Source organism: Tumidithrix helvetica PCC 7403 (assembly GCF_965232925.1).
In the GTDB taxonomy this organism is placed as follows: domain Bacteria; phylum Cyanobacteriota; class Cyanobacteriia; order Pseudanabaenales; family Pseudanabaenaceae; genus Tumidithrix; species Tumidithrix helvetica.
In genome coordinates this window covers 57,672-153,425 of record NZ_CBDDRA010000014.1, presented here as the reverse complement: position 1 = coordinate 153,425, position 95,754 = coordinate 57,672, and the positions used below count along the sequence as shown (strand labels likewise).

At 44.6% G+C, this 95,754-nt stretch carries 87 protein-coding genes and 2 pseudogenes (1 of these 89 cut by a window edge); 53 read left to right on the top strand and 36 right to left on the bottom strand.

From position 1 onward, the window contains the following. Positions 1 to 432: 432 nt before the first annotated feature. Positions 433 to 1,755 (bottom strand): DNA cytosine methyltransferase, encoded by a 1,323-nt coding sequence (locus tag ACP2WE_RS14525; protein WP_425216267.1) that lies wholly within the window; start codon positions 1,753 to 1,755, stop codon positions 433 to 435. A 79-nt stretch (positions 1,756 to 1,834) separates the two neighbouring features. Further along, positions 1,835 to 3,646, bottom strand: coding sequence for a translation elongation factor 4 (gene lepA, locus ACP2WE_RS14520; RefSeq protein ID WP_425216260.1), 1,812 nt, complete (start codon positions 3,644 to 3,646; stop codon positions 1,835 to 1,837). A 452-nt stretch (positions 3,647 to 4,098) separates the two neighbouring features. Here lepA and infB point away from each other — a divergent pair, with 452 nt between their 5' ends. Further along, complete coding sequence (infB, locus tag ACP2WE_RS14515; RefSeq protein ID WP_425216259.1) at positions 4,099 to 7,512, top strand: translation initiation factor IF-2; 3,414 nt, start codon at positions 4,099 to 4,101, stop codon at positions 7,510 to 7,512. 220 nt (positions 7,513 to 7,732) lie between these two features. On the opposite strand, the gene ACP2WE_RS14510 is transcribed toward infB, so the two are convergent. Beyond that, the gene (locus tag ACP2WE_RS14510) at positions 7,733 to 8,554 is read right to left on the bottom strand and encodes a Tic22 family protein (protein ID WP_425216258.1); all 822 of its coding nucleotides are present in this window, start codon (positions 8,552 to 8,554) and stop codon (positions 7,733 to 7,735) included. A 409-nt stretch (positions 8,555 to 8,963) separates the two neighbouring features. On the opposite strand from ACP2WE_RS14510, the gene ACP2WE_RS14505 reads away from it, so the two are divergent. Beyond that, complete coding sequence (locus ACP2WE_RS14505) at positions 8,964 to 10,382, top strand: GTP-binding protein (RefSeq protein WP_425216257.1); 1,419 nt, start codon at positions 8,964 to 8,966, stop codon at positions 10,380 to 10,382. 11 nt (positions 10,383 to 10,393) lie between these two features. Here the strand turns inward: ACP2WE_RS14505 and ACP2WE_RS14500 are convergent, their stop codons facing one another. Then, positions 10,394 to 10,936, bottom strand: coding sequence for an ATP-binding protein (locus ACP2WE_RS14500; RefSeq protein ID WP_425216266.1), 543 nt, complete (start codon positions 10,934 to 10,936; stop codon positions 10,394 to 10,396). Positions 10,937 to 10,955: 19 nt separating this feature from the next. Then, complete coding sequence (locus ACP2WE_RS14495) at positions 10,956 to 11,096, bottom strand: hypothetical protein (RefSeq protein WP_425216256.1); 141 nt, start codon at positions 11,094 to 11,096, stop codon at positions 10,956 to 10,958. A 124-nt stretch (positions 11,097 to 11,220) separates the two neighbouring features. Here ACP2WE_RS14495 and ACP2WE_RS14490 point away from each other — a divergent pair, with 124 nt between their 5' ends. Further along, positions 11,221 to 11,421 carry a hypothetical protein gene (locus tag ACP2WE_RS14490; RefSeq protein WP_425216255.1) on the top strand — a complete coding sequence of 67 codons (201 nt, stop codon included), beginning with the start codon at positions 11,221 to 11,223 and terminating at the stop codon, positions 11,419 to 11,421. Between the two features lie 34 nt (positions 11,422 to 11,455). After that, positions 11,456 to 11,992: a tetratricopeptide repeat protein gene (locus ACP2WE_RS14485; protein ID WP_425216254.1), complete on the top strand. Its 537-nt coding sequence runs from the start codon at positions 11,456 to 11,458 to the stop codon at positions 11,990 to 11,992. Between the two features lie 81 nt (positions 11,993 to 12,073). Here the strand turns inward: ACP2WE_RS14485 and ACP2WE_RS14480 are convergent, their stop codons facing one another. Continuing rightward, positions 12,074 to 13,696, bottom strand: coding sequence for an alpha/beta hydrolase (locus ACP2WE_RS14480; protein ID WP_425216253.1), 1,623 nt, complete (start codon positions 13,694 to 13,696; stop codon positions 12,074 to 12,076). A 140-nt stretch (positions 13,697 to 13,836) separates the two neighbouring features. Next, the gene (gene ruvB / locus ACP2WE_RS14475; protein ID WP_425216252.1) at positions 13,837 to 15,030 is read right to left on the bottom strand and encodes a Holliday junction branch migration DNA helicase RuvB; all 1,194 of its coding nucleotides are present in this window, start codon (positions 15,028 to 15,030) and stop codon (positions 13,837 to 13,839) included. Positions 15,031 to 15,238: 208 nt separating this feature from the next. Here ruvB and ACP2WE_RS14470 point away from each other — a divergent pair, with 208 nt between their 5' ends. The 7 genes and pseudogenes from ACP2WE_RS14470 (at position 15,239) to ACP2WE_RS14440 (ending at position 23,329) form a co-directional block, all read left to right on the top strand. Continuing rightward, positions 15,239 to 15,787, top strand: a complete 549-nt coding sequence (locus tag ACP2WE_RS14470; RefSeq protein ID WP_425216251.1) for a sll1618 family protein — start codon at positions 15,239 to 15,241, stop codon at positions 15,785 to 15,787. A 123-nt stretch (positions 15,788 to 15,910) separates the two neighbouring features. Further along, positions 15,911 to 16,570, top strand: a complete 660-nt coding sequence (locus ACP2WE_RS14465; protein WP_425216250.1) for a cell wall hydrolase — start codon at positions 15,911 to 15,913, stop codon at positions 16,568 to 16,570. Between the two features lie 344 nt (positions 16,571 to 16,914). Next, the gene (locus ACP2WE_RS14460) at positions 16,915 to 17,292 is read left to right on the top strand and encodes a hypothetical protein (protein ID WP_425216249.1); all 378 of its coding nucleotides are present in this window, start codon (positions 16,915 to 16,917) and stop codon (positions 17,290 to 17,292) included. 476 nt (positions 17,293 to 17,768) lie between these two features. After that, positions 17,769 to 19,295, top strand: a complete 1,527-nt coding sequence (locus tag ACP2WE_RS14455) for a diguanylate cyclase domain-containing protein (RefSeq protein WP_425216248.1) — start codon at positions 17,769 to 17,771, stop codon at positions 19,293 to 19,295. A gap of 69 nt (positions 19,296 to 19,364) precedes the next feature. After that, positions 19,365 to 20,228, top strand: a pseudogene (locus ACP2WE_RS14450) (AAA family ATPase); the annotation flags it as partial. A gap of 209 nt (positions 20,229 to 20,437) precedes the next feature. Next, positions 20,438 to 22,477 carry a sensor histidine kinase gene (locus tag ACP2WE_RS14445; protein WP_425216247.1) on the top strand — a complete coding sequence of 680 codons (2,040 nt, stop codon included), beginning with the start codon at positions 20,438 to 20,440 and terminating at the stop codon, positions 22,475 to 22,477. Positions 22,478 to 22,651: 174 nt separating this feature from the next. Continuing rightward, positions 22,652 to 23,329, top strand: coding sequence for a DsbA family oxidoreductase (locus ACP2WE_RS14440; RefSeq protein WP_425216246.1), 678 nt, complete (start codon positions 22,652 to 22,654; stop codon positions 23,327 to 23,329). A 34-nt stretch (positions 23,330 to 23,363) separates the two neighbouring features. On the opposite strand, the gene ACP2WE_RS14435 is transcribed toward ACP2WE_RS14440, so the two are convergent. Together ACP2WE_RS14435 and ACP2WE_RS14430 are read right to left on the bottom strand one after the other, a co-directional pair. Next, complete coding sequence (locus ACP2WE_RS14435; RefSeq protein ID WP_425216245.1) at positions 23,364 to 23,963, bottom strand: peroxiredoxin; 600 nt, start codon at positions 23,961 to 23,963, stop codon at positions 23,364 to 23,366. 9 nt (positions 23,964 to 23,972) lie between these two features. Beyond that, positions 23,973 to 24,602 (bottom strand): hypothetical protein, encoded by a 630-nt coding sequence (locus tag ACP2WE_RS14430; RefSeq protein ID WP_425216244.1) that lies wholly within the window; start codon positions 24,600 to 24,602, stop codon positions 23,973 to 23,975. Positions 24,603 to 24,863: 261 nt separating this feature from the next. Here ACP2WE_RS14430 and ACP2WE_RS14425 point away from each other — a divergent pair, with 261 nt between their 5' ends. Then, positions 24,864 to 25,361 carry a single-stranded DNA-binding protein gene (locus ACP2WE_RS14425; protein ID WP_425216243.1) on the top strand — a complete coding sequence of 166 codons (498 nt, stop codon included), beginning with the start codon at positions 24,864 to 24,866 and terminating at the stop codon, positions 25,359 to 25,361. Between the two features lie 239 nt (positions 25,362 to 25,600). On the opposite strand, the gene ACP2WE_RS14420 is transcribed toward ACP2WE_RS14425, so the two are convergent. Both ACP2WE_RS14420 and ACP2WE_RS14415 read right to left on the bottom strand, forming a co-directional pair. Beyond that, on the bottom strand, positions 25,601 to 26,332 hold the full coding sequence (locus ACP2WE_RS14420; RefSeq protein ID WP_425216242.1) for a pentapeptide repeat-containing protein: 732 nt from the start codon (positions 26,330 to 26,332) through the stop codon (positions 25,601 to 25,603). Between the two features lie 91 nt (positions 26,333 to 26,423). Then, positions 26,424 to 26,675 carry a gas vesicle protein GvpG gene (locus tag ACP2WE_RS14415; protein ID WP_425216241.1) on the bottom strand — a complete coding sequence of 84 codons (252 nt, stop codon included), beginning with the start codon at positions 26,673 to 26,675 and terminating at the stop codon, positions 26,424 to 26,426. A gap of 74 nt (positions 26,676 to 26,749) precedes the next feature. Between ACP2WE_RS14415 and ACP2WE_RS14410 the strand changes: the two genes are divergently transcribed. Next, positions 26,750 to 27,892 carry a quinone-dependent dihydroorotate dehydrogenase gene (locus ACP2WE_RS14410; protein ID WP_425216240.1) on the top strand — a complete coding sequence of 381 codons (1,143 nt, stop codon included), beginning with the start codon at positions 26,750 to 26,752 and terminating at the stop codon, positions 27,890 to 27,892. Positions 27,893 to 27,919: 27 nt separating this feature from the next. On the opposite strand, the gene ACP2WE_RS14405 is transcribed toward ACP2WE_RS14410, so the two are convergent. Continuing rightward, positions 27,920 to 28,540, bottom strand: a complete 621-nt coding sequence (locus tag ACP2WE_RS14405) for a carbonic anhydrase (RefSeq protein WP_425216239.1) — start codon at positions 28,538 to 28,540, stop codon at positions 27,920 to 27,922. Positions 28,541 to 28,732: 192 nt separating this feature from the next. Next, complete coding sequence (locus tag ACP2WE_RS14400; RefSeq protein ID WP_425216238.1) at positions 28,733 to 30,046, bottom strand: DEAD/DEAH box helicase; 1,314 nt, start codon at positions 30,044 to 30,046, stop codon at positions 28,733 to 28,735. 14 nt (positions 30,047 to 30,060) lie between these two features. Here ACP2WE_RS14400 and ACP2WE_RS14395 point away from each other — a divergent pair, with 14 nt between their 5' ends. Next, on the top strand, positions 30,061 to 30,204 hold the full coding sequence (locus tag ACP2WE_RS14395; RefSeq protein WP_425216237.1) for a hypothetical protein: 144 nt from the start codon (positions 30,061 to 30,063) through the stop codon (positions 30,202 to 30,204). A 100-nt stretch (positions 30,205 to 30,304) separates the two neighbouring features. Here the strand turns inward: ACP2WE_RS14395 and ACP2WE_RS14390 are convergent, their stop codons facing one another. Together ACP2WE_RS14390 and ACP2WE_RS14385 are read right to left on the bottom strand one after the other, a co-directional pair. Further along, positions 30,305 to 31,861 (bottom strand): outer membrane protein assembly factor BamB family protein, encoded by a 1,557-nt coding sequence (locus tag ACP2WE_RS14390; RefSeq protein WP_425216236.1) that lies wholly within the window; start codon positions 31,859 to 31,861, stop codon positions 30,305 to 30,307. Between the two features lie 10 nt (positions 31,862 to 31,871). Further along, complete coding sequence (locus ACP2WE_RS14385; RefSeq protein ID WP_425216235.1) at positions 31,872 to 32,639, bottom strand: DUF3592 domain-containing protein; 768 nt, start codon at positions 32,637 to 32,639, stop codon at positions 31,872 to 31,874. A gap of 163 nt (positions 32,640 to 32,802) precedes the next feature. Here ACP2WE_RS14385 and ACP2WE_RS14380 point away from each other — a divergent pair, with 163 nt between their 5' ends. From ACP2WE_RS14380 to ACP2WE_RS14370, 3 genes are all read left to right on the top strand, one after another. Beyond that, entirely contained in the window at positions 32,803 to 33,396 is a 594-nt protein-coding gene (locus ACP2WE_RS14380) for a superoxide dismutase family protein (protein WP_425216234.1), read from the top strand. A 162-nt stretch (positions 33,397 to 33,558) separates the two neighbouring features. Beyond that, positions 33,559 to 33,993 (top strand): hypothetical protein, encoded by a 435-nt coding sequence (locus ACP2WE_RS14375; protein ID WP_425216233.1) that lies wholly within the window; start codon positions 33,559 to 33,561, stop codon positions 33,991 to 33,993. Further along, positions 33,993 to 35,228, top strand: a complete 1,236-nt coding sequence (locus ACP2WE_RS14370) for an urease accessory protein UreH domain-containing protein (RefSeq protein WP_425216232.1) — start codon at positions 33,993 to 33,995, stop codon at positions 35,226 to 35,228. Before ACP2WE_RS14375 ends, ACP2WE_RS14370 begins: the two co-directional genes overlap by 1 nt. 76 nt (positions 35,229 to 35,304) lie before the next feature. On the opposite strand, the gene ACP2WE_RS14365 is transcribed toward ACP2WE_RS14370, so the two are convergent. Both ACP2WE_RS14365 and ACP2WE_RS14360 read right to left on the bottom strand, forming a co-directional pair. Further along, positions 35,305 to 36,516, bottom strand: a complete 1,212-nt coding sequence (locus ACP2WE_RS14365; RefSeq protein WP_425216231.1) for a PAS domain S-box protein — start codon at positions 36,514 to 36,516, stop codon at positions 35,305 to 35,307. Between the two features lie 42 nt (positions 36,517 to 36,558). Continuing rightward, entirely contained in the window at positions 36,559 to 36,879 is a 321-nt protein-coding gene (locus tag ACP2WE_RS14360; RefSeq protein ID WP_425216230.1) for a slr1957 family protein, read from the bottom strand. Between the two features lie 349 nt (positions 36,880 to 37,228). Between ACP2WE_RS14360 and ACP2WE_RS14355 the strand changes: the two genes are divergently transcribed. Then, on the top strand, positions 37,229 to 37,816 hold the full coding sequence (locus ACP2WE_RS14355) for a chemotaxis protein CheW (protein ID WP_425216229.1): 588 nt from the start codon (positions 37,229 to 37,231) through the stop codon (positions 37,814 to 37,816). 54 nt (positions 37,817 to 37,870) lie between these two features. On the opposite strand, the gene ACP2WE_RS14350 is transcribed toward ACP2WE_RS14355, so the two are convergent. Beyond that, on the bottom strand, positions 37,871 to 41,449 hold the full coding sequence (locus ACP2WE_RS14350; RefSeq protein WP_425216228.1) for a DUF4347 domain-containing protein: 3,579 nt from the start codon (positions 41,447 to 41,449) through the stop codon (positions 37,871 to 37,873). 138 nt (positions 41,450 to 41,587) lie between these two features. Between ACP2WE_RS14350 and msrA the strand changes: the two genes are divergently transcribed. Then, the gene (gene msrA / locus ACP2WE_RS14345; RefSeq protein ID WP_425216227.1) at positions 41,588 to 42,250 is read left to right on the top strand and encodes a peptide-methionine (S)-S-oxide reductase MsrA; all 663 of its coding nucleotides are present in this window, start codon (positions 41,588 to 41,590) and stop codon (positions 42,248 to 42,250) included. A gap of 115 nt (positions 42,251 to 42,365) precedes the next feature. Here the strand turns inward: msrA and ACP2WE_RS14340 are convergent, their stop codons facing one another. Both ACP2WE_RS14340 and ACP2WE_RS14335 read right to left on the bottom strand, forming a co-directional pair. Beyond that, positions 42,366 to 42,749, bottom strand: a complete 384-nt coding sequence (locus ACP2WE_RS14340) for a response regulator transcription factor (RefSeq protein ID WP_425216226.1) — start codon at positions 42,747 to 42,749, stop codon at positions 42,366 to 42,368. 23 nt (positions 42,750 to 42,772) lie between these two features. After that, on the bottom strand, positions 42,773 to 44,305 hold the full coding sequence (locus ACP2WE_RS14335) for an adenylate/guanylate cyclase domain-containing protein (protein ID WP_425216225.1): 1,533 nt from the start codon (positions 44,303 to 44,305) through the stop codon (positions 42,773 to 42,775). A 278-nt stretch (positions 44,306 to 44,583) separates the two neighbouring features. On the opposite strand from ACP2WE_RS14335, the gene ACP2WE_RS14330 reads away from it, so the two are divergent. From ACP2WE_RS14330 to ACP2WE_RS14320, 3 genes are all read left to right on the top strand, one after another. Then, positions 44,584 to 45,426 (top strand): vWA domain-containing protein, encoded by an 843-nt coding sequence (locus ACP2WE_RS14330; protein ID WP_425216224.1) that lies wholly within the window; start codon positions 44,584 to 44,586, stop codon positions 45,424 to 45,426. A 204-nt stretch (positions 45,427 to 45,630) separates the two neighbouring features. Beyond that, positions 45,631 to 46,566, top strand: a complete 936-nt coding sequence (locus tag ACP2WE_RS14325) for a hypothetical protein (protein WP_425216223.1) — start codon at positions 45,631 to 45,633, stop codon at positions 46,564 to 46,566. A gap of 73 nt (positions 46,567 to 46,639) precedes the next feature. Continuing rightward, positions 46,640 to 48,598 (top strand): pentapeptide repeat-containing protein, encoded by a 1,959-nt coding sequence (locus ACP2WE_RS14320; RefSeq protein ID WP_425216222.1) that lies wholly within the window; start codon positions 46,640 to 46,642, stop codon positions 48,596 to 48,598. 73 nt (positions 48,599 to 48,671) lie between these two features. Here ACP2WE_RS14320 and ACP2WE_RS14315 read toward each other — a convergent pair whose 3' ends face one another. Further along, positions 48,672 to 49,217, bottom strand: coding sequence for a cyclic nucleotide-binding domain-containing protein (locus tag ACP2WE_RS14315; protein WP_425216221.1), 546 nt, complete (start codon positions 49,215 to 49,217; stop codon positions 48,672 to 48,674). 152 nt (positions 49,218 to 49,369) lie between these two features. Here ACP2WE_RS14315 and ACP2WE_RS14310 point away from each other — a divergent pair, with 152 nt between their 5' ends. Next, positions 49,370 to 49,789 (top strand): peptidylprolyl isomerase, encoded by a 420-nt coding sequence (locus ACP2WE_RS14310; protein ID WP_425216220.1) that lies wholly within the window; start codon positions 49,370 to 49,372, stop codon positions 49,787 to 49,789. A gap of 182 nt (positions 49,790 to 49,971) precedes the next feature. Here the strand turns inward: ACP2WE_RS14310 and ACP2WE_RS14305 are convergent, their stop codons facing one another. The 3 genes from ACP2WE_RS14305 to ACP2WE_RS14295 form a co-directional block, all read right to left on the bottom strand. Further along, the gene (locus ACP2WE_RS14305) at positions 49,972 to 51,267 is read right to left on the bottom strand and encodes a hypothetical protein (protein WP_425216219.1); all 1,296 of its coding nucleotides are present in this window, start codon (positions 51,265 to 51,267) and stop codon (positions 49,972 to 49,974) included. Positions 51,268 to 51,388: 121 nt separating this feature from the next. Beyond that, positions 51,389 to 52,078, bottom strand: a complete 690-nt coding sequence (locus tag ACP2WE_RS14300; protein ID WP_425216218.1) for a response regulator transcription factor — start codon at positions 52,076 to 52,078, stop codon at positions 51,389 to 51,391. 265 nt (positions 52,079 to 52,343) lie between these two features. After that, positions 52,344 to 54,110 carry a DUF1565 domain-containing protein gene (locus ACP2WE_RS14295; RefSeq protein WP_425216217.1) on the bottom strand — a complete coding sequence of 589 codons (1,767 nt, stop codon included), beginning with the start codon at positions 54,108 to 54,110 and terminating at the stop codon, positions 52,344 to 52,346. Positions 54,111 to 54,221: 111 nt separating this feature from the next. Between ACP2WE_RS14295 and ACP2WE_RS14290 the strand changes: the two genes are divergently transcribed. Genes ACP2WE_RS14290 through ACP2WE_RS14280 form a run of 3 tightly spaced genes read left to right on the top strand, consistent with a single transcriptional unit; the run spans position 54,222 to position 55,635 of the window. Then, complete coding sequence (locus tag ACP2WE_RS14290) at positions 54,222 to 55,331, top strand: thiamine phosphate synthase (protein WP_425216216.1); 1,110 nt, start codon at positions 54,222 to 54,224, stop codon at positions 55,329 to 55,331. A 40-nt stretch (positions 55,332 to 55,371) separates the two neighbouring features. Further along, a complete protein-coding gene (gene petN, locus ACP2WE_RS14285) occupies positions 55,372 to 55,461 on the top strand; it encodes a cytochrome b6-f complex subunit PetN (protein WP_330485576.1) in 90 nt (29 codons plus the stop codon). A 48-nt stretch (positions 55,462 to 55,509) separates the two neighbouring features. After that, positions 55,510 to 55,635 carry a hypothetical protein gene (locus ACP2WE_RS14280; protein WP_425216215.1) on the top strand — a complete coding sequence of 42 codons (126 nt, stop codon included), beginning with the start codon at positions 55,510 to 55,512 and terminating at the stop codon, positions 55,633 to 55,635. A gap of 145 nt (positions 55,636 to 55,780) precedes the next feature. On the opposite strand, the gene ACP2WE_RS14275 is transcribed toward ACP2WE_RS14280, so the two are convergent. Continuing rightward, a complete protein-coding gene (locus ACP2WE_RS14275; RefSeq protein ID WP_425216214.1) occupies positions 55,781 to 56,410 on the bottom strand; it encodes a hypothetical protein in 630 nt (209 codons plus the stop codon). A gap of 127 nt (positions 56,411 to 56,537) precedes the next feature. After that, positions 56,538 to 58,166: a bifunctional 3,4-dihydroxy-2-butanone-4-phosphate synthase/GTP cyclohydrolase II gene (ribBA, locus tag ACP2WE_RS14270; RefSeq protein ID WP_425216213.1), complete on the bottom strand. Its 1,629-nt coding sequence runs from the start codon at positions 58,164 to 58,166 to the stop codon at positions 56,538 to 56,540. A 149-nt stretch (positions 58,167 to 58,315) separates the two neighbouring features. Between ribBA and ACP2WE_RS14265 the strand changes: the two genes are divergently transcribed. From ACP2WE_RS14265 to ACP2WE_RS14255, 3 genes are all read left to right on the top strand, one after another. Beyond that, the gene (locus tag ACP2WE_RS14265) at positions 58,316 to 59,278 is read left to right on the top strand and encodes a glycosyltransferase family 9 protein (protein WP_425216265.1); all 963 of its coding nucleotides are present in this window, start codon (positions 58,316 to 58,318) and stop codon (positions 59,276 to 59,278) included. A gap of 161 nt (positions 59,279 to 59,439) precedes the next feature. Continuing rightward, positions 59,440 to 61,125 carry a CTP synthase gene (gene pyrG, locus ACP2WE_RS14260; protein WP_425216212.1) on the top strand — a complete coding sequence of 562 codons (1,686 nt, stop codon included), beginning with the start codon at positions 59,440 to 59,442 and terminating at the stop codon, positions 61,123 to 61,125. Positions 61,126 to 61,364: 239 nt separating this feature from the next. Further along, positions 61,365 to 63,173, top strand: coding sequence for an ATP-dependent nuclease (locus tag ACP2WE_RS14255; protein WP_425216211.1), 1,809 nt, complete (start codon positions 61,365 to 61,367; stop codon positions 63,171 to 63,173). Between the two features lie 44 nt (positions 63,174 to 63,217). Here the strand turns inward: ACP2WE_RS14255 and ACP2WE_RS14250 are convergent, their stop codons facing one another. The 4 genes from ACP2WE_RS14250 to ACP2WE_RS14235 all read right to left on the bottom strand — a co-directional run bounded on the left by ACP2WE_RS14250 (position 63,218) and on the right by ACP2WE_RS14235 (position 67,278). Beyond that, on the bottom strand, positions 63,218 to 64,927 hold the full coding sequence (locus ACP2WE_RS14250; protein ID WP_425216210.1) for an HAD-IIB family hydrolase: 1,710 nt from the start codon (positions 64,925 to 64,927) through the stop codon (positions 63,218 to 63,220). 290 nt (positions 64,928 to 65,217) lie between these two features. Further along, the gene (locus tag ACP2WE_RS14245) at positions 65,218 to 65,754 is read right to left on the bottom strand and encodes a pentapeptide repeat-containing protein (RefSeq protein ID WP_425216209.1); all 537 of its coding nucleotides are present in this window, start codon (positions 65,752 to 65,754) and stop codon (positions 65,218 to 65,220) included. 441 nt (positions 65,755 to 66,195) lie between these two features. Further along, positions 66,196 to 66,729 (bottom strand): pentapeptide repeat-containing protein, encoded by a 534-nt coding sequence (locus tag ACP2WE_RS14240; RefSeq protein WP_425216208.1) that lies wholly within the window; start codon positions 66,727 to 66,729, stop codon positions 66,196 to 66,198. Positions 66,730 to 67,068: 339 nt separating this feature from the next. Further along, a complete protein-coding gene (locus ACP2WE_RS14235; protein ID WP_425216207.1) occupies positions 67,069 to 67,278 on the bottom strand; it encodes a PRC-barrel domain-containing protein in 210 nt (69 codons plus the stop codon). A 118-nt stretch (positions 67,279 to 67,396) separates the two neighbouring features. Between ACP2WE_RS14235 and ACP2WE_RS14230 the strand changes: the two genes are divergently transcribed. The 3 genes from ACP2WE_RS14230 (at position 67,397) to ACP2WE_RS14220 (ending at position 70,345) form a co-directional block, all read left to right on the top strand. Next, a complete protein-coding gene (locus tag ACP2WE_RS14230) occupies positions 67,397 to 67,552 on the top strand; it encodes a hypothetical protein (RefSeq protein ID WP_425216206.1) in 156 nt (51 codons plus the stop codon). Positions 67,553 to 67,558: 6 nt separating this feature from the next. Next, positions 67,559 to 69,658, top strand: coding sequence for an endonuclease MutS2 (locus tag ACP2WE_RS14225; RefSeq protein ID WP_425216205.1), 2,100 nt, complete (start codon positions 67,559 to 67,561; stop codon positions 69,656 to 69,658). 180 nt (positions 69,659 to 69,838) lie between these two features. Further along, positions 69,839 to 70,345 (top strand): DUF4333 domain-containing protein, encoded by a 507-nt coding sequence (locus ACP2WE_RS14220; protein WP_425216204.1) that lies wholly within the window; start codon positions 69,839 to 69,841, stop codon positions 70,343 to 70,345. On the opposite strand, the gene ACP2WE_RS14215 is transcribed toward ACP2WE_RS14220, so the two are convergent. Continuing rightward, positions 70,346 to 75,463: a translocation/assembly module TamB domain-containing protein gene (locus ACP2WE_RS14215; protein WP_425216203.1), complete on the bottom strand. Its 5,118-nt coding sequence runs from the start codon at positions 75,461 to 75,463 to the stop codon at positions 70,346 to 70,348. Between the two features lie 129 nt (positions 75,464 to 75,592). Continuing rightward, complete coding sequence (locus ACP2WE_RS14210) at positions 75,593 to 76,768, bottom strand: HEAT repeat domain-containing protein (protein WP_425216202.1); 1,176 nt, start codon at positions 76,766 to 76,768, stop codon at positions 75,593 to 75,595. 354 nt (positions 76,769 to 77,122) lie between these two features. On the opposite strand from ACP2WE_RS14210, the gene ACP2WE_RS14205 reads away from it, so the two are divergent. Together ACP2WE_RS14205 and ACP2WE_RS14200 are read left to right on the top strand one after the other, a co-directional pair. Then, positions 77,123 to 78,130, top strand: coding sequence for a permease (locus ACP2WE_RS14205; RefSeq protein WP_425216201.1), 1,008 nt, complete (start codon positions 77,123 to 77,125; stop codon positions 78,128 to 78,130). Between the two features lie 14 nt (positions 78,131 to 78,144). Beyond that, the gene (locus tag ACP2WE_RS14200; RefSeq protein WP_425216200.1) at positions 78,145 to 78,312 is read left to right on the top strand and encodes a DUF433 domain-containing protein; all 168 of its coding nucleotides are present in this window, start codon (positions 78,145 to 78,147) and stop codon (positions 78,310 to 78,312) included. Between the two features lie 27 nt (positions 78,313 to 78,339). Here ACP2WE_RS14200 and ACP2WE_RS14195 read toward each other — a convergent pair whose 3' ends face one another. Continuing rightward, positions 78,340 to 78,795, bottom strand: coding sequence for a transposase (locus ACP2WE_RS14195; RefSeq protein ID WP_425216199.1), 456 nt, complete (start codon positions 78,793 to 78,795; stop codon positions 78,340 to 78,342). A gap of 10 nt (positions 78,796 to 78,805) precedes the next feature. On the opposite strand from ACP2WE_RS14195, the pseudogene ACP2WE_RS14190 reads away from it, so the two are divergent. The 19 genes and pseudogenes from ACP2WE_RS14190 to ACP2WE_RS14100 all read left to right on the top strand — a co-directional run. Next, positions 78,806 to 79,420 (top strand): annotated as a pseudogene (locus ACP2WE_RS14190) (IS256 family transposase); the annotation flags it as partial. A gap of 37 nt (positions 79,421 to 79,457) precedes the next feature. Next, positions 79,458 to 80,054: a DUF998 domain-containing protein gene (locus tag ACP2WE_RS14185; protein ID WP_425216198.1), complete on the top strand. Its 597-nt coding sequence runs from the start codon at positions 79,458 to 79,460 to the stop codon at positions 80,052 to 80,054. A 15-nt stretch (positions 80,055 to 80,069) separates the two neighbouring features. Then, positions 80,070 to 80,648 (top strand): NAD(P)H-dependent oxidoreductase, encoded by a 579-nt coding sequence (locus tag ACP2WE_RS14180; protein ID WP_425216197.1) that lies wholly within the window; start codon positions 80,070 to 80,072, stop codon positions 80,646 to 80,648. A 71-nt stretch (positions 80,649 to 80,719) separates the two neighbouring features. Beyond that, positions 80,720 to 82,039: an alpha/beta fold hydrolase gene (locus ACP2WE_RS14175; RefSeq protein ID WP_425216196.1), complete on the top strand. Its 1,320-nt coding sequence runs from the start codon at positions 80,720 to 80,722 to the stop codon at positions 82,037 to 82,039. Positions 82,040 to 82,081: 42 nt separating this feature from the next. Continuing rightward, entirely contained in the window at positions 82,082 to 82,891 is an 810-nt protein-coding gene (locus tag ACP2WE_RS14170; RefSeq protein WP_425216195.1) for a CPBP family intramembrane glutamic endopeptidase, read from the top strand. 161 nt (positions 82,892 to 83,052) lie between these two features. Then, positions 83,053 to 83,739 carry a hypothetical protein gene (locus tag ACP2WE_RS14165; protein WP_425216194.1) on the top strand — a complete coding sequence of 229 codons (687 nt, stop codon included), beginning with the start codon at positions 83,053 to 83,055 and terminating at the stop codon, positions 83,737 to 83,739. Positions 83,740 to 83,935: 196 nt separating this feature from the next. Next, entirely contained in the window at positions 83,936 to 84,583 is a 648-nt protein-coding gene (locus ACP2WE_RS14160) for a DUF6064 family protein (RefSeq protein WP_425216193.1), read from the top strand. 64 nt (positions 84,584 to 84,647) lie between these two features. Then, positions 84,648 to 85,082, top strand: a complete 435-nt coding sequence (locus tag ACP2WE_RS14155; RefSeq protein WP_425216192.1) for a hypothetical protein — start codon at positions 84,648 to 84,650, stop codon at positions 85,080 to 85,082. Positions 85,083 to 85,460: 378 nt separating this feature from the next. Continuing rightward, positions 85,461 to 86,222, top strand: coding sequence for a DUF6920 family protein (locus ACP2WE_RS14150; RefSeq protein WP_425216191.1), 762 nt, complete (start codon positions 85,461 to 85,463; stop codon positions 86,220 to 86,222). Between the two features lie 38 nt (positions 86,223 to 86,260). Continuing rightward, positions 86,261 to 87,322: an alpha/beta fold hydrolase gene (locus ACP2WE_RS14145; RefSeq protein WP_425216190.1), complete on the top strand. Its 1,062-nt coding sequence runs from the start codon at positions 86,261 to 86,263 to the stop codon at positions 87,320 to 87,322. Between the two features lie 12 nt (positions 87,323 to 87,334). After that, positions 87,335 to 87,982: a hypothetical protein gene (locus ACP2WE_RS14140; RefSeq protein ID WP_425216189.1), complete on the top strand. Its 648-nt coding sequence runs from the start codon at positions 87,335 to 87,337 to the stop codon at positions 87,980 to 87,982. Beyond that, positions 87,972 to 89,495 (top strand): phytoene desaturase family protein, encoded by a 1,524-nt coding sequence (locus ACP2WE_RS14135; protein ID WP_425216188.1) that lies wholly within the window; start codon positions 87,972 to 87,974, stop codon positions 89,493 to 89,495. Before ACP2WE_RS14140 ends, ACP2WE_RS14135 begins: the two co-directional genes overlap by 11 nt. Before the next feature lie 9 nt (positions 89,496 to 89,504). Next, positions 89,505 to 90,314: a CPBP family intramembrane glutamic endopeptidase gene (locus ACP2WE_RS14130; protein ID WP_425216187.1), complete on the top strand. Its 810-nt coding sequence runs from the start codon at positions 89,505 to 89,507 to the stop codon at positions 90,312 to 90,314. 128 nt (positions 90,315 to 90,442) lie between these two features. After that, on the top strand, positions 90,443 to 90,835 hold the full coding sequence (locus ACP2WE_RS14125; protein ID WP_425216186.1) for a hypothetical protein: 393 nt from the start codon (positions 90,443 to 90,445) through the stop codon (positions 90,833 to 90,835). Then, a complete protein-coding gene (locus ACP2WE_RS14120; protein ID WP_425216185.1) occupies positions 90,832 to 91,497 on the top strand; it encodes a GIN domain-containing protein in 666 nt (221 codons plus the stop codon). Before ACP2WE_RS14125 ends, ACP2WE_RS14120 begins: the two co-directional genes overlap by 4 nt. Before the next feature lie 83 nt (positions 91,498 to 91,580). Further along, positions 91,581 to 92,405 (top strand): CPBP family intramembrane glutamic endopeptidase, encoded by an 825-nt coding sequence (locus tag ACP2WE_RS14115; protein WP_425216184.1) that lies wholly within the window; start codon positions 91,581 to 91,583, stop codon positions 92,403 to 92,405. Further along, positions 92,402 to 92,782 (top strand): hypothetical protein, encoded by a 381-nt coding sequence (locus tag ACP2WE_RS14110; protein ID WP_425216183.1) that lies wholly within the window; start codon positions 92,402 to 92,404, stop codon positions 92,780 to 92,782. Before ACP2WE_RS14115 ends, ACP2WE_RS14110 begins: the two co-directional genes overlap by 4 nt. 102 nt (positions 92,783 to 92,884) lie before the next feature. Continuing rightward, positions 92,885 to 93,802, top strand: a complete 918-nt coding sequence (locus ACP2WE_RS14105; protein ID WP_425216182.1) for a CPBP family intramembrane glutamic endopeptidase — start codon at positions 92,885 to 92,887, stop codon at positions 93,800 to 93,802. Positions 93,803 to 93,938: 136 nt separating this feature from the next. Continuing rightward, complete coding sequence (locus tag ACP2WE_RS14100; protein ID WP_425216181.1) at positions 93,939 to 94,064, top strand: hypothetical protein; 126 nt, start codon at positions 93,939 to 93,941, stop codon at positions 94,062 to 94,064. Positions 94,065 to 94,173: 109 nt separating this feature from the next. On the opposite strand, the gene ACP2WE_RS14095 is transcribed toward ACP2WE_RS14100, so the two are convergent. The 3 genes from ACP2WE_RS14095 to ACP2WE_RS14085 form a co-directional block, all read right to left on the bottom strand. Further along, the gene (locus ACP2WE_RS14095; protein ID WP_425216180.1) at positions 94,174 to 94,554 is read right to left on the bottom strand and encodes a transposase; all 381 of its coding nucleotides are present in this window, start codon (positions 94,552 to 94,554) and stop codon (positions 94,174 to 94,176) included. A gap of 196 nt (positions 94,555 to 94,750) precedes the next feature. Next, positions 94,751 to 95,368 (bottom strand): hypothetical protein, encoded by a 618-nt coding sequence (locus ACP2WE_RS14090; protein ID WP_425216179.1) that lies wholly within the window; start codon positions 95,366 to 95,368, stop codon positions 94,751 to 94,753. Beyond that, positions 95,365 to 95,754, bottom strand: partial view of a hypothetical protein gene (locus ACP2WE_RS14085; RefSeq protein ID WP_425216178.1) — the 3' portion only. 78 nt of this gene lie beyond the right edge of the window; only the last 390 of its 468 coding nucleotides appear in the window; its start codon lies off the right edge, out of view — the gene reads right to left on this strand; it ends in the stop codon at positions 95,365 to 95,367. The genes ACP2WE_RS14090 and ACP2WE_RS14085 overlap by 4 nt, the downstream gene beginning before the upstream one ends.

The window sequence follows — 95,754 nt, the reverse complement described above, 5'->3', positions numbered from 1 at the left end:
GATTCTCCTTTGCCTTGGCAGGCGCCTCAGGATAACCTAGCACCTGGTCGTGTCGCTCAAACCTTTGCTGTAATTATTGCCGCGATTGGCTCTCCTGCTATCCCTCCCCAACTGCGCGGTAAATCTCTTGGGCGNACCAAGGGCGATCGCTTCCCTCCTCGCATTCGCTATCCCGTTGTGAAAAAACATGCCTCGAAACGCAAAAAAAACGAAAAAGCTTCTATGCAATCTGTGTCAATTGCCATTTAGCTTCTAATTCTCTTTTCATGTTTGAGCTTGACTTAGCCTTTGCAATTTCTTGCTCTATTTTCTCGTGCCTTTCTGTTGCTCTTGCCTTGCTGCCGATTAGTCCAAACTAAAGNATTTAGCCAAGATTAGGCAAGTGAAAGTGGTCGTGAATTTGGAAAATTTATTGGCGATCGCAGGTAATTGTTAGGAGCTAGGCATAACTTCAACCTTGACGGGTCTCGTTCTTGGGGCAATGACGTGGCGATCGACACCATATTTTCGGGCGGCTTCGGTCATTTTTATGCGCAATAACGCAGGATCTTGAAACTGCTGCATAACTTGAGGCTTAACGGGCGTAACCTTTAAAGCCTTGCGAATTTCAGTAGCAACGGCTTGAGCTAGTAGCGGGGGAACAGAATTACCAATTTGTCTAAATCCGTGCCATTTGGTCGCGTGAAACCGAAACCAATCGGGATAGGAATGTAGTCGGGCTGCCTCTCGAACCGTAATGCACCTTGGCTCAAAGGGATGAATTGGGCGTGGTGATGTGAATGCACCATGATTGCTAGCTGTTCCCGCCCTTAATGTATTGCAGATCCCTTGAGGATCTAGTTTTAAGAATCGACTGATCGGTTCGGTTTTGCCTTGAGGGGTAGCGTGAAATCGCGCCATTGACTCAAGCGAGTGGTGCGTTCGGATGCTAGAAGTGAGTAATTTGCGATCGAAATGACGGGGGTAAGAATAATCTTGGGTTGAGCAATCTAAGCTGCGTAATCTACGAACGTAATCGCTTGGGTTGAAATTTGCATCCAAGTCAAACTCTGCCTCGCACCAATCTTGACGTAGCAGTTCCGCATAGCGATCGGGACTGGGTAAATCGGCGATCGCTTCCCATACGGTCGGGCTAGGTGGCAGATCTGCCAGTTCTTTAGGGATCTTGCTGGCTTTTGCTGGTTTTGTAATAGGGGCGGGATATTTAGGCAGTTCCAACCCTTGACGACAACCCAGCAGAAAAAGTCTTTCGCGGTGCTGGGGCACGCCATAGTGACAGGCATTGAGAACTCGATAGCTTTGCTCAATCTGGTAGCCTTGAGACTCAAATTCCGCCATGATTTCGGCTAGAAACTGCTTGTGCTTACCTACGGTTAAGCCCTTAACATTTTCCATGACAAAATATTTAGGTTGCAGCTCCAGCACCAAACGCAAAAAATGAAAGACTAGATGGTTGCGCGGATCGTCAAGGGCGCGTTTGCCCATCATCGAAAAACCCTGACATGGGGGTCCCCCAAACACCACATCAATGGAGCGATCGCCGATTTTAGCCTTGCGTCTAATTTCTGCGGCTGAAATATCGGTCGCGCTCTGACAAATAATTTCCCAAAAAGGAAAGTTGTATTTATGGGTAGCACAGTGAATGGGATCGATTTCTACACTGGCAAGTACGTCAAAACCTGCCTGCTCGAAACCCAGAGTCATGCCCCCTGCGCCTGCAAACAAATCCACAGCGATCGGTCGTTCTTGATTTATCCCGAAAATCTTGTTCCCTCCCCTTTGCAAGGGGAGGGTTAGGGTGGGGTAAATTTCAGGCAAGCTATCCGTCACCAAACTAGTCCTGATTGAGTTGCAAGATTGCCATGAAAGCTTCTTGCGGCACATCTACTGTCCCGATCGACTTCATGCGTTTTTTCCCTTCTTTTTGCTTTTCTAGCAGTTTCTTTTTCCGTGAAATGTCACCGCCATAGCACTTGCTCAAAACGTTCTTACGAATGGCAGGAATATTTTCCCTTGCCAAAATTTTGGAGCCGATCGCTGCCTGAACGGGAATCCTAAACTGATGGCGCGGAATTAGATCCTTGAGCTTGGATACCAATGCTCGCCCGAGATTGTAAGCCTTGTCGCGATGCACGATGCAGGCAAGTGCATCCACGGGCTCATCATTCACCAAGACATCTAGCTTCACCAAGTCATTTTCGCGATAGCCAATAATCTGATACTCCATGCTGGCATAACCCTTGGTGCGAGATTTCAGCTGATCGAAAAAGTCTGTGACAATTTCGGCAAGAGGCATTTCGTACATCAGCGTCGTCCGCACTTTGGTGATGTACTTCATATCCTTATAGATGCCGCGCCGCGATTCGCATAACTCCATCAACGTGCCAATGTAAACTTGTGGCGTCATGATATCTAGCTTCACATAGGGCTCTTCGATCTTTTCGCGCTCTGCGGGTGGCGGTAATTCGCTGGGGTTGTCAATTAGAACGACTTCACCATTGGCACTCGTTACCTGATAAACCACCGATGGGGCAGTAATAATCAAGTTGAGGTTATATTCGCGCTCTAGCCGTTCCTGCACGATTTCCATGTGGAGTAAACCTAAAAAGCCACATCGAAACCCAAATCCCATCGCGTTTGAGGTCTCTGGCTCATAGTTTAACGATGCATCATTTAACTTGAGCTTAATTAGTGCTTCGCGCAAATCTTCAAATTGATCGGCATCGGTTGGGAATAATCCACAAAAAACCATGGGCTTTGCTTCTTCATAGCCTGGTAACGCCTCTGTGGCAGGTTCCACGGCAGAAGTAATCGTATCTCCCACACGGGCATGGGCTACGGTTTTAATCGCGGCAGCAAGATAGCCAACTTCACCCGCATGAAGTTCGTCAACTTGGATTTGATTGGGGGCGAGTACACCCAACTCATCAATTACGTACTCTTGCCCAGAAGCCATAAACTTGATGCGATCGCCTTTACTCACCGTGCCGTCCATTACCCGAAAGTAAACAATAACGCCGCGATAGGCATCATAGTAGCTGTCAAAAATTAGGGCTCTTAAGGGTCGATCTGTCGTATCCGCAGGCGGAGGGACGAGCTTGACCATCGCCTCTAAAATTTCATGAATCCCGATCCCTTCCTTTGCCGATGCCCTTACTGCCTCAGAGCAATCCAAACCAATTAGTTGCTCGATTTCAGTGGCAATGCGCTCGGGCTCTGCCCCCGGTAGATCGATTTTATTAAGCACGGGAATAATTTCTAAATTATTCTCAAGCGCCAGATAGACATTCGCCAGCGTCTGTGCCTCCACGCCTTGGGAGGCATCCACCACCAATAATGCCCCTTCGCAAGCAGCCAGCGATCGCGACACCTCGTACGAAAAATCCACATGTCCTGGCGTATCGATTAAGTTCAGAACATACTCGCTGCCATCTTCGGCGGTATAGTTCATGCGCGCGGCTTGCAGCTTGATCGTGATCCCGCGTTCTCGCTCTAAGTCCATATTGTCAAGAAACTGCTCTTTCATCTCGCGATCGGCAACAGTGCCTGTATACTGCAACAGACGATCTGCCAAAGTTGACTTGCCGTGATCAATATGAGCAATGATAGAAAAGTTGCGAATACGGGAAACAGGTACGTTGGTCATAGGTGAAACATCGCTCTTAACTGTCTAATCCTAACTTAATGTAATAAATGTAACCAGTTGTGAACTACGACTGTACATTGTTATTAGAGTTATCGGACATAATTTGCGATTTGAGACACTTGCGATCGGGCAGTGTAGTCAAGCAGAGTATTATGTAAACCTATCTGATTTAGCACTGGACGAGCTATAGGCTCAGGTACTGAAGCTTTATTAAGGTAAAGAATTCTAAGTAGGGGATCGCTGCTTTAGTCTAGTAAACTTGAAAAGCTGAGTTTTTCATACAAAGATTTCCAAATTTGTATGAGTAATAATAGTTACAATGCATACGACTAGTAGTGAGGTTTATAAACCTTGCCCAACAGTCAACGCATACAATGCTCCTAAAGTCAAATTTAGCAAAACAGGTAGCAGTTTCTATGTAGTAAGTCAATCACGCAGGGCAGAGTGGGTAAATGAGTAGTATTAATCGAGTCAGAGTTTATGAGTTGTCAAAGGAATTGGAGTTAGATACAAAAGATATACTGGCAGTATGTGAGCAATTAAACATTGCCGTCAAGAGTCATAGCAGTACAATTACAGAATCTGAAGCTGACCTTGTGCGCGCAGCAGCACCAGAGAAGACTTCTGCTGCATTGGAAAAAAATCAAAACAAGCATCAAGAGAGAAAATCCTCGCCAACTGTGAATCTAAAGCCAAAAGAATCCGTAAAAGAGGCGACTAAAGAGGCAGAGCCTAAGTCAGCCAAACAGCAAATCCTCACAGTCAGTAAACCTACTGCACAACTTCAGTCACCACCTGCCGCGATCGCGCCAGAACCTCTTGTTGCCCCAGTACAGCCAAAATCTCTAGAATCTTCGGAAGAACCTACTGTGCCGTTATCAAGCATTACTGCTCCTGTGGGTGATGAGATCGATCTCGATTTAAGTCGTAACGACATACCCGTGCAAATTACCACGCCTCCCAGCCGTCCTACTAAACCCATGTCTACGACTACAGAGGTTAAACCAGAGAGTATATCTGAGCCCAAACCAGAACCTAAAGTAGAATTAGATATCGAGCCGAAAGCGCCTGCAGTTCCACCCATCACAGCCAAACCACCAGCCGATCTCCAAACTGTGACATTAGAAGCAAAACCTCAAGAAATTAGACCTCAGCCCAGTAAACCTACAGAAATCAAGGCTCCAGAGTCAAAAGCTCCAGAAGCTAAAGTTAAGCCGAGTAAATCTGAAACCCCTGAGATTGTGAAACCAATGGTTGCGCCTGAGCGAAGCGATCGCACCAAGCAGTTTGTCGCCGTAAATAAGCCCGTACAGCCACAAGCTCCCCAGCCCAAAGCTAGTTCGCCGATCTCCAGTCAAGACTTAGTTTCGGTAAAACCTGCTGATAAACAAGCATCGGAGCATTCAGGTTCAGAGCATGTTGGCTCAGATAAACCGATTTCAGAAAAGGTTGTTTCAGATAAAGTCATCGCCAAGCCAAAGCTGGAGAAGCCTAAACTCAATCGTCCAGAACCTCAATCACCTAGCCGTTCCGCGCCAACGCGTCCTCAAATCAATCGTCCTACCCCTGTAAAAGACTCGGTTCTAATTGAGCGAGGCATCACTGGACCTAACGATCCAGCCCGTCCTTTGCGTGCACCTATGGCTCCCCCCATACGCCCCTCGGCAAATGCGCCAGAACGACCCATTACCAATGGCATCCGCAAACGGGATGAAGTTGGCACAGCAGTAATTCCGACGACACCCGAGTTACTTGAAAAGCCAATTCCAGCAAAGCTAGCAAAGCGTAATAAGACGAAGAAGGAAGACGAAGAGCAAGACTTGCTAGAGATGAAGGAAAAAGCTCGTCTTAACAAGCCCAAACGTTATCTGCGCGTACTTGAAGACGACGATGAGCTAATTGACGATCTAGATGGTGATGATTTATCTCAAGTGAGTTTATCGTTGGCGCGACCCACTGCTAGACCTAAGCAAGGTTTGCCCAAGTCTACGGTTTTCCCAGAAATCAAAATTGGTGGGGCAAAACTAGGTAGAAAGACCGCTAGTCGCGATCGCCGCTCTGTCCCTGAAGCACCACCCGAAAAGCCCTCCAAGATCACGCTCGATGACAGCATTACGGTACAGGAGCTTGCCGTTAAACTAATGCTGCCTGAAACCGATGTTATTCGCACGCTCTTCCTCAAGGGTGTGATGGTAAACATCAACCAAACCCTCGATATCCCTACGGCAAGTATGGTAGCGATGGAGCTAGGCTATGAAGTCGAGCAGGTTGCTGCCGCTGCCCCTGCGCGGAAGGTTACAGAGATGATTGAGGCTAAGGATCTCGACAGCCTGCAACGTCGTCCGCCTGTGGTTACGATTATGGGTCACGTCGATCATGGTAAAACTACATTGCTTGACTCCATTCGCAAGAGTAAAGTGGCACAGGGTGAAGCAGGTGGTATCACGCAACATATTGGGGCATACCACGTTGATGTCGGCGAAGGCGCACAAAAGCAACAAATTGTTTTTCTTGATACTCCCGGTCACGAAGCTTTCACCGCCATGCGTGCCAGAGGCGCAAGAGTGACGGATGTGGCAATCTTAGTGGTCGCTGCGGATGATGGCGTGCAGCCTCAGACGATTGAAGCGATTAGTCATGCCCGTGCTGCCAAAGTGCCCATTATTGTGGCGATTAATAAAGTCGATAAAATTGAGGCTCAACCAGATCGCATTCGTCAGGAACTGACTGAATATGGTCTGGTCGATGAAGAATGGGGCGGCGACACGATTATGGTTCCTGTCAGCGCGATCAGAGGTGAAAATCTCGATACCCTACTGGAAATGATTCTGCTCGTGACAGAAGTTGAAGATTTACAAGCGAATCCCAACCGTACGGCGAAAGGTACGGTGATCGAGGCTCACTTAGATAAGGCAAGAGGTCCCGTTGCGACCTTCTTAATCCAAAATGGAACTTTGCGCGTCGGAGATATTCTGGTAGCGGGTTCTGCCTTTGGTAAGGTACGGGCGATGGTAGATGACCAAGGCAAGCGCGTCGAAGCCGCTACGCCTTCCTTTGCAGTCGAGGTACTGGGCTTAAGCGATGTGCCTGCGGCTGGTGATGAGTTTGAAGTCTTTACCGATGAGAAGTTGGCTAGAGGAACGGCAGGCGATCGCGCTTCCTTGCAACGTCATTCACGCTTGCAACAGTCAATGGCATCGCGTCGTGTCACCCTTGGTACGGTATCCGCTAAGGCACAGGAAGGCGAACTTAAGGATCTCAATTTAATTCTCAAAGCCGATGTGCAAGGTTCTGTCGAGGCAATCTTGGGGGCTTTGGGACAACTACCACAACAAGAAATTCAACTACGGGTGCTTTTGTCAGCCGCAGGTGAAATCACCGAAAATGATGTGGACTTAGCCGCAGCCAGTGATGCTGTCATCATCGGATTCAATACCACAATGGCGTCTGGAGCCAGACAAGCCTCCGACGAGATGGGTGTAGATGTGAGAGATTACAACATCATCTATAAGCTACTTGAAGACATTCAAGGTGCAATGGAAGGTCTGCTAGAACCTGAGTTGGTTGAAGAACCCCTCGGTCAAGCTGAAGTTAGAGCCCTGTTCACAATTGGTAAGGGTGTGGTCGCAGGCTGCTATGTGCTGTCTGGCAAGTTAGTGCGTAACTGTAAGGTTCGCATTAAGCGCGGCAATGAGCTAGTGCATGAGGCTCCGCTTGATTCGCTGAAACGGATGAAGGATGATGCCAAGGAAGTTGCGGCTGGCTTTGAGTGTGGTATCTCTTTACCCAAATTTACCTCTTGGCAAGAAGGCGACATCATCGAAGCATTCCGCATGGTAACAAAACGCCGCACCTTGACGATGTAGTCATTGAATTACGTCAATTTCAAAAAAGAGAACTAGGAGTGACACTCCTAGTTCTCTTTTACTTTTTTGTGAAAAACTAATTTAGGAATGAGAATTAAATAACATCAAGTTTTGTAAGAGGTGTTAGTCGCAAGCCGTAACGCATCAATTCCCGACTGCGATGCGTTACGGCTTGCTAATAAATCCTAAGCAAGAGTTATGAGTTATTAATCCACGATCCTTAATTTGCTTTTAGCATTGCTTTTGGCTTAGGTTGTGGTGTTACCCCTGGCTGGGTAGTAGCAGGCTGACTTTTGAGCACATATTCAAAAGCTGTGCGGGATGGCACAAACTCAAAGCGATCGGCTTCAGGATTTGGTTTGTTATCCTTTGTCACCATAGAATCTAACACTTGGAACAGGGAAGTTACCTGAATCTTGGTGTCTTTGGCAACATCAGGTTGTTGTTGACGCGCGCGATCGATTAAGCCTTGCAGATCTTTTTGATCGAAGAAAAACGGTACGACTTGTTTGCCATTTTGTTCGAGCGTCAAAAGTCCTTGCCCATTGCCCTGAGCACCAGTAGCATAGAAAACAGGCACATTAGGAACTTGATCGGCTGGTTTACCTTGAGCGCTTAAGAGATTGCGGGCAGAATCAATACTGGTTTTGGAAGGGACAAATTGGAAAGCCACCTTTTTGCCTTTATTTTGCTCGGCTAGCTTAATTGCTTGGAACATGGAACCCGTACTGATCTTCGCCTTGCCACCTACATTTGGGTTTGAGGTTTTGAGCTGGTTCAACATTGCCTGAGCATCATCAGGGCTAAGGAAAAATAGCATCAACTGATCTGGATCTTCGGGCTTGCGTCCGGCTTGTTGGGGCAATGAGCCTAGTAGTGGCGCACCTTTATCATCAGTTATTGTGAAGATGGGAATACCACTCAACCGCTCTAGTGCCTGAGCTTCAGTCAAAGCATATGCTTTTAGATTTGCGATCGGACTGATGGCGATCGCCCCTGCTATGCTGACCACTGTAGCGAGCTTTAGCAAAGATTTCATCATGGACATACATCTCCTGTTCATTAATTGCGTTAAAGATACACGAATCGATTCGGTTTGTGAATTTAATTTAGGGTAGGTTTCAACTTCCCTTCGGCAAGCTCAGGTTGAAGGGCTCAACCCACGCATACTAAAGCTTCGACAGTGAGCGCTGAGCTGAACCGCAGCGTCGAAGCACACGATCGAGTACAGCTCATTTTGGATCTTTAGGTGAGGCAGGTTATTCCCTTAGCAAAAAATCAGTTTGTTTTCAAAATGGTCTTTTGATTTTTTCATCTTTTACGTTGTTAAGTCTGGTTGGCTGCTTTACCCTCTAGCCCTATCACTAATTTGTCTTGACTTCACGATAATAATTATAGTTCCTGATTTTAGACTTTGAATTTCTGGCAGGGAGATTATGGAGAATAGTTCTATGAATGAAGATTTTCTGGGTTTCGATCGGATTTTTGACGAACTTAACTACAGGCAGGCTCAGCGCACCTTGCGCGATCTCGTGCAAAATCTCGACCTTACTGCCAGAGAGCGCCAAGGGCTAGAACCCGAGCTTGAGGAGCTTCAGCAAATGCTAGATAAGCTAGAAAAGCAAGTTGTACAAATTGCTGTATTTGGCATGGTGGGGCGTGGGAAATCCTCAGTGCTGAATGCATTAATGGGCGAGCGCGTCTTTGAGGCTGGCCCCATTCATGGGGTAACGCGTACCAGTCAACGAGCAGACTGGCAGCTTTCGCGAGAATCTTTGGTCAGCGATCGCGATCGCGAAATTTTGCGGGCTTCGCTGAATGGTTCTGGGGAAACCCGCATCGAACTGATCGACACGCCTGGCATTGATGAAGTTGACGGCAATACCCGTGCAGAATTAGCGCAGCAAGTGGCGCAGCAAGCCGATCTGATTTTATTTGTCGTCGCAGGAGATATGACCAAAGTTGAGTATGAGGCACTCTCACAACTGCGATCGGCCAGTAAGCCCATGTTGCTGGTTTTTAACAAAATCGATCAATATCCCCCTCAAGACCGCATGGCAATCTATGCCAAAATTCGAGATGAAAGAGTGCGTCAGATTCTCTCAGCCGATGAAATTGTGATGGCAGCCGCTTCACCCCTAGTAGCAAAAGCCATCAAGCAGCCCGATGGCTCCTTTGAAGCGGAATTGGTTGCAGGGCAACCCCAAATAGATGATTTAAAGCTGAAAATCTTAGAGGTTCTCGATCGCGAGGGAAAATCGCTGGTGGCACTAAATAGCATGATGTTTGCTGACCTTGTGCAAGAGCGAGTCGTACAACGCAAAATGCTGATCCGCGACCAAAAAGCAAACCGTCTGATCTGGAATGCCGTAATTACTCAAGCCGTGGCGATCGCCGTCAATCCAATTACAGTGCTTGATGTAATCAGTACAGCGATCATTGATGTGGCAATGATTGTAGCCTTGTCTAAACTTTATGGCATTGATATGACCAATCGTGGCGCGATCGCCTTGATGCAAAAAATTGCGATTTGTATGGGAGGCATTGGTGCAAGCGAGCTATTGGCAACCCTAGGATTGGGGTCGCTCAAGAGTCTTTTAGGCATTGCAGCGCCCGTGACAGGTGGGTTAACCATGGGAGGCTATATCTCGATCGCGATTACACAGGCTGCCGTAGCAGGGGTATCCACCTACGCGATCGGTTTGGTAACCAAGGAATATTTAGCCAATGGTGCTTCGTGGGGACCCCAAGGGCCCAAAGCTGTGGTTAACCGCATTCTCGAAACCCTGGACGAGGCATCAATCCTGGCGCGGGTTAAAGAAGAACTGCGTGCCAAGCTAGATCTGAGCCGCATGGGGCGATCGCTATAACCAAAGAAAAGCTATTCAGGCGATTTATTTTGTTCCGAACTAAAATCTGCAAGGTAGTGTCGCACCAGGTGCAAACAATTGCGATCGTCTTCCGTACGCGTATAACTGAGAATATCGGCAATTTGGTCGAGCAGATCTAGCCCTCTTCCACCAGTTGCATTTGGATCGACGACTCTAGACAACGTCGCAATTTTTTTTTCTAGATCGAAGCCAAGACCAAGATCCCAAATTTTAAACTCAATCGATTGCTCTGTTAAAACTGCCTCTAGCCAAATGGGAGTTTCAGGGGGCATATCTTGATGAGCGTGACGCACAGCATTGGTAAACGCCTCTGCTAGAGCCGTTTGGCACTTCATCCAGTCCATTTTTGGAATAAAGGGACGATATAACTGGTTAAACCATGTTAAGACCCGGGATAATTCATCGAGATCAGTTGTTACTTGAAATTCGATTGTTATAAACACAGTTAAGCATCGAGACTGAATAAACTTAAAGAAGCCGTGCCTTAAAAAGTACTCAAAAAAACCTTTCTTGGTAAACTGAACCAACTGCATCATTATTGTATAAGCATTCTCACGCGATCGCTAAGTTCTTGACGAAACGAAAATAAATAACCGATCGCGCAAAAATCATGACACCTAACCAAACTGCTAGGCAAGCCAACAGTCCTTCATGATTGGGGCAGAGGCAGCAAAGTTTGTGCTGCCTAGCCATAGAGATAGCTTTTCTTGGCAAGAGGGTTGACCTAACATATTTAAGACATTACTGGAAGCATCCCTATTTCTGCAAGATGGTGCAGATTGTTGATGCAACCGTCGTTTGATAATGCCAGCACTTCATGGCAACAAATCGGGATTTGAGTTCCGCGCTAGAGACGGTCTTTCAAAAAGCTTTTTTGAAAATGGTATTCATTTACGCTCACGGGCACAAGATGAATAAGGCAATCGTCTTAATCTGCAATCACTTATTCCTGCGATCGCGATCGCAAAGCAAAGACGATACCAGTCACCTTCCCACAAAGCTGCTCCAAGTATATTGAGTTTATGGTCGAAAGATGTTGAGAGGACAAGGCGATGAATGTTAACAAGATCGTAGGCATACTCAAGTTCGCGGGTGTTTACCGTGGTTTTGGTATTGTGAAGGTCAAAACTGGAAACTACAAGGGAGCTGTTGTTGACTTCACGGAAGCCATTCGCCTTAACCCAAATTATATCGGAGCCTACATCGATCGCGGCTATGCCAAGGAAGCTTTAGGAGACTATACAGGCGCGATCGACGATTTCACCAAAGCCATCCAACTTGAGCCTAATGATGCTGGTGCTTATATCGATCGTGGCTATGCCAAATCCGAAGTCGGCGACTATACAGGCGCGATCGACGACTTCACGGAAGTAATTCGTCTCGAACCCAACGATGCCTATGCGTTTAACTCTTGTGGGTATGCAAAATACAAACTGGGGGACAAACTCGGTGCGATCTCAGATTACAACGAGGCAACGCGGTTGTTTAAACAGCAGGGGCAAAAGGATAATTATCGTTTGCTCGTCACCCTAATTGATAACTTAACCAGTCGAGATGACAGCGCCCAATACTCAAATACGATTGGATAATACCAATTCACTAGCAAAACAGCGATCTTAGATTCTCATTTGGAAGTGATGACAACACAATTGGAATAGGGGTCTCAGAATCTAAGGATCGCCAACCAGCATTTTTTGAAATTGTGCCTCAGTTAAAGAATTAAGAACATCCACCTTGTTGGGATCTTTGGTTGTGGCGATCGCGTAGGAAGCCTGTAAGAAAGGACGATACTCAGGACGATGGGCAAGATGGGTTTCTAGCATAGCTAAATAGAAAATGCGATCGTATTCGTCCAAGGCTTCTACATCTTTCGAGGGAACGAACAAAGCGATCGATGGTGCCAAGGTGCGAAGGAAGGATTGTACGTCGAACACATGACCTACTCCTTTCGCTAGTAAAAGATAACGCTCGGAATTTTTAAGCCAAGTAAAGGGTTCCACCTGTTCGAGCACGATCGGCGCGACGGCATCATCACTACTGGCAAAGATCGCTACAGGAATCTCGATCTGACTCAATCCTGATGCTCCCAAAATACTGCTATCAATGGGATTGACGACAATCACTAACTTAACGCGATCGTCTTTAAAATTATAGGCTTCGCGGGGCAGTTTTAAAGCTTCGCACTGTATAAGCAGAGAGGCATTTGTACCGTTAAAGCCCTTCGCACATTCTTTTGTCAGTTGCTCGAAATCAATCCTTGCCCCTGCCACCATCAAAGCGGTGTATCCCCCAAAGGAATGCCCCATCACTGCCACTTGCTGAAGATTAACGCGATCGGGATAGCGCCTTCCCATCTCGTCCAAGATAAAGCGAATGTCTAGGGGGCGATCGACAAATTCATTCACATCAAAGATTTCTTTTTTATACCCTTTGAGTAAATTCTCGACTTGCACGGAATCACTACCGGGGTGTTGTGGTACGGCAGCCACAAACCCATAGGAAGCAAAATGTTTGGCTAAATCGGCAAAATGTTGGCGATTAGAAGCCAATCCATGGGATAGAATCACCACGGGTGCAGGTGCGGAGAGTCCCTGTGGTAAGTAGAAATCCACTACCAAAGAGCGGTTGCGGCGGCTATCTTTTAAGGTGACTGTTTCTACTTTATAAGAAAATTTGCCGGGTTGCCCGAGGTTTTGTGCCTGTAATTTCGTGAGATCGATCGCTGGCTCTGATTGGGCTTGCAGCGCAGATAATTTTCCAATCGCGGCGATCGCACCATTGGTCTGCTTCACCAATTTCTCGATTTTTGAGGCAGTTGTAAAGATTTCATCGGAGTTGAGCCGAATTTCATCTGTGGGGAAAAATTTCAAAAAGTTGACAGCCGTTAATCCTTCTGGATCGGAAGCAGCCAAGATCAGGGCAGCGCGAATGGCAATACTTCCATTCTGTTTGTTTCCTGCCAGAATATGTTCGCCCATGTAGTCGAGAATTTGCACCCCAACCGAGGAATAAAAGAATTGAGCGACCTGAAGGGGCTTAACATCTGCTCTGAAATTCAGGTATTCTCGAATATATTTCCTATCTTCATTCGTGGCAATGCGACTCAAATAGGAGTCCAACTCATCTCCAACTTTTCCTTCCTTGGCAAATGTGGCTAGCTCGCGAACGGATATTCCTAAGTCGAGAGGACCAAAAGACACCTTAATCCGTTCTGCCCCATGTACGGGTAGCGTGGCACAGGAAATTGGAATAAAGCTGAGAAGGAGAGAGCTAAATAAATTTCGCCATCTCATGTTAAATTTTGAGATCTTGTCTTTTGCGACGCTCTTTGCTGACCTTTGCGTACCTAGCCAACTAGAAATCATATTTTTTTCGCAATAAAGTCACTTAATTCTAACACAGAAGCTTTTACACATCCAAATTTGCCAATTTTTTAGAGCTTCAATTCGGTTTGAGTTGCGTAGCCGAGATGTCGCCATGCGGCGGCAGTTGCCACACGCCCTCTGGGGGTGCGATTGATATAGCCAATTTGCAAAAGATAGGGTTCGTAAACATCTTCTATCGTCTGCGTATCCTCGCCCGTAGCCGCCGCCATCGTGTCTAGACCGACGGGACCACCGTTAAAGTTCTCAATCATCACCGTCAGTAATTTGCGATCGATCCAATCCAATCCCTTGGGATCGACGTTAAAGAGTTCTAATGCAGCTTCAGCGATCGCTTCGGTAATTTCCCCATTGGCTTTGACTTCAGCATAATCGCGCACGCGCTTGAGCAAACGGTTAGCAATTCGAGGTGTGCCCCGCGATCGCGCTGCAATGGCGGTGGCTCCCAATTCGTCAATGGGGGTTTGCATGATTTGGGCGCTACGCAACACGATCTGGGCGAGTTCGTCTACCTCATAGAACCGCAGATGTTGCACAAAGCCAAAGCGATCGCGGAGCGGTGAAGACAAAGCCCCAATCCGAGTAGTTGCACCGACCAAAGTGAATTTTGGCAATGGCAAACTGCGAATTCTTGCCGATTGTCCTTTTCCAATTGTGATATCGAGGCGATAGTCCTCCATGGCAGGATAGAGAATTTCTTCCGTAACGTGCGGCAAGCGATGGATTTCATCAATAAATAGAATGTCTCCTGCTTGCAGCGAAACGAGTAAGCCTGCCACATCACGGGGACGTTCTAGGGCTGGTGCAGAGGTGATTTTGCACTGTACGCCCATTTCCTGCGCAATAATCAAGGCTAACGAAGTCTTTCCTAAACCCGCAGAACCATAAAACAAAAGATGATCGAGCGCAGAAGAGCGAGATTTAGCCGCTGAAATCGCGATGTGTAGGAGTTCTTTCAGATCTTTTTGCCCGATATATTCCGCAAGACTCTGAGGGCGAATACTAATCTCAACGGAAGCAGGCGTTGATTCGGCAAGTTTCTCTTCGGGACTGGCAACGGCTTGTAATAGGTCTAATGACTTTTGCTCTGGTTCATTTTGAGGAGGATCCTGTTGAGACTTGTTTGAGGAAGATTTAGAGATATCCGTTCGCGAAGTATTGGAATCCGCACCGCGACTGGGTGGTTTGCTGTCTTTATCCCCTTGTTGATTGCGATTACCACCACTAGAAGAAATTATTGCCATAGGTGTCTTTACTCATTGTGTGCGCGAAATCTCTTTGCTTTAATCTTTAAATCACACCTGCTAGTCTGTTTGCCAATATCGCTGTTGCTTGTACGTCTATCTTACCGAACTGTCCTCACAAACTGTCAAAGCGCTTCTCTTAATAACAAACAGAATAGTAGTACAAGCCATGAATTATTTCCTTTTGGTAATCACAAAATAGCGATCTATGACCTTTCAATCCGCACATAATTTCACCGAGTCTCTCAGCTTTGAGCAAGCGATCGCTTACACAGAAAAACTTCTAAACCAAACAGATCTGACTGATGCTGATTTGCAGGCTGAAATTGCGAACTTAGTAACCACTGAAAATGGGGCAAGAGGCTTTTTTGTGTGCTATCTCACGGGTGATTGGCAACTGGCAGATCGTCCCAGTGAGGGAATTGTGCGGGCTTTGCAGTCAGTGCCTGAGCCAAGTGCAGAATTATTGGTTAAAAATCTTGCCATGTCTACGGCAATGGCGATCGCCCATCGACGCATCGACAATGACCCCCAAGCGCAAGGCTCCGATCGCGTGGCAAAACGCACTGCTCAATTGATCGCGTTGCTTAATCTTGACGAAATCGATCGGCTGGCTAAGCTCATGTATGCCTCAGCCCAGATTGATGAAACCCAAGCCGATCGTGGTGACAAATATAGTGCTTTTTTGAAAAAATGGGGCTACGATCGAGAGCAAATGGAGGCTATTCAAACAGCGATCGCTGCCATCCTTAAATAAAGTTTGCACGAAATTTACATTGCAAATTCACGTTACAATTAGATCGCTTGAAGCCTTGCGTGTAAGGAGGCATGAGGTATATAGGAATTTAGATTTTATTCAGCAATTTGGGGCTAGGTGCAGATGGATAGTACTAACAAAAGTACAGGTGAAAGTACAGGTGAAAGTACACATTCGACAATCAAAAAGCCCTTCGGCAGTTCTGCTTGGCTGAGAAGAAATTTCCTGCCTTTAGCGATCGCGCTGCTTACCTTTGCCCTGATTTTGGTTGACTCTTACGAAAACGTTAAAGATATTCCTAAAATCGTTGTAGAGCCAGTTACTGACAACGAGCAAATGTTGGCAAGGGTCTTGATCTCAGAAGCTTCAATTGGCAATAAGAGCGAGCGGCAAGCGGTGGGTTTAACCGTGATCAATCGCATGAAAAAGACTGGCTCTAAGAATGTTCAAGAGGTTGTCAAGGCTGGAAACTTTTATCACTATGCGATCGATCAAGATCCCAGTCTCTATCCTGAATATGCGGAACTGGCAAAACAGCTTCTTGCTGGTAAAATCCGTGATTTTACTGGGGGTGCTACCCACTTCTATTCCCCCTATTCCATGCCCAAGAAAGGTGAGAAAAATCATGGATTTGATTGTGAAGGTGGATTTGTCAGATACACACACCCAGAAACCAATAAGCCAGTGCTGATTTGTACGCCAAGCTGGAGCAAAACTCTTCGTTATATCGATCTCGTACAAGTCGGAATTCGTCCCTATTATTTTGAATTCTTTGCTGAATAGATTTCTACCTGCTTAGAGCTGAACAAAGTTTGAGTCGGGAATATCGGGAATATTGGCTTCGTCTTCATCAATATTTTCTACGTAGAAAATATTGATGTGAAAGTCTTTCGTGAGTAGTGTCCCACAAGAAACTTGGAGACTCGCGTTAACATACCTACACTCAGCTAAATGAAGATATGCTGAGTACAGAATGAGCGTTCGATCGGTAAAACTTTATGTAACTCCTATCTCGATCGCAGATCGGCTTAAGGATCTAAAGCGATGATGTAAGGGTCAAGAAAACGCAGATACCTCACTGCGAAATCGGTTAACTCACTAACTACTACATCGTTCGGAGACCCAAGATGAAACTCACTTCCTTATTAGCTACTACCGCGATTGCCAGTATTGTTTCCATGTCCGCAGTTCCCCTACAATCCTTTAATCCTAATTCTTATCAGGCATCAGCTCAAGAAATTAAGATTGCAGCAGAGCTGACTTCTCAGCAAAAGATCGATCGACTTACCGAAGTCAAGGGTAAGCCAGGTAGCGGCGATTTGTTACGTAAATTGTATGCCAAAGACCTAACTCCCGTAGGTATTCAACCAGGTGGTGCAGGCATGGTTGTGAACTTATACAGTAAGGCAGATGATACGACCATCGCTCTCTGTACGGTCTACGACGTGATCGTAGCTGTTAAGAAAGGTTTGATTCCTACCTTCAATCCCAATGAAGTGAAGTAAGTTACTCAGATCTGGTTTCCCTAACACTCTTATACCAATTTCTCTTGAATTTGCAACAGATCGGATTTTGTGTTTCGCGCAGAGCGCGGTCTTTTCAAAAAGATGCGTTGCATCATTTTTTGAAAATGGTATTAGGGATTTGGGATCGATAATCCTCTATAACAGTGATTCAGCGTCTGGATCCTGCTCTTCAAAAATATTTTTGAAACCCTCTTCCTTTTTGGGAGAGGGTTTGGGGTGTAATGGAACAAACGAAGTCTGGAATTAAATGCGAAGTTATGAATATTGATAGGCGATCGCAAAATTTAATTGGTATCTTAGATCGAGATTTTTAAGGAAAGTACCGCGATCGCAAAATCATTGGCACAGCAGTTGCTTTACGATGTACTTACTTTCTAGATATAACGGTAAACTCAGTTTGGAGCATTCTCAAATCAAAACCGTATAATTCTTAAAGTTTGTATGCAGACATATTTATGCTTTCAATGGTTGACAACGAGCTAATAGTTGAAGATCTGCTGGAATTTGCTGATGAAACCGATCGAGTTTCACCACAAAATCTAGAGTGTTGGAAAGTCCTGATCGTCGATGACGAGGTCGAGATTCATAACATCACGCGGCTAGCTTTAGACGATTTTATCTTTGATAACAAAAGGCTAAGATTCCTGAGTGCCTATTCGGGCGTAGATGCTCGTCAAGTTATGCTAGACCATCCTGATGTTGCCGTCACCTTGCTTGATGTGATTATGGAATCTGATGATGCAGGTTTGGTAACAGCGAAATATATTCGTGAAACCTTGCAAAATCGAGCTATTCGAATCATTTTGCGAACAGGACAGCCCGGACAAGTACCCGAACGACAGGCGATCGTAGACTATGATATTGACGATTACAAAGCTAAAACAGAATTTACTTCACAAAAGTTATTCACAACCATTATTACGGCACTGCGATCGTACAAGGCTTATATTGCCTTAGAATCGATTAATCATGAGTTAGAAAAGCGCGTAGAAGATAGAACTATCAAATTACAGGAAGAGATTGAGAAGCGTAAGCAAGCAGAAGATGTACTCTCTCAGTCTAAGTCCCTACTGGCTAGCATTTTGGATAGTTCGCTTGATGGTATCGTCGCCCTAAAATCTATTCGCGAACCGATAACGGGTAAGATTGAAGATTTCTGTTGCCTTGCGAGCAATCAAATCACCGCTAGAACATTTGAACGCCGTTGCGAAGATTTAATCGGTGAGTTGGTTCCAAGAGATTTATTTACGCTTCTCGATCCGCAGCTTTTCGAGCGCTTTGTGGAGATCGTCGAGACGGGCGAACCGCTAGAAAGAGATTTTTATTACCCATGGAGGGAATCTTGCTGGTATCAGTTTGTCGCGGTAAAGTTAGAAGATGGTCTGGCGATTACAGTCCGAGACATTACTGGTCGCAAACAGATCGAACTAGCTCTACAATCAGCAAACCAGAAACTCGAAGCTTTGGTGAATTTTGATGGTTTGACACAAGTCGCTAACCGTCGTTGCTTTGACACTAGACTACGAGAAGAATGGAAGCGCTTAGCGCGAGACCAGCAAACGCTTTCTTTAATTCTCTTCGATCTCGATTCATTTAAGCGATTTAATGACTTCTACGGACACCTTGCTGGGGATGATTGTCTGATCCAAGTAGCACAGGCAGCACGCAATTCTGCTCATCGAACTTCTGATTTAGTAGCGCGCTACGGTGGCGAGGAATTTGTAGTGCTTCTTCCCAATACTAGTATAGAAGGAGCCATTACGGTTGCAACCCGTATTCAGGAAATGATTCAGGCTTTAGCGATTCCCCACGAGAGATCTGAGGTAAAGTCATTTGTCACAGTCAGTTTGGGAATTGCCTCACTTGTACCCTCAATGCAAATTCAGCCAGATATATTGATTGGTCAGGCAGATTGGGCATTATATCAAGCAAAACAACAGGGACGCGATCGCTACTTCGCGAGCAGTCCCCCTCTGGGTTAAGTGCTCGGCACTCCAATGCGTATTAGGATAGACGAACAATTCAAACGAATCCCGATCTAGCTAATTTCTATGACCTATTACATTGCCCCAAAGTTTTTAGACAAGCTTGCCGTTCATATTACCAAAAATTTTATGAATTTAGTGGGCGTACCCGTCCCGTTAATTTTGGGCGTACATGGGAATAAAGGTGAGGGGAAGTCATTTCAATGCGAGCTTGTACTCGAGCGTATGGGCATTGTACCCGTACGTATGTCTGGGGGAGAGCTAGAAAGTCCAGATGCTGGCGATCCTGCCCGACTAATTAGATTGCGCTATCGTGAGGCTGCTGAGCTGATTAAGGTGCGGGGCAGAATGTGCGTGCTCCTGATCAACGACCTTGATGCTGGGGCGTGGCGGGTAGATGGCACCACCCAGTACACGGTGAATACGCAATTGGTCAATGCCACACTGATGAATATTGCCGATAATCCCACCAGCGTGCAGTTGCCAGGTAGTTATGACATGAACCCGATTCGGCGCGTCCCGATTATTGTCACAGGAAACGACTTTTCTACACTCTATGCTCCCTTGGTCAGAGATGGGCGTATGGAGAAATTTTATTGGGAGCCCGATCGCGACGATCGCGTTGGTATTATAAGTGGCATCTTTGCTGCAGACGAATTATCTCACCGAGAAATCGAAAATCTGGTCGATCTATTTCCGCAACAATCGATTGATTTCTTTAGCTCTCTGCGATCGCGTCTCTATGACGAACAAGTACGACAATTCATTCAAAAAATTGGGCTAGAAAATCTATCACTACGCATCGTCAATAGTACAGAGCCACTTCCAGAGTTCCGTAGACCAGACTTTAATTTCCATACCCTAAAAACCTTTGGAGAAATAATGATGTCAGAATCCCGACGGGTACAACGCAAACTCGTCGATCAATACTTTCCCATCTCTAAAAATTAGCGAATAGGGATTCAGTCAGCGAGTACAAATCGATTTAGGCTAAGAACTGAATCCTAAATGAAGATCTTCGTTCTTTTCGTGCAAGATTAACCAAAGGTTAATCTTTGGTTATTGTTTGTAGGTTGCGTTTCCTTTTGGAGGCTACCATTATAGAGATTTAGAGATCTGTTTTTGGGGCTCAAATACCAGTGCAAAAAAACGTTTTGTTAGTTCAGCTTTCTGAAGCGCAAGGAAAACTTTGGTATGAAATGCTCACATCCCATCAGTATGACGTGACTTGGGAGTCTCCTAATACCGATCTTTTACAGTTGCTAGAGCAAATGCAACGAGAAGGTAATAAAATGCCCGATGCGATCGTTGCAGATATTGGTTTGCGAAATACAGGCTCGTCGATACTCCTAGCAAGTTCTCTTTGTCGATGGTGCTTGGAATGTCATCCAGCCACAATCGTGATTTTGACCAATCCCCGACAAACGCAAATTCGTCAAGTAGAGCAACGTTGGGCGATTCGACAGGGGGCTTCCGACCTTTTGCCAAGACTCGATCTACAGAACTGCGATACCCAACTAGCCTTGATTGCTGAACTTCTTAAGAGCGAGCATATACAAAAACCATTGAAAAAAGGGATCGTCTTACCCCATGGCATTGACCCAAACAAAGAAAAACAAAATGAGGTAGATGAGATTAAAAATATTAGGAAATTTGCCACAGATGAATTAGCTCGAAAGATGTCACTCATTCCCCTCATGGTTATGTCTGGCGGTACAAATAGCGATACTGCCTCGACTGCTTTAAGCAATCAAGTTTCTTTAGACTTAACTCTCCAAGAGATGAAGCTGTATGACTTTGCGATCGAACTTGAGAGTCACGGATCCGTGGTGAGAAAAGTCTTTAAAGAAAACCCACGCTTGCCAGGAGTAATTGTGCTTAATCGCGGCATTTATGCAGGGATGATTTCTCGAAAGCGATTCTTAGAATTTTTAAGTCGTCCCTATGGACTGGAACTATACAACAAAAGACCGCTTCGAGTTCTATTTGAACAACTCAACCCAGAATTTTTAGTTTTGCATGGCAATATCTCGGTTGTTTTAGCCATGCAAAATTGCTTGCAAAGACCGCAGCATGTAATCTACGAGCCGATCGTGGTTCGATTGGAAGGAGGTATACACAAATTACTGGACGTGCACGATCTGTTTTTGGCGCAGTCGCAAATTCACGAATTGGCGACCCAACTGTTACGAGAACAAACCCAAGACCGCATGATTCAAACTGATAAAATGGCAAGTCTGGGTCAGATGGTAGCTGAGATTTCCCATGATATTCGCACGCCAGTAAATTTTATTTATGGCAATATGGACTACCTTGCGACCTATACCGAGCGACTCATCCAGATATTGTCTACCTATGAAAGCGAACTACCTCAACCTTCCCCAAAAACCATCGATCTAAAAGAAGAAACGAACTATGAGTTTATCAAGACAGATCTTCCCAAAGTCATTAAAAGCATTCGATTTGGTAGCGAACAATTGATGCGTCTGGTAAGTGGGTTACAGAGCTTTTCGCGCACCGATAAGCTATCCCTACCCAGCGATATTGATGTCAACGACTGCATCGAAAGCAGCTTAATGATTTTAGACTCTCGACTTAAAAATATTCACGTAGTCAAGAGTTATGGTGAGTTACCTTTAATTCAAGGTTTTCACAGCCAACTCATACAGGTGTTTTTAAATCTCATTGGCAATGCCACAGATGTACTCCTGAGTTTAACGAATCAACCCTCGGCTTCTTCCAAGACTGACTTTCCCGATCTTTATAATGAGCAGCAAACATCTAATGAGATAGGAAAAGAGGGTTCTACTTCTTTGCTAGAACCAGAACCTTGGCATCCTAAGATCGAAATATCTTCATCGCTGGGTAGCTTGGAACAAAATCCAGAAGCTGATTCTACCGAGACAAGTACGCAATGGATATCCGTTAAAATCGCTGACAATGGCTCTGGAATTCCTGAGGAAATTCAGGGGCGCATCTTTGAAACTTTTTTTACAACAAAGGGAACAGGGAAGGGAACAGGCTTAGGATTAACGATATGCCATCAGATTGTTACTGAAAAACATAAAGGAAAGCTCAACCTGCGATCGCCTTACTATGCTGGTTCTCTTTTAACCATGGGCACTGAATTTGAAATTCTTTTGCCAGTCGATCTTAACTTGGTAGTAAGGCATGATTAAAACGATCTGGTTGGAAGATCGATCGAAAACCGTCGATTTCGGTAAATTTTTAGATTAACTAAAATTTATCGTGCGATCGCGATAAACCAACTTTATTAAGCTTACCCTAAATAAAATTGGCATGACAGCAACTGAAAGTACGGGACTAAAGTCCGATCGCTAAACATAAAAATCATGGAACCCATTCGCATTTTCTATTTTTCGGATGTTCTCTGCATTTGGGCTTATATTGCCCAGATTCGGCTCGATGAATTGAAAACAACCTTTCAAGATCAGATCTCAATCGATTATCACTTTGTATCTGTGTTTGGGAATGCCCGTGAGAAATTAGAGAATCGTTGGCGCGATCGCGGGGGCTTACAAGGATATAGCAATCACGTTAAAGAAGTAGTTGAAAAGTTCAATCACATTACCGTGCATCCAGATATTTGGACGCAGGCAGTTCCAGCTTCTTCGACCTCCTGTCATTTATTCCTTCATGCCGTTCGACTTTTAGAAAGTAAGGGTATCGTCGAAAAGCAAGAAAAGGTTTTTGAAAAAACAGTTTGGGCATGTCGGGAAGCCTTTTTTACGAAACTCGCAAATATTTCCGATCGCAAGGTTCAATTTGCAATCGCTAGGGAATTGGGACTGCCGATCGCCGCGATCGAGGAGCAGCTTGACAGTGGTGATGCCTACGCACAGCTATCGAAAGATTTTGAATTGAACAAAGAGCATACCGTTACGGTCAGTCCAACCCTAATTTTTAATGAAGGACGACAACGACTCAACGGCAATGTGGGATATCGCGTCATCGAAGCGAATATCCGCGAGTTGCTACACAATCCCCCAGGAGAGCTTTCTTGGTGCTGAACGAACGCAGGGGATTCTTTACCTTCGCGTCTGTTTAGGATGCCTGCAATTCCTCTAGGCGCAATAGCACCTCATTGCTATGAATTGTAGGATTTACATCAAGGAAGCGATCGCGTAAGACTCCATCAGGATCGACAATAAAGGTGTGGCGAGAAGACATAAAGCCCATCCACGAGCCATAGGCTTTGCTAACCGAACCATCGGTATCTGCGAGGAGCGGAAATTGCAATCCCTCGGAATCGCAAAACTCTGCGTGGGAATCTACAGAATCCGCACTGATGCCTAAAATCTGGGTATTTTTGATCGAATATTGGGTCGAGTCCTGTTGAAACCTTCTTGCCTCCAAGGTACAGCCCGTGGTGAAGTCCTTGGGATAAAAATAGATCACCACCCACTTTCCTTTAAAGTCAGATAGCGAGATTTTGCCTGACCCCGTATTGGTCGGCAAGGTAAATGCAGGGGCAGGCTGGTTAAGAGTGGGTTGTTTACCACCCAAAGCATAGGCTGGAGCCTGTGCGATCGCTGCACTTCCAAACGCAAACACAACTGTGAGATTCAGGCAAATCAAGAAGCCTAGACAAAACTTCACAAGGAATTTGTAAGAACTGAGAGCAAACATGCGATCGCTAGGCATAGTGAATCATTAGTTAGGCGATTGTGTGGGCGCTGGAACTGTAGAGGGCTTTGGGGCAATCTCACTCACTGGCTTAGGATTAGCTGGTAGCGTAGAGGAGGGCTTAGGTTTTGCGTTGGGTGGCTGGGGTTCCTTAGATGGCAAAGGCGTAGGAGCTGACTGAACAGGTTTAGTTTGCAGGTTAGAAAAGAAACCTTGCATTTTATTAAATCCCCAATAGGCAGTGCCACCCATGATCGCCAACAGCACACCGACCGTTACCAAGGTCTCAACGATCGCAGGAATACCATAATAGGTACGATAGGGATCGAGCTTTGACAGATGATCTCTCTCTCTAGCGGCGAGCGGACGACGAAAACGCAACCGCTGATCGTCTAACTTTTCTAGCAAAATCCAGCCCGATCGCGCTTCCTCTATGCAAACTTGCCTGAGCGTTTTGCGATTGCGAAAGCCCCCCGTATTGGTTCGCAAAATTTTAAATTCCCAGCCTTTTTGCTGTTCGCTAGGCGAATAGGACTCATAACGCGTGAGATTTTCTTCTTCCTCAATCTCATCGTTTTGCTTGTTGCGTTGATACGCCCGAAATATATTGTTGATAATCACAGCCTGAATCCCTACGTCGAGAACCAATATACTCATGATTAGTGCATTCATGGTAAGCACCTTTGACTATGCTACTAATCCATTATTGCCAAAGTGTAAACGAAAAGTCTTGATTTGCATCACTAAATCCTGAGCTGTATTTTTGATGATAGTGTAGCCCTATCCGACCAGATCCGATCGCCAAATGCGAAACAGATGACAAAAAATGGTAAACCAAGGGTGAAAATTTCCGATCTGCTGCTAAAAGCAGGATGTTATCATGCTTAGCTGTAGTCTTTATAGATTGGGTCTAGAGGCATGAATACCTTTACTTTGATGGCTGAAATTGTGACCGAGCCTGAACTGCGACGTACACCAGACAATCAAAATGCGATCGCATCGTTTTTAGTCCAGTTTGATGGCTCGCGAGCTGATGAAAGTCCCTATCGCCTCAAGGTCGTGGGCTGGAATAACCTCGCCGACAATATCATGGAGCAATATCACAAAGGCGATCGCGTCGTGATCGAGGGTCGCTTGCGCATTGAAAGCTTTGACAAAGGCACTTATAAAGAAAAACGCACAGAACTAACTGCTCAACGCATTCACAATTTAGGCAGCGTCAATCTCGGTGCAGGTGGGGCTAGCAGCACAGCCAGCAGCTTTAGTAGTTCTAGCAGTCAAGCCACCGCTCAGCCTAGTAGTACTAGCAGCAAACCCCCAAGCAAAGCTGCGAGTAAAGCCGCCCCATCTGCATCTGTGCCGATCGCAGCTCCCCCCCTTGATAACGAAGCCCAGTACGACGACATTCCTTTCTAGCTAGATCTTGATGATGAGGTGGTTGAGCAAAGTCGAAACTACCTCATCATCACTTAAGAACATTTCTTGTTTCAAAATTACCCCACCCTAGCCCTCCCCTTGCAAAAGGGAGGGAACAAGATATTTCCAGTCTTCCCCCTACCCTGCGGGAAGTCGCTTCGCGGCTGGTGCAAGGGGGAATTAAAGGGGGTAAGTCCGACTTATGCTTATACCATGGTAATTTCTTGACTAGAAATCTCCTAAGACCAGATTACACCCGTTAAATTGGCTTCCTCAGTGATGGTTCCGAGCATAGTGACATCAGCAAGCTTAGCTTTGGTAAGGTTTGCTTTACATAAGTTAGCTTTAGAAAGATCGGCTCCATTGAGGTTTGCCCCCGTAAGGTTTGCCTCGCTCAGATCTGCCTCGCTGAAGCTAGCGCCATATAGGTATGCATAGCTAAGATCGACTTCACTGAGATTTGCCCTCGTTAAATTAGCCCCATTTAAGGAAGAGCGACTTAAATCAGCCCGATGCAAAATCGCTTCGGTCAGATTTGCCCCAAATAACCTTGCCTCAGACAAAATGGCATCGCTGAGATCGGCTTTCACTAACTTCGTATTTCCGAGGTTAGCGCCATTCAACTTTGCCCTAGGCAGTTTTGCCTTATTTAAAATTGCTTTATAGAGATTAACCCCATAGAGCTTGGCTTCAGTTAAATTTGCCTCACTGAGATCGGCTTGCCCCAAATCGGCGCCACTCAAATTTGCTCCGATTAGAGTGGCGCGATAGAGCTTCGTGCCGTTGAGATCGGCTCCGTTTAATTTGACTTTGCGAAGGTCGGCTCCGTACAGACTGGCTTCGCTCAAGTTAATACCACTTAAATCTGCATGGCTGAGGTCGGCTCCATTCAGGTCGGCTTTACTGAGGTTAACCCCTGTAAAATCTCGTCGTCCTTCCTTGTATTTTTGGATCAGTTCGTTTACTTCCATAGCTTATTTGCGATTTCTACAAATCTCATTTTGAAATTGGGACAGATCGGGATTTGAGATCCGAGCTAAACACAGGTTTTGGTAAATGGCATTACTCCATTTCCTGTTCTTGCTCTTTCTTTTTTGCTTCTTGCCATTCCGCTTCTAGGGCTTCTAAAATTTCTTGCTCTTGTTCGACAAAATCTGCTTCACTAATTTCTCCTAGATCGAAGCGAAGCTGGAGTGTCGTCAGTTTCTTTTGTAAATTTTCCGTTCGATCTAATTCGGCTGAAGCGCGTTCGTCGATTTGTTCAGCAATCCAAATTAGGCTATCAAGCGGCCAAGTGAGTAGCTGCCATACCATAGGGAAATTCCATATATTTGCTTGAGCTTGTACAACCTTATCCTAGAGTTGTGGTTACTGTTACTTTAGTTTCTATGTTGAGTCAAGTCTATCAATATGGGTTGCGTCCCTGGTTGTTTGCCCTCGATCCTGAAATGGCTCATCGTTTGGCGATCGCGGCCTGTCAAAAGGTCAGCGAATTAACCCCTTTGCAAGCGATCGTTCGTGCTGCCTGCCAATATCAACATCCTTGCTTGCAACAAAATCTCTGGGGCATTCAATTTCCTAACCCAATTGGTTTGGGCGCAGGCTTTGATAAAGATGCAGTGGGTATAGGGGCTTGGGCTAGCTTTGGTTTTGGCTTTGCAGAGGTAGGAACGATTACAGCCCACGCTCAAACGGGCAACCCCAAACCGCGCCTATTTCGCCTACCTGCCGATCTGGCTATCCTCAATCGCATGGGGTTTAACAATCGCGGAGCGGCACCTACTGCTGCCTATTTAGCGGAATATTTCGATCGCCAAGATTCCCGCACAAAATCCACTGTGCCCTTAGGTATTAACCTCGGTAAATCAAAAATTACGGCTTTACAAGATGCAAAGGACGATTATCTCCAGAGTTTTCGTTTGCTGAAACAGTTTGGCGATTATTTTGTGGTGAATGTGAGTTCCCCAAACACCGTTGGGCTGAGAGATTTGCAAGCAGCAGACCAGTTAGGGGGGATTCTCGCAGCACTTCAGTCAGAGAACGATCGCGCCCTACCCATCCTCGTCAAGATTGCGCCCGATCTGAACGATGCCGATATTCACGCGATCGCGGCTGTCTGCCAATCTAACCAGGTGGCTGGGATCGTTGCCACAAACACCACGATTAGCCGTCAAGACCTCAAAACAAGCATTACCCCCATCACGGGTAAAGCGATCGCAGACGAAGCAGGGGGTATTAGTGGAAAGCCATTACAGCAGCGATCGACGGAAGTAATCCGCCTAGTTTGGCAAGCTACAGAAGGCAAGATGCCAATTGTGGGGGTGGGTGGAATCTTTACCGCAGAGGATGCTTGGCAAAAAATTATTGCTGGGGCATCTCTCTTGCAGATCTATACGAGTTGGGTATATCAAGGGCCTTTGGTCGTGCGCGAAATTCTCAGCGGTTTAGTCCAAAAGCTTGAGGCTGAAGGGCTAGAGCAGATTTCTCAAGCAGTTGGTTTGGCGCATCGCGAAATCAAGCAACATTCGTAATTCGGAGCGCGACCGTGAACTAGATTTTCATTCCATGTCGAGAAAATCCACCTTACCCGTTGCCAATCGGTAATAGGCAGGTACAATTTTCAGGGTTCCAGTCATCCCCTCGTGGGACAAAATGGGATCTGTCGATTGGAGCGCTTTTACCATCAGATTTACGTGAGCTTTCACGGTATTGGTAACCACATCGCCCCCTACCTCCTGACCAGCCTTTACCGCAGGCTCAATGTAGCTAATGAGGGAATTGAGTTTCCCCTCGGAAAAGGCATGTTCGATCGCAGCCATCACTGCACCACATCTCTCATGCCCCAGTACTACAACGAGTCGCGTGCCGAGATGCTCGACTGCAAACTCAATACTGGCAATCACGGCATCGTCAGCAATATGTCCTGCAACCCTGAGCACAAATAGATCGCCAACACCCTGATCGAAAATTAATTCAGGCACGACGCGAGAATCAGCACACCCCAATACGATTGCAAAGGGATGTTGGGCAACGGAGAGATCTACCCTGCGTTGGGCTCCTTCATGGGGATGCTCGACATGATCGAGAACGTAGCGATCGTTGCCTTCCTTTAGCTTTTGTAATGCCGCTTCAGCAGTCAGGTTATGAACCGTATAGTAGGTTTGATGTGCAGCGATCATAGGTAATGAAGAATAGAGCCATGCCCAACGCTAGCAAGCCTGCTTCACTTAAAAAGTAATGCACAAGACATATGCATCCCTGTGGCTAGGGAATATGTTGAGATCGTGACCAAGAATTCGCTATTCGGACATCGCGTAGGGGCAATTCATGAATTGCCCCTACGCGCGAATCATGAATTGCCACTCCCTACTTCAAGTACTGAACTTCGCAGTATTTCGTCCAGTTTGAACTTTTTTCGGTGGATTGGGGGATTTTCTTGGTGTTTGGGACGACTTACCCCTAGGATTGTTGGTTCTCTGATCGTAACGATGCTTTTGTTTGTGCTGTCCGTTTTCAATCGGCTGAGGCTTAGCGCTTTGGTCGGGTTCAAAGCCTTCAACGATCTCTTGGGGCAGCGATCGCCCGATCAATTTCTCGATATCTACGAGCAGTTTGCGCTCATCCACGCAGACCAGCGACATGGCTTCCCCCTTAAGCCCCGCGCGTCCCGTGCGTCCGATGCGATGCACATAATCTTCAGGCACATTGGGCAGATCGAAATTAACCACATGGAGCAATTCGCTAATATCAAGACCGCGTGCGGCAATGTCCGTTGCTACCAGTACCTGTAAGCTACCATCCTTAAACTTTGCCAGAGCGCGGACGCGAGCTGCCTGACTCTTATTCCCGTGAATTGCCAGTGAGGGAATGTCATCTTGGGTTAATTGCTTAACCAAGCGATCAGCTCCATGTTTGGTGCGCGTAAACACTAAGACCTGATACCAGCGCTGCTCTTTAATTAAGTAAGAAAGCAATTCACGCTTTTTCTCGCGATCGACGGGGTAAACCTTTTGCGCCACCAAATCGGGGGTGGCATTTTGAGGAGACACCTCGACGATCGCAGGCTGATTTAGCAATCCGCTAGCAAATGCCTTGATCTCGGGCGAGAAGGTTGCCGAAAACAACAAATTTTGCCGCCGTTTGGGCAATAGTGCCAAGATTTTTTGAATATCGCGAATGAAGCCCATGTCTAACATGCGATCGGCTTCATCTAAGACTAAAATCTCAACATGGGATAAATCGACTCTGCCTTGCTGGATATGGTCTAGTAATCGTCCTGGAGTAGCGACCAAAATATCCACACCGCTCTTCAGTCGTTGAATTTGAGGATTGATGTTAACGCCGCCATAGACCACCATTGAGTTTAGCTTTAAATATTTGCCATACTCGCGCACGCTTTCTTCGACCTGAAGTGCAAGTTCGCGGGTAGGTGTCAAAATTAGCGATCGGATTGCTGGCTTGAGTTTTGGTACTTCACGGTTGCTCTTATGCTTGGATAGTTGATGCAGAATGGGCAACGTAAAGCCAGCCGTCTTGCCAGTACCCGTTTGAGCCGCAGCTAGCAAATCTCTCCCTGAAAGCACAACAGGAATTGCCTGTAATTGAATTGGGGTGGGGGTGGTGTAGCCACATGCGGTAACGGCACGGACAATTTCATTCGATAAGCCGAGGGCAGAAAAAGACATGAGACTCCAAAATTTTGTATCGGTCTGTCGCTGTTGGCTCAACCATTGTCGATCGCATCGTCGAAGACAAAGGCGAGAGGCGACAGCACCATCAAGGGATTGAAAACACTGCAACCTTGGGTTTTAGCAGAGGTTCGCGCACCGTGGTTTATCTATAATCGCACATTACAGGAGACTCTGCTTCTTGGTAAGATTATCCCTGTAGCTCGAACTCAGGTTATGTTCGCGAACTCTAAGGATGGGCAGACATAGTCGCGACTATGTTTTTTCTAGGGGTTGAATCTGTCCCACAACGCGATAGAATCCACCTTGCTTGGCTTCTTCTAAGGCTTCCACCCGATAGCGAACGCTCTCCTGCCGCAGTTTCGTTGGGAACTGTACGTTCCAGTCTGAATGATAGTCAGGCGAAATCGCCCGTACCTTTAGTTTGCCACCTTGCTTAAAGCACTCCACAATTACGCCTTGCTCTATTGTTTGTGGCGAAGCTGGAATCAAGTTAGAAGATTTTTCGATCCGTTGTTTTGACTTTTTGATGGGTACAGGGGAAGAGAGCATAGGTGATTCAATCATTGGAAATGATTGCGTCGCGATCGCTTCCCGTTTGAAATCCCGATCGAAACAAGCAAGACAACCATTTGTTGTCACCGCATAGAGGGAAGTATCCCACAATCGCATCGTTAAGATCGCTCCGCATCCTGTGGGATACTTTCCCTGTAGCTCGCCCTCTGATGTGAATCTGTAGAGATTTGCCCCATAGTCAGCGGCAATGAGAGCTTGCCGATCTCGCGATCGGGCACAGGCATAAACGGCTCCATCACAGGTAGCTAGCGTGCGAATGGAGGTTTGTCGCGTCTTAACATCCCCGACTTTTTCTAGAGCGTAAATCTTGCCCCCACTAGTACCGACAATGAGTTCCCGATCGGTCAACTGTCCGCAGAGAACGGGGGCTTCCACGGTGTTTTCCCAGATTATTTTGCCCGTTTCCCAGTCATAGCAGGTGACACCGCGAGAATGCCCGTGATAAATTGCGCGATCGTCGGCATCCAAAAACCAGCCACATAACTTTGCTGTTTGTTGCTGCCAGATCGGGTTGAGATTTAAGTCCAAGCAGGTCAAATGTCCGTAGGCATCCAAGATGAGCAGGCGATCGCGGTGGAGGGCTAAAGCATGGAGCAGAAAGTTATTGCAGGGTGGGTGAGAACCACGAGCGGAATAGACGGCTTGCGGCAGTTTTCCCGTCAGGTCATAGATCTGTCCATCGTCACAACTGGCATAGAGCAAGCGATCGCTTCCTGTCAGACTGCGTACCGCTTGGGGCAACTTATGCTGAAGGATAATTTCTCCTTGGCGATCGATTGCCACGACGAGCCCATCCCGATTGCCCAACCAGCAACCCTGCTCGTTTACCCACAATCCCCAAGCAGGAACCTTCCACGTACCAGATGGATTGGGTGGGGTCAACTCCCACATGGGTGTCAGGGGATTGGGGGCAGGTTTCTCGAGGGTGTCGTTATAGCCAAGGTTTTTCGCTTCTGCGGCGAATAAGGTGTGAATCGTTTGGTAATTGGGACTATGGAGGTAACGATTGAAGTCATAAAATCCTAGAGACTCAATCGCAAAGAACTCCAGATAATCTAGCTCAGAGAAGTCAGCCACATTCTGCAATCGATCGCGACCGTAGGTAGAGCCAAAATTATAGGCAAACATATTGATCGACTCACCAGGAATAGGCTGAAGCATCAAGCCCATGATAATTCCCGTCTCAGCACTCTGGAGCACAAAGCGATCGCCACCACGATGGAGAATGAGATGCATAACTGATTCTTTAATAGCCTCTTTCAAGTCTATCAAAAAAGAGTTTAACTTCTGCTGGAAGTGAATCGATCAATAGAGCGTTTGAAGGATTGCCGCGATCGTAGACAAGGCGTTCTCCCCGTTCATCTCTCAGATTCTCTGGTTTATGGGTTTGGGCAATAGCGATTCTCTTTTCGTTGCTAACAGTAAATTCAAACGTCATTTTGTAAACAATGCGGTTATTAATGCGCCCACTGGTAGGCTCACTGCTCAGAAGTTTTCCATAGGCAACTTCTCCATATTCCAGTAGTCTGATGTTTTTTAAGCCTGTAATACAGGTAAATATCAGAAACCCCAAACCAGTGGCAGGGAAAATCATGACCACGAACAATACCCAAATAGGCATTGCACTAGAACTCATGCCTTTAATTACTGAAATCTGCGGATCTGTGTTGGCATAAATAACCAATACCGTATCGCCTTGCGCAAGATTGTTCCGAACATCATAGGAAGCTCCATAAAAATCCTGAGACTGCACTGAATATGTAAATCGGTATTCATAAATGCGTTGTCTATTGACTTTTGTATTCGTAGAAATGATTTCGGTTATCTTTCCATTCGTTTGCGGATCTCGATCGCTAATTCTCAGTGAGTTGAAATTTACGAGCGAAGCACAAAGAATAAATGAAACACCCCCGATTAAGGTAAACGAAATCCCCAGTATGGCAAATACATTTTTAAACATCACCGACAATTTCAGCGAAGAAGGAATCGTTCTAACTTTGCTAATGGTTTCCACCTTTTTCTATTGCTCCTATTTAAGATGAAGTGAGCGATATTTTAGCCCCACTCGTAAAATCTTGATATTTGACAGCTTGTCATTTGACATAGATAAAGATTTTAGGTCAGCATAAAGGGCTGTATGCATAGCTTATCGGACAACTCTAGTAAAAAGTAGCATAATGAACAAATTGTTTGGAAAGTTTTCTACATTTTTAATTCGCGGTTTCATGGGTGGGATTGTCAGCAGTCTTGTGCTCTCTAATGCGATCGCTTCAGCTGAGGCAGGTAATAAAATTGCGATCGCAAAGTTAATGAATGCCAAGCAAGAACTCGTTGGCATTGCCACATTCTTACAAACTTCAGAAGGGGTGAGCGTCACCGTCCAAGTCCAAGGATTGGCTCCAGGCGAACATGCGATTCATATTCATGAGGTAGGTAAGTGCGAGCCACCAAGTTTTATGTCTGCTGGAGAACACTTTAACCCTAAGCCTGTCAGTACTACTGGGACAAATCCAAGGCATCAGCATAGTGACAAACATGGCAGTCACGAGCATGGTAGTGCCGCAGGTGACCTACCCAATATCGTTGTTGAGGAAGATGGCACAGGGGTTTTGGTAGCTACTTTGCCGAAAGTCAGTCTTGGCTCAGGGGCAGATTCGTTGCTCAAGCAGGGTGGTACAGCGATGCTGATCCATGCTGGGGCTGATGGTAAATCTACGATCCCGAATGTCGATGCTAAGGCTAGAATTGTCTGTGGTGCGATCGCACCTTAAGAAGAGGGCGAAACCAATCTCTTGAATTCAGATAAACCGATCCCGAATGCTTCTCCCCTACAAACCGCCTGCTTTTGTTATCGATACTTACCCAATCCGTTCGCATTTATGAACCCCGCCGACTTCCTTCCCTGCTCCTTAAAAAAATCTTTTCGTAAGCCTTTGAATCTAGGTCTGGGATGCTTGTTGGCTCTATCTGCCCTGTCTTCATTGCCCGCCAAAGTCCATGCCCATGAAGTGGAAGTCTCTGGGGATGTGGGCGGTCTATTTCATCTAGAGCCCAGCCATAATCCTGTTGCAGGAAAGCCTTCTCTCGTGTGGATTGCTCTTACCAAAAGGGGCGGAGAGATTATTCCTCTAGAGCAGTGCGACTGTCGGCTGGAAGTGCGAATCAAATCGTTTAGTATGTTCCCTTTACTCATACCAACCCTCAAGCCAGTTTCCGTAGAACGCTATCGAGGAATTCCGGGGGCAACCGTGATCTTTCCCAGAATCGGTAGATATGAGCTGAAATTAAGCGGTAGTCCCAAAGCTGGTGGCGATTTTAGCCCGTTTGTATTGACCTATGAGGTTACGGTAGCAACAGGAAGGGGTTAGTGTTAGATTTCCTGCTGGTTGCCGCTTTAGGCTTTTTAGGGAGCTTTGGTCATTGCATTGGTATGTGTGGCCCAGTGACCGTAGCTTTTTCACTCTCTGGCAAGCAGTCATCGGCTCAGACTTGGCAACGACATCTGTACTTTCATGGGTTGCTCAATTTGGGCAGGTTAATGAGTTATACCTTGGTGGGCGCAGGAATTGGCGCGTTAGGATCGGCACTGGTGGCTGGCGGTCAACTGGCAGGCATTGATAGTGGGTTGCGGCATTGGTTGGCGATTTTTACGGGCAGCCTCTTGATTTGGATGGGAATTCTGCAAATTAAGCCCGACTTACTGCCGCGCATTCCCCTGTTTAACCCGATGGCGATCGCATCGCTGCATCAAAGACTGGGCTCGGCAATGGCTAAACTTTCTTTGCGATCGCACTGGCTGACACCTGCTTTATTGGGTATGGTGTGGGGATTTATTCCCTGCGGTTTTTTGTATATCGCCCAGCTCAAAGCAGCAGAAACTGGGGATATTTGGAAAGGCGCGATCGTAATGCTTGCCTTTGGTTTGGGAACTTTGCCTTCCATGCTAGGTATAGGTGTTTCAGCTTCGCTTTTGAGCAGCGATCGCCGCAGCCAACTATTTCGGATGGGAGGATGGATCACCCTAACTATTGGCATTCTCACATTGTTGAGAACGGGTGAGATGGTCGATTATACGGGTCATGCGGCGCTATTTTGTCTGATGTTGGCACTTGTTGCGCGTCCAATAAGCAAGTTATGGGGATTTCCCCTGCGCTATCGTCGGGCTTTGGGCGTAACTGCCTTTATATTATCCATTGCCCACACGCTACATATGGTTCAACATTCTTTTAAATGGAATCTGGATGCGATCGCCTTTATGCTGCCCTTTCAACGGTGGGGAATTTGGTTGGGTGCGATCGCGCTATTATGCATGGCTCCTGCGGCTTTTACCAGCTTCGATCGCATTGCGCTTAAACTAGGAAAATACTGGCGATATCTGCATCTTCTCGCAGTTCCTGCCTTAATTTTGGCTGTAGTTCACACCCTCCTGATTGGTTCCCATTATCTAGGCGGAGTGGAATGGACAGGTACGAATATAGCCCTATCGATTTTATGTGGAAGTGTGGCATTATTGATTCTGCTGATACGATTTCGCCTGACTTGGAAACTGGCATGCTTAGAAAGCTTTTATGTTGCTCCTAACGAAAAGCCCAAGATTCATTAATTTGTTCCTGCGAATATCAGACGCTCAACCATCCCGAGCATTACCCTGCGTACAAATTAACTTGGTTGCAGCACTTTTAAAACTCAAAAAAACACCCAATAATCTCGAACGGTGCATCGTAATGGTCTCGTACCAATCGCATTTCATCTCGTATCCAACAATATTTGCCGTTCTTATGCAAAAAACGGTACTTGTGAGTATGCTCTCCCTGCTCCAGTAAATTAGCGTAACCTGCAAAAAATTTGGAAGTATCTTCAGGATGGATATGGCTAGCCCAAAAGTCAGCATCTTGTATAAAATTCTCGGGTGTATAGCCCATAACTTCTAAAATATTTTCACTGACGAAAGTAACTTTATAGTTTCCTTCAGGACTGCATGCATAGATTACTGCTGGACTAAATGAAAGTATAAATTGCATCCGATGTTGTAGTATTTGATTTTCCAATTCAACCCGTCTGCGTTCGGTCACGTCGCGAAAAATGCCTTGGATAATTCGCTCTTCGCCTACTTCGATCAGGCTACTTGTGATTTCTATGGGAATGTAACTACCATCTTTTCGCAAAGCGGTACTACTCAAAAGTAGGTCAGTGACACCTTGTCTGAAGTCAGACAAATATGCTTTAGACTCTATTAATGCTTCTGGTGGGTGCAGTTGACTCAAATGCATTTGAGTTAATTCATTGCGGGTGTACCCAAACATTTGCTCTGCTTTCTTGTTGACATGAAGCAGATTTCCTTGCACATCAGCCAACAGAATGGCATCGCTAGCTCCATTCATTAGGGCCTGGTAGCGTTGCTGGCTCTCTAGAAGCTCAGCAGTACGTTCCATCACCCGTTCTTCTAATTCTTGGGTTAGCGATTGTAACTCTAAGTTCTTCTCCTCTAGCGTTTTGCTCAAATGGGACAACTGTAGGTGCAGTTGCAAACGGGCAAGTAATTCCGCTATTTGAAAAGGCTTGGTAATGTAATCTACTGCCCCTAAACTAAGCCCAGTCACTTTATCTTTTAACTCGATTAAAGCAGTCATAAAAATGACGGGAATTGCTTGTGTAGATGAGTTAGCTTTGAGTTGACGACAGATCTCAAACCCATCTATTTCAGGCAACATTACATCTAACAAAATCAGATCGGGAGGGTTTTGCTGTGTTTGGGGAACTACATTTCGCCCATCAGTATTAATTTGCAATTGATACCCAACATCAGTCAACGCTTCGTACAAGACGCTAAGATTTATTGGGTTATCCTCTACGATTAAGATAGTAAACCGATCGGGTGATATGACACGCATGCCTTAATTCCTATTCTCCCTAAATAGGATCGCTATAGGAGGTTAGAAATCTTCAATTTCCATCTGCCCGACCGTAACTGCCACGAAGGCAAATGCTAAGGTGGCTGGCATTGGGTTTTTCATTGCAAAGCTCAATAGAAATGCACTGATACTGACCATTACGGCAGCAATTGACCAAATTCTCTCTTCTTTGCTTAAACCTTTTTCTACTTTAATCAGTCTGAGCGTTGATGAGGGGATGGGCTCAGGCATGACTGCACCTGGTGGAAAAGCCCAATAATTGGTATGGCGCTCGATAAATAGATCGGTCCAACCATTTGTATGGCACCATTCGTAAATCCATTCATCGCAAAAATGTTTCATGTTTTTCTTTGTTTAAATTCTTTACGGTTTAAATTTGGCGAGTCTATTTTTGGGGAATTTAAAAAAAGGGGTGAAACCAAAATAAAATTTGTTATGTTAGTCAGCCTAGCAGGACTTAAAGTATTCCTGAAGAGGTAGATAATAAAATTTACGGTAATAGCCCAAAAAGTTACCAAACTTTACTAAGTATTTGTTACATAAATACCAATCGCTTTCAGGGTGAAAGTAATTTCCGATCGCTTAATCAGCAAAAACCAGCGATCGTGCGGTTTACAACCCGTCAAGAAACAGGTATTTATGTAGTTACAGTAAGTAAGTCTTGTAATTACGAGTTTGAGTCAAAAATTACTTGCAAAATTACTTACAAAATCACTTGGAATGGGAGGGCGATCGCATGGTTAGTAATGGCGGAATTGTCAGTGAAGCACAAGCATCACCTCAACCTGAGCTAGAGTCTGAAATTAAGGTCGAACATCGTCAATTTATTGAATTTCAAATGGACGGTCAAATTTTGGCGGCGCTAGAAACTGAGATCGTGCAAGAAGTTTTATCCGTCAAGGCAAAAGCTGTTGTGCCAGTGCCAAATATGCCTTCCACGGTGCTAGGGCTGATGAGCCGTCGCGGTCGCGTTTATTGGACGATCGATCTTGCCATGATGCTGGGGCTACAACCCTTAAGTGACTTTGTAAATCAGTATGAAGTCATGATCCTAAACGTGGAGAATCTCTTTTTAGCGGTGGCTGTCCCCAAAATTAAAGGCACGATCAAAGTTCCAGCCAATTTGGTCAGTACCTCTACCCAGTCTTGTCCTACTACCCTAAAGTCCTATGTCAAAGGCTGTATGACACTTCATCAAGAAGAACAGATGCGAGCGCCAAGGGTAATATATGTTTTGAAAGCAGAAGCGATCGCGCGATCGGGAATTCTGCATTCTTAAATATTCGCAGCATTCGAATGCTGTTATACGAACTTCCACAAACAATTGCGCTTGCTATTTGCAAGGAGGAATGGAAGTAGTCTGGGCGCTTGCTAAAACAGGATCGAGACAGAGAATTTCGCTTACATCCTCAAGATCTTTCTCATCCAATTTGGGTTGACGTCCTTCTAAATCTTCACGACTGGGATAGACGCCACCAAAGCCACCTACGGTCTTATTTGTCAAGGAGAACGTTGCGGGTTTAAATCCATTGGCTGTTGCTAGAACTGAGTAACTACCAGGGATTCCATTTGCCGTGAATACTGGCGCGATCGCAATGCCAAGGTTGTTAGTAAATACGCTGGAATTCCCAGCAAATGAACCATCTGCCCCGTTGGGCAAGGAAGTGAAGGTCACGAGAATACCTGGTGCTGGAATGGGACTATTCACAAAGTTTTCTGTCACCTGCACGCCCAAAAGCGTCGCAAAACTGGTGTTGATATTCGTACTTTGCGGTGTAGTGTTCGCTAGAGGTGTAAGACTAAAGCCCTGAGCCTCAAACGCGCCAATATCAACCGTGCCACCAAAAATGCGAGTCGCGCCTCGCTGATCGGTTCCTATTGGAGCAAGGGCGTTATTCCCTGCGTCTAGAGCGACGCTACCAGGCAGTAACGCATGGGTTTGGGTCGTACCGCCATAGTTGCCAAGAGGGGCGAGTTTAGGATCGACTGGGTTGGCAATCGTGCCTATGAGGGCGCTATTAGGGAAAATTACGGCAAACCCATCATTTGCCCCAATTAAATTATTGCCCCCATTCACAAACCCCGCACCTACAACATTACTACCCAAGTCTGGGGCCTGTAGCCCTCGGTCAAAATTACCTGCCACAACCGAGTTGCGAATTGTAAATGTGCCTCCACTACGAAAAATGCCTCCACCATCGCCTGTGCCATTGCGATCGGCATCAGCAGTATTGTTCGTAATGGTGCTGTTGGTAATCGTGCTATTACTAATACCAAAAATACCACCGCCATTATTACCTGCAAAGTTCCCCGAAACAGTACTATTGGTCAGCGTTACGGCTCCAATGTTAGTAATACCACCACCATTATTACTTGCAGAGTTCCCCGAAACGGTGCTATTGGTTAGCGTCACGGCTCCAACGTTAGCAATACCACCGCCATTATTACCTGCAAAGTTCCCCGAAACAGTACTATTCGTCAGCGTTATGGCTCCAATGTTAGTAATACCACCACCATTATTACTTGCAGAGTTCCCCGAAACGGTGCTATTGGTCAGCGTTACGGCTCCAACGTTAGCAATACCACCGCCATTATTACTTGCAAAGTTCCCTGAAATAGTACTATTAGTCAGTGTTACGGCTCCAATACCAAAAAAACCACCGCCAGTTTGAGCAGTATTTCCCGACAAGATGCTATTGGCGATCGCAAGTGTTGAATTGTTTGTACGTGCGATCGCACCACCAAATGATGATGCCGTATTGCCCGAGAAGGTAACGCCGTCGATCGTTACCGTACCATCATTGCGTAAGCCTCCCCCAACGCGTGCATTATTGCCACTGACAATCGTGTTATTTAGGTTCAGCGTGCCACTTGTGACATTGATGATGCCACCGCCACCGCTCGTGCCACTCGTACCAATTGCAGTGTTATTGCTAATGGTGCTGTTAGAAATCGTTAGCAAGCCAGCGTTTTTAATGCCTCCGCCATCATCGGCTGCTGTGTTATTACGCAGGGTCACATTGGTTAGTGTCGCGGTGCCATTATTTGCCAACCCTGCCCCATCACTGCCACTGTTTGCTGTAACGATTGTATTGTTAGCAATAACGCTATTGGTCAGATTAAGCGTAGCGCCCGTATTCACGAGGATGCCTGCGCCTTGCGTACTACTAACTCGACCATTCGCTACCGTCATTCCGTCGATATTTACAGCGATCGCCCCAGAGATATTAAAAACCCGCGAAGCATTATTGCCACTAATCGTTAGATTGCCTGCCCCAGTTCCCTGAATCGATAGATTTTTAGTAATTCCTAGTTCGCCTGTTGTCAGCGCGATCGTCTGAGGCGTGGCAAATGTGCCAGTTGTATCAAACCGAATCGTATCTCCTGCGATGGCGGATGCAATTTGTCCTCTCAAGGAATTTGCGCCAGCGTCATTGGTATTCAATACGGTGAGAATTGCCAATGTCTCTTTGTAGGCTTGCGTTGTAGCATTACTGAATATCACCGTAGCTGGTTGTCCACCTGTCTGATATTCCAGATTCCAATCACCACCTAAAGCGGTACTACCCGTGCGATTGCTTGAGGCGGCAATTTCATGTCCTGTAAGTGTCTTCACGGCTTGGACTAATGCCGCACCATTGTCTCCATTCGCAAGATTGCAGGCATAGAGCAAAATATTCGCTGCTGGTGATAGTGCCGTGCGCCATGCTTGCAAATCGGAGGAATACCGAGCAATATTCTCATGACTCACAAAATCTCTGCCCAGCCAGAAGTTTCCAGAGTCACCTTCTGAAACAATGTGTAGACTATTCGCACCCGTAACATTGGCTAAGGTTGTTGTAATTTTATGGATGCCATTTTGGTCTGGGTTGACTAGGGTGAGACTACTACCGCCTTTCGTTCCATCGATTAGGGTTTGATAGTTGGCGATCGTGCCGTCTACAAACACAAAATTCCAGCCCTGCTGAATATTCGCCGCACTCAGTGATGCTCTGCTCGTATCATAGCGATCGGCAAGAATAGAAATCTGACCGCTATTCGCGAATACTTGACCGTTGATGACTGACGTTCCAGTCTGTGTTGGTGCTGTAATTCCCGTTCCTGTGAGTAGTTTTGGCAGATCGATCGCTGTAATTGCTTGAGAGGTTCCCAATTCTTGCTGCGCAGCAATCGGAAGATCTAGACTGAGTACTCCCCCTTCAGGTGTGATGCGAACGAATTTACCATCGGGAACAGCAACAATATTAATTTTGCCATTGGGTGTAGAAATGGTTCCCGTATTAATCACAATTCCCCCCACAAGGGTAATGCTTTGTCCTTGGGGAGTGCTGAGATTCCCCTGATTGAGAATTACCCCAGTAGTTTGCCCTTGCGAAAGTGGTGCGGAAGGATTGGTAAAAGCAAAAGCATTGGGTGTCCCTGTAAGATTCTTAAGGTCGCTAGCACTGGTGCTCATTCCAAACCACCCATTCCCGACTTGGATACCGTTAGCGGTGGTGGCTGTGAAGGCGGCGGGTACGTTTAAGCTAGCATTGGCTCCAAAGATGATGCCTGCGGGATTGATGATGTAGAGGTTAGAATTTCCACCCGTAAGTTGAATCAGTCCGTTAATTACAGAGGGATCGCCACCGACAACGCGACTGAGGATGTTTTGAATATTCGGTTGGCTCAAGAAGTTAGCGATTTGTCCTCGATCTAAGCCAAATTGCTGGAAGCTATGAAATAAGTTCGCACCAGCTTGCGTTCCCCCTGTAATGTCGAATCGCTGTCCGTTGGTTAAGACGACCGTGCCTGTGCCATCTTGGGCTGGGGTAATGACTTGAGCTGAGATTGAGCCTGCGATGAACTGTCCAGAAAATATGGCGATCGCGATCGCCGCAGGAATCCGATATATTTCTAAAGATAGCTTCATAGCAAATTCCACATACATTTCATTAAAATCTAACTTAACGCATTCCTATATTTCTTGCTACGATCGCCGCATGATTTGTTTGCAATACTTTACTGGTGATTAAAATAGAAATATCCACTCAAACATCAAAATGAAATCATGGCCTTATTTGGATTTGGTAAGAAACTAAGTTTGCCCACTGCTCAAGAGGCTCTACCCGGACGTGCAGAATCGATGCCCGTTCCTGCGCGTCACTATGTCAATGGCAATCCACTCAAACCTCCCTTTCCTGATGGTTTAGAAGTTGCCATGTTTGGGATGGGATGTTTTTGGGGTGCAGAACGCAAGTTTTGGCAGCAAGAGGGCGTGTTTAGCACGGCTGTAGGCTATGCCGCAGGGATCACACCTAATCCCACCTACGAAGAAGTTTGTTCGGGTATGACAGGTCACAACGAAGTCGTTTTGGTTGTGTTCGATCCCCAAAAAATCAGCTATGCAGGGATTTTAAAAGTATTTTGGGAAAATCATAACCCTACCCAAGGAATGCGGCAGGGCAATGATGCGGGTACGCAATATCGTTCGGGTATTTATGTCTACTCAGAAGCCCAAAAGGAACTGGCAAAAGCATCCCTCGTTAGCTATCAGCAAGCATTAACGGCGGCAAGACATGGCACAATCACCACTGAAATTCTCGATGCACCAGAGTTTTACTATGCTGAAAACTATCACCAGCAATACTTAGCGAAAAACCCCAATGGTTATTGCGGTTTGGGTGGCTGTAATGTCGGTCTACCAGCGATCGCAACCGCCACCGCTGGCTAAGGCAATATCTCAAAAAATATATACCACCGATCTTAAGGGCAATCCCCCTGTGGTTGCCCTAAATCCCACGGGGAAGGCTCAGGGGCACTACCCCCACAATCATTAATTCATGCACTTAATGCTCGATCCCTAAAACTTCGTATGCTTTTTCTAAAACTTCATCTGGATCGAAGGGCTTTGTCATGTAAATGTCTGCACCCACCTCATTCCCCTTGTTTTTGTCAAACTCCTGCCCTTTTGCCGTCAGCATGATGATAAAGACATTCTCAAGATTTAACTCGCGCTTCACCGCATGACAAACATCAAACCCATTCATCTTGGGCATCATCACATCAAGAAAGACAAGATCGGGCTTTTCGGTTTTGATCTTTTCTAAGGCATCTGCGCCATTGTCCGCAGTCAGAAGCTCTACATCCTCATCCTCTAACTCTTCCAAGGTTTGTTCGAGCAACAGACGTATATGTGGCTCATCATCAACAATCAAAACTTTCTTTGCCATAATCTCTCGTACTCTACACTTACTTAGTGTATAACCTCGAATACTTCGATCGCTTTCTTTTTGCCCTTCACTTGCACAATTCCGTACTCTTTAAACTCAAAAGTATCTTTGGTGGCTTCGTACACACCTCGGCTGACTAAAATTTGACCGCCTAAAGCGATCGACTGCAACCGAGAGGCAATATTGACCTCATCGCCGATCGCAGTGTAGTCCATATGTTGTGGCGAGCCAATATTTCCTACCACCACTTCGCCCGTACTAATCCCAATTCCCGTAATAAAGTTTTCTCTAATCCAAGGCACAGGAATCGTGCGAATGCGTTTTTGCATCTCGATCGCAGCTTCGATGGCGCGACGTTCGTGATCGAGGAGGCGTGAGGGTGCGCCAAACATCGCCACAATCATGTCACCTACAAATTTATTCACAGTCCCCCTATGACTAAAAATCACGGAGACCATGTGGGTAAAGTATTCATTTAAATACATCACCACCTCTTCGGGGGCGAGTTCCTCGCATTTGGTTGTAAAACTACGAATATCCGAGAATAACATCGTAATATTGCGCTTAGTCGTATTGAGCGAGACTTCCCCTTTTGCCCCAATTACGGCTTGGACGACCTGAGGTGAGAGATATCGTTCCAAATTGTTTTTGATGCGCTCTTCTTTGAGTTTACTTTCATGGAGTAGCGCGTTCTCGATCGCTGCCGATGCTTGAGCCGTTAAGGCTGTAAATAGTTTGAGATCCTCTGAAGTGTAGTTCACAGGATTTATATTGCTGATATTAATCACGCCAATGGTTTTATCTTTGGTTCTCAGGGGAGCGCAAATGAGCGCATAGGCAGGTGCTTCGCTGGGAATGTATCTCGAATCTGAAGATAGGTCATTCACAATTTCGGCTTTACCTGTCTTCAAAACGTGACCAGCGATTCCTTCGCCCAAGCGCAGTTCCACATTGTTTTTTGCGGCTGTTCCCACTCCAGAAACAATCTCTAAGAGATCGGTATCTTCATTGAGTAACATCACAGAGGCACTGGTGGCTTCAATCAGTTTGCGAGCTTCGTCAATCACTAGCTCAGACACCTCTCTCACGCCCAAACAACTAGCCATTCGCCCAGAAATGTTATAGAGAAAATTAATTTCTCGGTATTTGTCTAATGCTTCCGCAGCCAGTGTTTTGCGTTCAATTTCTCTGGTGGCAAGATGATTGAGTAATCTTACGATCGCATCAACTCTAGTGCTGTCAGTGCCCACCACCCACCCAACCACTTCACCTGAAACCTCTATCGGCTGTTTGTGAAGTTGAGATGTTTGGATTCTTGGGTTCTCAGTTACCTTTAAGGAGTCTGAGTTTTCGATCGCTTCCTGTTCTAAACTATTGCCTAGATTCCCAATATTTTCAGAAGAGTTCCCCGTTATATTTCCGCTTAAGTGTTCAACTAAGAGACTCCCTTTGTCATCTTGAATGGAGATGGAATTGGAAGAGTTATCGAGCATACTTTGAATAATATGCTTGACGTCCCCCTTGAGAATCATCTTTTTGAGGCTGATTTGAGCCATGTCTTTAGTATGGGCTATTTTTATGCTAGTCCTGAACTTTAAGATAACATGCAGCCCTATTTAAACAAACAGGCGATCGCTTACTATAAATAGCTGAACAATTCAGTAAATTGGGTTGTGGTTTGTTAGACTGAATCTAGTATAGATTGCAGCTTTTCGTGAATTCTCCAGTGAAATAGTGGCAAAAAGTAGTGACAAAAAACAGTTGCAAAAAGTAGTCACTAAAAATATAGTTGCAAAGAATTTTTACTAAATTTCCAACCCTGTCATAACTTTCTATGCCTTACTCTGCGGAAATTAGTCGTCGTCACCCCAGTTGTTTCTTGTTCTTGGTCGATCAGTCTGGCTCAATGGCAGATAGCTTTGACGTCAAAAGCGGACAGGAACTCCAAAAAGCACAGGTGGTGGCTGATGCGGTGAATCGCCTTTTAGACTCGCTAGGACAACGCTGTGTCAAAGGAAATGAAATTTACAATTATTTTGATGTAGGCGTAATTGGCTATAACAGTGAAGTTGCGCCTGCCCTGGATGGTAATTTGTCTGGAAAAGCGATCGCGCCCATTAGCACCATCTATGAAAACCCCGCAGAGCTAGAGCATCGTACCCAACAAGTGTCGGATGGTATGGGTGGCATTGTTGAAGTGTCTAACGACTTCCCCATCTGGTTTAAGCCGATCGCCAATGGTGGTACTGCCATGTGTCATGTGTTTGAAATGGCGCGAGGATTGTTACAGGATTGGGTGGAAAAGCACCCTCAAAGTTATCCGCCTACAATCATCAACATCACAGATGGTGAGTCTACGGACGGCGATCCGCGTGAAGCGGCTAACCGTCTTAAAGAAGTTCATACCCATGATGGTTCTGTATTGCTTTACAACATTCACCTGTCATCCGAGTACATTGCTCAAATTTCGTTTCCTAGTACGGCGGATGTCTTGCAAGACCCCTACGCTAAGCTGATGTACGAGATTTCGAGTCCCCTACCCAAAGCGGCAAGAAATGCAGCGGAAAAGGAAGGCTATAAAGTTTCGTCTGAATCTCGGGCATTTATGTTTAATGCCGATCCTGTTAAATTAATACAATTTCTAGACATCGGTACGCGTACCGATAATTTACGCTAGTGTTCTGTCATGAATTTTTTGAGAGGTTTCAACCCCTCAAAAAACACACCCAAAAAGCTTTCTAGATTCCTTAGACCCATCAACTAATCGTTGACGGACTACTAGGAATTCTGACTTGATGGCTAAAGTCAGCACTTCAAGTAGCTTTCGCACTTTAGGCAAAGTATAAGTATGAGGCGCAGAAATAAAAGGTCAGACGCAAGATTGAAAATTGCTAGACGAAAAGCAGCTATTTATCAAAACAGCGATCCACTGAACCACCAGCCTCAAACTTTAAGCCTCAAGTCCGCGATCGCCAAATCAATCGCTGAACCATATTGCCAAGCAGAAACTTCCAGCCTAGCTTTAGAGAATGGCTTAGATTCTGGCTTTGTGAAAGTTATCCACTGCTATTCCATCAATAAGGCAGGTAGTCAACCTGATGAGTGTGAAGATGCCTATATATGGCAGATCGAAGCAGATGTTGGTCGGTTTGGCGTAGCGGATGGTGCCACAGAGTCATCGTTTGCTAAAGAATGGGCAAGACAGCTGGTGAGCCAATTTGTCCGAGCATCCATTCCCAAAACTCCAAGCACGCAAAAACATACAAATGAAGAGGAAAGTCACGGCAAATTCTCGCTCTATGATTGGTTGACACCGCTACAAAAAACTTGGGAAACTTGGCTAGCGGGTCAAGATTTACTCTGGTTCGCAAAACGTAAAGCCGAACAAGGAACCTATGCAACTTTACTGGGTCTAGAGATTGATGCGAATCGTCAGTGGCAGGCGATCGCCGTAGGTGATTCCTGTTTATTTGTGGTGAGAGATTTTGTGCTGCTCCATAGCTTTCCGCTCGCCCATAGCAGAGAGTTTAGCTACAGGCCGCAACTGCTTGGCACTAAGATGCCTATTCGTGACGATCTCAACCCGATTATGGCGCATTTTATCACCCACAAAGCCGAAGTTGGCGATCGCTTCTATTTGGTGACCGATGCCCTTGCTGCCTGGATCTTTGCCAGTTTAGAAACGCACAAAAATCCTTGGGTAGAATTAGATAGCATCAACACACAGGCAGATTTTCTGGATTGGGTTACCCATTTACGCAATCGCCAAGAGATGACCAATGACGATACAACCCTTCTGCACATTCAGATTCAGTAATAAACCCAAATTCAGAATGATAGAGAATTTTACTCCCTAGACCTCAGATGCTCGATTCTTTTTCTATACAGTGATGATTGCAACTTCTCCGCAAAATTGGCCGCTCAACATTGACTTTACTGCCGCAGTTCAAAATCCGCAGGTCTGCTTTGCAGACGAACTCTTAAAGCGATCGCAGCCAGCTAAAAATAACCGAGGCAGAATTACACTTTGGTCGGGAAATTTTGCCACGGTTTACAAACTCATGGATGCTGGCTGTGCTTGGGCTGTGCGCTGTTTTATCCGCGTGCCGCAATCAGACGTACAGCAGCGATACGCCGCCATTGGCAAATATCTGGACGAACATCAGCTTCCCTATCTCGTGCATTTCCAATTCCTCGAAAAAGGAATTTTAGTCAAAGGCGAATGGTATCCCATTCTCAAAATGGATTGGGTCGAGGGAGTCGAACTCGATCGCTACATTGGCGATCATCTCAACAATCCTGACAAACTGCTGACCTTAGATCGAGAACTCAAGCAACTCAAGCAAGACCTCAGAGATGTAGGCATTGCCCATGGCGATCTTCAGCATGGCAACATCATGGTGACACCATCAGAGCAATTAAAATTGGTGGACTATGACGGTATGTATGTGCCTGCCCTCAAGGGAATTCCCCCATACGAGACAGGGCATCCCAACTATCAACTGCCAGAGCGATCGCTACAGGATTTTGGCGAACAGGTTGATGATTTTTCCTTTGATGTGATCTCGCTATCGCTCAAAGCATTGGCAAAACAGCCCGAACTCTGGGATTCTTTTCACGAAGACAACAAAAACCTGATTTTTCGGCAAGATGATTTTCGGCAACCCAAAGAGTCTCCCGTATTTCGGTCGATCGCGCAAATTAATGACACCGAAACCCAAATTCTCTATGACAATGTCGTCCAACGTTGTAGTGGCGAACTGGTTCATATAGACGATCTGGAAAACAAGCGATCGGAATTTGCGATCGAGCCCTTGACCCGATTGGCTAAGTGGCTACGGTTAGATATTCCCCATCCTTCTGAGTCTGAGCCTTACAAACGTATATTTCTGTCAGGGGCTGGTCTTTTGGTAATTAGTCTAGGTGTATGGTTTGTCTTTCGGTATATACAGCAACTGCCGCGATTGCCAGAAATTATCACCCAACCGACAGAAACTGCCAATGCGATCGCGACTAGACTGAACTTACCCACAGAGTCCATATCTCGAGAGAAACTCGTAGAACAGTACAAAAACGGGCGGCGGGACTTTAAACAGGTCAACCTCGCTGGCGCAACCCTAAATGGGCTAAATTTAAGCGGGATCGATCTCAGCAATTCCGTACTAGAGAGAGTCGATCTGCATCAAACCGATCTAAGTGGGGCAAATTTATCTGGAATTATCTTGGCAAAAGCCGATCTGCGGGGCGCGAATCTCACCAGTACCAACCTCACCGATGCTGACTTGACCGAGGCAAACCTGAGGGAGGCAAATTTAACCAAAGCTGTACTTTTGCGCGCTGATTTAAAGCAGGCAAAGTTAAGTTTTGCCGTTCTACAGGGAGCTGACCTAATGCGGTCAAACCTACGCGAAGCTGATTTAGGGCTTGCCGACTTGAGAAGTGCTAACTTGGTGTTGGCAAATTTATTCAAAGCAAATTTACTCAAAGCGAGATTGAGAGAAAGCAATTTAGGCGCAGCCAATCTCACGCAAGCCAATTTAGATTCTGCCGATTTGGTGTTAGCCGATCTGCGATCGGCTGAACTTTATCAAACCAATCTTTCCAGCGCTAACCTGAGTTCTGCGAATTTAAGCTCGGCAAATCTTGTTTTTGTTGAGCTAGCGGGTACAAATTTAAGTGGGGTTAACTTTCGAGGCGCAACAGTTGACAATGTCAATAACATTCAAGATGCAAATTTTGCCAATGTCATGAATCTATCACTTGCGACGCGCAAGTATTTTTGTGCTAGTGCTAGTGGCACCTTCTCAGGCAGTAATACACCTACCAAAGTGACGCTTAGTTGCCCTTAAGTTGGTTATCGGTTATTTGGTTATCAGTTATCGGTATTCAGACCGATCGCTGAATACTGCCCACTGTCAACTGTCAACTGCTTTTACGTCCTTTCACACCATTAACCAACCAATCAAACTTCACTCTGGCGAGATCCATATTGCCAACAATGCCTTGTTCGAGGCTACCTTTTTCTTTTTCTAAGTCTTCTAACTCCATGCCGTACCCTAGGCGACTGACAGTGCCACGCATGCGATCGGATAAACAAATCGCCAAGGCATGATAAAAACGGGAGGCAAAGCCAGTGTCTTGCTGCAATTTGGCATTTAACTGCAATCGTGGAATCGAAAGTACGAGGGATTCGGTTTCGGCTCTTACGGTGGCTAGAGGAGGACGGGCATCAATAAACGATATTTCGCCCACAATCTCGCCACTAACGATTCTGGCTAATTCTTTGTTGTCTAATGACTCAATACGGACGCTGAAATTACCATTGACAACAATATAAAACGCATCGATCGCTTTCCCTTCCTGAATCAAGACTTTACCAGGTGCGATCGTTTCTTTTCTGCCTTTCAGGATCATCCAGTCAAGGTCATCGTTGTTGAGTACACCTAAAAAGAGTAATACTTGTTTCATGACTGATACCTTAAACTTCTCCCAAAGCTCGAGAAAACATATTTTCGCATAATGTAGCAGATTGTCAGAAAATTGTGGTTGGTTAAAGTTTGACTGACAGAGCTAAACTAGCCAACGAAACAGACATAATACTAATACGAAAGGATAAATTTATGACCCGTGCCATCATGGAAACCAGCAAAGGTACGATTAACCTAGAGCTATTCGATCGAGATGCTCCTAATACAGTTAAGAATTTTGTGGATTTGGCACAAAAGGGGTTTTATGACGGCTTAAGCTTTCACCGAGTCATTGATAACTTCATGGTTCAAGGCGGTTGTCCGTTGGGTACTGGCACTGGTGGGCCTGGCTACAAGATCGACTGTGAAATTAACTCTAACAAGCACTTAGCAGGAACTCTATCCATGGCTCATGCTGGTAAAAACACTGGGGGAAGTCAGTTTTTTATCTGCCATTCGCCCCAACCCCACTTAGATGGCGTGCACACGACCTTTGGTAAAACCGAGGATATGGCTGTGGTCAATGCGATTCGTAAAGGTGACAAAATTGTATCTTTGAAAATCGTCGCATAGTCGCAAAGTTACAAATTTCAAGATAACGCCTACGCCTACTTACTTGAGTTAGCGTAGGAGTTTTTATTTGGGGTCTTTCAATGCCAACTATGCTTGTAATGCCATATTTCGGACTAGTACAGCGTGGCATAAGTAAATCGACTATTTAAAATTTCAGGCATCAGACACTATGTTCACGATCGCTACTCAATGGCACATGGATTTCCGCCACGGTGTACTAGCTCTCCTATATCAGAATTGCTATCAAAAATTGCCTCTTCAGCAATCTCTTTAGGTAAGAGTTGGTATTTAATCATTAATTCAACTGTCCCTTCTCTACAAAAAGAACATTGTTCTTTAGAGTAAATTAATTTGAATAAATTGATTAATTTATCGGTCTTGCAGATTTCAATGTTCCTATCATCTTCAAGGATTTTGTAAGTGCCAAACTCTAAATAGTGGAACTCATCATCATCATTAATCCCTAAAAGTATTTTTTCAATCAGATCTAAATCTGACTCTTCAAAGTTATTGGATAGGATCTCGAAAGATTCACGCAAACATACTCTACTTTCAATATTATTTAGTGCAATCTGCCTAATTCGACCGTCTTTAAAAAAGCTCAAAGATTTTAACGCATGCGCTCTAATAGATTCATCATTTGATTCAACAAATTTTGTTAATTTATCAAATTCAAAAGGAAATTTTGTTCCTGCGAATAGTTTTAGGTATCTCTGTTGTATATTTTCGTCCTTTTCGTTTAAAAAATCTTCAGCAATTTTTAAAATATCGTCTTGTTTGAGCCTTGCATGCCATGCGCTGAAACGGGATAGATGACCTGCTTGAATCTCTTGATTAAAAGCATCATAAGACCAATCTTTAGATTTACGTTCTTTCAAACGCTCCTGATTTGCATTGACAGCAACTAAGTAAGCTTGAATAAAGTTATTATTGATTGCTTTTTCTTGCAAAAAAGATAATGCTTGAGTGCCCGATAGAGATTCATTGGTATAAGTAATAAGATGATCGTCTTCCCAAGCTGACGAATCACTCTGCAAACATTTTCCCCTAGCTTCAGCAATAAATGCTAAGGCTTCTAATCCGTCTAAATCAATTAAATCAGTTGCATGAATTTCGCGACTGCAATTAGTTGGATCGAACCTACGATAAAGATTTTGTCGCGCATCAACATTTCCTTTTAAAGCAAAAATTTTGCACAGTGAAAACAATTGGCATAAATCCCAATCCTCTATGCTTTCATTAAGTAATTCACCAACTAGCTTGTTTTCTAGTATTTGACTCTGCTTTGTAGAAGCAATAATTCGATATAAATACTTGGCTCGGTTCTCCTGACATTGAGGATCGTAGGCTTGACAATTTATACAAGCATCAAAAATCAGATCGCTGAAATCAATATCTTGATTTTCTCTAACCAGTAATAAAGCCCTACCAGTTCCTTTTCTGAGAGATTCTTTTACCTGATTTTTTGTGTCTGACATGAGCTGAAATAATTCTATTATAGCGATCCTTAATAGTTTATGAATGTAGTACAAGCTTCCAGCCCATGCAGGCATCTTGCCTGCGTTACAAATCATTTAGGATTGCTATAGCTCAGATCGATCAAGTAACCAGTCCGTGCTGGAGGGCATAGCGGACGAGTTCGGTGCGGCTGCCAGTTCCGGTTTTACTAAATAGGCGACTGACATATTTCTCAACATTACGAATCGTTGTGCCCAAACGCTTGGCAATTTCTTTATTCATCAAGCCTTCTACAACCAGCTCTAACACGCTTTGTTCGCGGGGGGTAAACTCGATTTTAATGGGGGCAGGTGTGGTTATAATCGATGGTTTTTGCTTGAGTAAAGCTTTGATTTCTGCCAACTGTCCCGCTAAGTCGGTAATTTCTGCTGCATTCGCCGCATTGCTATTTGCTTGCACGTTCCGACGAATCAAAAGATTTTCGACGATCGCCACCAACTCATCAGGGTCAAAGGGTTTCGATAGATAGCCATCGCAGCCTGCCTGATAGCCCGCAATGCGATCGCTGGTCATGCCTTTTGCGGTGAGAAATACCACGGGTAAACTGACAAAGCGATCGTCAGTGCGCATTTGTTTGAGAAACTCAAAGCCGCTCACCTGCGGCATCATCACATCCGTAATTACCAAATCGGGTGTGATTTGCTCTAAAAGTTGCCATGCTTCGCGGGCATTACTGGCAACTCTGACCAAAAAGCCACTATCTTCTAAATATGCCTGTACTGCTTCCCTCAGCCCAGGTTCGTCATCAACCAGCAAAATATGTGCAGACATAGGAACCAATTCCTAAAGTAATTACTAGAGTAATACCAATTTCTCTTAAATTTGCAACAGATTGAATTTGGAGTTCCGCGCAGAGCGCGGTCTTTTCAAAAAGATGCGTTGTGATTTTTTGAAAATGGTATGAGCCATCCTTACAGGTTTTGTCTGTTTCTATATCCTTTGCTAAATTCATCGGTAGCTGCCAAACTGAGCAGGCAAGATGCCTGCACTACGGATAGACACAACCTATTGAGGAGTCGTATTGAGCAACCGTCAATTAAGGGCTAATCGTCTCAACCACAGCACTAAATCCTGATTGCGCGAGGTTTTGGACTTGGGTATTGGCAATTTTGCGATCGTTGTAAGCCCCAACCTGTACGACCAATCGGCCATTGAGGTTTGAGGCAAAAGCATTGGGAATTACACGACGAATCTGTAAGGTGTCTTCTCTAGAGGATACAGGAATAACGACACGGTAACGGGGGCGATCGCTAGGATTTATTCTCGGGTTACTAAAAGCTGTAGAGGAAGGTGGCGCAATCACAATCGGTCGATTTACAGGCTCCCCTGCAGGAGGTGACATCCGAATTGGGGGTAAATCATTACTGATCGTCGTGTTTGTAGGAATAGGAGCGCTAAATTGATTGGGTGCAATGCGCACAACCACAGAATTTGCTAAAGGTTCAAAGCGTTGAGGCAGTTCGAGTTGAGAATTATTAAGGGAATTTAAAGCGTTACTCAAAGAACTACTCGATGCAGGCACATAGACGGGATGGGCTGTGCGGGTATAGCTCTGGACAGAAGGAGTTACTTGATTTGTTGCTACCGTTCTGATCGCTGGATTGGGTAATGAACTGGGTATCAAACTTGTTGTTTGAGTAGGCTTAGGGGGTTTAAGCGTCAGCCGAACGGTTGGCTTTACAGGTGAAACTTGAGGGTAAACCTGAGATGGCAAAAGGGATGTGGCTGTAGGAGAAACGCTTGCAGTTTGGCTATCGAGAAATTGAAGCTTACCCGTCACCTTTTTAGGATTGACTTGATTGCCGATCGAAGCGATCACCTTAGAAGTTGCATTTTGAACATCAGATTGGCTATTGTTACGAAAAATATTGCCACCCGAGTCCTTAGAACTACCTAAATCAGGAGATGCGTTGCCGAGAATCATTAAACCACTGCGCTGACTATTTTCGATCGCATTACTGCGCAACACTGGACGGGAGTTACCCTGAGCCAAAATTCCATCTTGGTTACCAGAAACCATATTTTCTGTAACTTGCGGTGCGGCATCTTGCAGAATATTGAGTCCAAAGCCATTGTTTTGTAACAAGTTGCCACGAATTTCTGGGCTAGCAACACCACTGATGGAAATACCTGTCGCTACATTCTTGAGAAAGACATTACTCGAAATCAGCGCTGCCGAATTGCCTGTGACGATCGCACCATCCTGTTGATTACCTGTCAGGGTATTGTTGGCAACGATGGGACTGCTAGACTCAATCCATAATCCATAGCCGCGCACATTGGGATTCGTGATCGTAACGCCCCGTAACTCGGCGCGATCGCTTGCCACAATCGTGACATTCTGACTTGAGAACAGGGGTGAATTAAAATTGCCACCGCCAACGATGCGAATTTCTTTGCCTTTACTGGCTTCGTCGCCGCGCAAAATTACATTGGAGGGCACCTGAAGTGGAAATACTTCGCCATTTGTCGCACTATAGGTTCCGCGTGCCAACTGAATGATTACATTACTGCCGCTACTGAGTTTCAGCGCATAGGTAATTGTTTTTAAGACTGCTTGAGATTGATTGCCCACGCGATCGCTGCCGTTAATCGGATCGACATAGATTACGGTCTGAGGAATGGCTTCAGCAATTAAAGCCTGCGGGGCTCTCTGAGCAATAGCCTGCATGTTTTTTTGCGCAGAGGCAGGACTCTCAGCGAACGCTAAGCCAACGAATACCGCAGCGATCGGAACTAGCTGTGTTAGCTTTGAGATTGTATAGTCTGAGTCGCGAAAATTTGAGTTACGAAAACTGTTCAAGTTTCTAAAACCTCTAGAAATACTCATCACACCAGCAAGATAATTATTTTAAAGATTGCCATCTTAATAAACCTTCAGAATAATAACCCAATAAGTCAAGATACCTAAATAGTGGTGATACATTTGGCGGAACAGAATTTCTCTCAAAACAGCCTTCAAACTCAATCCCAGCGGATTTTGAGCCGCATTCTCGATGCCAACCTCGATCGCAGCCGTGAAGCCCTACGCGTCATTGAAGAGTGGTGTCGATTTGGGCTGGAAAGCGCTGAATTATCGAATCGGTGCAAGCAACTACGTCAAGCTCTGGCAATTTGGCACGTTGACGAACTGCGTCAAGCCAGAGACACCCCTGCCGATGTTGGGACAGCCCTAAGCCATGACAATGAGGAGCGACGCAGTAACATCCAAGTCGTGCTCAGAGCAAATTTTTGCCGCCTGCAAGAAGCCATGCGGGTCTTAGAAGAATATGGCAAGGTTTACGATCCTCAAATGGGGGCGGCTTTTAAGCAAATGCGCTATCAGGTTTACACCTTAGAAAGCCAGACTCTCGCGCTCGATCCCACTGATTCTAAAGAGGATCGCCTCCAGAAATTGCAGGATGCCCATTTGTATTTGGTAACGATGCCCAGCGATCGCCTCCGCGAAACCGTAGAAGCGGCTTTGCAGGGCGGGGTCAAGATCGTGCAATATCGCCAAAAAGATGAAGATGATGGCGCCAGAGTCGCGATCGCCCAACAACTTTGCCAGATTTGCCATCAATACAACGCGCTCTTTCTGGTCAACGATCGGGTGGATATTGCTCTAGCGGTGGGAGCCGATGGGGTGCATTTGGGGCAGCAGGATATGCCCGTGGCGATCGCAAGGTCGATTTTAGGCAAAGATTTAATTATTGGGCAGTCCACCACTAATCCTGATGAATTACAACGGGCGATCGAAGCTAAGGCAGACTATGTGGGCGTTGGGCCCGTTCATGCCACTCCTACGAAACCAGGTAAGGCAGCGGCAGGCTTTGATTACGTGCGCTATGCTTCCCAAAAATTAGACCAGAAAGAAATGCCTTGGTACGCGATCGGGGGCATTGATGCCGATAATCTTGCCGAGGTGGTCAATGCGGGTGCGCGTCGTGTGGCGGTCGTGCGATCGCTCATGCAAGCTGAAAATCCTACCCTTACAGCACAGCAAATGTTATCTATTGTCTGTGGGCAACACCAAAGCGTATGATGAGACTCAGTACACTTACATGTAAGCACAGTAATTTTTCATGGATATCTTGACATTAGGCTGGGTCGCTCTTTTGGGCATGTTCACGCTCTCGATCGCTTTTGTGGTTTGGGGTCGGAATGGCATGTAGTTGCTAGGTTAACAACAGTAAAACGACAACTAAGAACAATAAAAAGAGATGTCTGAAACTGCAATCATCAGTGTCTTCTTCTGGCTTGCTTTTGTGCTGTTATTTCTCGTCACAGCTGGCGTGATTTATCTCACCTTTTTAGAATGGCAAGATCGTCGTCGCAATAAAATTTAGATCGGCAAGGTCTAACGGGCAAGTCGGGTTAACGATTTGCCCATATTTTTGTTGCTATTCTCAAAAATCTTGATTCGGAATTGGATGAACTTCGCGGCTAAACTGCTCTGGGCTAGAAGATCCCATGACAGGAGTAGAATTCTTTTTACGCAGCTAAGCGATCGCTAACGCGCTCTAACTGTGCCTCACATTGGCTAAAAATATAATTTACCGCAGCCGCTAATTTGTCGAGGTCATACATGGTGAAAGGGGCAATATTTTTTGTGAAAATTTTCTGTTCCAGCTTGCCAAATTGCCAAAAGCTACCGTTAGAAGCAATCCCAAATACGATTACATCTAGGTCAGCATTTAAACCTTGGGCAGCAATCATCTCGGCGATACATTGTCCCCATGCTGCCTCAAAATTATCTTGCTTTGCTTCCACTAGCATGAGATAAGGGCGATCGAATACGACTTTGCCTAGAGGCGATCGCCTTGCGAGAATATATTCAGGAAAGCCCGATAGTTTCTCATCGTAGTTAAGAGACTGATGGCTCCACAACAAAAACTTGCTGCGATAATGTTTCCAAACTTCCTTAAGCATCGGATAGATGAGATTCTCGCAGATCGCAAATTCAGAATTATCGACCACACCTTCGCGCATCATCAGTTGCAGATCTTCGCGAAAGTAGTCAGAAACTGCGAATGGCAGGGCTTGGATAAAGTCAGCTTCAGTATAGGTAATCTGAAACTCTTTAACGACTGCACCAATTGTTCTGTAGCTTCCAAAAGACATACTTAGTTCCTTTAACTCATGGCATATTTTTGTAATACTTACACTTGTGGTTCAATGCCCATAGTGCTTAGTAGCTAAGGATTTGATGCGTTACGGCTGTCTCTATTCTATGTTTAATTGTTTCCATCTAACCTAGTCGATAAATCTCACCTAACTGCCAAGCTGCCCGATTTTTGGAATCTAAGCTTGCGATTTCTGTATCTAAAAATTGCCGATCGCCTTCCGAGTCAATAAAAAAGCGTAACTCCTGAACGGGAAGCCATTGGCTGATTTGTTGTAACAGGGTTGCCACCGCTTGGCGGTAGGGATGATCGGGCTGGCTGTACCATGCTCCCACTTCCATATTTGCCTGATCGAAACCTAAATGCACGATCGTGGTTGCTTGGTCTGCGGATGATGGTGCTGTAAACTTTTCGGGAAAAGGACTTGAAGTTGCTTCTTGTAAAAGCAGATCGGCATCACTAGCCAGCGATCGCAATTTATCTAAACCCGTAGCCAGATCGGCTTTTGCTTCCCAACGAATCCATAAAGTTATTAGCTTGGTTTGCAAGAGCAAATGCCCCATTTTTTCTGCCTTGGTTTCCAAGTAGCGGAAGTTATATTCGTTGGTCTCAATCAGTAAAGGTAAACGTCCCACAACTTCGATGCCGAAACCTTTTAAGCCTGCGATTTTACGGGGATTGTTGGTAATCAGGCGCATTTTTCGCACACCTAGGTCATGCAAAATCTGAGCGCCGACACCATAGGTACGCAGATCGGGGGCAAACCCTAGCTTTTCATTTGCCTCCACGGTGTCAAACCCCTGATCCTGCAAAGAATAGGCTTTGATTTTATTAATCAGACCAATGCCTCGCCCTTCTTGGCGCAGGTAAATCACCACGCCAGAGTCATTGTATTCAATCATTTTGAGCGCGCTCTGCAATTGCGATCGACAGTCACAGCGCAAAGATCCCAAGGCATCCCCTGTCAGGCACTCGGAATGTACGCGTACGATGACTTCGCGATCGCGAAACTCACTGGGATTGCCTTTGACGATCGCCAAATGCTCGGTATTGTCTAGGCTATTGCGATAGGCATATACCTTAAAGTCACCGAATAAAGAGGGCAGGGTGGCGATCGATTCGCGATGTACAAAGCGCTCGTGCTCTAGCCGATAGCTAATTAGGTCGGCGATACTAATTAATTTGAGATTGTGGCGTTTGGCATACAGGATCAATTCGGGCAACCGTGCCATCGAGCCATTATCATTTTGAATTTCGCAGATCACGCCCGCAGGGTAAAGCCCCGCCATTCGGGCTAGATCGACGGCGGCTTCGGTATGACCAGCCCGTTTGAGCACCCCACCCTGTTTGGCGCGCAGAGGAAAAATATGCCCCGGTCGGCGCAAGCTATTCGGGCGCGTCTCGGGATGAATCGCTACTTGAATCGTGCGAGATCGGTCTTCGGCGGAGATACCCGTACTAGTGCCCACAGCAGCGTCAATGCTGACCGTAAATGCTGTTTGTTGGCTATCGGTGTTGCGATCGACCATCAAGGGTAAATCTAACCGATCGAGGCGATCGCCTGTCATGGCAAGGCAAATCAAACCCCGCGCATACACAGCCATGAAGTTGACCATATCGGGCGTGGCAAACTGCGCTGCCCCGATTAGATCGCCTTCATTTTCGCGATTTTCGTCATCTACGACAACAATTAATTTGCCCGCTTTTAGATCGCTTAGGGCATCGGTTATGGAATCAAACTGAAACTGGGACAAAGCTTTATCTCATGAGTCTTACTCATAATTATAGTTTGGAGCAGTTAGGAAACTGGGAAATTTAGCATTTGTGTATTTTCTAACCCTAAATCGCCTATACCGATTGAGGTATCATTACTTAGGTCTTTAGAGATGCAACAAAAAACATGATGCGAGTGCTGGCATTAGTTCCGGGTGGAGTTGGCGATCAATTGCTATTTTTCCCTACTCTAGAAACCCTTAAACAGCAATATCCTCAAGCTGCGATCGATGTTGTGGTCGAGCCGCGTGTGATTGGTGCATACAAGGTTTGTCCCTCAGTCAGGAAAGTTTTAACGTTCGATTATAAAGACCGCAATAGTCTGGCGGATTTTGGCAACTTGCTCGGCATCATTCGCGATCAGGAGTACAACGCCGTTGTCTCTCTGGGGCAACGGTTTTCTGTGAGATTTTTATTGTGGTTGACGGGCATCCCGCAGCGAGTTTCCTTTGCAGGACAGGGCGATTATTTACTGACCCAAGCGGTTCCCCTAAATACCAATCAGTATGCGGCTGCCATGTATCACGACCTGCTTAAAGGTTTTGATATTAACGTCCCCTGCCCGCCGATTAAAATTAATGTCGCCAAAACCGATATCGACTGGGCAACCAACGAGCAAAAGCGTCTGGGGATTGCCAATGGCTACATTTTGATTCATGGTGGTTCGAGTGCCTTAGCGATCAAAAAGGGCATTGATAAAATTTATCCTGTGGAGAGTTGGGTGACGATCGCTCAAGATATCCAAGAGAAACTGCCCAAGTTACCGATTGTGATTCTCAAAGGGCCTGAGGATGCTGAGTTGGTCAGTAAACTTACGGCAAAGCTCCCCAAAGCCTTGGTGATTTCACCCCCAGATATCGGTAAACTTGCCGCTGTCATTGCTGCTGCAAATTTGCTGCTTTGTACGGATAGTGCGCCTATGCATCTGGGTGTGGCCGTGGGAACGGCTCTGGTGGCTTTGTTTGGGCCCACTTCGCCAGAAAAGCTCTTGCCTCTGAACGATCCTAAAATTAAATTTGTCAAAGCTCCTGAAGGAAAACCGATCGCTGCGATCGCTCCTCAAGATGTCTTAGCAAAAATTTGGCAAGATTAACGGTTAATTGAGGCTGATCTTCCTCAGCCTAGCATTGTAGGGGCAATTCATGAATTGCCCCTACAATGCGGATGCCCGTATAGAATAGGGCGATCGCAGATTTCTCAAATAGTCGCTAGAACAAAAAATTTATTTGTGTCGATCGGGGTTGCAAAATTGTCATGACAAAATTTGTATTTGTAACGGGCGGAGTCGTCTCCAGCATCGGTAAAGGCATTGTGGCGGCTAGTTTAGGCAGGCTGCTCAAGTCTAGAGGCTATTCTGTATCGATTTTAAAGCTCGACCCCTATATCAATGTCGATCCTGGGACGATGAGTCCGTTTCAGCATGGAGAGGTTTTTGTCACCGAAGATGGGGCAGAGACTGACCTCGATCTGGGGCACTACGAGCGCTTTACCGACACTGCCATGTCAAAGCTCAATAATGTCACCACGGGGGCAATTTACCAAGCCGTAATTAATAAAGAACGGCGCGGCGATTATCAGGGGGGCACGGTACAGGTGATTCCCCACATCACCAACGAAATTAAAGAGAGAATTCGCCGCGTTGCGACTAACACCAACCCTGATTTTGTGATTACCGAAATTGGCGGTACGGTCGGGGATATTGAATCGCTGCCCTTTGTAGAAGCGATTCGGCAGTTTCGCAAGGATGTGGGGCGCAAGAATGTTCTTTACATGCACGTGACGCTGATGCCTTGGATCGCCTCGGCTGGAGAGATGAAAACCAAACCCACGCAGCACTCTGTGAAAGAACTTCAGTCGATTGGGATTCAAGCGGATATCTTGGTTTGCCGCAGCGATCGCCCCCTGTCGCAAGGTCTCAAAGATAAAGTGGCAGAATTTTGTAACGTTTCCCCAGAATGCGTGATTACGGGGCAGGATGCCAAAACGATTTACGAAGTTCCCTTAATTCTCGAACGCGAAGGATTGGCGGAGCAGGTGCTCAATCTCTTGGGTATGGAACAGCGTCAGCCCGATCTGCGCAATTGGCAAGTCCTGGTAGATCGTCTCTATCGTCCCGAACATACGGTTGAAGTTGCGATCGTCGGGAAGTACGTTCGTCTTACGGATGCCTATCTCTCTGTAATTGAGTCCCTACGCCATGCAGCAGTGTCCCTCAATAGTGCTGTGAACGTGCGCTGGATTAACTCTGAGGATGTGGAAACCTTTGGGGCTGAAAGGTTCCTGCAAGATGTGGATGCGATCGTCGTACCAGGGGGATTTGGGATTCGCGGCGTGGATGGAAAGGTTGCCACGGTTGCCTATGGACGCGAGCAAAAGATTCCATTTTTGGGACTCTGTTTGGGCATGCAATGCGCCGTAATTGATTGGGGTAGAAATGTCGCTCACTTAGAGGATGCCAATAGTTCCGAGTTTAATCCCGATACGAATAATCCAGTAATTCACCTGCTACCCGAACAGCATGATGTTGTGGATTTGGGTGGAACCATGCGGTTAGGACTCTATGCTTGTCGTGTCGTACCGAATACGCTAGCGAGTCGCCTCTATCAAGATTCAGTCATCTACGAACGCCATCGCCATCGCTATGAGTTCAACAATGCCTATCGCACGCTATTCCTAGAGTCTGGTTATATGGTCAGTGGAACCTCGCCTGATGGCAGACTGGTGGAAATGATCGAGCTACCCGATCATCCTTACTTCATTGCCACGCAGTTCCATCCTGAGTTCCAGTCGCGCCCAAGTACGCCCCATCCATTATTCCAAGGACTCGTGCAAGCAGCGCTCGACTATAAGCAAAAGCATCACCCCCTAGAGCGATCGCAGCTCGAAGAGTCTCTCAATGGAATCCATTCTCTGCAAGATGAGAAGCAAATGCAAACCTGATCGATATTTTGAAAATTCTCTCTTAACTATGAATATATTCAGCTTTGTGAGCTAAGTCATATAATCTGAATTCAGATTGTATGACTGTTTATCTACATTTCCAATTAAATGCTTTATTTCTCATATTTCATGCCCATAAGCCTTAATTTTTGTTAATACTCCCAAAAAATTTAGATTTTTGAGTTACTGTCAATTAATCAATAATTCACAAAAATTGTATTAAGCTGAAGAAGTAAAAAATGAAGCTATCATCAGTTCGGCTAATTAACTTTCGATGTTTTCAAGATAGTGGTGAAATCCCTTTCCAAAAGTTTTCAATTTTAATTGGTAAGAATGATGGTGGTAAATCTTCACTTCTATATGCTATCCAAAAAACGCTAGATTTAAAAGATACATTTTCACAAGAAGATTGTAGATGGCTAGATAGCGAAGATGATCAAGCGAAAAGAGTAGATGAGTTAGAAGTTCGGATAAGACTAGTTGACAGAGATGATAATAAATATCATATTCGTGCTGTTTATTCTTCTGATGGAACCATCAAACGTCAACTTGAGGATGAGTGTGTTGGAGATGAGAGTTTAGATGATGATTTTGAATCTTTGAACCTAAATGCGTTAAAAGAACTTTGTCAACTTTACAGCTTGGATCCACAAGGAGCAAAATCCCAAAAAATTACTTTTACCACTGCGTTAACAAATCATAGAAATTCTCTCCCTAAAAGTCTTGGTTGGAGGGCATTACCACTTGAAGTATCCAAAAGATTTCCTAAAATCCATCTTTATCAAACTATCAGTAATATTGAACCAGACAAAGTGATTAAAAGCACTTTGGAGTCACACTTTAAAGAGAATCTTTTAAATAGTCATAAAGAATCCATACTTTCAATCACAACAACAGCTCAAGAGAAGCTTAATGAGCAAGCGGTAAATCAGCTACTGCCTGCTCTTAAAGAGCACTGTACTACTGTCAAAAACATTAGTGTTGAAATTGGTGAAAATTCGTTCTCTAACTTAACTGTTAGTGAAGTTAAAATAACTCAAGAAAATGGACGTCCAATTGACTGGAGTCGAATAGGTTCTGGGAAAAAGCGTGAAATGTCTTTAGGAATCTTTCGGTGGCAGCAGACAATGCTAACGGATAACTTGTCTGCTACTGAGTCTACCGACGACGAACAGACTTCTATCCTAGCTTTGTTTGATGAGCCAGATGTAAATCTAGACTATCAAGCTCAACACTTGGTTAGTCACCTACTACAAAAATTAGCAGATTTCAACGCTTGTCAAGTTTTAGTTGCTACACACTCATTGAATTTAATGGATACATTGCCTATACATAGTCTGACATTCTTTGATACACCACCAATTGTTCCGTGGAGATTTGAAGATGGTAACGCTGAGACAGAAACCATTGAAAGGGTGCTTACTTCACTTGGAGTACGTAACAGTGCATTGTTTAATGAGAGACTGATGCTTGTTTTTGAAGGACAAACAGAAATAAATGTGTTCGATATACTTTATGCTTCTGTAACTGGATTTTCACTTCGTCTCAGTGGTATCTATGCAATTAATGGTCAAGATAATAAGCAAGCTCTTGATCTGGCTAAGCTTCTAAAGAAGGGGAACAGAAGGGTTGTATGTGTTCTTGATAGTGACTGTCGGCAAAATCCCGCACTAAAGTTAGATGGCGATGCTGTAGCGATTAAGCAAAAACATAGTTTAATTTTAGGAGAGGAATTATTTTTTCTTGGATCTGTTGAACTAGAGGATTTGTTTGATGACAGTCTCTGGGTATCAGTTCTAAATTGTAACCATCCACAAATAGTTGAGGGGCAACAATGGAAGACTGAAGATATTGCTCCTATTCGTGGCGACAAGAAATTTTCTAAAGAAATTGAAAAACTTGTAGAAGAAAAGTCTAGTGGCCCTATTAGTAAGCCTGAATTGGGAACTGCATTAGCTAAAGAGGCAGTTTCAAAGAAACTAATCCCGCAAAAGATTGTTGGTTTAATAGAGGATATTCAACGTCTTGTACCAAGTCCTGTTAGTTAATCACCAAATAATAGTTTTTATGCCTCGTAATCAAGTTCCCTCCTTTAAGCAGGTAAGGTATAACGTTTCTCGATTGCCGATGTAATGCGATCGCGACTTTCAGCAGGTGTAATATCTGTAGTTCTCTCAACTTGGCTTACCTCTTCTGCTAAGGTTTCATCTTTAATCGCATTTTGGAGCCAAGTCGAGTAATCTTGACGATGTAAATGATGTAACCAAGTGAGATCGTCAACTCCCGCCGCTAGCTGGATAAACATCGTTAGATTTTGTGCTTTTAAATTTAATTGTTCGTCTTCACCCCTAAAATAAAAGCAGCGATCGTTGCCCAGTATACCTTCAGCATAGGTTCGCATATGTCTTTGTCGCTCTTGGCGAGGAGGAATCACCTGGAATTGGAAAGGCTGCTCTTCAGTTTTCAAAAACCAAGCAACTCCCTCTCCAGATGCAAGTTCGGCTGGTAGTGCATCAGTCGGTAGTTTATGTCCTACAGCTTTGCAAAAATCCGCAATTGTTTGCATAGGTGTCTTGACAGCAATAATCGTATCAACTAAAGCTAAGGCTGAAGCTGCCACATGCTCGGGATGAACTGTAATCATCAAAATGCCATTTACAGATTGCGGCAAGGTGACCGCAGCATTCCAAGACGAAGGGAACATATGATGTACCTCGTCGATCGCAATCCAATGGGGTCTTCCAGTTCGCACGCGCATTTCTAATAAAGAAGGCAGCAGTTGAGCCAGAAATGAGGGGCGATCGTCGGCTTTTACTCCCATGAGATTGACTACTAGATTTTGTTCTGGCTTACTCAAAATTGCCAAGACTTCAGTTGGATTAGGAATCTGTTGAATATTTCCCAATACGATCGTGCCATCAAAGTTTTGATAATCCCCTTCGGGATCGATGATACAAAACTGATAGCCTTTCTCCATAAACCTCTCTAGCATTCCTGTCGCTAGCGTTGATTTCCCCCCACCAGAAGTACCTGCCAGTAAAATGTTTCGGTTAAGTGGTTGGATGTAAACATCTCGATCCGTGTTGAGTCTTCCCAATAAGATGTTATGTCGCTCTGGCAAAAGCAACGATTCCTGTAAATCTTCTTTGAGTAATCGGTCGATTAATTCAATTACGCCATCTCCTCGACTTCCTAAAGTTACCCAATCTACTTCACTCTTTACCGATGGTAGTGCATTATCTACTGCTACCGAAAACTCGCTCAATTTCAGAAACGCAAGGTCATTCTCGGCATCCCCGATCGCTACTGTATTATGAACCGATAGACTCATTCGGCTTAGAGCTGCAACTAGTCCTGAAGCTTTATTGACTCCTGCTGGCAGAACCATGACCGCACCTTTATTAAAGATGACCTGTAAGTCTAAGCCCAGTTCGCGAATTACAGTAAGAATCTCTACTTCATGGGGTTCCCAAGTCGCTACAATAACTTTTCCGACCGAGAGTGGATGGATATCCCGCGATCGCAATTCCTGCACAAAGCTCTCGGGGGGCAGACTGCCTAGCAAGAATTCTTCGCAAGTTGAAGGAAAGTATAATGCCGCACCATTCTCACTTATGACACAATCAAATAGGTTAACTTCAGGAAATACCTGACAGAGATCGTCCAGTTGCCTTCCTGTTACTAGAATTAGCTTTCGTCCAGTTTTTTGTAGTCTTTTAAGGGCTTCTAATGTTGCATCTAATACCTGTCCCCCAGTAGCTAAGGTTCCATCGTAATCTGTCGCTAAGATTAAATAGTGCATAAGTGTTCAACTCAATATCATAGTTGGCATTGTTTTCAGGAGCAATTGTTGCCGCCTAGCGAATTAAAGAGCGATCGCCAAGTGCTGCAAAACTTATTGTTTGTTCCTGTTCACCAAGGAAATAAAAGGAGAAACCGTCTCTTTCAAAGTAGTACTAGTTCCTCCATATAAATTCTTATGCTTAATTCATCTCTAGCGTGACATAGCCATGTTTAACTTCATGAGTGAATTGATTGATTATAGAGGAAACACTGTCCCTATCTAGTCATCATACGTCGCGATCGAAATATTCAGGTGCCTATAACTGTATTAAATACTTCCACATTTTCCATACTCACATCGTCTAGATCGGCTCCACGGAAAATTGCAAAACTTAGATTCGCTTCATTTAGGCAAGCGCCACTTAAATCAGCTCCATCAAAATTTGCCAAGATCAAACTCGTCCCCTCAAGATTGGCACCTCTGAGATTTGCCCCACTCAAATCGGCTCCGTTGAGATCGGCATGACTTAGATCGCTTCCTGCTAAGTTGGCTCCTCTGAGGTCAGCCCCATTCAAGTCTGTATTGGCTAAATTACTAAAACCTAAAGAAGCTCCTTCGAGTTTTACACCACTCAAAGTACTGCGACTGAGATCGGCGAGGTCTAAGCGCGCATTTCTCAAATCTGTAAACGCTAAATTAATTCCCTCTAGATTACAACCCGTCAAGATTGCATTTTTTAAGTTGACATGGGTAAAGTTTCTGGCCCCAATTCGATACAGCTTGGCAACATTTAAGCCATCTACTTTAGCTGGGGCTGGTGGTGAAATACCTTTTGAACTATTCATATATTTCTCCATCTACTAACAACGTTTTAAAATGATTTGAATAATTTAGGACTTACACACAAAACCCCGAACGAGCACAGCTAATAAATCTTAGAATCAATACCTTTCTGGGATTTTAGCGATTTTTTTATGAAAGTGTTTTATAATACAATAATCTTACTCGATTTCAGAGAATTTTTTGATTTGTATATCATTTCTTCATAAAGGGAATGGGAATAAGTCATGATTTAAAGCGATCGCGGAAATCTCAAATTCTTTTCTCAAAATCTAGACTGAGAGAGAAATAGATCGATCTTGCTAGCACTTAAATTATGAATTTCCATGCCTATATTTTTGAGAATCGATTTAGCAGCTATTTAATGTTGACTAAGACTAACATTAGGACCCTATGCTTAAAAGTCACCCGATCGGGTGAAATTTTGGTAATTTCTGTGTAAAGATTTAGTCTAAATTCAAAAAAATCGCAATTTCTAAAATGGTATGGGAGATTTCGGCATTGGCATAACTGATGTCCTCTAGGTTCGTGCCTTGCAAGTCAGCAAATCTAAGGTCAGCCTCATCCAAACATGCACCGCTTAGATCGGCTCCAGATAGGTTTGTAAAGACTAAGCTTGCGCCACGCAGGTTTGCCCCACTGAGATTCGCGCCCCTAAGATTGGCTCCATTGAGGGAGGCACACCTTAGGTCGCACCCACCAAGATTCGCGCCACGTAGGTCAGCTCCGTTGAAGTTGGTATTGTTCAAATTTGCAAAACAGAGCGATGCATTTCTGAGCTTGGCACTACAGAGATTGCAGGAACTCAGATCGGCTAAATCGAAATCAGCTCCATTTAGGTTGGCATCAGAAAAGTTAGCACCCGTAAGATCGCTGTTTTCTAATACAACGTTGCTGAGTTTGTTGCCTGCAAAGTTCCTAGCTCCCATTTCGTAGAGCTTAATCACATGCTGCCCGATGGATATAGATTTTGCATGCATTGATAAAAATTTAGGGCAATTCATATCGCAATTCATCATCTTTTAGTCCTTTTACGATCGCAAGCTGTTTTCAATTAAGCTCTGATTGACTAAATCATAGTTTCCACCAGTCCCTGCAAACTTCACGCGATCGGTTCGCCTGATTGGGTGATTAGAGATGAATTTTTGCCTGTGAATTCTCAACTTTTGTAATGCGCGATCGGGAATTTCAAAACGAATTGAGCTTTTGGTATATTTTTGGCGATTGGAGCGATCGACATAGCCCTACAAAGCAGGGAACTAAGGAATGTCAGAATGGATTTGTTATCATCTTGATGAAAATGTTAACCGTGCGATCTCTCAGGGTTTGAGGAGGGCTGGAATCGATGTTACCACTTCATGAGAGGTAGGCTTACTTGGGAAAAGAGATGAAGACAGAATCACTAATGATTCTATTTCATCATCCATATTTAAATTTAACTTGTGAACTTTCCCGATCGCAACTCCATTCAGTGTAATAACTTCTCTGCCAATAAAGCTCCGTAAATATCTTTGCCGCTCAGTAGTCATATATTTAACCTGTTACGCTAAAACTTCAGACAAAAGCCATAACATCTTTTAAAGGGAGTGCATGATTGCCTTGATAGATCTTAGCATATATGAGGTTTTGCTAATTACTGATATTTAAGTGTCTGCCCCTAGACATCTGGGCAAGCACTGGGAATTGCTTCGATCGCCACAATCAATCATCAAAAATTTACAGCATGAAAAGATTTGCCCAGCGATCGCCTTGGCAAGTCCTACAGAACATCTGGTAACATCGGATATTACAGGTATCGTTTGAGATTGAATGCAGGCAGAAACTTTAGAATTGTTGGAATGGGGAAGGGTATGTCAGCACTTGGCGACGTTTGCCTCGACAAAATTGGGCGCGATCGCGGCGAGCCGTCTCCCAATTCCTGACACCTACGAGCAAAGCCTAGAGCTGCTGACACAGACAAAGGAAGCCTATTTTCTCGAAACCAAGTTGATTGGTGGTGTTTCCATTGAGGGCGTTCAAGATATCACCACTGCGTTGCTACGAGCCGAACGGCAAGGGATTTTGTCCTCAGAGGAACTGCTGGCGATCGCTACCACCCTCGCAGGAGCCCGAAACCTACGGCGCACCTTAGACAATGCTGAGGGTTGTCCGAACTTACAGGATTTAGTCAGCGAACTTCGCACCTATCCTGAGATAGAGCAGGAAATTTATAACTGTATTGACGAGAGTGGAGCTGTTTTAGATCGAGCTTCCGAGAAATTAGGGACGATTCGCCTCGCTTTGCGCCAAGTGCGCGACCAGATTTATAACAGCCTACAGGGAATCATGCAGCGTCGGCAAAATGCCCTGCAAGAGAATGTAATTACCCAACGCAGCGATCGCTATGTGTTGTCTGTGAAAGCGCCACAAAAAGACCAAATCCCCGGTGTGGTGCATGACACTTCTAGTACGGGCATGACCTTGTTTGTGGAACCCAACTCGATCGTTCCTTTGAATAATAAATTGCGGCAGTTGGTGCGCCAAGAACAAACGGAAATCGAAGTAATTTTGCGCCAGCTCAGCGATCGCGTTAGTGAAGTCGTAGAAGACTTACAGCGCTTATTAATTATTGTTACCAAGATTGACCTTGCGATCGCCCGCGCTCGTTATGCCTATTGGCTCGGAGCAAATCCACCCCAATGGAATTCTATTTTGAATGCCAATGTGAATTCCGCGCGGGATAGAACTGCGATTACACTGCGCCAATTGCGCCATCCTCTGTTGGTTTGGCAGCAGCACCACGAGTCAGGACGAGAAGTCGTTCCTGTGGATGTGCTGATCTCCCCAGAGATTCATGTTGTGGTGATCACTGGCCCCAATACTGGTGGTAAAACTGCCACGCTGAAAACCTTTGGCTTGGTAGCCTTGATGGCAAAGGTGGGAATGTTTATTCCTGCGAGAGAACCTGTGGAGCTACCTTGGTTCGATTGGGTACTGGCGGATATTGGCGACGAGCAATCGCTCCAACAAAATCTTTCCACGTTTTCAGGGCATATTCGCCGCATTAGTCGCATTCTCTCGGCGATCAGTCATGATTCCCTCGTACTTTTAGATGAAGTAGGGGCGGGGACTGACCCATCGGAAGGCAGTGCGATCGCTACGGCTTTATTAGAACATCTCGCAAATCACACGAGTTTAACCATTGCTACCACGCACTTTGGCGAACTTAAGACCCTGAAATATCAGAATCCCAAATTTGAGAATGCCTCCGTGGAATTTGATGATGCTTCTCTCGCGCCTACCTATCGATTGCTCTGGGGAATTCCTGGTCGGTCAAATGCTTTGGCGATCGCGCGGCGATTGGGCTTGCCAGAAACGATCTTAGGAATAGCTCAAGGGCATGTCGGCTATGGTTCTGCCGAGTTGAATACGGTCATTTCGGAATTAGAAATTCAGCGGCGTCAGCAAAATCAAAACACTGAAGCGGCAGCTCGACTCCTAAAGGATACGGAGAAGTTACACAATGAAATTCTCGATAAATATACCCAGCTAAAATCCCATGCCCTAGAATTGCGAAATAATCAAGAGAAGGAAGTGACAGCGGCAATTATGCAGGCAAAAAAAGAAATCGCGAGGGTGATTCGTAAATTGCAACAGGGCGATCAGTCGGCACAGACAGCCCAACATGCAGAGAAACGCATGGAAGAACTCGGCAAGCGCCATCTGCCCTCGGAACAGAAATCTGCCAAAAATTCGCCAGCTACAGCCAGCGATCGCTATCTGCCCAAGGTCGGCGATCGCATTCGCATTCCCAAACTAGATAAAGTTGCTCAAGTTCTCTCGGTCTCTGCGGACTCAAGTGAAATTTCTGTGCGATTGGGAATGATGAAAATGAATGTCAATGTATCGGATATCGAGAAAATTTCATAAATTTCCTGCCTGCTCTCACTCTTTATACTTTCTTCATCACAGCTTCAGAGCCTTACCCTTTATAATTTGAGTTCGTATCCGATCTAGCTGCTGCATTATTTCTTGGGGAGCTATTTGCTCAGTTAGATCTAGCTAGATAAGCAGCCATACTACAACTAAATGAAAACATCAGCAAAACTCATGCGTAAATCAGTATTCTTGGTGGGGATTTCGATCGGTATTGCCTCAATCGTTACAGCTTGTTCTACAACACTGGATATCGACAAGCTCAAAGCTTCGATCAAGGATGGTATCAAAGACCAAATGGGGATTACAGTGCAATCGGTGACTTGTCCTGAAAAACGCGAGGCTAAAGCCAATGACTCATTTGAATGCACCGCAGCAGCCGAGAAAGACAGCACAATTACGGTTACAGTCAAGCAAAGCAACGACAAAGGGGATGTTAATTGGGAGGTTGCCAGTGCCAAGGGAGTTGTCGATCTGACTAAAACTCAGAAAGTGATTGTTGATGCTTTAAAAGCTCAAACGGGCATTGATGGCACTGTAGACTGCGGTGGCAAATTTAAAGTGGTAAAAGCGGGTGAAACCTTTGAATGTAAGGGCACGGATGCAAAAGGAAATTCTGGAACAATTGAAGTCAAAGCGAAAGACGATGCGGGTAACATCGAGTGGCACTTGAAGCGATAATTAGAATCGGGCTTCAAACTCAATCGCCGCACCAGTATTCCCTTGAGAATCGGTATTCGCACGAATTAGTGTATTGGGGTTAAGGCGATAGCGAATGCCATAGGTGGTAGGTTGACTGGGGTCGTTAATTACGGCTCGCACCGATGCCGAGAAGTTGTTGCTCAAATCGATTGCGGCTTCTGCTGCTAAACCTAGGGTGGTAGCTCCACCATTTTTGGCAGTGGAAACTGAAGGAGTTAGGTTAAATTCAGCCAGATTTAAGGCATCTCCAATCGAATCTTGGAGGAAGTTGATAATTGTGCCTCCAGCCAAATTTGCAAGGGAAGCCGCAGGATCGGCACCACCTTGGAGCACCCCGCCACCAATGTCGGCTAGGATTTCACTCTGGTTTCGAGGTGGGCTACTGGTAAGGCTGATGTTAGGGTTATCTGCATTTCCAGTCACAGTCGCCAGTACCTTGAGCGTTTTCTGAGAGCCTAAGTTACTGACGGGGACTTCGTTAGGGTTAAATGCATTAATTGGGTTTTGGCTCGCGATCGGGATGCGCGTAAGTTCGGGTACAGAACCTGCAACACGCACGTTGAGGTTGGGATTTAACCCTTGCGATGGAATAAACTCAGCATAGTTATCGTAGGAACGATCGAGTCGAAATCTAGCGGAAATGGCATTAAACTGACCTCTCGTCACTTTGATCCGACCAGCGGGGCGAAGATCTCGGAGAGAACCATTTACTTCCAGATTTCCTTCCGTTAAGAAATTAAACAAAGGCGCACGAGTGACCTGCACGTCTTGAAGTTTGACCATCAATCTATCGAAGCTGACATCTGGAATATCCGTTTCGACATTGTTGTCACTAGAAGACCTATCGGTAATCACAAAGCGACCATCTGCCAACAGAATTTCACCGCTTAAGATAGGGGAGAGCGCTGCTCCTTTCACAAGTAACTTACCATTGAAATTATTAGAAGAGATATCCCTAATATTTAATTTCAAGCGTTCGGCAGTAACTTGTAAAGGATTGTCAAAATCTGGAGTTCCCGCTTGAATCAGACCGCGATCGCTTATTGCCAATACGCCTTTTGCGGTTAAGTTGCCATCGCTAAACTTACCTTTAAGATCGCTCTTGAAGCGATCGGAGCTAAAGGTTACTTCTCCTTGCACGTCGGTAAGATCGCCTGGTAAACCTGCCACTTGAATCACCGCTTTGTCTAGAAGAATTTTTCCTTCCACAATGGGCGCTCGGGTCGTTCCCCTTACCACTAAACTAGCACTTCCAATTCCATTTACCCACCGTACAGGCTGATTGAGAACGTTAATAAATCCCAATCCTTCGTTTCTAACATTAATATTTAAAGCAATCTTGTTCCCAGGACTAACGAGGGCAAAAGGCAGACGCAGTGGCACATCGCCTGAGATATTTAGGGCTTCTGGTCCCGATACGCGCATCAGGGCGGTAAAGTTCATGCGACCGTTGTTATAGTTAAATTCTCCACCCACGGATTCGATCGGTTGGCGATTGATACTGGCATCTGCTAGGGTCAACTTACCCGAAGCCTGTGGATTAAATAGATTTCCCGCAATGGTTGCCGTTCCATTTACATTTCCTGTAATATCGACGGGAATTGTATTGAAAATTGGTAGGGGACGCAACGCCTCAATCGGGAAGTTGACAAGTTCAATTTTCCCGCTTTGTTCGAGCAATCCTATGCGGGCATTGGTGATCTGTCCGAGGCTATTGCCTGACTGTAACCTTAGGGTCTCTAAGCTCAGAACGTTTTTAAGAAACTGCCCCTTCATGGCTACGTTATCAACCGCGAACTTGCCATATTCAAATTGCTTGCCGACGAGATTAAAGCCAACTCGCAGACCATCTTGTTTAGACCTAGAAAACTGAATCGCTCCATTGATCTGTCCTTTAAACTCAGATAGTGGTGGAAGGGCGTTGTTATTGGCAGCGATCGTTTCCTGCTGTTCCTTGCGAGTCTGAAGCTGAGCGAGGTATTGCAGTTGAGCATTTAAAGGCACACCCACTATCCCAATTGGACGCACAGGTTGTAAGAGTACCGCCCTCGCTTTTGGTAAGGTGATTCCTCTCGCCACATCGCTAAAATCAGCCCATTGTAACGTCGCTAAAATATCTTGAACCTTGCCTTGGTCGATATCCACCTGACCGCGCAGTTCGACATCCGCAGCAGGGTTGTAAGCTAGGCTAAATTTGTATTCCGTACTGCCAATTCCTTTAACTTGTAGCTTTCCATCTTTTATTTCTAAGGTTCCATTCGTATAGAGCACCTTAGCGACCAAACGATCGGCAAGGACGCGACCAAAGCGAGGGCGCTCTACCACAATCTCCCCGATCGCACTGGGAAGATTGCCATAGTCAACCACCAACTGACTCGATAGTTTGCCGTCCACATTATCTTGCCCCAGCATCGAAGCCACCAGCGCCAAGGGTACATCTTTTACGGTGACATTCAGTCGTCTACCATTGTCACCTACCCGATTACCCGTAGCGGTTGCGTCGCCTAGTCTTAAGCTAAAATCAAGCGGTTGAAAGCGCGAATCTAAACGGGCGGCAATGCGATCGCGGTTGCCTCGAATATCTAAAGCTAAGCCCTGCTGTAAATCAAAATCCAATTTTCCAGCTAAACGCGGATCGAAGGCGACTTGGTTCACCTTTAATCCGTTGAGTTGCACATCACCTGAAACCTGTGAAGCACTGGCAATTTTATCGATCGCGCCACTAAAGGTGAGGGAATCAAACTCAATTTGATTGATCTTGACCCCTGCCAACCGCAAACTACCTGCCAATTTAGGCGAAGCGATCGCGCCATTAATCGTGCCATTAAAAGATAGAACCCCGTTAGAGGGAATCACGCCCATCATGCCCGACTGGGCTAAGAAAGCTGCCGCTAGGGGAGGAAGGCTGACATTATCGAGACGAAGCGCACCTGCTATCTGGAGATTGTCGATCGCACCAGCTAACTTACCATTAAAATTGGCGACCCCAGAAGTCTGTCCTGAGAAGGCAGGCACAAAGGATGCCAGACGACTGACACTCACATTGCGCGAATTTAAATCTAGATCGAGTCCAGCGATACCATTGGGAATTTGTTGGGCGTCAAAAGTTAGATTTACCCTACCCTGTGCGGTCAGATAGCCACCTACCTGCAGATCTGGAACCAGTAAATTCTTGCCATCCCAAGCCAGATTGGCTGTAATCGGATCTGGAATTGCGGCAATGCCTTGAGGCAAACGCAGATCGGCATTTGCCGTAATGTTGGTAGGTGCAAAACTACCACTGGGGCTGTTGAGATTGAGGACGCCCTCGACCGTACCTTTTTGACCCGCCGCAAAAGCCGAGATGGGAATGCCGCTACTGGTCAGTTGTGCCTGCCATGCCCCTCCAGCCAGATTGTAAGTACCGCTCACAGCGATCGCGCCAATGGGAAATAGCACAGAGGTATTGCGAATTGTGGCGACATTGTCAGCGATCAGAACTTCGCCGCTAGCGGGATAGGTGGCTTGGGGCGCGTCAAACTGTGCCAAGATTTGGGGATTGCTGAGTAGCCCTGAAATTTGCACGGCAGCAGTGAGTCCGCCCACCTTAATCGGGAGCTGGGTTTTATAGAGAGACGCAAAATTTTCTGCCGTCACGCCTGCCACATTAAAGGCAAATAATAGCTCTGGTTGGGCTGTAGGTTGTTTTTTGTCTTTCTTGCCTTCTACAGGAAACTGTATTTGCCCTTCACCCTGTATGGTTCCGCCAACAGCCGCGATCGCTTTAATATTTTTGAATTTGATCAGATTTAGCCCTTTTAACTCAGCCTGGGCTAGTACCTGATTAAACACAACGCGATCGACCGTAAACGGTTTGGCGTTATTTGATGAGCTAATCGTAGCGATCGCATTAGGCTTATTAAGCGTACCTGTAACCTTGGCAGAGGCTTTCAACTCTCCTGTCACGGGAACGAGTGACTTAATATCAAAATCTTTTAAGACTGCTGCAATATCCGTGGGCTGAAGCACCAAATCTAAATTAAAGCCTGACTGATTGTTGAAGATGCCGTCAGCTTTAATACCAAGTGCCCCAAAATTGCCCACCATTTGTTGAAACGTCGTGGTTTTGCGATCGAACACCACACTACCCGAGATGTTGGTAAAGGGCTTGGTGAGATTGGCAACGCTGAGTGTGAGATCTTTAAATTTGGCAGAGCCTTGAATATCAGGCGTATCGTCACCCGCCCGAATGGCAATATTGATCTCACTGTCAATCTGGCCTTTTTGCGGTGATACGGGGATATTAACCAGAAAACTTTGGAAAGACGAGGCAAGCAGATTTTGCGATCGCACTTGAATGTTTCCCTGCCCTCGCGTTAAATCCCAGTCTACTTTTGTATCAATTGTGCCTTTGTCGGTTTTAGCTGCATCGATCGCGCGACGTAGCTGCGAGGGATCGGGGGTATCGGTAGTACTCGTAAACTGCGGTAGCACCACACTGCCACCACCACTGAGTTTCATACTCTGATTGCTCAGGTCAGTGATTTTCCAATCACTTTGCAACTGTAGTTGGGTCAGGGTAACAAATTCTTTGGTCGCTGCTGCCTGAATCGTTACCTGCCCATCCTCAAACTTTACGGTTCTCAGATCGATAAACCCCTCTTCGGAAGGTTTTTCAGGTGGGGTGATTTTGGGTAAAAAATTACCTGTGGCGAGATCTTGTTTTAAAAAGACTTGCGGACTCTTGACCACGGCGTCCAAACCCAGTTGGCGTTTTTGCAAATAAGTCCAAGGGTCAATACGCACATCGATCGCATCAACAACTAAAAAATTGGGCTCTTTGTCGGTGGCGGGGATTTGAGATTGACCAAACCGCAGACCTGTGAGACTGACGCGCTCAATCTTGCCTAATTGCACAGGTCGTTTGAGTAACTTGGTAAGTTCGGCTTGTAAAAGAGGCGACAGCCGCTCGTTGAGAAAAAATCTTCCATACCAACACATGCCTAAGCCTGAAGCAGTAAGCGCCAAGGCAGCACCAACACTAACACGCCCTACATTTCTCAGAAATGAATGCGTAGGTGAATCTGATGAAGTCGGCGGCAGCAATTGTTGTCCCACACTCTCACTCCTATGCTATTTGCTACTAGCCATTAGCCATCACCGCTGTTTTAGAACCATTTTTAAGCAATTAGTTCCGCGATCGATAATTTATTATATCTGTAAATATACTTAACAAATTCTTTGGGCTCACTGCAAAACTGTAAAGTCAGAATCATCGGTAAATTGGTCTTGGTTAGACACCGAATACTGAGGCACTGAGATAGTTTGATTTAATGTTCTCAGGACTTCTTGAGCATCGGGCGAATTAATTTGTCGCAATGCACGTACCACAGCATTTCTAACAGCCCGATCGCTGTCTCGAACCGCCTGAGATAGATGAAACACAGCTTCGTAAGTACCAATTTCACCAAGGGCGATCGCGGCGTCACAACGCACATAGGGAAACTCATCCCCCCTGAGGCGATCGACCAATAGGGGAATTACTTCATCTATACCCATCTGCCCCAAAGTACGGGCTGCGACGCTACGGGTATGGCTGGCAGGGTTATTTAACATTTCCGCGATCGCGGCGATCGCAGGATGCCCTAAATTCTTAAGGGCTTGCACGGCTTGGGACTGCACGCTGATATCGCTATCTGTGAGGCGCATCGCTAAGGGGGTAGCCGCGAGGGGCGATCGAATCTGCCCCAATGCCCAGGCTGCTTCAAATCGGAGGGATTGGGTGGAACTCGATAGGGCATCAATCAAAGCTGGGACCGCTAAGGGCGAACTGATTTGTCCGAGTGAGTGGGCAGCTTGAATTTTTACTAAATCATCGCCATGCTTAAGTACATCCACTAAAGGAGACACGGCAGGTAAGTTACCTTTATGCAAGGCTTTAGCCGCTGCCGCCTGTACGTGCACTGAGGGATGTTGTAACATTTGCACGAGCGCAGAGATTGCCTCCGAACTGCCGATCCAAGCTAGGGCAGAGGTTGCCTGTGGGTAAATCTGGCGATCGGGGTTTTGAGCGGCAGCAATGAGGGGAGAAATTGCGCGGGGCGAACGAAGATAACCCAGCGCGATCGCGGCTTTTTTGGCAAGGGACAAATCATCACTCGCTAGACGCCTTAACAGATCTGGAACTACGTCACTACGACAGCGAATCAGCTTTTGCAAAGCTTGAGAAAATAGGTCAGAGCGCGAGGCAGTATCAAATTCAGTTAGGATCGATGCCACACCACCAATTTCTGGAGCGGATGGGTTGAGAGTCGGGCGATCGTCTGTGTTAGATTTGGGCTGAGGTGGAATTCTATAGTCATCGAGTCGAGGCGGCGCAAACTTACGCTCAGGATTGGCTGGTTTTAGTTCTGGCTCATCCATAAATACTTTCCTGTAATACTGCCCTGCCAAAGGCTTAACGTGCGATCGCTGCGATTTGCTTGTTATGATGCCTAGGATAATTTGTCAAGTGTCTTCTAACTGAAGATTTTCTGAACCTTTAAAGGATTGCCGATCGGGCAAAATGCTAGATTTTATGGCTAACTGTATCGTAACTTACATCCAATCCGATCTCGCACAATCCCTTCGCAAAACCTATCAGCCAAAACGCATAGGGAATAGAACATGACAGATCGATACGAATTGAAAGATCGGAATTTTTACATTGGTGGTTTATTCTGAGGATTTATTGTCAGGATTTACATAAAGGATTATGGAGAGTTTAGATTTTAGGGCATGAATCAACTGATCAGTGCATTTACCCTGTTTTTAAGTCTATTGGTGGAGGCAATTCCCTTTTTGATGTTGGGGGTGCTTTTATCTGGTTTGTTGCTCTTGTTTGTAGATGAGAGAAAACTAATCGCTATCCTCCCTAAAAATCCAGTTTTGGGCGCACTGGTTGGTAGTTTGGCAGGTTTTTTGTTTCCTGTCTGCGAGTGTGGCAATATTCCAGTAGCACGCCGATTGATTACGCAGGGTGCCCCTGCTTCGGTGGCAATTGGGTTCCTCCTCGCTGCCCCAACAATCAATCCGATTGTGATTTTTTCTACCTATACTGCCTTTCGCGATCAGCCCGAAATCGTTGTCTTACGAATCGGAATGTCCTTGGCGATCGCTACCATCGTCGGTGCAATTTTTAGCGTTCAAAAAGATTTGCGACCTCTATTACAACCCAATCTGGCGATTTACGTTCCCACACCAAAATCTAGTCCGCCTCAAACAAAAAGTGGTTCCAAACTTCCACAAACAGGTACATTTTTTCTGGGTCAAACCGATCGCCCCCTTGAGCTAGAGACGCTGCCATTGCCCACGACCTCGGTAGTTGAGAAACCTTTTCGCGATCGCTTGCATTTGCTCCTCGATAACACGATCGCCGAGATGCGAGAACTGGGTTCGATTTTGGTGTTGGGCAGTGCTGTTGCTGCCGCAATTCAGGTATGGGTTCCTCGGGATATTATTCTGAGCTTAGGGCAAGGGCCGATTAGCTCCATTGTGGCAATGATGATCTTGGCAGCAGTTGTCTCTATTTGCTCCACCGTAGATTCGTTTTTTGCGCTCTCTTTCTCTGCCACTTTTACCAGTGGTTCGTTACTGAGTTTTTTGGTATTTGGCCCGATGATCGACCTCAAAGCGATCGGACTGGTTTTGACCATTTTCAAGAAGCGTACTGTAGTTTATCTATTCCTGCTATCCGCTCAAATGACTTTCTTGGGTTGTCTATTTGTTAATTTCCAAATTCGTTAGAAAGGGAGAATGTGATGAAGAACGAACCATTAGAACGGATTATTCTAAATCCCAAAATCATGGCTGGTAAGCCGATCGTAAGAGGGACAAGATTAACTATCGATGCAAGTATCATCCCCGTACCAAATTTTCCCACCCCTACCTCCTTTTATTTTCACTTTTTGTTTCTGACTGATTTTTAGAGGTGCCCTTAGAGAGTGTTTGAGAAGTTAAGCAAGACGTTTTAGGAGGATTTGAATCATCCCAACATAGAAAAAAGCCTCAGAAGTTTCAGGAAAAAATTCGTATTCTTTACTTAGGCGACGAAAGCGAGTAAACCAACCAAACGTGCGTTCCACAACCCAGCGCTTTTGTTGAACTACAAATCCCTTTTGTCCTTCAGGAGAAGAAACAACTTGCAAACACCAGTGAAACACAGCGAGTATTGCAAGGATAAAAGACTGCCCAGAATAACCACGATCTACCCAAATCGTTGATAACCGAGGAAAACTGTCACGAATTTGATCGATTCGCTCCAAAAGCAACTTTGCGCCACTGCGATCGTTGACATTAGCCGCAGTCACTACCACCATCATCAGTAAACCCAGAGTATCAACAAGAATGTTTCGTTTTCTGCCTTTGACGAGTTTGCCTCCATCAATACCAACATCTTCGGGCAATGACAATCGACTAGCAATTTTGGGTATGTGGATTTCGCCTAACGAGGGTGCAAAGTTCTGGTTGTCGGTACTGACAGAAATTCAGAATCGTGGAGTTAGAGATATTTTGATTGCCTGTGTGGATGGTTTGACGGGATTTCCCAATGCGATTGAAACTGTGTTTCCCAAAACGACTGTACAGCTATGCATTGTCCACATGGTGCGTAACTCAGTGGCTTTTGTGGGATGGCAGCAACGCAAGCAAGTTTGTGCTGACCTCAAGACCATCTACGGTGCAGCAACAGAGTCGGAGGCGGAGTTTAACTTGGAATTATTTGCCGAAAAATGGGATGAGCAATATCCATCCATCAGCAAATCTTGGCGCGCTCATTGGTCTCATATCATTCCTTTCTTTGCCTTCCCCCATGAGATCCGTAAGGTGATTTACACTACGAATGCGATTGAGTCGATGAATAGCAGTTTGCGCAAGGTGATTAAAAATCAACAGATTTTTCCGACCGATGAGGCTGCTTTTAAATTGGTTTATTTGGCGATGCGGAATATCTCTAAAAAGTGGACGATGCCAATTAAGGATTGGAAACCTGCCCTGAATCGCTTTGATATTTTATTTGGCGATCGCCTCCATATCTAGATTTCAGAGTTTACACAGTTTACTTGACACTCTCATTATGAATAAATTAAGACTTTCTGGTTTATTATTCTTTCTTGCTGGCTCATTTGCCTTAATGGGCATCATTACTGCCGAAGCATTTTATCCATCTGGTACTGGTTACACAACTTTTCAAAGCGAAGTCAGCGATCTTGGCGCAACCAGACCGCCCAATAGCATGATCTATCAGCCGTCTTCGAGCATTTTTAATACCACAATGCTGTTATCGGGGCTGATGACTTTAACAGCAACATTTTATCAGCATAGATACTTCAGAAAATTGCTTGTCAGCATTCCACTCGGTCTATTTGGTTTGGGTTTAGTGGGTATTGGAATTTTTCCTGGAGACAAAACTCCGTATCATGGAATGTTCGCTATGCTTACATTTTTATCTGGTGGATTTTCAGCGATCGCATCTGCCAAAATTGCTTCAGCACCTTTCAAATATATTGGGATTCTACTTGGTTCAGTTGCATTACTTACTTGGTGTACCGCCGTGTTTGTTCCTGCCATTATTTTCCCTTTTATCGGCAATGGCGGAACAGAAAGATGGATAGTTTATCCACTTGTATTATGGTTAACAGGCTTAGGTGGTTATTTGATGAATAAACAATAATTTAAAAATAAAACAATGAAAAAAATACTCGTCATCAACGGACATCCAGACAAGGAAAGTTTCTGTTTTGCAATCGCAGAAAGCTACAAAAATGGGGCTAACTCATCTGGAGCAGATTGCAAATTGGTGCATCTAATTGATTTAGACTTCAATCCCATTTTGACTTTTGGATACAGGGAAATAAGTGAGTTAGAACCCGATCTAGTAAAAATGCAGCAAGAAATCTTAGCAGCAGACCATTTGGTTTTGGTTTATCCCAATTGGTGGTCAACTTTTCCTGCGCTTTTAAAAGGATTTATCGATCGGGTTTTTGTACCTGGTTTTGCCTTCAAATACCATAAAAATTCTCCATTTTGGGACAAGTTATTGGTAGGGAAAACCGCAAGGCTTATTGTCACAATGGATACGCCAAAATGGTATTACTTCTTGATGAATATAAATGCTGGACACAATGCAATGAGAATTGGCGTATTAGAATTTTGCGGTATAAAACCCGTAAAAATCACCTCATTCGCTCCTGTGAAATCATCTGATGAAATAAAAAGAAGAAAATGGTTGACTGAAGTTAAAAAACTAGGAAAAGAGCAAAAATAAACCCACCATTTACGAATGAATAACCCCACTGCTTGCGGCGGGTAGTGCTTGTCCAAATAGTAAGATTTATCATGAGTCACCTCCTGCATACTCCGATTCGCAAGCCCAATCGTCTATCCAAACTCCAAATTGTGAGAGCGATCGCGCTTACATCGCTACGAGTTCTGGTATTCATCTTGATGTTTCTGGCGATTTTACCAGTCGCATTGCTAACCATTAGTATCCCAGTTCCCCCATCTATTCTAATTCTATTTGCAATGGCAGAGGTCGCCCTAGTGGTGGCGGTATTTCGGCTTGGCTTTACCGTGCGTGTAGTTCTTGCCGAACTTGCAGGGTTTATAGCGATCGCCATCCTTGCCATTTTCGCCTCACAACTCTTCGCGTCTACACCGCCCATTGTCGATGCCAACGGCAAACCCATACGCAACAACATTGCGGTACTAGAAACAGTGAAACTTGGCGGCTCCGATGAATGGATCTCGATTCGCGGCAAGGATTCGCGCAATCCAGTGTTGCTCTTTCTTGCTGGCGGTCCCGGTGGTACCCAACTCGTTCTTGAGCAGCGCGCACTCGCTGGGCTGGAAGATCGCTTTGTCGTCGTCAACTGGGATCAACCAGGGGCAGGCAAATCCTTTAACGCGATCGACCATGCAAAGTTAACACCCGATCGCTACATCTCCGATGCCCACGAATTGGTCTTGCACCTGCGCCAACGCTTTGGCAAGGACAAAATCTATCTGTCGGGACAGTCGTGGGGCAGCGCCCTTGGCATTATGGTGGTGCAACGTTACCCAGACTTGTTTCATGCGTTTATCGGCACGGGTCAGGAGGTGGCGTTCCTGGAGAACGAGCTGATTCGGTATGATTTAGCGCTGAGTTTAGCACAGGAACGCGGAGACGTGCAGCAAGTGGAAAAACTTAAGCAGCAGGGAGCACCGCCCTATTACGGCAAGGATGTCATGCCCAAGATGCTGACCTACCTCAACGATCTGAACAAGTATAGGAACGATCAGCAGAATCTTGCGATCGCCAAACCGAAGTTCAACATAGTGTTTGAACTTATTACAAGCTCTGAGTACGGATTGGTCGACAAAGTGAATTTATATTTATCCCGAGGAGAACTGGAAACAGTAGGAGTTGTCTTTCCGCAATTGTGGGGTGTGGACTTTCGCAAGCAGGCTACGCACCTCAAAGTGCCCGCCTACTTTTTGATTGGTCGCCACGATGGCACCACGTCGCCTAAGCTGACCGAAGAGTATTTTAATCTCCTGACTGCACCTCACAAAGAATTGATTTGGTTTGAACATTCAGGTCACGGTTCTTGGATGAATGAGCCAGCCAAATTCATCGATGTGCTGCTAAAAATACTATTCACACAAAATGAAAAATAAAACCCATAAAAATATCGTCCCAACATTTAATCAATCATAATCATGGATAACAACGTACCAGAAGATAAGTCACCACTCAAATTCTTTCTACTTATTTATGGACTTTCTATCCCTTTATGGGTAATTGAGACAAGAATTGATGTTAAAGGGCTTCCGTTAGATATTCCTATAACAGATATATTTGCTGCATTTACACCAATGATTGCAGCTAGCATTCTTACTTACAAAGAAGAAGGATATATTGGTATTAACAAACTGTTTAAGAGGATTTTAGATTTTTCAAGAATCACAAAAAAGATATGGTATGTACCGATCGCTTTGCTACCATTTCTAATGTATTTGTTGATATACATAATAATCCACCTTATAGGATTACCTCTTCCAATCAATTTTTATATTCCTTTTCTTTCAATCCCTTTTCTTTTTTGCTTGTTTTTTCTCGGAGCTGTGGCAGAAGAAACTGGCTATATGGGTTATGCCATCGAACCTATGCAAGAAAGGTTTGGCGCTTTATCAGCAAGTATCCTTATGGGTATACCTTGGACAGTATGGCATTACCCCTCAATAATTCAACAGGGACACAATCTAACTTGGATAGCTTGGGCAACTCTCGGTACAGTTGCTGTGAGAGTTCTGATTGTTTGGATTTACAACAACACAGGGGAAAGTTTATTTGCTTGCATACTTTTTCATACTTTGTTGAATGTAGGAAGACCTTTGTTCCCAAGGGATGAAATACACAATCCATTGGTTGACTATCCTGATATTCACTATTCAATAATGGCAATTACTGCTGTTATTGTTGTCTTTCTATGGGGATCGAAGACATTAGCTCAATATAGATATACCTGATTTGGCATCAAGTGTATCTATATTGTATCGCATTGTATCGCAATCAATCAATTCAATCAACTCATTCAGTAAGTCATGCGATCGCCTGTCACATTAGTATTGATTGCGAACTTGTAGATGTGCAAGTGATATGGAAGTTAGTAACTCTTAAGAGATAGAAAATGAACTCTATACCAAAAGCAACTACAGATCGACAAACAGTAATAACTTTGGGATTTTGGTCGGCAATATTAGCAAGTGTGTTTGCGATCTTATTTATTTTGATCGCGATCGCTATTTCTCTCATGTTCCCAATGAAAGCATGGAATGGAATACAAACTTATGTAGAGAATTTCAACTTTCTGGATATGGCAAGCTTTATCCCTGCCTTCTTTTTAGCCCCAACTATGGTCATATTGATAGTTTGTATCAATGCGATCTCCCCTGAATCAAAGAAGATTTTTAGCCAAATCGGTTTAGCATTTACGATTGTCTATGCCGCCATTATCCCAACCAATTACTACCTCCAGTTATTTGTCGTGCGCCTGAACCTCCAAAGCGGCACATTGGAAGGATTAAGCATCCTAGCTCAGCCCAACTTACATTCCATTTTTTTTGCATTAGAGACTCTTGGTTATGGGTTTCTAAGTTTGGCAACTATATTTGTCAGTTTGGTTTTCACTAGTGGAAAGTTAGAGATTTGGATGCGATCGCTATTTATTGTCAGTGGTGCTGTGGGAATCTTTGGTGTGTTGGCTGCTCCATTTGGCCAGCCATATCTCATATTTGCAGGATTGGGAATCTGGTCTCTCGCTTTCCCGATCTCTACAATTCTGCTAAGTATTTTCTTCCGCAGATCCCTAAATTGAAGTATTTCAGATTATCTTTTGTATCGTTCTCAATCAATTCAATCAACTCATTCGGGAAGTTAGGCGATCGCCTGTCACACTTAAAGCTTGGTATGAGCGAAAAAATTAACTTCTCCCCTATAGTCGAACATTGTGGAACTGATGAAAGCTATAAATTGCAACTGAATAACCGTAATCGAGTGGAGGAAAATTAGCAATGCCATTTACCACCGAACAATTTTTTCGGGTTTTCGAGAAATATAATCAAACTGTATTTCCGATGCAATTTTTACTAATTTTAGTAGCGATCGCCTCGATTGCACTGGCGGCAAGTCCAAAACCGTTCGCAAACAAAACTATTTCGGGATTACTCGGGTTTCTCTGGTTGTGGGCAGGCATTGTTTACCATTTGATTTTTTTCACGGAAATCAGTCCACCCGCCTATCTTTTCGGGGCTGCATTCATTGTTCAAGGCTTGTTATTTTTATACGAAGGAGTGGCAAGAAACCGTCTAAGTTTTCGCGCCAGTCGGAAATTTTACGGAATTCTCGGCGTGATGTTCATTGTTTACGCCCTAGCGATCTATCCGTTAATAGGCTTAGCTCTGGGTCGAATTTACCCAGCATCGCAAACTTTCGGCGTACCTTGTCCAACAACCATTTTTACGTTCGGATTGCTGCTGTGGACAGACAAAAAAGTTCCGTTAAGTTTATTGATTATTCCAGTTTTATGGTCGATTGTCGGAACCTCAGCGGCTCTAAATTTCGGGATTAAAGAAGATTTCGGCTTGCTTGTCGCGGGAACATTAGGAACTGTTTCTATTATTCGACACAATTTAATACAAAAAATGGAGAAATTATTTTGACACAATATGGGAAGTGAGACCAAATTAATACTGATTAAAATTATTCACACTGCGATGAGGAAGTATGAAAAAAATTACTTCAAAAATGTCGATGATTAAAAACTACTACTATCTAATAGTGGGAATTCTTTCAATTCTTTTCGCTTTTACACATGCATGGAATGGGCAAACTACAGTTTTGCCTATAGTTAATGGAAGTAACATCGATCTGGCTACACAAACGACGATTTGTTATATTTGGCATATTCTTACGACTGAAAACTTTATTTTTGGGGTCTCATTTCTGGTAATGGCATTTTACAAAGATTTGTCAAAAGTCAAATTTACGGCTTGGATGATCGCAATCATAATCATTGCTCGCTGGGGAGTGATTTTTGGGAGCACGTTATCTAAAAATATAAATAGTCTCACAGAAACCCTATCTGATTCAATAGCAATAATTATTTATGTGGGATTAATACTTCTCGGCACAAGAATTAAAGATAAAATCTCAGGCTGAAAATCATGGTATTTGGAACGTCGATTCAGACCAAATTGAAGTTGATTAAAATCCTTCACACTGCGATTTGGATATTTTTCAACTTTGTAATTTTCTATATGCTTTATGCCGCGATCGTAAATAAGCTCGATCGCTGGCTCTGGATCGGGTATGGATTTGGATTTCTAGAAGGACTAATCCTCCTCACGTTCAAATTCCATTGTCCATTAAACCTGATGGCACGAAAATACGCAAATTCCACAAAGGACAATTTTGATATTTATCTGCCAACTGGGCTAGCCAAGTATACGAAATTAATCTACACCACTATTTTTTTGAGATCGTTATCATCATCTATCAAATTTTGAATTAAAAAATACCGAAACACTGGAGGCAGTGATGACCAAACAAATTTCTCTTGATGCGTTATGGGGGGCAACCACATCTCAGGATCGCGTATTCCATGCAAATGAGTTTTCTCATCTACCAGAAGCCGCCAGAAGATATCTCGAACATGCGATCGCACCTGAAACAAAGATCGCCTCTGCGGTTCGCTTGAAGATGCACGGCGAAATCAAATTAAAGAGTTGGATTCCATTTAAAGCAGAGCAAGTTATTTGCTGGGAACATGGACTGATTTGGAGTGCTACAGCATGGATGAATGGATTCTTGCCAATTGTCGGATCGGATCGCATCATCGACGGTATCGGTGCGATGCAGTGGAAGCTGTTAGGATTGTTCCCTGTGATGACGGCGAGTGGTATCGATCTTACGCGGTCTGGTATTGGCCGCCTCCAAGCAGAATCAGTGTGGTTACCGTCTGTATTCTGTGGTGATGCCGTTTCCTGGACAAGCAAGGAGTCATCGGATCCAGACTCCAATTTGCATTCTAGTTTTGTAGTGCAAGGCGAGAGAGCAGAACTAGATTTCACGATCGATCGCACAGGTCATCTCAAGACTGCCAAATTACCCCGCTGGGGCAATCCAGAAGGTGCTGATTTTGATTATGTGGACTTCGGTGGAATTTTAGAGTCAGAGGGCACGTTCTGCGGCTACACCATTCCCACTCGTCTACGAATTGGATGGTACTTTGGCTCCGATCGATTTGAATTGGAAGGTGAGTTCTTCCGAGCTACGATTGACGATGCAATCTATCGATAGCCCAATCCGACCATCAAATTAATATCAAAAATATAGTTATGATGCTTTTTCTTCCGATCGCTTTATTGAGTGCAATAGTCTTAGGTATCTTATTCCTAATTCCCAGTTTTACTTTTTCTATTAAAGATAAACAAGGGCATAATGTTTCTCGGAGCATTGCTTTACTCGAAAAAGTTAATTTGGGAAGACAGGAACAATGGATTCTTATTCGTGGCATAGATACCACAAATCCGATCGCTCTCTTTCTTCATGGTGGTCCTGGCACTTCAAATATGTGTCTTTTAAGGAAATACACGGATGAATTAGAAAAACATTTTATAGTCGTAACTTGGGATCAACGAGGGGCAGGCAAATCTTATAAAGCTATTAATCCTCATTCTTCCATGACAGTTAATCAGTTTGTCTTGGATACTGGCGAACTTACCCAATTGCTCTGCGATCGCTTTAATCAAAAGAAAATATTTCTGGTTGGTCATTCATGGGGAAGTCTAATCGGAATATTTAGTATCCAAAAATATCCAGATTTATATCATGCTTACATAGGTATTGGTCAGATTGCAAATATGCAGGAGAACGAACAAATTTCTTATGATTGGACATTGGCACAGGCGACAAAAGCCAAAGATAACCGAGCAGTTAAGACTCTTACCGAAATAGGTTCTCCGCCTTACACTGGTGATTGGCAGAAAAAACTGATGACCCAACGACGCTTACTAGGAAAGTATGGTGGAGAGTTGTATGGCAGTTCAAAAGGTGCTTTCCCAATTATTTGTATTAGCCTGATATGTGCTACTGAATATACTTTAATTGACAAAGTGAATTTCTTTAAAGGAATAATTCAATCTAATCATTTGTTATGGCAGGAACTTTTGACCATTAACCTAAAAGAACAGGTGTCATCCTTTAAAGTCCCAATATATTTTGTATTAGGAAGACATGACTACGAAGCACCATCTGTAATTGCAGAACAGTATTTCAAAATAATTGAAGCACCCAAAAAAGAATTAATTTGGTTTGAGAACTCGGCACACCTTGCTGACATAGAAGAACATGAGAAGTTTAATGACCTCTTGATAAATCATATATTACCTACTATTTAAAAACACAAAATCATGAATAAAACAGTACATAAAGTTGGGTTTTGGTCAGGACTAATTGCCTTCGCTTCAACAGTTGCATTTGTTATTGTTCAGATGTTGCAGCTTTTTGATATTCTCAGTTATCCATTGGATGAAGTTTTAATTTATGGATTTTCTCTTTGCATAGTAGTACCTTTCTTGTTAGAAATGCTAGCACTTCACTATATAGCTCCAACTGAGAAAAAGTTTTGGAGTCATGCGGCTCTTATTTTTACAGTCTTGTATGTAGCATTCGTTACCGCTAATTATATTGTTCAACTAGCAACAGTAATTCCGATGACACTTCAAGGAACTTCAGATGAGATTCTTATTCTAAGACAAACTCCGCACTCTCTCTTTTGGGACTTTGATGCGATCGGCTATATATTTATGGGATTCGCAACCTTATTTGCTGTTCCGATATTTGAGAAGCAGGGATTTCAAAGGTGGGTCAGATATTCTTTCTTGGCTCATAGTCTTGTTACACCTCTGATTGTATTTGTTTATTTCTATCCTAACTTTTCGGAGAAGCTACTTCTTATTGGAATGCCTTGGGCAATTACTGCTCCCTTGTCAATGTTGCTACTTGCCATCATGTTCAAGAAGGATTCTGAAGTAATTACTCAAACAAATGAAATATAAATGCGGTGGCACTATTATCATTATTGGGGCGGGAATTGCTGGGTTGGCGGCTGGTTGCTATGCCCAGATGAATGGTTATCGATCGCAGATATTTGAAATGCACGATCGACCAGGTGGGCTATGTACTTCATGGTCGCGACAGGGATTTATTTTTGATGGTTGTATTCACTATTTGTTTGGCTCTGCACGAGGACAGCCTTTCTACCAACTCTGGGAGGAACTTGGCGTTGTGCCGCAGCAACAATTTGTCCATCATGATGAATTGCTGCGGGTGAGCGAACCTGATGGGAAAACCTTAATTGTCTACAGCAATCCCGTTCGATTAGAGCAGCATTTAAAAGAACTATCACCGATCGATCGGCAATTAATCAGCGATCTATGTGTGGGGATTCGCACTTTTACTCGCTTCGATCTGTCACTACTTCAGCAGCAACCTAAAGCATTGATGCAGTTGGGTGACTGGGGAAAGTTAGTGCGGAAAATGTTGCCATTTATCTGCTCACTAGCGCGGTGGGGAAACCTTTCAGCAGCAGAGTTTGCTAAGAGGTTTCAATCTCCCTTTCTCCGCCGCACCATTCCCCAGATGTTTGGCTGGGAGAGCATTCCTGTGATAGTGGGGATGTCTTTGTTAGCTTATATGCACACTAAAAATGCTGGATTTCCGCTGGGGGGATCGCTCCAATTTGCCGAAAAGATCGCCAATCGTTATCTGGAATTAGGAGGTGAAATTCACTATAAATCACAAGTAGAAAAGATTTTAGTGGAGAATCATCGAGCGAATGGTGTTCGACTATATAACAATGAGAATTACTTTGTCGATCGAATTATTTCAGCCTGTGACGGACACAATACGCTCTTTGGGTTACTAGATCGGCAATATGTCCCTCGCGAGATGCAACGTTACTACGATGGACACTTACCGATTCATTCCCAACTACAGGTATCACTGGGCGTAAATCGCGACCTATCAGACACACCGCACTGGACTACTCATCTGCTCGATGAACCTGTAGTTATTGCAGGGGAAGAGCGGTATGAGATTGGGGTCAAACACTATTGCTTCGATCGCTCTCTAGCACCACAGGGAAAATCGGTGCTCATGGTCATATTGACGACTAATTATGACTATTGGCAACGTATTTATGGTCGATCGATCTACGATGCAGAGGAAATTCAAGAATCACAAATTCTCATCGATCTTTTAGAGCAATTTTATCCTGGTATTAAGAATGATATTGAGTTTGTAGATGTGGCTACACCCCTTACCTACGAGCGCTATACGGGTAACTGGCAAGGATCGAGTTGTGGTTGGCTATTGACGAAACAAACTCTGCCATTATCGATCAAAGGCTTGCCGAAAACATTACCTAAACTACGGAATTTTTATGCGATCGGGCAATGGGTGGAACCAGGTGGGAGTGTGCCAGTGGTTGCCATGTCGGGACGCAATATTATTCAGCAAATTTGTCGGGAAGACAAGCAGACTTTTCGGTCAATAACACCTTCAAAATAGAAGAGCTATATGGAAAACAAAGTACCAGAAAACCACTCGCCATTAAAATTCTTTCTACTTGTTTATGGACTTTCTATCCCTTTATGGATAATTGAAACAAGAATTGATGTAAAAGGGCTACCGTTAGATATTCCTATAACAGACATATTAGCTGCATTTACGCCAATGATTGCAGCAAGTATTCTCGTTTACAAAGAAGAAGGGCATATTGGTACTAACAAACTGTTTAAGAGAATTTTAGATTTTCCAAGAATCACAAAAAAGATATGGTATGTACCGATCGTTTTGCTGCCATTTTTAATGTATTTGTTGATATACATAATAATCCACCTTATAGGATTACCTCTTCCAATCAATTTTTACATTCCTTTTCTTTCAATCCCTTTTCTTTTTTGCTTGTTTTTTCTCGGAGCTGTGGCAGAAGAAACTGGCTATATGGGTTATGCCATCGAACCTATGCAAGAAAGGTTTGGCGCTTTATCAGCAAGTATCCTTATGGGTATACCTTGGACAGTATGGCATTACCCCTCAATAATTCAACAGGGACACAATCTAACTTGGATAGCTTGGGCAACTCTCGGTACAGTTGCTGTGAGAGTTCTGATTGTTTGGATTTACAACAACACAGGGGAAAGTTTATTTGCTTGTATACTTTTTCATACTTTGTTGAATGTAGGAAGACCTTTGTTCCCAAGGGATGAAATACACAATCCATTGGTTGACTATCCTGATGTTCACTATTCAATAATTGCAATTACCGCAGGTATTGTTGTCTTTCTATGGGGATCGAAGACATTAGCCCGATATAGATATATCTGATTTCACCACAGCGTTACTATTAATTAAAAAAAATGATACTCATCCGAACAAGTCGATTTATAACACTTTTATTAGCTTCGTTCAGCCTTAGTTTGTCTATGACCCATTTGCTAGAACTGCCGCAAAGAATGCAGTTTGACCAGCAACTTTGGGTTAGAGTAACAGTTATTGAAAATATTTATAGGTTGTTTGGCACAGTCGGTGCAACCTTTGAAATTGCTGCTATTCTGACCGCAATTATTCTAGTATTTCTAGTTCGCAAACACGGTTCAACCTTTTACTGGACATTGGGTGGAGCAATGCTCTTGATAATGGCGTTTGTGAGTTGGATCGTATTTATCGCACCAATGAATGCTGAATTTGCCAAATGGTTGACGACTCCTATTCCATCAAACTGGATGCAGTATCGCGATCGATGGGAATATGCGCATGCAGCTAATGCCTTTATCAAGATTATAGGATTAAGTTTGCTTATCATCTCTGTACTTGTAGAAACACCAGAAAAGCGAGCAATTCAATGAGAAACAAATTAATATACCGTTTGACTGTGTTTTTAGTGGCTTTGAGTATATTTACAGGCTGCTCTTTTCAGTTAGGCGGAATTAGAGGATCTGGAGTCTTCAAGACTGAATCTAGAGAAGTGACTACATTTTCATCGATCTCTTTTAAATCTGTGGGCAAGCTCAAGATACAGCAGAATGGTAAAGAGTCTCTCACAATTAGTGCCGAGGACAACATCCTGCCAATTTTAGAGAGTCGCGTGTCTGACCAAATCTTGTATATCAGCAACGCGAACGAGTCAAGCATCAATCCGACTAAGCCCATTGAGTTTGTTGTGGAGGTCAAGAGTCTGGAGAGCTTGAACATAGATGGGGTTGGCAGTATTGAAGCTAATGGTATTCAAGGTAAGCGGTTGTCGGTTTCGCTTGATGGTGTGGGTAGCGTAGCGATCGCGGGAAATGTTGATGTGCTAGATCTCAGTCTTTCTGGAGTCGGAAGTTTTCAGGGTGGGGAGTTGAAGACTAATCAGGCTACAGTGCGGAATAAAGGCGTGGGGAGTGCAGTGGTCAATGTGAGCGATCGGTTGGATGCGACTGTATCAGGCATAGGGTCAATAGAGTATATTGGCTTTCCCCAAGTCAAAGAATCTGTGAAAGGCATGGGGGCAATCAAGAAACGATAGCTTCGATCAAATCTGTTAGCGATCGGAATAAGTATCATCGCAAAATCTCCTACTTAATGTTTCACATTTAATGGATAAAAATGATGGATAACAGCGAATTCAAAAATCACTCATCTATCAAATTCTTTTTGTTAGTATTTTTGCTGTCAATTCCTTTTTGGATACTGGGCGCTGTGACTAGGGATTTGACTGAAATACTTCCTATAAAACTTCCAATAAGCGCATTAATGACTTTCTGCCCTTTATTAGCGGCAGCAATTCTCGTTTATAAAGAACAAAAAATTCATGGTGTTAAGGAACTGTTGAAACTATCTTTCGACTTTCAAAAAATCAAAGACAAAAAATGGTATATACCTGTTGTTTTTCTCATGCCCACCATAGCAGCACTTTCTTATTTGTACTTGAAGATAACAGGGGCAATACTACCCGAACCTCCAACACCCTTTCTATCTGTTGTCATTTTTTTCTTTGTGTATTTTATTGGTGCGATCGGCGAAGAAGTAGGTTGGAGTGGTTATGTTACCGACCCTTTGCAAAACCAGTATGGAGCTTTTAAAGCAAGTGTAATCATCGGTTTTATTTGGGCAATATGGCATATCATTCCCTATAGCCAAGCACATCAAACGCCAATATGGATATTTTGGCAATGCCTCGGCACAGTTTTTTTACGGACAATTATGGTTTGGATCTTTAACAATACTAATAAAAGTGTTTTTGCGATGATTCTCTTTCATACCATGATTAATATAAGTCCGTATCTATTCCCAAATAATGGTTCGCACTATGACCCATTTATCTTTGCTGTTTTACTAGCGATTACCGCGATCGCGATAACTTGGTTATGGGGAACAGAAACTCTGGGTAAATATCGTTTTTTCGTCCAATCGGTATCGAGAGGTGAGACATGACGAACTCGAAGCGGATAGGAGGACTACTGGGTCCAACCCTGATGGTCATGGTTACTTCGGAGTTTCCGCTTATTCAACCGCATCTCTACGACGAACAGATTCCACCCGTCGTCTACCTCTCTGGAGTTCTCATGTTTGTCGCGGGTTTGTCGATCGCGCGATCGCATAATCTATGGCAACGTGACTGGACTCTGTTGATTACAATCTGTGGCTGGTTTTTGCTGGCTCTCGGACTGTTCCGAATGTTCGCGGCTAGTTTTTACCGACTTGCCTCTGGCAACACGAGTTCTCTCTTCTTCATGATTGTCGAAGGTATCCTATTTGCAATTGGTTCTTTGATAACGTGGAAGGCATATGCCTATGACGCAAAATCATAAAGAGTCATTTCAATCCTTTTCGATTGCCTAAAAATCACTACTCAAAGTAATAGCGATCGCGTACCGCAAAACCTTTAACAGATAGATAATTGAAAAGAAAAAATGGAAACCTTAAATAAAACAACCACAAAAAATATATTTATTAAATATCCGATTACAACCTATTATTTGTTGACATTCCTCATTTCTTGGGGAGGTCTTATCGTAATCATGGGTGGCACTGATAGAATTACTTCTAATCCAACAACTGCCCCATTTATATCTATATATTTAGTAACCGTCGGCGGACCCATTATAGCAGGAGTTTTATTAACCGGCTTATTCAAAGGGAAAGAAGGTTATCAGGAATTAATATCCCGCTTCTTCAAATGGCGAGTTCCTTTAAAATGGTATGCAGTTGCTCTCTTAATTGCTCCGCTCACGGTCTTCGCAACACTTTTAACGCTTTCTTTATTTGCCCCAGTTTTTATGCCGGGTATTTTCAGTTCGGGTAATATTCCTGTTGCCTCCATTTTCGGTTTACCGGGTAGTGATAAAATAACCTTGATGCTGTTCGTTCTCATGCTTGGCTTTGTTAATGGCTTTATCGAGGAGCTAGGATGGACAGGATTTGCAACACACTGGCTAAAACTGAATCATAATCTCATCTTAATCGGTACTAGCGTAGGTGTCCTATGGGGATTATGGCACTTACCTTCAAACTATATAGGTAGCGCAGCCGGAGCCGGTACTGTCCCTCTGGCATTATATATATCATTGTTGCTTTTCACCTTTCTTCCACCCTATAGAATACTTATGATGTGGGTATATAAGCATACAGGGAGTTTATTTATAGCAGTATTGATGCACGCAAGTCTTGATATATTCTGGATACTCTCAACACCGCTATTACTAACAGGAAAAGAACGTGTGATTTGGTATGCACTATGGGCTGTTGTGCTTTGGAGTATTGTTGCAATAATTTGTCTATTCAACAATAAAAAGGGATATAAAAAACTTTTTATGGAAGCAAACAACTAAAATATAGTCGCCTTTAAGCAGTCCCTCTTCCCATAATGGTCAATCTGTCATGAAAACGAGTCCTCTTTTCTAAATTTGGGAAGTTTGATTTTGGAAAAGGAAGTAGGAATTTCCTAAGTGGTAGTGGTTAAATAATATGTCGTTCAAGACGATTCTTGTAGCTAGTGCGAGCCGTGGCATTGGGCTTGTCGTTGCTAAACATTTTGTATCTCAGTGCGATCGCCTAGAAATCACGACTCACGGTAATAGCGATCGGCTTTAGGGGATGGATGGTTGATGCGATCGCCCCCAACACAAACGATAACATCAAAACAGCGATCGCTATTTCAATAAACGAATAAATCCTGTTTGTTCAAAATGATGATCGTTTGTCAGAGATTCGGGAATTTTGCGTTCTTGCATGACAATGAAACTAGAACAGTCAAACTGTCGATAGATCCTGCACTGGGTGTGGCAGTTCTCCCTTCACTGACTCGATACCATTGTTGCAACTTTGCATTGATGGCTTTCCATGTTCCCTTGACTCGCCACAGACGAAAGTAGTAATAGACGGTTTGCCATTTAGGAAAGTCATGGGGTAGCATTCGCCATGCATTTCCTCCAGCATTGATGTAAAAAATTGCCTTGAGTATGGTTCTAATATCTACGGTTCTTTTTCGACCGCCTGTCCCAGCTGCTGGTATTAAATCTTTTGGCAGATCCCACTGGCTATCGGTTAAGTCTGTCGGATATGATTGTTTTATTGCTTCCATAGGGCTGTCCTTTTGTCTATTGACAGGTTATACCCTTGGGGGCTTTTTGTATTCATCTAACTTCTCAAACACGCTCTTAATTAACATGCTCCTTACTTCCCAATCCTTAACCGAGAATCCTATCTCTGCCGATCGCGTGATCTCTGTGCGGAATTTGAGCAAGCGCTATGGCAACTTTACGGCGGTAAAAGGCGATTTATAAATTACGTTCGCATTCTTGAAAAACTGAATATAAAACCCCCAAAGTCTTAGCTATATCATCGGAAGTATACATTCCAGTTTCATAGACCTCACCTGCAAATGTGAGTTTATAAAATATCCATCCTTGCCCATTAGTAACAATTCCTAACACATCTATCTCTTTCCCTGCTTGCCGATTTTCCCATTGACAAGCTTGCATTTCCACCAGACATTGCGCTAAGCCCTGCTCAAAGTCATCACGTTTGGCTTCGACAATACATAGGAATGGTGTATCTAAATAGTCTTGTCTAGCTGCAATTAAATAATCAGCATTGCCAACTAAAATATCACTTTCTATCTTTCCTCCTTTCCATATCTTCAGTTTGTCACTACTATCGATCGCTTCCTCACAAAAGGCATCGATCAGGAGCTTTTTGGATTCTTCGTAACTCCGCAGATCGAAATTGCGATGCAAACGTTCTAATCTTTTGACAAAAAATTCGCTAGGAGCGATCGCTAAATCTGGTAAATTCCAATGCGTTAAGGTTTTGATACCTAGCTGCTTGTAGGCAGAGGCAAGATCGAAGCTAGAGAAACTCTTCTTTTTAGATTTCGGCAATTTGGCTAGTTTCATAAGCTTGTTAAATTTTCCTCCATTTTACTGCTTGGAAAGGCGATTCCTTTTTCTTCTTCTGACAGAAACTCCATGACGAGCGCTAGCACTTCACCCTCGATATGTGGCGTATAACTACGCCCGATCTGACTACCTGATAAGCGCATGGCTTTGGCTACATAAAACCAATCAGGAGCTTTGATGTTAGTTTTTTGATTGACTTTAACTGCGGCGGAACGCGTACCGCAGGTAATCGCCATGTTAGAAACGATCGGCATTTCTGGGGTAATGAGTCCAGCCAGATCGAGGCTTTCGGTCAATGCGGCAGCTAAAAGCGGTTGAGCAATACTTTCCACAGGGTCGTCAGGTAAGATGAAATTAGCAGGTAGCTTTTCCCAGATGATTTC

Excerpts from the sequence above, each read along its gene's own strand:
- ACP2WE_RS14430 (WP_425216244.1), bottom strand. The coding sequence starts at position 24,602 with ATGAGTATATTGGTTCTCGACGTAGGGATTCAGGCTGTGATTATCAAC.
- ACP2WE_RS14205 (WP_425216201.1), top strand. The coding sequence starts at position 77,123 with ATGAATCAACTGATCAGTGCATTTACCCTGTTTTTAAGTCTATTGGTG.
- ACP2WE_RS14390 (WP_425216236.1), bottom strand. The coding sequence starts at position 31,861 with ATGCATCTCATTCTCCATCGTGGTGGCGATCGCTTTGTGCTCCAGAGT.
- ACP2WE_RS14245 (WP_425216209.1), bottom strand. The coding sequence starts at position 65,754 with ATGAATAGTTCAAAAGGTATTTCACCACCAGCCCCAGCTAAAGTAGAT.
- ACP2WE_RS14130 (WP_425216187.1), top strand. The coding sequence starts at position 89,505 with ATGGAAAACAAAGTACCAGAAAACCACTCGCCATTAAAATTCTTTCTA.
- infB (WP_425216259.1), top strand. The coding sequence starts at position 4,099 with ATGAGTAGTATTAATCGAGTCAGAGTTTATGAGTTGTCAAAGGAATTG.
- ACP2WE_RS14110 (WP_425216183.1), top strand. The coding sequence starts at position 92,402 with ATGACGAACTCGAAGCGGATAGGAGGACTACTGGGTCCAACCCTGATG.
- ACP2WE_RS14250 (WP_425216210.1), bottom strand. The coding sequence starts at position 64,927 with ATGCACTATTTAATCTTAGCGACAGATTACGATGGAACCTTAGCTACT.
- ACP2WE_RS14500 (WP_425216266.1), bottom strand. The coding sequence starts at position 10,936 with ATGCAGTTGGTTCAGTTTACCAAGAAAGGTTTTTTTGAGTACTTTTTA.
- ACP2WE_RS14360 (WP_425216230.1), bottom strand. The coding sequence starts at position 36,879 with ATGAAACATTTTTGCGATGAATGGATTTACGAATGGTGCCATACAAAT.
- ACP2WE_RS14405 (WP_425216239.1), bottom strand. The coding sequence starts at position 28,540 with ATGATCGCTGCACATCAAACCTACTATACGGTTCATAACCTGACTGCT.
- ACP2WE_RS14235 (WP_425216207.1), bottom strand. The coding sequence starts at position 67,278 with ATGACTACTGAGCGGCAAAGATATTTACGGAGCTTTATTGGCAGAGAA.
- ACP2WE_RS14310 (WP_425216220.1), top strand. The coding sequence starts at position 49,370 with ATGACCCGTGCCATCATGGAAACCAGCAAAGGTACGATTAACCTAGAG.
- ACP2WE_RS14315 (WP_425216221.1), bottom strand. The coding sequence starts at position 49,217 with ATGAAACAAGTATTACTCTTTTTAGGTGTACTCAACAACGATGACCTT.
- ACP2WE_RS14170 (WP_425216195.1), top strand. The coding sequence starts at position 82,082 with ATGGATAACAACGTACCAGAAGATAAGTCACCACTCAAATTCTTTCTA.
- ACP2WE_RS14155 (WP_425216192.1), top strand. The coding sequence starts at position 84,648 with ATGAAAAAAATTACTTCAAAAATGTCGATGATTAAAAACTACTACTAT.
- ACP2WE_RS14140 (WP_425216189.1), top strand. The coding sequence starts at position 87,335 with ATGAATAAAACAGTACATAAAGTTGGGTTTTGGTCAGGACTAATTGCC.
- ACP2WE_RS14185 (WP_425216198.1), top strand. The coding sequence starts at position 79,458 with ATGAATAAATTAAGACTTTCTGGTTTATTATTCTTTCTTGCTGGCTCA.
- pyrG (WP_425216212.1), top strand. The coding sequence starts at position 59,440 with ATGACAAAATTTGTATTTGTAACGGGCGGAGTCGTCTCCAGCATCGGT.
- ACP2WE_RS14440 (WP_425216246.1), top strand. The coding sequence starts at position 22,652 with ATGGAACCCATTCGCATTTTCTATTTTTCGGATGTTCTCTGCATTTGG.
- ACP2WE_RS14150 (WP_425216191.1), top strand. The coding sequence starts at position 85,461 with ATGACCAAACAAATTTCTCTTGATGCGTTATGGGGGGCAACCACATCT.
- ACP2WE_RS14320 (WP_425216222.1), top strand. The coding sequence starts at position 46,640 with ATGATTGCAACTTCTCCGCAAAATTGGCCGCTCAACATTGACTTTACT.
- ACP2WE_RS14460 (WP_425216249.1), top strand. The coding sequence starts at position 16,915 with ATGAAACTCACTTCCTTATTAGCTACTACCGCGATTGCCAGTATTGTT.
- ACP2WE_RS14180 (WP_425216197.1), top strand. The coding sequence starts at position 80,070 with ATGAAAAAAATACTCGTCATCAACGGACATCCAGACAAGGAAAGTTTC.
- ACP2WE_RS14120 (WP_425216185.1), top strand. The coding sequence starts at position 90,832 with ATGAGAAACAAATTAATATACCGTTTGACTGTGTTTTTAGTGGCTTTG.
- ACP2WE_RS14255 (WP_425216211.1), top strand. The coding sequence starts at position 61,365 with ATGAAGCTATCATCAGTTCGGCTAATTAACTTTCGATGTTTTCAAGAT.
- ACP2WE_RS14275 (WP_425216214.1), bottom strand. The coding sequence starts at position 56,410 with ATGTCTTTTGGAAGCTACAGAACAATTGGTGCAGTCGTTAAAGAGTTT.
- ACP2WE_RS14210 (WP_425216202.1), bottom strand. The coding sequence starts at position 76,768 with ATGGATGAGCCAGAACTAAAACCAGCCAATCCTGAGCGTAAGTTTGCG.
- ACP2WE_RS14380 (WP_425216234.1), top strand. The coding sequence starts at position 32,803 with ATGAACAAATTGTTTGGAAAGTTTTCTACATTTTTAATTCGCGGTTTC.
- ACP2WE_RS14300 (WP_425216218.1), bottom strand. The coding sequence starts at position 52,078 with ATGTCTGCACATATTTTGCTGGTTGATGACGAACCTGGGCTGAGGGAA.
- ACP2WE_RS14165 (WP_425216194.1), top strand. The coding sequence starts at position 83,053 with ATGAACTCTATACCAAAAGCAACTACAGATCGACAAACAGTAATAACT.
- ACP2WE_RS14280 (WP_425216215.1), top strand. The coding sequence starts at position 55,510 with ATGTCTGAAACTGCAATCATCAGTGTCTTCTTCTGGCTTGCTTTTGTG.
- ACP2WE_RS14200 (WP_425216200.1), top strand. The coding sequence starts at position 78,145 with ATGAAGAACGAACCATTAGAACGGATTATTCTAAATCCCAAAATCATG.
- ACP2WE_RS14505 (WP_425216257.1), top strand. The coding sequence starts at position 8,964 with ATGAATGAAGATTTTCTGGGTTTCGATCGGATTTTTGACGAACTTAAC.
- ACP2WE_RS14175 (WP_425216196.1), top strand. The coding sequence starts at position 80,720 with ATGAGTCACCTCCTGCATACTCCGATTCGCAAGCCCAATCGTCTATCC.
- ACP2WE_RS14495 (WP_425216256.1), bottom strand. The coding sequence starts at position 11,096 with ATGGCTAGGCAGCACAAACTTTGCTGCCTCTGCCCCAATCATGAAGGA.
- ACP2WE_RS14160 (WP_425216193.1), top strand. The coding sequence starts at position 83,936 with ATGCCATTTACCACCGAACAATTTTTTCGGGTTTTCGAGAAATATAAT.
- ACP2WE_RS14220 (WP_425216204.1), top strand. The coding sequence starts at position 69,839 with ATGCGTAAATCAGTATTCTTGGTGGGGATTTCGATCGGTATTGCCTCA.
- ACP2WE_RS14135 (WP_425216188.1), top strand. The coding sequence starts at position 87,972 with ATGAAATATAAATGCGGTGGCACTATTATCATTATTGGGGCGGGAATT.
- ACP2WE_RS14105 (WP_425216182.1), top strand. The coding sequence starts at position 92,885 with ATGGAAACCTTAAATAAAACAACCACAAAAAATATATTTATTAAATAT.
- ruvB (WP_425216252.1), bottom strand. The coding sequence starts at position 15,030 with ATGGCAATAATTTCTTCTAGTGGTGGTAATCGCAATCAACAAGGGGAT.
- ACP2WE_RS14510 (WP_425216258.1), bottom strand. The coding sequence starts at position 8,554 with ATGATGAAATCTTTGCTAAAGCTCGCTACAGTGGTCAGCATAGCAGGG.
- ACP2WE_RS14100 (WP_425216181.1), top strand. The coding sequence starts at position 93,939 with ATGTCGTTCAAGACGATTCTTGTAGCTAGTGCGAGCCGTGGCATTGGG.
- ACP2WE_RS14335 (WP_425216225.1), bottom strand. The coding sequence starts at position 44,305 with ATGGCTCAAATCAGCCTCAAAAAGATGATTCTCAAGGGGGACGTCAAG.
- ACP2WE_RS14340 (WP_425216226.1), bottom strand. The coding sequence starts at position 42,749 with ATGGCAAAGAAAGTTTTGATTGTTGATGATGAGCCACATATACGTCTG.
- lepA (WP_425216260.1), bottom strand. The coding sequence starts at position 3,646 with ATGACCAACGTACCTGTTTCCCGTATTCGCAACTTTTCTATCATTGCT.
- ACP2WE_RS14115 (WP_425216184.1), top strand. The coding sequence starts at position 91,581 with ATGGATAACAGCGAATTCAAAAATCACTCATCTATCAAATTCTTTTTG.
- ACP2WE_RS14455 (WP_425216248.1), top strand. The coding sequence starts at position 17,769 with ATGCTTTCAATGGTTGACAACGAGCTAATAGTTGAAGATCTGCTGGAA.
- ACP2WE_RS14330 (WP_425216224.1), top strand. The coding sequence starts at position 44,584 with ATGCCTTACTCTGCGGAAATTAGTCGTCGTCACCCCAGTTGTTTCTTG.
- ACP2WE_RS14425 (WP_425216243.1), top strand. The coding sequence starts at position 24,864 with ATGAATACCTTTACTTTGATGGCTGAAATTGTGACCGAGCCTGAACTG.
- ACP2WE_RS14225 (WP_425216205.1), top strand. The coding sequence starts at position 67,559 with ATGCAGGCAGAAACTTTAGAATTGTTGGAATGGGGAAGGGTATGTCAG.
- ACP2WE_RS14095 (WP_425216180.1), bottom strand. The coding sequence starts at position 94,554 with ATGGAAGCAATAAAACAATCATATCCGACAGACTTAACCGATAGCCAG.
- petN (WP_330485576.1), top strand. The coding sequence starts at position 55,372 with ATGGATATCTTGACATTAGGCTGGGTCGCTCTTTTGGGCATGTTCACG.
- ACP2WE_RS14420 (WP_425216242.1), bottom strand. The coding sequence starts at position 26,332 with ATGGAAGTAAACGAACTGATCCAAAAATACAAGGAAGGACGACGAGAT.
- ACP2WE_RS14365 (WP_425216231.1), bottom strand. The coding sequence starts at position 36,516 with ATGCGTGTCATATCACCCGATCGGTTTACTATCTTAATCGTAGAGGAT.
- ACP2WE_RS14305 (WP_425216219.1), bottom strand. The coding sequence starts at position 51,267 with ATGTCAGACACAAAAAATCAGGTAAAAGAATCTCTCAGAAAAGGAACT.
- ACP2WE_RS14435 (WP_425216245.1), bottom strand. The coding sequence starts at position 23,963 with ATGCCTAGCGATCGCATGTTTGCTCTCAGTTCTTACAAATTCCTTGTG.
- ACP2WE_RS14465 (WP_425216250.1), top strand. The coding sequence starts at position 15,911 with ATGGATAGTACTAACAAAAGTACAGGTGAAAGTACAGGTGAAAGTACA.
- ACP2WE_RS14410 (WP_425216240.1), top strand. The coding sequence starts at position 26,750 with ATGTTGAGTCAAGTCTATCAATATGGGTTGCGTCCCTGGTTGTTTGCC.
- ACP2WE_RS14470 (WP_425216251.1), top strand. The coding sequence starts at position 15,239 with ATGACCTTTCAATCCGCACATAATTTCACCGAGTCTCTCAGCTTTGAG.
- ACP2WE_RS14490 (WP_425216255.1), top strand. The coding sequence starts at position 11,221 with ATGGCAACAAATCGGGATTTGAGTTCCGCGCTAGAGACGGTCTTTCAA.
- ACP2WE_RS14125 (WP_425216186.1), top strand. The coding sequence starts at position 90,443 with ATGCAGTTTGACCAGCAACTTTGGGTTAGAGTAACAGTTATTGAAAAT.
- ACP2WE_RS14265 (WP_425216265.1), top strand. The coding sequence starts at position 58,316 with ATGCGAGTGCTGGCATTAGTTCCGGGTGGAGTTGGCGATCAATTGCTA.
- ACP2WE_RS14240 (WP_425216208.1), bottom strand. The coding sequence starts at position 66,729 with ATGCATGCAAAATCTATATCCATCGGGCAGCATGTGATTAAGCTCTAC.
- ACP2WE_RS14485 (WP_425216254.1), top strand. The coding sequence starts at position 11,456 with ATGAATGTTAACAAGATCGTAGGCATACTCAAGTTCGCGGGTGTTTAC.
- msrA (WP_425216227.1), top strand. The coding sequence starts at position 41,588 with ATGGCCTTATTTGGATTTGGTAAGAAACTAAGTTTGCCCACTGCTCAA.
- ACP2WE_RS14480 (WP_425216253.1), bottom strand. The coding sequence starts at position 13,696 with ATGAGATGGCGAAATTTATTTAGCTCTCTCCTTCTCAGCTTTATTCCA.
- ACP2WE_RS14415 (WP_425216241.1), bottom strand. The coding sequence starts at position 26,675 with ATGGTATGGCAGCTACTCACTTGGCCGCTTGATAGCCTAATTTGGATT.
- ACP2WE_RS14090 (WP_425216179.1), bottom strand. The coding sequence starts at position 95,368 with ATGAAACTAGCCAAATTGCCGAAATCTAAAAAGAAGAGTTTCTCTAGC.
- ACP2WE_RS14350 (WP_425216228.1), bottom strand. The coding sequence starts at position 41,449 with ATGAAGCTATCTTTAGAAATATATCGGATTCCTGCGGCGATCGCGATC.
- ACP2WE_RS14400 (WP_425216238.1), bottom strand. The coding sequence starts at position 30,046 with ATGTCTTTTTCTGCCCTCGGCTTATCGAATGAAATTGTCCGTGCCGTT.
- ACP2WE_RS14145 (WP_425216190.1), top strand. The coding sequence starts at position 86,261 with ATGATGCTTTTTCTTCCGATCGCTTTATTGAGTGCAATAGTCTTAGGT.